Below are 115343 nucleotides of genomic sequence, written 5' to 3' on the forward strand. Positions count from 1 at the left end.
CAGCCCGCGGCCTCAGCCGCGGCCGCGCCCGACCGGGCCGCGGGGCGCAGGGGCGCCCGCAGGGCGGCGGGCGAGGGTGGCCTGCTGAGCGGCGGCCGGCCGGACTCCCGGCTCCTGCTGCTCGCCGGGGGCGGCGTACTGGCCGTCGTGGTCGCCGTACTGCTCGTCCTCCTGCTCGGCGGCGACTCGGACCCGGCGACCGGCCCGCGCAGTCCGAGGAGACCCGTGAGGTCCCGGACGGCTTCGTGCTGCGGACCTCGGACGGCCTCTCCGCCGCGGTGCCCGGCGACTGGACGGTGAAGCGGACCGGCAGGACGGGTGTGGTCTTCTCCGGGCCGAAGAACAGCGGGCAGAGGATCTCGGTGACCGAGGTCCCGGTCGCCGACCCGCTGGTCGGGCTCGGCAAGCTCAGCAGAGCGGGCCTGGACCAGTACTCCGAGGTCGAGGTGGCCACGGTGGACTACCGCGACTGGAAGGCCGCCGACTGGGAGTACACCTACGTCCAGGCCAACGGGGTTCCCATGCACGGGCTGACGCGCTACGTCGTCCTCAACGGCCAGACCGCGTACCTGATCGCTTTCCGGACCCCGGACCTGGAGTGGGAGAAGAGCGCGGAGATGCTGGAGATCTTCTTCTCCACTTTCGCCTCCACCCAGTGAGGTCGAGCGGTCATGGTCGAGCGGTCATGAGCGATGACAGACTTCACTCGTGACCGCAGAAGCCGCAAACCCCGGTGTATCTGCTGAGGATCCGGAGCGCGTGACCGTCGCGCAACGGCGGACGCTCGCCGTGCTGTCGTCCGCGCAGATCACCGGCGGAGTCGGGGTCGCCGTCGGGCTGTCCTTCAGCTCGCTGACCGTGGAGGCCCTGTCGGGCTCCACCGCGTTGAGCGGACTGGCCGGCACCGCGACCGTGCTGGGCGCCGCGGTGCTGGCGCTGCCCACCGCCCGGTCCTCCGGCCGGGGCGGCCGGCGGGCCGGACTCACCCTGGCCTACGGGTGCGCCCTGTTCGGCTGTCTGATCGCGGTGCTGGCCATCAGCGTGGGCTCGTGGCAGCTGCTGCTGGGCGGGCTGGTGCTGTTCGGCGGGGCCAGCGCGGGCAACCTGGCCGCCCGCTACTCCGCGACCGACCTGTCACCGCCCGGCCACGCGGCCCGGCACCTGTCGCTGGTGGTCTGGGCCTCCACGATCGGCGCAGTCGCCGGCCCGAACCTCGCGGGCCCCGCCGAGCGTCTCAGTGACGCGCTCGGCCTGGCCCGGAGCAACGGCCCCTTCCTCCTCGCCGCGGCGGCCTTCACGATCGTCCTGGCCGTCGTCGTGCTCGCGCTGCGCCCGGACCCGCTGCTGCTGGCCCGCTCGGTCGCCGGCACCGCCGGACCCCGGACCACCGGGCCCGGACCCACCGGACCCACCGGACCCACCGGACCCCGGACCGCCGGATCGGAAACCGCCGGGTCCGCGGCCGCGGGCAAGGCCGGAGGCACGCTGCGCACCGCGTGGCGGGTGCTGCGCGGGGCGCCCGCCGCCCGGCGGGCGCTGGCCGCGATAGCGGTTAGCCACACCGCCATGGTGTCGATCATGACCATGACACCGGTCCATCTCTCCCACGGCGGCGCGACCTACACGGTCATCGGCATCGTGATCAGCCTGCACATCGCCGGGATGTACGTGCTCTCCCCCGTGGTCGGCTGGCTGGCCGACCGGGCCGGACGGGTCCGGGTGCTGGTACTCGGCATGGGGCTGCTGCTGACCGCGGCGGTGCTGGCGGGCGGCGCGGGGGCGCACGGGGTCACGCAGGTGACGACCGGGCTGACGCTGCTCGGCCTCGGCTGGTCGTGCGGCCTGATCGCCGGGTCGGCGATGCTCACCGAGGCCGCTCCCCTGGAGCACCGCCCCGCCGTGCAGGGCCTGTCCGACATGCTGATGAACGCCTGCGGCGCGACCGGAACCGTGGTCGCCGGTGTGATCGCCGGCGGTCTGTCGTACGGCGTCCTCGGCGGGGCCGTGGCGGTCATGACGGGCGCCACCGGAGTCTGGCTGGCCCTGCGCGGCCGCTGACCCGCGCGGCTCACCACCCCGGCCCACCTCCACCACGGACCGGCTCACCACCCCGGCCCACCTCCACCACGGACCGGCTCACCCCGCGGGTGACGGCCGCGGGACCGCTCCCGGGAGGGCACCCCGTCCCGGCCCGCCGGACGGTCACTTGGCGTCGGCGTAACAACGCACCGGGACGGCCTGCATGGGGAAGCGCACCGGGGTCGGCCCGAACAGCAGCCGGGTCGCCTCCTCCGCCGCCCGGCCGACCGCGGCGACGACCTCACCGGCCAGCTCGGCCGGGCAGTGCACCATCACCTCGTCGTGCTGGAAGAACACCAGCCTGGCCGGGTCGGGGAGCAGCCGGCGCAGCACGGCCATCAGCGCGAGCGCCCACTCGGCGGCGGTGGCCTGGACCACGAAGTTCCGGGTGAACCGGCCGCGGTCGCGGGCCGCCCGGCCCCCGTCGGGGCCGGAGACCAGCTCACGCCAGCGGGCCGAGGGCGGCGGGCTGGTGCGCCCCAGCCAGGAGCGGACCACCCTGCCCTCCTCCCCCGCCCGCGCGGCGTCCTCGACGAACTGGTAGGCCGCGGGGAAGCGCTGGCGCATCACGGCCAGCAGCTTGGGGGCGTCTCCGCTGGTGCCGCCGTACATCGCGGAGAGCATGGCGATCTTGGCGTGGTCGCGCTCGCCCCCGAACGCCTGGGCCAGCGCCTGGTACAGGTCGATCTGCCCGGCGGCCGCGGCCAGGCCGGCGTCCTGGGCCATGGCGGCCAGCACCCGGGGTTCGAGCTGGGCGGCGTCGGCGACGACGAGCGTCCAGCCCTCGTCGGCCACCACGACCCTGCGCATCACCTTGGGGATCTGCAGAGCGCCGCCGCCGCTGGTGGCCCAGCGGCCCGACACGACGCCACCCACGACGTACTCGGGCCGGAAGCGGTGGCCGCGGACCCACTGGTCGGCCCAGGCCCAGCCGTGGAAGCTGTAGATCCTGGCGAGCTCCTTGTAGGCGAGCAGGGGGGCGACGCCCGGGTGGTCCACCCGCTTGATGTCGTGGGCCCGGGTGGAGGCGATCTGGACGCCGGCCGCCTTGAACGCCTTGATGATCTGCTGCGGAGAGTCGGGGTTGAACGTGGTGCCGAAGGCGGCGCAGACCTGGTCGGCCAGGGCCTGGAGCTTGGCCGGCCGCATGCCGTGCACCGGGCGCGGGCCGAGCAGCCCGGTCAGGAGCTCGTCGTGGACGTCTTCGCGCCAGGGCATGCCCTCGTGGGCCATCTCCGCGGCGATCAGGGCCCCGGCCGACTCGGCGGCGACCAGCAGCCGGAACCGCCGCGGGTCGGCGGTGGCCTCGATGCGGCGGAGCTGGTCGGCGTGGACCTCGGCGACCAGGCCGGCGTCGGGCGGGGGCGGCTCCTCCTCGAAGAGGGTGGCCTGCCGCGCCTGCGGCCCGTGCCGGTCTTCCGGCACGGGGAGGCCGTGCAGCCGGGCGTGGGCGGCCAGTGCCGACCGGGGCTCGTCGTGGCGGCCCTCGTAGCCGAGCAGCAGGCCCTCGGTCAGTGCGAGATCATGGCAGCGGCCCAGCCGGACACCGGCGCCGAGCAGGGCGGGGTAGACCTCCCGGGTGTCGGCCCAGACCCAGCGCGGGCACGCCGCCTCCAGCGCGCGCACGGCGGTGACCAGGTCGGCCACGGCCCTGGCCGGCTCGCCGTCCGCCCGCAGCGCGCCCCCGCCGCCCGGACCGGCCGCGACTGCCACGTTCATACGCCCAGCCTGCCACGGCGGACCGACATTTCCGATCAGACGAGCGGGATGACGACCTCGTCCTCGATCGGGGGTTCGATCTCCTGGGCCAGGCAGCCGGTGGCGGCGTGGCAGCGGATCCGCAGGGCCTCGGGGGTGACCGAGACGTGCAGGAAGCTCTTGAAGAACGGCGGGGTGTCCCAGTCGGACAGCTCCGACAGGGAACGGTGGAAGGTCCTGCCCACGGGGAGCCGGAACGGCATCGGCCAGCCGCCGAGGAACCGCGCCGCCCACCTCATCCGCCGGGTGATCGGCACGGGCGGGATGTCGCGGACCGGGGTGTTGCCGATCTGGCGGGACATCAGCGCCGCGCTCTCGGCGGGCGTGAGGTAGAGCCAGCGCATGCGCAGCCGCTCGCTGTAGAGCCTGCTGTAGAACGACAGCGAGTCGCCGCGCAGCGGGTAGCACCGGTAGTCGTCCTCGTGCACGCCGCCGACCGTGACCCTGGGGATGGTGTGGGTGGCGTGCATGAAGGCCCCGGAGCCGCCCGCGACGATGTACTGGATCGTCCGGTCGCCGACCCTGACCGGGAAACGCTGGTAGTTGTGCACGTCGCCGCCGATGGCCACGACGTAGTTGTGGGCGGGGTCGGTGACGATGTCGTCGACGGTGCCGCCCCCGGCCAGCTTCGACGGCTTGTACTCGTTCCGGGTGTAGATGGGCTTGCCGGTGATGAGCACCTTGGGCCGCGGGTCGCGGGAGACCTCACGAAGCCAGTCGGCCTGGTCGCGGTCCAGGTCGCCCCGGATGCCGGTGTCGATGCCGACGATGAGCAGCGCCGGGGTCTGGATCACCCAGTACGGGCCGGGCTGGACGGCCCGCTGCTCGGGCCGGGCCCGCCGCTCGCGCGCCCGCGCCAGGCGAGCCTCGTCGATCTTCTCCGGCCTGCGCCAGAGCAGCCCGCGCAGTCCGGAGGGCGAGAGCCGGAAACCCTCGTCCTCGGCCTGGAGCGCGGGGGCGTCGCAGAAGACCCGCATGAAGCCGCCCAACCCGTCGTACCAGTCATGGTTGCCGGGGATGGCGTAGATGGGGGCCGGGTAGTCCTGGTACGGGCGGAAGAACTTGTTCTCGTACTCGTTGCCGGAGCCGGTGGGGTAGATCACGTCGCTGGCCACGACGGCGAAGGCGGTGTCCCGGCCGACCCTGAGCATGCCCGGCACCACGGCGTACTGCGAGGCGTCGCCCTCGCCGGTGTCGCCGAGGACGAGGAAGGAGAACTCGGGGCCGGTCTCCACCGGGATCCGGAAGGACCCGTCGACGCCCCGGCTCCGCTGGGAGGCGATCCAGCGCGCCCGGACCTGCCCCGAGGGGTCGCCGAACAGGGCGGCGAGGACCTCGTTCCTGGAACGCCAGAGCGTGCGCGGGTTGAGCCAGGAGAAGGTGTCGCGGTCGGGCCTCAGGTCCTTGAAGGTGCCGACCTGCGAACAGGACCAGCCCGCGCCCTCCTCCGAGACCCTGGAGGAGACCCCATGCCCGCGTTCCGCGGCCCGCCCGACGTCGACCATGGTCGATATTCTGGCAACGATCTTCCAAAGGCGCAGCCGCCTCAGGAAAGCCGGCCGATCCGGAAGTCGTCGAAGTACACCCGGAGCTCCGGATCCTCCGTCGCCCTCTTCCGGGGGAGTTCCGCGTCGGCGGGGGCGACGCTCTCCCGGAGGTTCTCGCAGCAGGAGGGCGCCGCCCACCGCGCCGCCCACGACGTACGGCCGCCGCCCGCGGGACGGCCGCACCGGCCGGAGGCGGCGCGCGGCAGGCACTGGAATATAGTTCTGGCGTGTACGCCTACTGGGAGACCGTTCCGACGCGGTGGAAGGACAACGACGTCTACGGTCACGTCAACAACGCCGTCCACTACTCGCTGATGGACACTGTGATCAACAACTGGCTGATCAGGGCCGCGGGCCTGGACATCCACGGCGGAGACGCCATCGGGCTGTGCGTCGAGTCGCACTGCGTCTACAAAGCGTCGATCTCCTTCCCCGAGGCGATCAGGGTCGGGCTCCGGGTCGGCCGCCTCGGCCGCTCCAGCGTCCGCTACGAGCTGGGGCTGTTCCGCGAGGACGGTGAGACGGTCGTGGCCGAGGGCCACTTCGTCCACGTGTTCGTGGACCGCGACGGCAGGCGGCCCACCGACATCCCCGTCCCGCTCCGCGCCGCCATGGAGAAGCTGGTGGTCGCCTCCTAGGGCCTTCCGGGGCGCGGGACGGCCACCGGAACCGGGCTACGGCCCCGCGGCCCGGCCCGCGCCCGCCGAACCGCCCGGTCCGGCTGGAACGCGCCCGGCTCGGACGTGCCCGGCCCCGGACAGACCCGGCCTCGGACAGACCCGGCTCTAGACGGACCCGGCCGGTGGGGTGATCAGGACGCCCGGGTTGAGGATGCCGTCCGGGTCGAGGCGGTCCTTGACGCCGCGCAGGATCTCCATGCCCACCTCCCCGACCTCGGCGGCGTACGCCTCCCGGTGGTCGCGGCCGACGCCGTGGTGGTGCGAGATCGTGCCGCCGGCCAGGACGATCGCCTCGTTCGCCGACCGCTTGGCGGCCTCCCACTGGGCGACGGGGTCGGCGCTCTGCGCGGTGACGACCGTGAAGTAGAGCGAGGCGCCGGTCTCGTACACGTGGGAGATGTGGCACATCACCAGCGGCGAGCCGAGCGAGGCCTGCAGCGCGAGCCGTACGGCGTCGTAGAGCCGGGGCAGGGCGGACCAGAACCCGGCCGTCTCCAGCGTCTCCACGGTCGCGCCCGCGGCCAGGAGGGAGTCACGCAGGTAGGGCGCCGAGTAGCGGCCCCGCGCCCACGACTCGCCGGGCTCGGGGCCGAGGTAGACGCCGCCGAGCCCCGACAGCACGGCGGCGACCCGCTCCCGCAGGACCGGCACCTCCGCGGCGGCGCCCTCGTACCCGGCGACCGCCAGGCAGCCCGCGTCGGCGGCCAGGGCGCCGATCTCGCCCGGCCTGGCCAGGCCGATCATCGTCTCGGTCTCGTCGGACAGGCGCAGCACGGTGGGCAGGGCGCCCTCCTGGGCGAGCCGCCGCAGCGCCGCCGAGCCCGCCGCGAACGACTCGAACCGCCACCCCTCGTAGACCCGCTCGGCGGGGGCCCGCCGCACGCGCAGGCGCAGGGAGGTGATCACGCCGAAGGCCCCCTCGGAGCCGAGGATCACCTGGCGCAGGTCCGGTCCGGCGGCCGACCTGGGCGCCCGGCCGAGGTCGAGGGTGCCGCGCGGGGTCGCCACCGTCATGCCGACGACCATGTCGTCGAAGCGTCCGTATCCGGCCGAGGCCTGGCCGCTGGAACGGGCGGCGGCGAACCCGCCGAGGGTGGCGTACTCGAACGACTGGGGGAAGTGGCCGAGCGTGAGGCCGTACCCGGCCAGGAGCTGCTCGGCCTGCGGCGCGCGCAGCCCCGGCTCCATCTCCGCGACCATCGACTCGGCGTCGACCGAGATCAGGCGGTCGAGCCGGGCGAGGTCCAGCGCGACGACTCCGGCGAAGCCCCGCCGGGAGGCGACCAGGCCGCCGACCACCGAGGTGCCGCCGCCGAAGGGGACCACCGCGACCCGGTGACCGGCGCAGATCCGCAGCACGTCCAGGACTTCCCGGTGGGAGCCGGGCAGCACCACGGCGTCGGGCGCGTCGGAGCCGTCTCCGGCGCGCATGCGCATCAGGTCGGGCGTGGACTTGCCCCGGGTGTGGCGGATGCGGGCGTCGTCGTCGAAGCGTACGTGGTCGGCGCCGACGGCGCCGCGCAGTTCGGTGAGGACGAGCGGGGACAGCGCCGCGGCGGGCAGCCGCACCTCGCCGAAGCTCGCGGCCGGCGCCTGCGGCGGACGCACGCCCAGCATGTCGTGGAGCAGCCTGCGGACCGGCTCGGGAAGGTCGGCGGCCTTGGCGGGGTCGCCCCAGCCGGACCAGAGCATGGGTTCCGCGGCGCTCATCGGAGTTTCCACCTCTACACTGTGACATATGACGTCCATCCGTCACAATCTATCCGGTGCGGGCGGGGACCGGGTGCTCGACGCCGCCCGCGAGGTGATCCTCGCCGTCGGGGTCAGGCGCGCCACGCTCACCGACGTGGCCCGCCGGGCCGGGCTGTCCCGCATGACGATCTACCGCCGCTGGCCCGACGTGCGCAGCCTCGTCACCGACCTGATGACCCGCGAGTGGGTGCGCGTCGTGGGGCGCTTCGCCGGCGAGGACCCGGTCACCGCGGCGGTGTCGGTGGTGCGGGAGCTCCGCAACCACCCGCTCTGGCGCAAGATCGTCGAGGTGGACCCGGAGCTGCTCCTGCCGTACCTGCTCGACCGGCGCGGCTCCAGTCACGAGGCCATGCTCACGCTGGTGGAGTCGGCGATCGCGCGGGGCCAGGAGCGGGGGACCGTGCGCCCCGGCGCCCCGGCGACGCTGGCCAGGGCGGTGCTGCTGACCGCCCAGTCGTTCCTGCTGTCCGGGCGCACCATGCTCGGCCCCGTCACCCAGGACGACCTGGACGCCGAACTGGCCGCACTCCTGGAAAGGTACCTGCGCCCGTGAACTCCTCCCTCAACGCCGCCCGCCGCTCCCGCGAGCTGGCCGAGGTCCGCGACCTGGTGGTGGACGTGCTGGTGGTGGGGCTGGGTGCCACCGGCGCCGGGGCCGCGCTCGACGCCGCCTCCCGCGGCCTCTCGGTCGCCGCGATCGACGCCCACGACCTGGCGTTCGGCACCTCCCGGTGGAGCTCCAAGATGATCCACGGCGGGCTGCGCTACCTGGCCAGAGGGCAGGTGGGGGTGGCCTACGAGAGCGCGGTGGAGCGCGGCGTCCTGCTCGGGCGCACTGCGCCGCACCTGGTCGGGGCGGAGCCCTACCTGCTGCCGCTGGTCCCGGCGGTCTCCCGCCGCCAGGCGGCGCTGGCGATGACCGGCTACCGGCTCGGCGACGGGCTGCGGGCGGCGGCGCGCACGCCCCGGCGCCTGCTGCCCGGCCCCTCGCGGATCCCCGCCGACCGGGCGCTCGCCCTGGCCGCGCCACTGGACCGGCGCGGGCTGCGCGGCGCCCTGCTCTCGTGGGACGGGCGGCTGACCGACGACGCCCGCCTGGTGGTCGCGCTGGCCAGGACGGCCGCGGCGCTGGGGGCGCGGGTGCTGACCCGCTGCCGGGCCCTGGAGCTGACCGGCGGCGGGGCGTCGGTCCGCGACGAGCTCACCGGCGACTCCTTCGTGATCCGGGCCCGGACCGTGGTCAACGCCACCGGGGTCTGGGCGGCGGGGCTGCACCCGGACGTCCGGATCCGCCCCTCCCGCGGCACGCACCTGGTCCTGCGGGCGCGGACGCTGCCCGGCCTGACGGCCGGGCTGCACGTGCCGATCCCCGGCGAGAACAACCGGTTCGCCCTGGTGCTCCCCCAGCCCGACGGCCGGGTCTACGTGGGCCTCACCGACGAGCCGGTGGACGGCCCCGTCCCGGACGTGCCACAGGCCCCGGAGGAGGACGTCGCCTTCCTCCTCGGCGTCCTCAACTCGGTGCTGGAGGCGCCGCTCCGGCGCGAGGACGTCGCCGGCACGTACGCCGGACTGCGGCCGCTCCTGGCCGGCGAGGGGCGCACCGCGGACCTGTCGCGGAGACACGCCCTGCTCATCTCGCGGGACGGGGTGGTGACGGTCGTGGGCGGCAAACTGACCACCTACCGGCGGATGGCCGAGGACGCGGTGGACCGGGCGGTGTCGCTCGGCGGCCTGGACGCGGGGCCGAGCCGCACGGCCCGGCTCCCCCTGGTCGGGGCCACTCGCGCCGACCGCGGGGCCCGTGACCGGCTGACGGGCCGGTACGGGAGCGAGGCGGACGCCGTGCGGGCCCTGATGGCCCGGGAACCCTGGCTGGCCGAGCCCGGCCCCACCGGGGTGACGGGGGCCGAACTGGTCTGGGCGGTCAGGCACGAGGGCGCACTGGACGTGGAGGACCTGCTCGACCGGCGGACCCGCATCGGCCTGGTCCCTGAGGACCGCGAAGCCGCCCTGCCCGCCGCCCGGGCCGCCCTGGCCTACTGACGGGCTCCGGGGCTCGAAAGGGAACGGGAACGCCCGGACCGTTCCCGCCCGCCCCGGCCCAGGTCCTGTTCCCGGCCCCGCACGGCCTCCCGCCCCGGGGAAGCACCATCTCGCAGAGCGCGCCGCAAAATTGAGGTAAACCTTGCTTTCTACCCCGTACCGCGCATTTTGCCCCTCCAGACAGGATGGAATATCCGTTAGGTTAGACTTACCTAAGTCAGAATGGGGGGCGCGTGATCACGGGGAACGCATCGGCTGTGGCGGCGAGGGGCTGCACACACCCGCCGGGCTGCCATACCGGCGACCTGCCGATCCACGCCAGCGCCACCGTCGGGGCCCGCTTCTGGTTGCTCATCGAGCACTCCGGACCCTGGGCCTCACACCTGGAGGATTGCGACCTCCCCGAGGAGATTCACACTCTTATCAAACGGGCCACCACGCTCGGCATCCGGCCCCAGCTGATCCGCCGCCCGGGGCGCAGAAACCCCGCGGGCGCCGGGCTTCACGTCATGGTCGCCGACTCCACCGCCGCCGAGCCGTGGATCGCCGAGGGCGTCATCGCAGGTCCGGACGATCTTGACCTTGACAACGTGGTGGCCGGAGTGGTCCCGGAGTCCTGCATACTTGTGAAGGAGCCGGTTTTTCTGGTCTGCACGCATGCAAAGCGCAACGCGTGCTGCGCCCGCATTGGACTTCCCCTCGCTCGGTCGCTGGCGAAAATCCTGCCCGACAGAGTATGGGAAACATCACATGTTGGCGGCGATCGATACGCCGCCAACCTCGTGTGCTTGCCACACGGGCTTTACTACGGCAGCATGTCTCAGGCTGCTGCGGTCGCGGCAGCCGATGCGTACCGGTCCGGCGAGGTCATCCTCGACCGTTTCCGGGGACGCGCAGGCATCCCTGAGCCACTGCAGGCCGCCGAGCATTTCGTCCGCATCCATACGGGCGAACTCTCGGTCGGCGGAGTGGCCGTGGAATCCTCCAGGTTGGACGGCGCCGTTACCGAGGCATTTGTGCGCGGTAATGGCGCTCGTTTTCGGGTAGTGGTTGAACCCATGACGTTCACAACGCCATGTGGTATGGCTTGCGCCGAGACGATCACTACCTACCGGCTGGTCACGCTGGACAGGGTAACCCCTGTGCTGCACGCCACGTCCGCGCTGACCTGACCTGAGGGAACATCACGGCCAATCCAGGCGTTGGACCCAGGGACGTCACAAACGTCCAATGCGGCATCAACCCGAAATACCCTCTCACTATAAGGTGGTTTTCTCATGTCTCAGGTACGTCGGCAGACCGCCCGGCCTCGGCCCAGCTGGGGATGGCAGGATGACGCCGCGTGCCGGGGCGAGGACCTCGTGCTCTTCTTCGGTCCCGATGGCGAGCGTCAGCCCGAGCGTGACATCCGCGAGCGTAAGGCCAAGGCGATCTGCGCCCAGTGCCCCGTCCGCGCCGAGTGTCTTGACTACGCGCTCTCCCGTCCGGAGAAGTACGGCACCTGGGGCGGTCTGAACGAGGACGAGCGCGCCTCCGAGCGTCGCCGTCGCATGCGCCGCGCCGCGAGCGCCGGCATCAGCGCCGTCGCCTGAGCAAGTACCTCCACCCGGCTTTCCCCTCACGTGTGATCTCGCGACGTCCCCCTGCGAGATCACACGTTGTTCGTCGGGGCCCGCTCGTGCGGCGCCTTGTCGGAGGCGGCCGCACGGCGGGCACGTTTCACACGTCGGTGCCGGTCACGGCTTTCGCGGATCAGGGGCGGTTACGGCCCGTCTTCCGCATCTCCTTGTGGATGATCTTCCACTTGTTCTGCAGTTCCTTGCGGAGCCGCGCGTCGCTCCTCGACGCCATCCAGACGGCCTCCCGCTGGAGCTTGTTCCAGCTTTCCAGACGCCGCTCCGGAAGCGTGCCGTCCTCGATGGCGGCGAGCACGGCGCAGCCCGGCTCGCTGTCGTGACGGCAGTCGCCGAACCGGCACCTCGCGGCGATCTCCTCCAGGTCGGCGAAGACCATATCCACGCCCTCGTTCATGTCGTACAGGCCGATCCGGCGGATGCCCGGCGTGTCGATGACGAGGCCGCCGCCCGCGAGCACGATGAGCTCCCGGTGGACGGTGGTGTGGCGGCCCCGGCCGTCACCGGCCCTGACCTGCTGGGTCTCCATGACCTCCGTCCCGGCCAGGGCGTTGACGAGCGTCGACTTGCCCGCGCCCGAGGCGCCGAGCACCACCGCGGTGCGCGCGCCCTGCAGGTGGCCGCGGACGACGTCGACCCCCTCCCCGGTGATGGAGGAGATCGCGTACGCGTCGACCCCCGGCGCGACCGAGGCGACCTCGCGCATCAGGAACTCCAGGCTTTCCCGGACGAGATCGGCCTTGGTGAGTAGCACCACGGGCTGGGCGCCGCTCTCCCAGGCCAGCGCGAGCAACCGCTCGATACGGCCCAGGTCGGCGGTGTCGGTGGCGTGCAACGCGGGCTCGGCGACGAAGACGACGTCGACGTTGGCCGCGAGCACCTGGCCCTGGGAGTCGCCGGACAGGCCGCCCCGGGAGACCCGGGCGACGCCGCCGCGCACGAACGCGGTGCGCCGCGGCAGCAACGCCTCCAGCTCGAAGCGGCCCTCGGCCAGCCTGCGGAGCCCGACCCAGTCGCCCACGCAGGGCAGGGCCACGGGGTCCGCGGCGGCCTCACGCCGCACTCTGGCGCCGTAGTGGGCCCTGAGGGGACCTTCGGTCGAGAGCACCTCGGCGGCGCCGCGGTCGACGCGTGCCACCCTGGCGGGCAGCAGGCCGTCGGGGAGCTCTGCGGCGAAGGAGTCGTCCCAGCCGAGCGCGGCGAGAGAAGACGAAGAAGACGGAACGATTGACGAAGACAATTCGGGTACACCCTTTGGGAAGGCCGGGTGCCCTGTCGTGAATCGCTAGGCGGGCACCCGGAGGTTGATGGACGGCACGGTCAGGACAACAACCCGCATGCTCTCCACACCTCCTTCCGGCCCGGGGCCGCCCTTCCATCAGGCGGCGTCGTCTGCAGAACTTTAGCGCACCCTCTCCCGGTCGGCGCAAACTGTTTTCCGGCGCGTCGCGCCCCTCCCCGTCGCGCCTCTCTCCCTCCCCGGCGCGTCGCGCCCCTTCCGTCCCCGGGCCCGCAACCGTCCGGGCCGCGCGTCCCGGCCTCCGCCCCCGGTCCCCGCCCCGCAACCCGCGCGTCGCGGCTCTCGTATCGCGGCCCGCGCGGTCGCGCCGGCCGGCCACCCGGCCGGCTCACCCGGGCACGGCAGAGGCCCCGGGACACGAGGTCCCGGGGCCTCCAGACGGCCGATCACGGCCCCGACGGCTCACCGCCGGGCCCTGACGGCCTACAGGCCCGGGGCGGGGAAGTGCGAGGTGAGCTCCCTGACCTCGCCGTGCACGCGGGTGATGACGTGCTTGGCCTCGTCCTCGTCCTTGGCCAGGGCGGTGACCACCTGGTCGATCCAGGCGCCGATCTGCCGCATCTCGGTCACGCCCATACCGCGGCTGGTCACACCGGCGGTGCCGATGCGGATGCCGGACGGGTCGAACGGCTTGCGGGTGTCGAACGGCACGGTGTTGTAGTTGGTCTCCAGGCCGGCCTTGTCCAGGGCCTGCGCGGCGGGCTTGCCGCCGATGCCCTTGGGGGTCAGGTCGAGCAGGATGAGGTGGTTGTCGGTGCCGCCGGAGACGAGGTCGAAACCGCGGCCGATGAGCTCCTCGGCCAGCGCCTGGGCGTTGACGACGATCTGGCGGGCGTAGTCCTTGAAGTCGTCGGTGGACGCCTCCTTGAGCGCCACCGCGATGGCCGCGGTGGTGTGGTTGTGCGGGCCGCCCTGCAGGCCGGGGAAGACGGCCTTGTTGAGCGCGGCGGCGTGCTCGTCGGAGGTGGCCATGAGCATGGCTCCCCGGGGACCCCGCAGGGTCTTGTGGGTCGTGGTGGAGATGACGTCGGCGTGGCCGACCGGCGACGGGTGGGCGCCCCCGGCCACCAGGCCCGCGATGTGCGCGATGTCGGCGGCGAGCACCGCGCCGACCTCGCGGGCGATCTCGGCGAACGCCGGGAAGTCGATCGTGCGCGGGATCGCGGTGCCACCGCAGAAGATCAGCTTGGGCCGCTCGCGGAGGGCGATCTCGCGGACCTCGTCCATGTCGACGCGGCCGGTGTCCTTGCGCACGCCGTAGCGGACCGGGTTGAACCACTTGCCGGTGGCCGAGACCGACCAGCCGTGGGTCAGGTGGCCGCCGAACGGCAGGCCCATGCCCATGACGGTCTCGCCCGGCTGCAGGAAGGCCATGTAGATGGCCAGGTTGGCGGGCGAGCCCGAGTACGGCTGGACGTTGGCGTGGTTGACCCCGAACAGGGACTTGGCCCGCTCGATGGCCAGGGTCTCGATCTGGTCGATGACCTGCTGGCCCTCGTAGTAGCGCTTGCCCGGGTAACCCTCGGAGTACTTGTTGGTGAGAACCGTGCCCGTGGCCTCGAGGACCGCCCTGGAGACGTAGTTCTCCGAGGCGATGAGCTTGACGGTGTCGGTCTGACGACGTTCTTCGGCTTTGACGAGCTCTGCGATCTGTGGATCGACACTGGAAAGAGCACTCATGCGCCTTCACTCCCCTGCCATCGTTGACATCGCGCGAAGACCCAGGCGCTCGGCCTCCTCGCTCTTCAGCTCCCCGGTGGTCTCTCCCACCCTATGCGCCAGTCGCGTTTAGACGATAGCGGACTCATCCGGCCCGAGCGGCTCGACCTGCGCCGTCGGCGGGCCAGAGCCGGTCGACCTCGGCGTTGAGCGTGGCGCCGATGAGCACGGCCAGCGCGGTGATGTAGAGCCACAGCAGCACCGCGATCGGCGCGGCGAGCGAGCCGTAGATGGAGACCGGGGAGAACCAGGCGGCCAGCACCGCGCGCAGCACCGCGGCGCAGACGATCCAGATGACGAGCGCGAGCACCGCGCCGGGCAGTTCCCGCCACCAGCGCGTGCGGACCGGCACGCTCACGTGGTACAGCAACGTGAGGAAGAGCACCGAGCCGACGACGACCACCGGCCAGTAGAGGATGTCGACCAGCACGGCGTAGTCGGGCGGCAGCGTGCCCCGCAGCGCCGCCGGGCCGAGGACGAGCACGGGCATGACGAGCAGGCCGATCAGCAGGCCCGCCAGGTAGAGGCCGAAGGACATCAGGCGGGTGCGGATGATGCCGCGCTCCTCGCCGAGCCCGTACGCGACCGAGATGAGGTCGACGTAGACGAACAGCGCCCGCGAGCCCGACCAGAGCGCGAGGAGGAAACCCAGTGAGATCAGCGAGACCTGGTTCGCGGGGTTCAGCACGTCGTTGATGAGCGGGGTGACGACGGTGTCGACGGCGTTGTCGGTGAACAGCAGGTGGGCCTGCTCGTCGATCCAGGCGCTGATGTCCTGCACCGTCTCGGGGCCGAACACCCGGGTGAGCTGGCCGAGGACGCCGATCAGGCCGAGCATGAACGGCGGCAGCGACAGCAGCGCGAAGAAGGCGGCCTCGCCCGCCAGGCCGGTGACGCGGTAGGTGATGCCCGCGTTCGTGGTGGCCGAGACGAGCGCCCACACGTCCGTGCCACGGATCCAGGAGACCAGGGCGCGGCCGCGGGCCCAGACGTCCGTCTCGCGGATCCGCGAGAGCCTCGAGCGCAACCCGGCCCGGCGCCCGCGGGGCGGGCGCCTGCCTGGCCCTGGCCGCTGCGCCGGGGCGTCGGTGGACGTCATGTCACACAACGGTATTCCTCGCCGCGCTTGATCACGAGTCGGGCGGGCAACGATCAGATCTCGTCCATGACCCGGACTACCTGCGATAAAACGCCTCGGGGTCGTCCACGTCGACGATCCGCGCGCCCAGCGGCAGCAGGGAGACCGGGATCAGCTTGAGGTTGGCGACCCCCAGCGGGATGCCGATGATCGACACGAAGAGCGGGACGGCCGTCACCACGTGCCCGATGGCCAGCCAGAGCCCGGCCACCACGAACCAGATCACGTTGCCGACGACCGACGGCACGCCCGCGTCGGGGTCGCGGACCACGGTCCGGCCGAAGGGCCACAGCGCGTAGGCCGCGATCCGGAACGAGGCGACGCCGAACGGGATCGTGACGATGAGAACGCAGCAGACGATGCCGGCGAGGACGTACCCGAGCGCCAGCCAGGCCCCGGCGAAGACCAGCCAGATGACGTTGAGCAGAGTCCGCATGGACCGAGCATCTCAAGGCGGACGTGAGCCCCTCCATCAGGTTCTTCCCGGAGAAACCCCCGGGCTTCCACCGGGCGGCACCCCTCCCCCGGCGAGCAGGCCCCCTCCCCCGGCGAACGGGGGCCGGTCCTCGCCCCGCGGGGGCCGGCCTCTGCCGGGCGGGCCGGCGAAGGCCTGGGCGACCGCCGTCCAGGCCCGCGCGGTCTCGCCGCGCACCCGCAGGGCGGTGTCGGCGAGGTGGCGGCGCTGGACCACCAGCAGGCAGAAGTCGAGCATCGGACCGCTGACCAGGTCGTCCGCGTCCTCGGGCCCGGCCGCCCACGGCGACCCGTCGGGCATGGTCAGCTCCACCCGCACCGGGCGCGCCGGCACCGGCAGGCCGCGCACCGCGAAGCCGTACGGCATGGCCCGCACGCCGAGGGTCGCCACGTGCCGGAGCCTCGGGGTCGGCACGCGTACGACACCGAGCGCGTCGGCCACGTCCTGCCCGTGGGCCCAGGTCTCCATCAGCCGCGCGGTGACGAAGGAGGCGGCCGACATGTCAGGGCCGTACCAGGGCAGCCTGGCACCGGCGTCGAGCCGGGCGAAGGCCTCCAGGCTGCGGGTCCGGGCCGCGCGGAACCAGGCGTGGACCTGCGCGGCGGTCAGGGTGCGCGCGGCGGCGGCGAGCTCGTCGACCGCGGAGTCGCCGCGGGCGAGGACGGCGGGCAGGACGGCGCGGAAGCCCTCGGGGTCGGTGGCGGCGGCGGTGGCCGCGTCGTCGAACCAGGCCAGGTGGGCGATCTGGTCGCGTACCGCCCAGCCCTCCGCGGGGGTGGGCAGTTCCCAGGCGGCCGGGTCGAGTCCGCGGACCATGGCGTTCAGCTCGGCGGTCTCCGCGCGCAGATCGGTCAGCAGCTCGTCCATCAGGCCCACGGCAGCCTCCCTGTTCCCGCCCAGGCAAGGGTAACCGAGCGATGTTCTGGAAGGAACGGGCGCAGAATGGAAGCATGATTTGCGACCACTGCAAGCAGCGGCGGCACGAGAAGTGCCGGGGCGGGTCGTGGTGTGACTGCCAGCACCAGCCACCCGCGCCCAAGCCGCGCGAGTCCGCGCTGGGCTGGCGCCGCCAGGGCTGATCCGAGCCCGCTTCGGGCTCGCTTCCATGTCCAGATTGTGGACCCGACATTGGACATCTCGGGCCACCAAGGTATCGTCGTGGACATGCCAGCGGACCCTTTGCTCGTCGTGCGACGCCACGTCGACCTTCTTCGTGTCCGCAGTGCCATCTGTCGTGACGTCCGTTAACCGTCGCCCTCCGCTGATTTCACCCAGCTCGGGCGCGTGACAGGCGTCCTCATCTGAGTCATCCGCCCCCGCACTCGACGATGAGGCGGGAGGCTACCGTCTGCGCGCGCGTCCGGAAATCATCCCATCGAGCCACAATAAGGACGCGCCATGACGACCCCGGCCCGGCCGGCTAACCGCCACCACAAGCGCCCGCGCGGCGAAGGTCAGTGGGCTCTCGGTTACCGCGAACCGCTGAACAAGAACGAGGAGAACAAGAAGAACGACGACGGGCTCAACGTCCGTCAGCGGATCATCGACATCTACTCCAAGCGTGGTTTCGACTCGATCGACCCCGCCGACCTGCGTGGCCGCATGCGCTGGTACGGCCTGTACACCCAGCGCAAGCCCGGGATCGACGGCGGCAAGACCGCGATCCTGGAGCCCGAGGAGCTCGACGACCGTTACTTCATGCTCCGGGTCAGGATCGACGGCGGGCGGCTCACGGTGGAGCAGCTGCGCGTCATCGCCGAGATCTCCAACCTCTACGGCCGGGGCACCGCCGACGTCACCGACCGGCAGAACATCCAGCTCCACTGGATCGAGATCGAGGCCGTCCCCGACATCTGGGCGCGGCTGGAGGCGGTGGGCCTGTCCACCACCGAGGCCTGCGGCGACACCCCGCGCGTCATCCTGGGCTGTCCGCTCGCCGGGATCGACACCGACGAGGTGATCGACGGCACCGCGCAGATCCGCGAGATCCACGACACCTACATCGGCGACCCGGCCTACTCCAACCTGCCGCGCAAGTTCAAGACCGCGGTGAGCGGGTGCCCGGCGCACTGCACCGTGCACGAGATCAACGACGTGGCGTTCGTGGGCGTCGTCAACGACAAGGGCGAGCGGGGCTTCGACCTGTGGGTGGGCGGCGGCCTGTCCACCAACCCGATGCTCGCCAAGCGGCTGGGCGTCTTCGTCGCCCCCGAGCAGGTCTCCGCCGTCTACGGCGGCGTGATCGGCATCTTCCGCGACTACGGCTACCGCCGCCTGCGGCACCGGGCGCGCATCAAGTTCCTGGTCAACGACTGGGGCGTCGAGAAGTTCAGGGAGATCCTCGAGACCGAGTACCTGGGCCACGCCCTGCCCGACGGTCCGGCGCCCGAGCTGCCGCGCGGCGGCCGCCGCGACCACGTCGGAGTCTTCCCGCAGAAGGACGGCAACTTCTACGTCGGCTTCGCGCCGAAGGTCGGCCGCCTCGACGGCGACAAGCTGCACCTGATCGCCGACCTCGCCGAACGGCACGGCTCCGACCGGGTGCACACCACGGTCGAGCAGAAGATGGTCATCCTCGACGTGGCGCCCGACCGGGTCGACAGCCTCGTGGCCGAGCTGGAGGCCAACGACCTGCGGGTCACCCCCTCCACCTTCCGCCGCCAGACCATGGCGTGCACCGGGATCGAGTTCTGCAAGCTGGCCATCGTCGAGACCAAGGCCACCGCGTCCACCCTGATCGACGAGCTGGAGCAGCGCCTGCCCGATTTCAAGCACCCGCTGACCATCAACGTCAACGGCTGCCCCAACTCCTGCGCCCGCATCCAGGTCGCCGACATCGGCCTGAAGGGCCAGCTGGTCGTCAACGACGCGGGCGAGCAGGTCGAGGGCTTCCAGATCCACCTGGGCGGCTCGCTGGGCGTCGACGCGGGCTTCGGCCGCAAGGTCCGCGGCCTGAAGACCACCGCCGAGGAGCTCCCCGACTACGTGGAGCGCGTGCTGCGCAACTTCGACAAGCAGAAGGACGAGGACGAGACCTTCGCCCAGTGGGTCCAGCGCGCCGACGAGGCGGACCTGAAATGAGTGAGCGCGCGGTCCCCTTCCACTGCCCGTACTGCGGTGAGGAAGACCTCGAACCCTACGAGGGCGACGGCGGCTGGTACTGCCGGTCGTGCGTGCGCGCCTTCAAGCTGAAATTTCTCGGAATAGGGGTGCGTTCATGATCCCCGACGCATCCGACGTGGCGAATGTGAACGCGCCGGCCGGCGAGGCACCGGTGGCCCGTACGGCGAATGAGGAGTGGTGAGACCGTTGACGCTGGTGGACATCGAAGTCGGACTGAAGCAGCAGCGCGGCACGCTCGACCTGCAGGACATCGTGGAGTCGGCCGCGCAGTTCCTGGAGGGCGCGTCCGCCCGAGAGATCATCCGCTGGGCCGCGGCCACCTTCGGCGACCGTCTCTGTCTGACCTCCTCGATGAGCGACGCCCTGCTGATCGACCTGGTGAGCCGGGTCAAGCCGGGCGTCGACGTGCTGTTCATCGACACCGGTTACCACTTCCCCGAGACGATCGGCACCCGTGACGCCGTGCGGCAGGTCTACGACGTGAACGTCATCGACGTCACGCCGTCCCGGACCGTCGCCGAGCAGGAGCGCGACCTGGGCCCCCGCCTGTTCGGGCGCAACCCCGACCTGTGCTGCTACCTGCGCAAGGTCGAGCCGCTCAACCGCGCGCTGGAGCCGTACCTGGCCTGGATCTCCGGCATCCGCCGCGACGAGGCCGCCACCCGCGCGAACGTCAAGGTCGTCGAGTGGGACGCCAAGCGCCAGATGGTCAAGATCAACCCGATCGCCGCCTGGACGCAGGAGGACGTCGACAACTACATGGCCGACAACGGCGTGCTGATCAACCCGCTGCACTACGACAACTACCCCTCGATCGGCTGCGCTCCCTGCACCCGCCAGGTCGCCCCGGGAGAGGACCCGCGCAGCGGCCGCTGGGCGGGGATGGGCAAGACGGAATGCGGACTGCACCTGTGAGGAGGTGGCGTGCCCCCGGCACGCCCCCCGCGGTACCGCTGATCGCGGTGGCGCACGGGTCACGCGACCCCCGCGCCGCCGCGACGGTGGAGGACCTGCTCGACCGGGTGCGGCGAACGCGGCCGGAGGTCCCGGTGCGCACCGCCTACCTCGACCACGCTCCCCCGACCCTCGCCATGGCGCTGTCCGGGGTCGCCGAGGCCGCGGTGCTGCCGCTGCTGCTCACCGAGGCCTACCACAGCCGGGTCGACATCCCCGGCGCGCTGGCCGAGGCGACGGCCCGCCGCCCGCGCCTGCGCGTGCACCGGGGCGCCACCCTCGGCCCGCACCCGCTGCTGGTCACCGCGCTGGAGCGGCGCCTGGCCGAGGCGGGCGTGCCACCCGGCGACCCCGGGACCGCCGTGGTGCTGGTCTCGGCCGGCTCCAGCGACCCGCGCGCCAACGCGGCGGTCGCCGGGATCGCCGCCGACTGGGCCGGACGGCGCGGCTGGCGGTCGGTCACCGCAGCCTACGCCTCCGCCACCGGCCCCACCCCGCAGGAGGCGGTGCTGCGGCTGCGGCGCTCCGGGGCCACCCGGATCGCGGTCGCGCCCTACCTGCTGGCCCCCGGCCACTTCGCCGACAAGATCCGCCGCGAGACCCTGGCCGCGGGCGCCGACGCCGTCGCCGACGTCCTGGGCGCGGCCCCGGAGCTCGCGACGGTGCTCCTGGAACGCTACGAGCAGGCCGTCCACCCGGGCGCCCGGTCGGCCACCGCCTGAGGGTCCGGGGCGCGGGCCGCCGGGCACGCAGGAACCCGGTGCCCGGGAGCGTCTCAGGGAACCCGTGAAGGCGCGGCGCTCCTGCCCTCGCAACGCAGCCGCACGACCTCACCGGTGGCCGGGTCCACCTGACGCAGGTCATCCCGGCAGACCGGGTCGACCAGCTCATGCACCATGATCACCCAGTGGAGGGGGAAGCCGGCCGATCCGGCGAGCTGCTCCTCCCAGCCGTCGAAGAGGTCCTCCGTCCGGGTGAAGAGTCCGTCGACGTCCTCGCCCTCGACGTCGACCTCGCCGGGCAGCACGGCCGCCGACACGACCCTGTTCCCGGCGCTCAGGCCGGTCACCCGTTCCTCCCGGGCCGCCACCACGACGTCTCCGCCGGGAGCCGTGCCGCAGAACTGCTTCCACGGAGCGCCCCCGTCGACCCAGACGAGCACCCGCCGCAGCGGCCCGGAACAGTGGACGCGCACCGTGAACGAGCCGTTCGCGGGACCGATCCGGAGCTCTTCGCGCTTCCCCCCGATCCCGTACTCCCGGCTCGCGATCCGCAGGCCGGGAAACGGCCCTCCCAGCGGTTGCGACGTGGCCGGGAGGGTGGGAGACGGCTGGGCCATGACACCGGTCCAGACGTCGTGGGGGACGTCGGCGGCGTCGCCCGCGGGCACCTGGAGGGCCACCGCCGCGACGAGGCCGGCGGCGACCAGACCGCCCAGCGCGCGGCGGCGGCGTCTGATGGGGACGACGGGGTCACGCCCACAGCGGTGGACGGGACCGGGGCCCGCTCACGGGTCCGGAGCGTGCTCACGACCCCCGTCCGTCCCCGCCGTGCTTTCGCCCCGCGCGGCGCGGCACCCGGCGTCGGGAACGACCGCGCGCAGGGGTCCGCGGCCCCGTGGACGGCGTACCCGTCAGTGGCCGGGCGGAGGCGGCGGAGGCGGACCCGGGTGCGGAGGCGCCGCGGGGTACTGCGGGGCCTGCGGCGGCCGGTGGGGGTGCCACGCGTGCGGGTCCGGCGCCTGCTCCGCACCGTGCGCGTGGAACCCGTGGCCGGACGCGTGGAGCGAGTGCGGGGAGCCGGGCGGCAGCGGGGGGCGGGGCTCTCCGGTGAGCTCGCCGCGGAGCTCGCGCCACTGCTCCCGCCAGGCGGCCCAGGCCTTCTGGACGGGCTTGGCGCGCGAGTCGCCGATCACCTTGACGTCTCCCAGGACCGCGTAGGCCCGGACCCGGACGACCGGCGCGTTCGTCCCCGGGGGCGCCTCGGCGACCTGGACCTTCTTGTCGCCCAGCACGGCGACGCCCTCCAGCTCGACGTTCACGCCGTCCGGGACGATGATCTTCACGTCGCCCAGCACGGAGGTGGCCACGATGTCGACCACCTCGGTGCGGACCTCGGCCAGGCGCAGGTCCAGCGTGACGTCACCCAGCACGGCGACGGCGCCGAGCGGCTTGTCGATCCGCCACTGACCGCGCCGCTTGGAGTCGCCCAGCACGGCCACGAACCAGCGCCGCAGCCGGCCGCCCTCGGGAGCGGGGCCCTGCGCGTGGGCGGGGGCGGCGGCCTCGCCGGCGGCCGGCAGGTCCGAGGTGACCACGTCGAGCTCGGCCCGGGTCACGGCGCTGTAGGCCGCCTCGGTGCGCTCGGTCAGTTCGCCGAGGGTCAGCCGCCCCTCGACGGAGGCGACCCGCAACCGCTCGACAACGGCCTCCCGCTCGGCGTCGGAGGCCCGCATCGCACCGGGATCATTCATGACTCACAACATATCGCGAGTTACCCGGCCAAAGGATCCTTCGTAGGGAGGAGGTAAGGGTAACCAGACCGGATGACCCCCTCTGTCACGCTTCCCTGCCGTGTCAGTGGTGCGATCATCGGTTCTCCAGCGGCTGCCAGCCTCCGTCGTCGGCTCCGGACCACAGGTCGATCTCCCGGTCGGCCAGCGCCGCGCGCAGCTCGTCCGGCGTCAGCCAGGAGTCGAGCGGGACGATGCCCGGAGCCCGCAGCCGCCCGGAGAGCAGCCGCTCGACGGCGATGCCGGCCAGCAACGAGGGGATGCGGCCGCCGTCCCGAACAGCGGTCATCCCCAGCTTCCGGGTCACCGGCCGCCCGCCCCGCTCCCCGGTGAGGGTGACGGTGAAGCCCCCCGCCTCGTCACCGGCCCGGCCGACGAGCCAGGAAACCCCGCGCACCAGCGGTGTCCAGCGCTGCGGAGCGCGGGGGCGGCCGGTCCGCGCGCGCAACGCGGCGAAAAGCCCCAGCGCCCGGTTGACGACGGTGAATTCGGTTCCGGCCTTGAAGCTGATCGTGCCCGCACCGCAGAGCTCGTCGAGTACGTCCAGGTCGGCCATCTCGTACACCTGGTGGACCAGCCGCCGGCCGATGGGCGGCGGGAAGAGGGCCCATTCCGGCTCGGACCAGCCATGCACCACCGTGGGCACACCACCGCGAGGAGCGGTGAACCGGAGTCCCGCACCGTGCAGCAGCGCGCCGAACATCGCCGGACCCCGGTGCCGCCGGGTGTCGGGGGCCGCGCAGCAGGCGACGGTGTCGACACGGTCCAGGCCACGCGCGAGGTCGGCGACGACGAGGGCCTGGAGACCGGGTACGACCGACGCTCCGGTCAGGACGGGTGCCGTCGCCGATCGGGCCAGGGCCAGGGCGCCGCGCCGGAAGGCGCGGTCCTCCGAGATGTCCACGTACGGAACACCGGCCGCCACCGCCGCCCGTAACGGTTCCCACGGCCCGGTGCCCGGGCCGCCGAGGGCCTGGAAAGGGCCTGCGCAATGGACGACCGCCGCCGCGCCGTCGACGATCCCGCGCAGCCGGTCCGGCTCGGTGTGGTCGCCCCGGACCCAGCGGACCCGGGCGGAGCCGAACCCGGGGTCCGGAGGGCGCCGGGCGACCACCGTGACGCGCACGGCCGGCTGACGCAGGAGATCGGCGACGACGTACCGGCCGTAGAACCCGGTGCCGCCGATCACCACGATGTTCGGTTCGCCCATGTGACCGAAGGCTACTGCGGAGCAGAATGCGATCGTGCCCATACCCCGCCAGCGTCTGCACCGCCGCGTCTTCATGGCCGCCGGCCTCTACAACATCGCCTGGGGCTGCTACGCGGCCGTCGACCCGCAGTGGCTGTTCCGGGTCGCCGGCATGACGCCGCAGAACCATCCGCAGATCTTCATGACCCTCGGCATGGTGCTCGGCCTGTACGGCGTGCTCTATCTGGACGTCGCCCTGCGCCCCTCCGAGGGCTTCCTCATCGCGGCGGTCGGCCTGGCCGGCAAGCTCCTCGGACCGCTGGGGTGGCTGTGGCTGGCCCTCACCCGGGAGTGGCCCCTCGCCTCGGGCATCGTCCTCGTCACCAACGACCTGATCTGGTGGATCCCCTTCGCGCTCTACCTGCGCGACTGCCTGCCGCAGTGGCGCGCGCGGTATGCACCGCGCGGCCGGGCACCGGGCCTGTGACGCCGTACGGCCGACCGGGGGGCGCACGCCCTATGATCCGGAGACATGTACCGAGAACTCCTGGACGCGGTGGCGGGCGACGACGCCGAGCGGGTCGAGCGGCTGCTGCAGGGCGGGACGGGCGCCGATCCCGACGGCGCCGGCGAGTCCACGGCCCTGTACCTGGCGTCGACGCGCGGCCGCACGCCGATCGTGCGCGCCCTGCTGGCCCACGGCGCCGACCCGAACCGGATCAGCGGCGGCGAGGACGAGGGGCTGCCCCTGTGCGCGGCCGCGGCCTGGGACCGCACCGAGGTCGTCGAGGCGCTGCTGGCCGCCGGCGCCGACCCGTCCGGCCGGGCGTACGGGTGGACGCCCGTGCTGTGGGCCGCGGCCAACGGGCGGGCCGACGCGCTGCGCGCGCTGATCGCCGCCGGGGCGAGCCCGGAGGACGCCACGGACGGCGGCGACACCGCGCTCACCCTGGCGGCCCGGCGCGGCGCGCTGGGCGCCGTGACCGTGCTGCTGGAGCGCGGGGCCGACCCGCGGCGGACCGACGGCGACGGTGACACGCCGCTGGCCATCGCCTACGACTGGCTCGGCACGCAGCTGGAGAGCGCGCTGCTGGAGCAGGTGACCGAGCAGGCGCCCGAGGGCTCCCAGTTCGTCGTGGGGCGCAGCAGGGCCGCGGACGGCACGGACCTGGTGACCGTCGCGGCCGTGGGCCCGGACGGGGAGCGCGTGGCCGAGCTCCAGTGCCAGCGCGGTCACGCGGCCATCGCGACCCTGCTGGAGGACGCGACCGGCGAGCGGCTGCCCTTCGACGAGATGGTCGAGCGCGCGCTGCCGTACCGGGACGTCGACGAGGAGGCCGAGACCTGGTGGACCGTGGTGAGCTCGCTGAGCCGGCGCGGCGACGGGGCGACCTTCGACGCGGCGGCGCGGCTGTGCGTCAGCGAGGACCCGCGCAAGCGGGAGTTCGCCGTCGACGTGCTGGCCCGGTTCGGCTTCACCGACGAGGAGAAGCCCTACCTGGAGGAGACGCTGCCGATCCTGCGGCGGATGGCGGCCACCGAGGGCGACGAGCGGGTGCTGCGCTCGGTGCTGGGCGCGCTCGGCCACCACGGCGACTCGCGGGCGCTGCCCGAGGTCCTGGAGATCATCACCTCCGAGGGCTGGACCCGCACCCAGGCCGACCCGGCCGCACTGGCCGCCGTCCTGCCCCGGGGCCACGCCGAGGGGCTGGCGCTGCTCATCTCGATGACCGAGGATCCGGACGAGGAGGTCCGCGACTGGGCCACCATGGGCCTGGCGGGCCTCCCGGAGGACAGCGAGCAGATCCGCGACGCGCTGGCCGCGCGGCTCGACGACGAGGACCTGAACACGGTGGCCGAGGCCACGCACGGCCTGGCCGTCCGGGGCGACGCCCGCGCCCGCAGGGGCGCCGAGCGTGTGCTGGCCGAGAGCGACGAGGACGACGACTACATCCGCGACCTGGTCAAGGACGCGTGACCCGGCGGCCCGGAGCCGCGTTCCCCGGCGCGGGCCGCGGGGAGCGCGGACCCGGCCGTCGCCCTCGATGACCACCGCCGCGGCTCACCGCGGGCGGGGGGCGCGGCCCGTCGGCGGGGGGTACGGCGCCGGGCGGGCGGGCACTGCTCCGGGCAGGCGGCACGGCTCGGAGCAGGCGGCACGGCTCCGGACGGTGAACGCGGCGCGACAGATGGACAAAGGCCAATAAACCACCAGAAAACACCACGGTACATGTACGGAAAATCGGACATGCGGCTACGGATGGGTGTGTCAATCTTCGAGAAGCGTGCTGAGATGAGGGGCAGGACCCGCTGACGGGTCGGACGAGTCCATCGGAGGCCGCACGTGACCCACGACGTCTTCAACCAGGCCCACCCGCTCAGCGGCCACGACGTGTCCGCCGACGCCGCGCTCGTGGAGGGTGTCACCCGCGAAGGAGCCGGCTGGGCCACCGGGGAGCTGCACCGGCTCGGCGTGCTCGCCGGCTCGGAGCAGGCCCGGGAGTGGGGGCGGCTGGCGAACGAGCACCCTCCCGTGCTGCGCACCCACGACCGCTACGGGCGGCGGATCGACGAGGTGGAGTTCCACCCCGCCTGGCACGAACTGATGACCGTGGCGGTCGAGAACGGCATGCACGCCACTCCGTGGGCGAGCGCCCGGCCGGGCGCGCACGTGGCCCGCGCCGCCAAGTTCTACGTCTGGAGCCAGGTCGAGGCCGGGCACGGCTGCCCGATCTCGATGACCTACGCCTCGGTGGCCGCGCTGCGGCACAGCCCGGCGCTCGCCGCGGAGTGGGAGCCCCTGCTGAGCTCCCGGAGCTACGACTTCGGCCTGCGCCCGCCGCCGGGCAAGCGCGGGGCGCTCGCCGGGATGGCGATGACCGAGAAGCAGGGCGGTTCCGACGTGCGCGCCAACACCACGCGCGCCGAACCGGCGGGCGACGGCAGCTACGTCGTGACCGGGCACAAGTGGTTCAACTCCGCCCCGATGTGCGACGCCTTCCTGGTGCTCGCCCAGGCGCCCGGCGGGCTGTCGTGCTTCCTGCTCCCCCGGGTGCTGCCGGACGGCACCCGCAACGCCATGCACCTGATGCGGCTGAAGGACAAGCTGGGCAACCGGTCCAACGCCAGCGCCGAGGTGGAGTACCACGGTGCGACCGCCTGGCTGGTGGGCGAGGAGGGCCGGGGCGTGCGGACCATCCTGGAGATGGTCAACATGACGCGGCTGGACTGCGTGATCGGCTCCGCGGCCGGCATGCGGTACGGGGTGACGCATGCCGTCCACCACGCCATGAACCGCGGCGCGTTCGGCAGGAGGCTCGTCGACCAGCCGCTGATGCGCAACGTCCTGGCCGACCTGGCCCTGGAGTCGGAGGCCGCGACGGTGCTCATGACACGGCTGGCCGGGGCGACCGACCGGGCCATCGCCGGCGACCGGGCCGAGAGCGCGCTGCGCCGCGCCGCGCTGGCCGCCGCCAAGTACTGGGTCTGCAAACGCGCCCCGGTGCACGCGGCGGAGGCCCTGGAGTGCCTGGGCGGCAACGGCTACGTCGAGGAGTCGCAGATGCCGCGGCTGTTCCGCGAGTCACCGCTGAACGGTATCTGGGAGGGCTCGGGAAACATCGCGGCGCTGGACGTGCTGCGTGTCCTGGGGCGCGAGCCCGAGGCGCAGGAGGCGTTCTTCGCGGAGGTCTCACTCGCCGCGGGCGCCGACCGGCGCCTGGACGAGGCCGCCGACCGGCTGCGCAAGTCGCTGGGCGACACCGCCGACGCCGAGGCCCGCGCCCGGCGGATCGCCGAGGACATGGCGCTGGTCCTGCAGGGCTCCCTCCTGGTGCGACTGGCTCCCCCGGCCGTCGCCGACGCCTTCTGTGCCTCCCGCCTGTCCGGCGATTCGGGGGGCGCCCTCGGCACCCTGCCCTCGGGCCTGGACCTGGACGCCCTCATCGCGCGCGGCGCCCCCGCCTGAGCCCTTCCCGCGGCTCCCGGAGCCTTCCGTTCCAGGGTTCCGGAAAGGCCCGCCCCGGTTCCCGGAAAACCTCCGCGGTTCCTGCCGCCCGCCCTCGGCGGCGGTTCCCAGGCCGCACGGTGGGACGGGAGCCGTTCGGCGGCGGTCAGCCGGCGGACTACGGGACGGCCGGAACGATCAAGGGCGTCAACAGGTGCTCCAGGGGGCGACGGAGCGATCTCGGCGAGTATGGTCGTTCATGGCTGACCCTCAGTGATCGAAAGGAAAATCGCCATGGCGACGACACGTACCGCGACGACCCAGTGGAAGGGCGCGCTCCTCGACGGGTCGGGCACCGTCTCGCTCGACTCCTCCGGGGTGGGCACGTTCGACGTGTCCTGGCCCTCCCGGGCCGAGCAGGCCAACGGCAAGACCTCGCCCGAGGAGCTCATCGCGGCCGCGCACTCCTCGTGCTTCTCGATGGCCCTGTCCCACGGGCTGGCCCAGGCCGGCACCCCGCCGCAGTCCATCGAGACCAAGGCGGACGTGACCTTCCAGCCCGGCGAGGGCATCACCGGGATCGTCATCTCGGTCCGCGCGCAGGTCGACGGCCTGACCGCCGAGCAGTTCCAGGAGGCGGCCGAGAACGCCAAGGCCAACTGCCCGGTGAGCAAGGCTCTCGCCGGCACGACGATCAGCCTCAACGCCGAGCTGCTGAGCTGATCACGGCCTCCTGACGATCACGCGTGCCCGGCCGGGCACGCGTGATCGCATGCCTGGGCCGGGTCACGGGCCCGGCCCGCCGGCCGAGGACTTCCCGCGACCGGAAAGCGCGCGCCGGACGCCCGCTGTGACAGGGCTTGCACCGTGCGCCGTTATTCGATCTCCAATACCACACTAAGGTGACAACAACGAAACACCCTGCACAAGGGGGCCTGACTGGAGGAGAATAGGGTCACATGCGCGAAATCTGGCCGGGAGAGCCGTATCCACTCGGTGGCACCTGGGATGGCGTGGGCACCAACTTCTCGGTGTTCTCGGAGGTCGCCGAGCGAGTCGAGCTGTGCCTTTTCGGAGACGACGGCAGCGAGGAACGCCTCGACCTGGCCGAGGTCGACGGGTTCGTCTGGCACGGCTACGTCCCCGGCGTCATGCCCGGGCAGCGGTACGGCTACCGCGTGCACGGCCCCAACGACCCCTCCCGGGGGCAGCGGTGCAACCCCGCCAAGCTGCTCCTCGACCCCTACGCCAAGGCCGTCGAGGGCGAGCTCGCCTGGAACGAGGCCCTGTTCTCCTACAAGTTCACCGACCCGAGCATCCGCAACGACGAGGACAGCGCGCCGTTCATGCCGAAGAACGTGGTGGTCAACCCGTTCTTCGAGTGGGGTGACGACCGGCTGCCGCGCACCCCGTACCACCAGACCGTCATCTACGAGGCGCACGTGCGCGGGCTGACCATGCGCCACCCCGCGGTCCCCGAGGAGAAACGCGGCACGTACGCGGGGCTGAGCCACCCGGCGGTCATCGAGCACCTGCTGAGCCTGGGCGTCACCGCGGTCGAGCTGATGCCGGTGCACCAGTTCGTGCCCGAGCACGCGATGGTGGCCCGGGGGCTGACGAACTACTGGGGCTACAACACGATCGCCTACCTGGCCCCGCACGGCGCCTACTCCGGCTCGGGGCAGCGCGGCGGGCAGGTGCAGGAGTTCAAGGCGATGGTGCGGGCGCTGCACGAGGCCGGGATCGAGGTCATCCTCGACGTGGTCTACAACCACACCGCCGAGGGCGACCACATGGGGCCCACGCTGGGCTTCCGCGGCATCGACAACAACGCCTACTACCGGCTCCACGACGGCGACCGGCGCTACTACCTCGACTACACCGGCTGCGGCAACTCCCTCAACGTCCGCTCGCCGCACGCGCTCCAGCTCATCATGGACTCACTGCGCTACTGGGTCCTGGAGATGCACGTGGACGGCTTCCGGTTCGACCTGGCCGCCGCCCTGGCCCGCGAGCTGCACGACGTCGACCGGCTGAGCGCGTTCTTCGACCTGATCCAGCAGGACCCGGTGATCTCCCAGGTGAAGCTGATCGCCGAACCGTGGGACGTGGGGCCCGGCGGCTACCAGGTCGGCAACTTCCCCCCGCTGTGGACGGAGTGGAACGGCAAGTACCGCGACTGTGTCCGTGACTTCTGGCGCGGCAGCGGGTCCGCGTTGCCGGAGTTCGCCTCGCGGCTGACCGGCTCGGCCGACCTGTACGCCGTCTCCGGCCGCCGCCCGGTGGCCTCGATCAACTTCGTCACCTGCCATGACGGGTTCACGCTGACGGACCTGGTCTCCTACGACCGCAAGCACAACGAGGAGAACGGGGAGAACAACCGCGACGGCACCGACGACAACCGGTCGTGGAACTGCGGGGCCGAGGGCCCGGTGGAGGACCCGCAGATCATGCGCCTGCGCCGGCGTCAGCGCCGCAACTTCCTGACCACGCTGTTCATCTCGCAGGGTGTGCCGATGCTGCTGGCCGGCGACGAGTTCGGCCGGACCCAGGGCGGCAACAACAACGCCTATTGCCAGGACAACGAGATCTCCTGGATCGACTGGTCGCTGGCCAAGACCGAGGGCGACCTCCTCGACTTCGTCAGGGGCCTGTCGAAGCTGCGGCGCGAGCACCCGGTCTTCCAGCGGCGCCGCTTCTTCCACGGCCGCAGGGCCGACGACGGCACCCGCGACATCGTCTGGCTGACCCCGTCCGGCGAGGAGATGTCGGCGGCCGACTGGCACACCGGCTACGCCAAGTCGCTGACCGTCTTCCTGAACGGCGACGCCATCACCGAACCCGGCACGCGCGGCGAGCCGATCGTGGACGACTCGTTCCTGCTCCTGATCAACGCCCATCACGAGGACATGTCCTTCACCCTGCCCGAGCCGAAGTACGGCGAGCGCTGGCGGAGCGTGCTGAACACCGCCGACGAGGGGCCGCAGGAGGCGCCACGGGAGGAGTCGTGGCCGGCGGAGGCCGTGGTCTCGGTGGCCGACCGCTCGATGCGCATCCTGCGCTGCGTGAGGGCCTCCTAGGGCTCCTCCGTTCCCGGGCGTGTCGGGCCGGTGGCGCGGCCGCCGCCTCGATCGGCCTGGACCGCCCGAGAACGGCCGGAGCACCCGGGGACCGCCGGGCCCCGGCCCTGGGGGCCCGGGGACGGCTCTGAGGCCTTCTCCGGGGCTCCTCAGGCTCCGGACGCGATGGCCGCGGTGAGCAGCACCAGCACGAACGTCGTCACGCCCGCGATCCCGTGCAGCAGGACCGCCACCGTGGGAAAGCGCTGCTCGGCGCCGCGGGCGTGACGGCCGCCCCCGAGCCAGCGGGTGAACATCACGAAACCGAGCAGGGCGGAGGCCGCGAGCACGCCGAAGGAGAGCCAGGCGAAGGTCCGCTCCAGGGTGAGGACGTAGGCGATCCAGCAGGCCAGCGCGGAGACCGCGAGGGCCGGGTGGGTGAAGACCAGCAGGGCCGGAAAGCGAGTGATCTTGGTCGCCTGCTGGCGCAGCCCTCCGCCGGAGAGCCACAGATAGAGCAGGTAGATCCCCACCATCGCGGAGATCGACCATGTCACGATCGCGACCAACCCCACGCAGCCCTCCCGTGTCTCCCACCTCGAATCATGTAACGCGGGCCATCCGAAGTCACTACGGGCTGTCGAATCCGTTATCGGCGAGCTGGGAGAACACCCGGATCGCCGCGCCGCGGCGGTGCTGTGCCAAGGTGAAGGAATGCGCCTCATCCACCCCGAGCCGTCGGCCGAGGTCGACCTCGCCCGGGCCTACGCCTACCCGGACGGCCCCTGCCTCCGGCTCAACATGGTCACCAGCGCCGACGGCGGCACCTGGCTGGACGGGCTGTCCGGCGGGTTGTCCGGCAGGGGCGACCGGAAGGTCTTCGGCGTGCTGCGCGGGCTGGCCGACGTCGTGGTGGCCGGAGCGGCGACCGTACGGGCCGAGGGATACGGCCCGGCCCGGCCCCGGGAGTCGTGGCGGACGCTGCGTGAGGGCCGCCCGGCGGCGCCGCCGGTGGCCGTGATCACCCGGCGGCTCGAGCTGGACCTGACCCGCCCGCTGTTCACCGAGGCGGAGCCGGACGCGCGGACGATTCTCATCACCTGTGAGGCCGCGCCCCGGGAGCGGCGTGCGGAGGCGGCCCGGCACGCCGAGGTGATCGTGGCCGGGGGTGACCGGGTGGATCCGGCGCTCGCGATGAAGGAGCTCGCCGAGCGCGGCCTGACCCGGGTGCTGTGCGAGGGCGGCCCGAAGATCAACGCTCAGCTGGCCGCGGCGGGCCTGGTCGACGAGCTCTGCCTGACGATGAGCCCGCTGCTGATCGGCGGCGACGCCGCCCGCGCCCTCGACGGCCCGCCCTCCCACACCAGCCTGCGCCTGGCCCACGTGCTGGAGGACGAGGGGTTCCTGTTCATCCGCTACGTCCGCAGGAGCGGCCCCCTCCAGGAGGGCGGAGCGGTCTAGGGCGCCTCGGGGACGGGAAGGGACGGGAGGGGACGGGAGCCTACGCGCGGGCGGAGCCGTGCGCCCGGACGGGCGCGCGATCACCGCATGCGCGGACGGAGGCCGCACCGCATGCGCGGACGGGCGCGATCACCGCCGTTCGCAGGGGCGGCCGTGCGGACATCACCGTTCGCGTGGACAGACGGCCAATAAAGCGATATATCTCGACTATGGCACGATCATCCGCCTCCGGCGACGAACTGCGCGCCGCGATGGAGGCCCGCAAGGACCTCGGGCCCGAGTACGAGGACTCCCTCATCGCGAACTTCCTGGACAAGATGGACCAGGAGATCGACAAGCGGGTGGACGACCGGCTCGCCACCCGCGCCCGCGCGTCGAACCCCCCGGTCCGCCCGTCGGTGGACGCCGGGCAGCGGCTGGCACTGGCGATCATCTCCCTGTCACTCGGGGTGCCCGGATCGGTGGCGCTGTCCTTCTCCGAGATGGGCGACTCGGTCGGGTTCATATTCGTCCTGGTGCTCCTCTGGCTCGGGATCATCGGCGTGAACCTGTCGTTCACCCTCGGCAGGCGCCGGTCGGACTGAACGGCGCCATCCGCTTCCACTCCCGGGTCAAGCAAGCGTACGCTTGGTCAAGATTCCGGTACGGCCCGACGCGCGGGAGTGACGAGTGAACGAGTACCGCAACCTGATCGGCGGCCGGTTGGCGGCCGCGGCCGACGGCCGCACGCTGGACTCGGTCAACCCGGCCACCGGTGAGGTCTGGGCCCGGGTCCCGGCGAGCGGCAGGGCCGACGCGGAGGCGGCCGTGGCGGCGGCGCGCGAGGCTTTCCCCGCCTGGTCGGGCATGCCCGCGCTCGGCCGGGCGCGCTTCCTGCGCAAGGTCGCCGAGGTCTTCGCCGGGCACGCCGAGGAGCTGGCCAGGATCGAGACCCGCGACAACGGGCGCATCCTGCGGGACACCCTGCGGAAGGACCTGCCCGGGATGACCCACCTGTGGCAGATCGCCGCCGGTCAGGCGCTCGACGCGGTCAAGGGCGAGACCGTGATCCTCGGCCCGACGAGCCTGGGCCTGACCCGGCGAGAGCCGTACGGTGTCGCGCTGTGCGTCATCCCGTGGAACTCCCCCATCTCGACCTTCTCCGCCAAGGCCGCGTACGCGCTGGCGGCGGGCAACACCGTGATCGTCAAGCCCGCCGAGCAGGCCTGCGCCTCGGTGCTGCGGCTCGGCGAACTCCTGGCCGACGTGCTCCCGCCCGGCGTGCTCAACATCGTCAGCGGCCTCGGCGAGGACGTCGGCGATCCGCTGGTCCGGCACCGCGGGATCAACAAGATCAGCCTGACCGGTTCCACCCAGACCGGGCAGGCGATCACCCGCGCCTCGGCCGACCATCTCAAGCCGCTCACGTTCGAACTCGGCGGCAAGTCGCCGAACATCGTCTTCTCCGACGCCGACCTGGACGCCGCCGCCCGGGGGGTGACCGTCGACTCGGTCTACACCGGCAACGCCGGGCAGGTCTGCGTGGCGGGGTCGCGCATCCTCATCCACCGGCCGATCTGGGACGAGATGATCGAGCGGATCACCGCTCTCGCCGCGGAGGTGCGGCTGGGCGACCCGCTCGACCTGGACACCACGATGGGTCCGATCGTCTCCGCGGGACAGCACGAGCGGGTCGTCTCCTACCTGGAGATCGCCGAGAAGGAGGGCGCCGAACTGCTGTTCGGCGGCCAGGCGGGGGCCGACGTGGTGCCCTCCCTGCCCGGCGGCTACTGGGTGGCGCCCACGCTCTACACCACCTCGGACAACAGGTTGCGCGTCTGCCAGGAGGAGATCTTCGGCCCGGTCGCCGTGGCCATCCCCTTCGACACCGACGACGAGGCCCTGGCCGTCGCCAACGACTCCCCCTACGGGCTCGCCGCGGGCGTGTGGACCCGCGACCTCGCCCGTGCCCACCGGTTCGTCGGCGCCCTGCAGAGCGGCACCGTCTGGGTCAACACCTTCCGGCAGATGCCCCCCGGGCTCCCGTTCGGCGGCGTCAAGGACTCCGGCTACGGGCACGACGCGGTCCTGGAGTACACACGGGAGAAGGCCGCGATCATCCAGACCTGACGGCGCACCGGAGACACCGGACGCCGGGCGGTGGGGTGGGTCCGTCCCGGAGCCGCCGCGGCGGCGGGACCGGGCACTCGACGGGACGGACCTCGTGATCACCCGTCCCGCCCACCGGCTCCGGGCGCTGGCGCGCCACCCGGATGGCGGCGTCGAGGCCGGTCCGCGGCGCGCGGAGCGGCCGGACGGGTGACCTCACCCTGTAGTGGGAAGGCGAAACACCCCCACACTCTCAAAGACGCAAAAAACAGCATCCCCGGATGCTTCGCCCATCAAGATTTTCCCGGGGCGCGAGCGGCCTCCCGTCCCCGTCACCCACCCACGCGAGCACATAGGCTAATGGGATGGACAAGGTGGTAAAGAGCGACGCCGAATGGCGCGTCCAGCTCTCTCCCGAGGAGTTTCACGTGCTCCGGCAGGCCGGGACCGAGCGGCCCTTCACCGGGGAGTACGTCAACACCAAGACCGAGGGCGTCTACAACTGCCGCGCCTGCGGCGCGGAGCTGTTCCGGTCCGAGACCAAGTTCGACAGCCACTGCGGCTGGCCGAGCTTCTACGAGCCGTCGAAGTCGGAGGCGGTGACGCTGATCGAGGACCGCTCGCTGGGCATGGTCCGCACCGAAGTCCGCTGCGCGACCTGCGACTCGCACCTCGGCCATGTTTTCCACGGTGAGGGCTACGGCACGCCCACCGACGACCGCTACTGCATCAACTCCGTCTCGCTGAGGCTGGAGGCCGCGGAGTAGCCGCCGGCCCGCACGGCGAGGCCCCGCGGACCGGGTGCCGCGTCCGCGGGGCCTCGCCGCGCCCCGGCTCGCCCCGGCCGCCCGGGATCGCCTCCCGCCGCCCCGGGTCACCGGGGGCGGCGTCACGAGCGGCACCGCCGCCCGGCCGCCCCGACGGTTAAGGATCGGCCGGGAGGGGCAGAGCGTCATCACGCACTGTATGCGGATCCCTCCGCAGCGTATCCCCCAAGGAGCCCCCGTGCATCTCCGTCACAGGTGGGAGATCATCGAGGCCATCGGCCGAGTGATCACCCAACGCTGCGCGATCTGCGGCAAGACCAGGGTCCGGGTGACCTCGGCACCGCCCGAGGGGCGTCACCCGCCGGGTTCGGGGTATGTGATCCGGCAGTCGGAGTCGTCGGGGCCGAGGACGTTGGCCAGGACCGGGTTGCCGTTCTCACCGAACTCCGCCTGGACGAAGACCACCGGGCTGGGCGTGCCGAGCTCCCCGACGAGGTAGTCGAGGCCCGCCTCGCACAGCTTGATGGCCTGCTTGGAGTTGCCCGCCGACTCCGGCAGGTCCGTGTATATGCGGAGATAGCCGCCGACCATGCGGATGTCCTTGACCCGCTTCATCGCCTTCCGGCTCTCGAAGAAGGCGACCGCCTGCTCGTCGGTGTGCCGGGACGGCCCGGCCGCCTCGGCCTCCTTATCCTTCTCGCTCTTCTTTTTCTTCTTCTTCGTGCTCTTCGCGTTCTTCGCCTCGTCCTCGGCCCCGCCCTCGGACGGCGCGCCCGAACCGGCCTGACCGGATCCCGCGGCAGCCTTGGCCGTGTCGACGTCGGCGGCCACCACCGTCCCGTCACCGGCCGCCTGCTGCGGCGCCGCCGCGACCGCGGGGGCGTCGGGAGCCGCCGCCCGGGCCGCCCCGCCCGCGGACCGGTCGTCGCCCGGCAGCCACATGGCGCCCGCGAGCACCCCGACCGCCAGTGCGGCGGCGCCTATCGAGACGTCGAGAGCCCGTGGCCCGGACTTCTTCCTCCGGCGCCCCCGCGTCCGCCGCCTGGACCGTACCAGGCCTTCGCCCCTGTTCACCCTCGGCCTCACATAGACAGGTGATTTTTCCCGAGTATGGCAAAACCAAAGGAACGGTAAAGAGTCTTCGCCGGGATTGTTGCGGAGCCGACGCTCCCGGCCGTACCTGGCGTACCTCGCGGAACAGCGGCCCCACCGCCGCCGGGACGATCCGGCGCGGCGCCTCCGGCCCGCTCCGGCGACGCTTCCGGCGGCTACGGCGGCTACGGCAGTGCGGCGACGAGCTCGCTGACCGGCTTGCGGATGCCCGTGTAGAAGGGGATCTCCTCACGGGTGTGCCGCCGGGCCTCGGCCCCGCGCAGGGTCCGCATCAGGTCGACGATGCGGTGCAGCTCGTCGGCCTCGAACGCCAGCATCCACTCGTAGTCGTTCAGCGCGAAGCAGGCCACCGTGTTGGCCCGTACGTCGGGGTAGTCGCGGGCCATCCTGCCGTGCTCGGCGAGCATCCGGCGGCGGTCGGCGTCGTCCAGCAGGTACCACTCCAGGGAGCGCACGAACGGGTAGACGCTCACGTACCGGCGCGGCTCCTCCTCGGCCAGGAAGGCCGGGATGTGCGACTTGTTGAACTCCGCCGGGCGGTGCAGCGCCATCGCCGACCACACGGGCTCCGTCAGCCGGCCCAGGCCGGTGCGGCGGAACCGCGAGTAGGTCTCCTGCAGGTCCTCGGGCGTCGGCGCGTGCCACCAGAACATGAAGTCGGCGTCGCCCCGGAACCCGGCCACGTCGTACAGGCCGCGGGTGACCACGTCCTTCTGCGCCATCTGGGCCAGGAGGTCCTCGACCTCGTCGGCGATGCCCTCACGGTGTCCAGGGGAGCGCTCGCTCATCCTGAAGACCGACCACATCGTGTAGCGGATCACCTGGTTCAGGTCACGTGCCTTGGGCCGCGCCGTGCCGTCCGTCATGCTCACCCCTTTGTCAGCGAATCGGCTCTGTCCTGCCATTCTCCCTCGGGGTCCAGGTGGTCCAGGATCCGGGCCGCCGCGGTGCGGGCGGTGGAGATACAGGCGGGGATGCCGAGCCCGTCGTAGGCGGCCCCGCACAGCGCCAGGCCGGGCTGGGCGGCGACGGCCGCGCGGATGCGGGCGACCCGGTCGAGGTGGCCCACCTCGTACTGCGGCAGGGAGCCGCCCCAGCGGGTCACCCGGGAGTCGCGGGGCAGCCCGCGCACGCCCATGACCTCGACCATCTCGGCCATCGCCAGCGCGACCAGCTCGGCGTCCTCGCGCTGGAGCACGGCCTCCTCGCCGATCCGGCCGATCGAGCAGCGCAGCAGGACCAGGCCGGGATCGGCCCCGGTCAGGTGCGGCCACTTGACCGAGCTGAACGTGGCGGCCTTGATCGGGCGCCCGTCGACCGCGGGAACCAGGTATCCGCTGCCGGTGGGCGGCCGGGAGAACGCCTCGCGGGGGTAGGCGAGGGTGACGATGGCCATGCTGGCGTACTCGATCCTGGCCAGCTCGGCGGCGGCCTGGGGCACCTCGCCGGCGAGCAGGCGGCCGGCCGCGGGGGCGGGGACCGCGACGACGACCGCGTCGGCCTCGATGACCTCCGGCGCGGGCACCGGCCCGGCCACCAGCCGCCAGCCGCCCTCGGTCCGGTGCATCTCCCGGACCATGACCCCGGTCCTGATCTCCGCCCCGGAGGCGGCGGCCACGGCCTCGGGGAGGCTGCCCATGCCCCGGTGGAGCGTGGTGAAGACGGGCCCTGCGTCCTTGGGCGCCTCGGCGGTGATCTCCCGGGCCGCGCCCAGCAGCGACCGCTCGGACCTGGCCGCGATGGCGATCCTCGGCATGGTCGCGTCGAGCGACAGGCGCTCGGCCACGCCCGCGTAGACGCCGCCGAGCAGCGGCTCGACGAGGCGGTCGACCACCTCGCCGCCCATCCTCGCGCGGATGTACGCGGCCACCGAGACGTCACCCCTGATGCGGGTGGCCGGGAGGACCTGGTCGAGCGGGACCCGGGCCAGGCCGCCGGGGCTGAGGATGCCCGACCTGGCCAGCGCGGCGAGGTCGGACGGCACGCCCATGACGTGCCCCTTCGGCATGGGCCGCAGCGCGCCCCTGGTCAGGATGGCCGCCTGGACGGTGCCGGGGGTCCGCAGCTCGTCGCCGAGACCCACCATCCGGGCCAGTTCCCTGCCCTCGGGGCGCCGGGCGAGCATCGCCTCGGCCCCCGCGTCCACCGGGACGCCCGCCACCTCGGTGGCGTGGAGCTTGCCGCCGACCCGCGCGGCGCCGTCGAGGACGGTGACCCGGACGCGATCGCCGCCCTGCCGCAGGTACCACGCGGCGGCCAGCCCGGCGATGCCGCCCCCGACGACCACCACATGTGACCGCTTGCCTTCCATGACTCCTGACCGTACCGCCCCCCATGCCCGGTCGTGTGGCCCCCACCCCCGTGACCCGATGGCATGGAGAACGTGACGCCATCGTGACTGCCCGGACCAAACCGCACCGCCGCCGGTTCCGTCTTCACGTTCATGAACAGATTCCGGTACGGCCTGCGCCTGGCGGCTCCCCTGGTGGGCCTGGCGCTGACGGTGTGCGCGTGTGGCGGCGGGTCCAGCGGCGAGTCCGCCTCGTACTCGGGCGGGGCCCCGCCGCCCGCCGCCGACGCACAGGCGCCGCCGAAGGCGGTGCCCGCCGGGCCGGGAGCCGCGGAAAGCGGCGGGTCGGAGACCGACCAGGCCCGGACCGGGCAGGTGCAGGTGCAGGTGGTCCCGGAGAACCGCTCGATCATCTACACCGCGGAGATGACGGTCCGGGCCAAGGACGTCGACGCGGCCGCCGACCGGGCCCGGCAGATCGTCACCGCCGCGGGCGGCTACCTGGCCTCCGAGAGGTCGGACGCGTTCTCCGGCGGTGAGGGTTCCGCGACGCTGGTCTTCAAGATCCCGCCGGGCAACTACCCCGGCGCGGTGGAGCGCCTGGGCAAGGACCTCGGCACGCGCGAGTCGCTGCAGCAGAACACCGAGGACGTCACCGAGGAGGTGGCCGACGTCGAGAGCCGCCTGAAGTCCGCCAGGGCGGCGCTGGACTCGCTGCGGACGCTGCTGAAGAAGGCCAACACGATCGGCGAGGTGCTGGAGGTCGAGCGGGAGATCTCCAACCGCGAGAGCGAGCTGGAGTCGCTGCAGGCCAGGCAGAAGAGCCTCGCCTCGCGGACGAGCATGGCGACGCTGACGCTGAACCTGGTCGGCCCGGCGGCGGTGGTCCCCGAGGAGGACGACGGCCCCTCCGGCCTGCTCGGCGGCCTGCGCGCGGGCTGGGAGAGCCTCGTCACCTTCCTGGAGGCCGGCCTGGTCGTGCTGGGCGTGCTGCTGCCGTGGCTGATCGTGATCGTCCCGCTCTGGCTGCTGGTGACCGTCCTTCTCCGCCGCCGCAGGAGGAGGAACGCCCCGGGCTCCCGGATCCGGGCGGACCGGCTCTCCTCCGACCGGCTCCCCGAGGACGAGCCGTCCGAGGACGGGTCCCCCGCCTCCGAGCCCTCCGCGCCCGCCCCCTCGCAGGACTGATCGGGCGGGGGCCGGGCGCGGCGCGGGTCAGCGGGCGGAGGTCTCGTGCACGAAGTCGGTCAGGCGGGCGAGCTGGCCGGGGTCGGTGGCGGGCAGCACGCCGTGGCCGAGGTTGAACACGTGGCCGTCGGCTTTGGCGCCGCGGGCGAGGATGTCGGCCGCGCGGCGCTCGACGACCTCCCAGGGGGCGAGCAGGACGGCCGGATCGAGGTTGCCCTGCAACGCCCTGCCGGGGCCGACCCGGCGGGCGGCCTCGTCGAGCGGGACCCGCCAGTCGACGCCGACCACGTCGGCGCCCGCCTCCCCCAGCAGGCCGAGCAGCTCGCCGGTGCCGACGCCGAAGTGGATGCGCGGGGCGTCCAGGTCCGCCAGGCTGGCGAAGATCCGGCTGGTGTAGGGCAGGACGAACTCCCGGTAGTCGTCGGGCGAGACGGCGCCCACCCACGAGTCGAAGAGCTGCACGGCCGAGGCTCCGGCGGCGAGCTGGACCCGCAGGAAGCCCAGGGTGATCTCGGTGAGCCGGTCCATGAGGGCGTGCCACAACCGCGGCTCGCCGTACATCATGGCCTTGGTGTGGTCGTGGTTCTTGGAGGGGCCGCCCTCGATGAGGTACGACGCCAGCGTGAACGGCGCCCCCGCGAAGCCGATCAGGGGGGTCGCGCCCAGTTCCCCGGTCAGCGCCCGGACGGCCTCGGTGACGTAGGGGACGTCGTCCGGCTCCAGCGGGCGCAGCGCCTCGGCCCCGGCGGCGTCCCTGATCGGCGCGGCCACGACCGGGCCCACGCCGGGCTTGATGTCGAGGTCGACGCCGATCGCCTTGAGCGGGACCACGATGTCGCTGAAGAAGATGGCCGCGTCCACGCCGTAGCGGCGGACCGGCTGCATCGTGATCTCCACGATCAGGTCGGGGGTGGCGCACGCGGTGAGCATCGGCACCCCTCCGCGCACGGCGCGGTACTCGGGCAGCGACCGGCCGGCCTGGCGCATGAACCACACCGGCGTGTGCGGGACGGGCTGGCGTCGGCAGGCGCGCAGGAAAGGAGAGTCGGCAAGCTCGGGAGTCACCTCACCAGGGTGCCATGCCGTGGGGCCGGTCCGCTCACCAAGGCCGACGACCGGCACATTCGGTCCGAAATCACCGGTTATTACATGAGATAACACGTAACAACGCCCAGGCACTGTCAACTGACGATAATGATCGCGTGTCACCGGTTTTGAGTGCTTCGTCCGCTCAAATCCGATGTTGACACGTGCCGCGTAACGCCGTATGGCACGGACAGATCATGTTTGCGGGTACAGTTCCTCCCATCGGCGAATCCGGTCCGCCCCCCGGCTGGTCCAAATCTTCGCCAAGTCACCGCGCGGCATCGATTCCGGCACCACTTTGGGGACACGCCGAGCACGCTGCGCGTAAATGTCGGCGCGACGTGCCAACGTCGGACCACGACCCGACGAAAGGCCCGTGCGATGCCCGCCATGTGGAGTTCACCCGAACATCGCGGTGAGCACTGTGCTTCCCGCGCCGGCGATCGGGTCTCCGGGCAACCGGCCCGTCCCAACGGCCGCGCACCGGGCGAACGCCCCGGGATGACCCGCGTCCGGTACGGTCGCGTCCCGTTCCCGGGAACCCCCGGCCCCGCGACCGCACCCCTCCTCCACACCCCACCGGCACCGGCCTGATCCGCCCCGATGGCTCCCGTGATGGCCCTTACACCCACCCCAGTGGTCCCCATGCGCTCAGTTTCGACCTACGCTTCCGATATGACCCACGGTGACGTCCCGCCCGCTCCCGCGGCCTTCCGGCGCGCGGTGGCCAGCATGCGTCCCGCGGAGGTCAGGCCGGAGATCGAGCTGGAAGACATCCCGGCCCCCCAGCGCCTGGCCCCCTACTCGGCCGCCATCGGCGCCTCGGTCTACCGCGACGACGACGAACTCGCGGTCGGCCGCCTCATCGTGCTCTTCGACCCGGACGGGCAGCGCGGCTGGGAAGGCCAGTTCCGCCTCGTCGCCTACGTCCGGGCCGACATGGAGCCGGAGATCACCGAAGACCCGCTGCTCGGCCCCGTCGCCTGGAGCTGGCTCACCGAGTCGCTCGACACGCACGGCGCCGGCTACACCGCCGCCGGAGGCACCGTCACCAGGGCGGTCTCCGAGGGCTTCGGCAACAAGTCCGAAGACCCGGTGACCACCGAACTGGAACTGCGCGCCTCCTGGTCTCCGCTGCAGGAGGACCTCTCCGGCCACGTCGCCGCCTGGTGCGACCTGATGTGCCTTGCCGCGGGCATGCCACTTCTGCCACCCGACGTGGCGGTGCTGCCGCCGCGCCGTCGCGAGGATCCGGAGCCCTTCAGAACGTGACCGACGAGACGACCATAGTTCCGCTGCTGGAACCCCGCGAGGGGATCCCGCCCGTCATCGAGGACCAGCACGATCTCGCGCGCGTCGTGCGCGCCTTCGCCGAGGGCACCGGCCCCGTCGCCGTGGACGCCGAACGCGCCTCCGGCTACCGCTACAGCGGCCGCGCCTACCTGGTCCAGCTACGCCGCGCCGGCGCCGGCAGCGCCCTGATCGACCCGATCCGCTGCCCCGACCTGTCCGAGCTCGACGCGGCCCTGGCCGACGCCGAGATCGTGCTCCACGCGGCCTCCCAGGACCTGCCGTGCCTGGCGGAGCTGGACTTCCAGCCCCGCGAGCTGTTCGACACCGAGCTGGCCGGCCGGCTGCTCGGCTACGAACGGGTCGGCCTCGGCATGATGGTGGAGAACGTCCTCGGATTCAGGCTGGAGAAGGGCCACTCGGCCGCCGACTGGTCCACCCGCCCGCTGCCCGAAGACTGGCTCCGCTACGCCGCCCTGGACGTCGAGGTCCTGATCGAGCTGCGCGACGCCCTCCACGAGGAGCTGAAGGCCACGGGCAAGCTCGCCTGGGCGCAGGAGGAGTTCGCCGCGGTGCTGGCGTACAAGTCGCCGGGACCGCGCTCCGACCCGTGGCGGCGCACCTCCGGCATCCACAAGGTCCGCTCGCTGCGCGGGCTGGCGGTGGTCCGGGAGCTGTGGACCCTCCGCGACGAGCTCGCCCGCAACTCCGACGTCGCCCCCGGCCGGGTGCTGCCCGACTCGGCGATCGTCACCGCCGCCCTGGAACTGCCCCGCACCACCAAGGCGCTCACCGACATCGCCCCGTTCACCGGTCGCAGCGCCCGGCGGCACCTGCGCGACTGGCTGGCCGCGATCGGCACCGCGCGCTCGCTGCCCGACTCGGAGCTGCCGCAGCCCAGCACCCCCGGCGACGGCCCGCCACCGGCCAACCGGTGGATGGACCGCGACCCGGTGGCCGCCCGGCGGCTGGCCGCCGCCCGGGCCGTGGTGGCCGCGCTCGCCGACGAGCACCACATGCCGACGGAGAACCTGATCCAGCCCGACGCGGTGCGCCGCCTGACCTGGGAGCCCCCCGCGGTCATCGACGACGGCACCGTGGCCGCCCGGCTGCGCGAGCTGGGCGCCCGCGAGTGGCAGATCGGGCTGGTCGCCCACCCGATCGCCAAGGCCCTGATCCGCCTGGAGACCAAGGGCGAGATCTAGGCCGGGTGACTCCCGGAGGCTTTCGAGCCCGCCGGGCCACGCCCTTTACAAAGTAGATCATTGCATTGCCCCCGGCCGTACCCGCCCGGACCGGGGCCCGGCCACCCGCCGAGGCCGCCCGGCGGGTACGGCCGTGCTCTCCCCCGACACCCGCCACCGTCTTTTCGCGGCGGGAGTGAACCGATCCGGCGCCCGCCCGCAACTCACCGATCATGAGACCCTTCGACCTCTGGTCGCACGAGATACGAAGAGCCGGGCCCGGAGCCCTGGCGGCACCCCCGGTGCTGCTGCTGGCCATCACGCTGATGATCGTCTGCAACGGGTTCGGCGCCCACGAGGGCAGCGCCGCGTGGATGCTCCTGGTACTCATCGAGGCGGGCGCCCCGCTCGTCGTCGGCATCGCCGCGGCCTCGATGATCGGCAGTGACCGCATGCTGGAGCTCCAGCTCACCGCGCCGACCTCGTACCGCTCCACCCTGCTGCGCCGCCTGGCCGTGACGCTCGGCTGGACGGGCGTGTGCACCATGGCCGGCTCGGCGCTCGTCATCGCCACCGGCTGGTGGGACCGGCTGGGCGACGCGCCTCAGGGGCTGAGCGCCCAACTCACCTGGCTCTCCCCCGCCCTGTGGATGGCGGCGCTCGGACTGTTCGCCTCCGCCGCGCTGCGCAGCGGCGTGGCCGCCACCACGCTGCTGGCCTTCCTCTGGCTCGCCGAGCAGATGTTCGGGGCTGCCCTGCAGGAGAACCCGGTCACCCGGCTGATCTCCCTGTTCGCCACCACGCAGAAGATCACACCCGAGGACTGGCTGCCCAACCGGCTGACTCTGCTCGCGACCGCCCTGCTGCTCGCCGCGGCCGCCTGGTACCTGCTCGGCGACACCGAGCGCATCCTCGGAGGGGAGAAAGAATGATCGCGACCCTGCGCTACGAGTTCCTGATGCAGGTCCGCCGGCCCGTGATGTGGATCGTCTACGCGCTGACGGTCGCGGTACTCCTCGCGACTGGCCCGGGTTTCTCCACGCTGAGCCTCGGCGGAAGCGACGCGCGGGACGCGAAGACGGCCATGGTGTTGCTGGCCCCCATAATGATGACGCTGATGCCGATCGTCTACGGGTGCATGCTCGCCGACCGGCTCGTCCGCGACCGGCGGCTCGGCGTCGACGCGGTCCTCGACACCACCCCGGCCGACCGCACGGGCCGGCTGGTCGGCAAGTATCTGGGCGCCTGCGCCGCCACCGCGGTACCGTTCCTGGCCGCCTACTTCGCGCGGGCCCTGGTCTACGTGGTCGCCGAGGGGCGACCGTCGGCGCTGGGCTGGGCGGTGGCGGTCTTCGTGACGACCGTCGTTCCCGGCCTGCTGTTCACAGGGGCGCTCGCCCTGGCGGGCCCGCTGCTGATGCCGCCGATGCTGTTCCGGGTGCTGTTCGTCGTCTACTGGTTCTGCTTCGTCGTCATCCCTCCCAGCGTGCTACCGAGCCCGTCCTACTCGATCATCTCGCCGGAGGGCGACTACATGAGGTACGGGCTCTACCGGGAGGGCCTGGCCGAAGGCGAGGTCTACCGTCCGAGCACCGCCTACGCCGCTCTGGATGAAACCGGGTACTTCAACTTCCTGCGCCCCGACGCGACCCCCGCCACCGCCCTGCTGTGGGCCGCCCTGATGCTCGCCCTCGCCCTCGCCCTGCTCGCCCTGGTCCGCCTGCACGCCGCCCGTACGGAGTCCTGACGTGAACATCGACATCTCCCAGCTGACCAAGACCTACAAGGGCGGCGTCCACGCCCTCGACGGGCTGACCCTGCACATCCCCACCGGCATGTACGGGCTGCTCGGCTCCAACGGCGCCGGCAAGACCACCCTCATGCGCATCCTGACCGGGCTGCTCAAGCCCACCTCCGGCACGGTCCGCATCGGCGGCCACGACATCACCACCCCCGACGGGCGCCTGGCTGTGCAGCGCGCCCTCGGCTACCTGCCGCAGGACCTCGGCGTCTACCCCGAACTGACCGCCCGGCAGTTCCTGGACTACGTCGCCCTGCTCAAGGGGCTCGACTCCCGGCAGGAACGCCGCCGCCGGATCGCGGAACTGCTGGAGGTCGTCTCGCTCACCGACGCCGCCGACCGCAAGGTCAAGGGCTTCTCCGGCGGCATGCTGCGGCGGGTCGGCATCGCCCAGGCGCTGCTCGCCGACCCCCGTCTGCTCGTCGTGGACGAGCCCACCACCGGGCTGGACCCCGAGGAACGCATCCGCTTCCGCACCCTGCTCTCCCAGCTCGCCGGGGACCGCACCGTCCTGCTCAGCACCCACATCCTCGACGACGTGGCCCAGACCTGCCGCCGGCTGGCGGTGATGGCCAAGGGCCGCCTGGTCTTCCACGGCGACATCGGCCACCTGGTCTCCTACGCCGACCGCAGGGTGTGGACGGTCACCACCACCGGCCCGGCCCCCGCCGTCGGGAAAGTGGTCTCCGCCCTGCCCGAGGGTCCCGCGATGCGCTACCGCGTCGTCTCCGCCACGCCCCCGGCCGCCGGCGCGCAGCCCGTCGCGCCGACCCTGGAGGACGGCTACCTGGCGCTGATGGAGGCCGGCGCGTCCCGCCCCTGACCGGTGGACGGCCGGCTCCCCGCCCGGCGGGCACCGTTCCCGTGAGATGGGGTGAACCCCCGGCGGGGACGGGCGCTACACACCTGACGATGAACGGAAGAGTGGAGACCATGGCGTCGCGTCGCGACGGTGGCGGACGCCTGTGGCGGCTGGGTGTCCGCAAGCGGAAGAACGACGACGCGCGGGCCCGCTCCGGGGATGTCCCGGGGCGGGAACGGGCACGGGAGGGCCCGCGGGAGGAGCCGGAGACGGGAACGCGGGCGCGGGCGGACGACGCCCGCGTTCTCGCCCGGATCGCCCGGGGGGACACCCGGGCGCTGACCGAGCTGTACGAGCGCTACGCCGGGCCGCTGTTCGCGTTCCTGTACCGCCTCGCCGGGGACCGGGGCACGGCCGAGGAGATCCTGCAGGACACGCTGCTGGCCGTGTGGCGCTCCGCGGACACCTATCAGGGCCGCTCCGCCGTGAGCACCTGGCTGTTCGGGGTGGCGCGCAGGCAGGCGCACAACCGCCTGCGCGCCGTCCCGCCCCCGCTCACGGCCGAGCCCTCCGACCGGGCGGATCTCGCGCCCGGCCCCGAGGAGCTGGCCACGGGCGGCGACCGGGTGCAGAAGGCACTGGCGCGGCTGCCGCTGGCGCAGCGCGAGGTGGTCGTGCTCGCGTTCCTCGACGACCTGGACCACCGGCAGATCGCCGAGGTGCTCGGTGTCCCCGTCGGCACGGTGAAGAGCCGGCTTCATCACGCCCGCGCGACCCTGAGGGAGTGCATCGATGAACGAATGGCCTGAACTGCCGGGGATCCGGGACGGCATCCCGGAGCCGCCCGGACCGGAGATCGTGCGGAGCGTCCTGGCCAGGTCGGCGTTGGACGGCGCGCGGCCGCCGGCCGCGCCGAGGTGGTACCGGGCCTGGGCCCTGCTGGGGATGGAGGCGCGGCTGATGCACGCCGCGGTCTGGCTGGCCTCCGCCCTGATCATGGTGGCCAGCGTGGTCCTCGTCCTCTCCGGGACCCAGACCGCGGAGGTGGTGTTCGCCCTCGCCGCCCCCCTGATCGCCGCGGCCGGAGTCGCCGGGACCCACGGCCCCGAACGGGACGGCGCCTTCGAGATCGTGGCCACCACGCCGACGTCGCCGCGCGTCGTCCTGCTGGCCCGGATGGCGCTGGTGTTCGGTTACGACCTGGTCCTGGCCCTGCTCGCCTCGGCGGCGTCGGCCCTGCTGGGCCTGACCCCCACCGGGCTGACGTCCCTGATCGCGGCGTGGCTGGGGCCGATGGCGCTGCTCGCGACGCTGACCCTGCTGCTCTCGGTGTGCTGGGCGCCCGAGGGCGCAGCGGGTGTCGCCGCGGCGCTGTGGCTCTTCCACGCGCTGTCCGTCGTCCCGGGCGCCGTCTGGGACACGATCGACACGAGCGGCCTGTGGACGACCAGCCCGGCCACGCTCGCCCTCGCCGCCTGCCTGGCGCTCGCCGCCGTCGTCCTGACGGGCAGGGGCGAACCGGTCCGGCTCAGGCGGGCGGCTCACCGGCCATGAGGCGCGCGGACCCGGCCCCGCGGGATACGCGGGGCCGGGTCCGCCATCCCGGCGCGCACTCTCCGTCCGGCGTCGGGACCGCGCCGGAAGACGGCTACCTCACGCCGGTGGAGACCGGTGCGCCCGTTCCCCCGCCCACCGCCGCGCCCCGCCACAGGCGCCACGTCGCGAGCACCAGCAGGACGTTGACCACCGCGGTGAGCGCGCCCCCCTCGCCCATCAGCCAGGGCGACTTCCCGGAGGTCATGGGGTCGAACACGGCGTTGATCAACGTGTTGAGCATGGCGTGGAACACCAGCACCGGCCAGATGGAGCCGGTACGCAGTCGCAGCCAGACCAGCGGGAAGGCCTGCGCCACCGTCCCCACGGTGAAGCACACCATCGCGTACGGCGCGGGCACGCTCGCGTCCACCGCCCCGGGCACGAAGAGCATCAGCGGGTAGTGGAAGGCCGACCAGGCCAGGCCGACGATCACGGCCGTCACGTCGGGACCGCGGGTCGCCGCCAGCCGCACGGTCAGCAGGGAGCTCCAGCCCAGCTGCTCGCCCAGGGCCAGCACCAGGAAAAACAGGGCCAGAGGGAGACCTGTGGCGATCTCCTCGAACGGCGGAGGGGTGAACCGCGCGGCACCGGTCAGCCACCCGACGACGTACCCCGTCCCGACGTAGAGCACGGGCAGGAGCAGGGCCAGGCCCAGGGTCTGCCAGGGGACCCGCCGGAACCCCCAGTCGAGGCGGCGCGTGGCGATCAGGGCGGCGATCGCGGGAAGGAACGCCTGGCTGTACAGGGCGATCTGGGCGGCGATCGGCGCCTCGTCGAGATGGTTCACGTCCGCACCCTGCGAGACGGCGAGGGCGACGGTCGGAAGCACGAGCGCGGGCAGCGCGACGGCGAAGACGATGAGCTGACGGTCACTGGACATGGGGGCATCACACCCGCCCGGCGGTCCCGGCCGCACGAGGCGGCGGTCCCGGTCCCGGTGGGACCGGGACCGGGGTCCCATTGCCCGTACGTCCGATAAGTCACACTATGTTCGGGTGAAAACTCCGCGGTGGCCGTGGGCGATCCCGGCGCTGTCCTGCATGGCGGTCACGGCGGGCGTCGCCATGACCGTCCGGCAGCCCGTGAGAGACGTCGCCTACCTGACCCTGGACGCCGTGGTGGGCGTGACCTTCCCGCTGCTCGGCGCGCTCATCGCCACCCGCAGGCCCCGCAACCCGCTCGGCTGGCTGTTCTGCCTGGCCGGCGCCGGACTCGCCGCCCAGGCGCTGGCCGGCGGGTACGCGGTGTACGGCGAAACCCACGGCTGGGCCGCGACCGGCTGGGCCGCCTGGACCGCGAACTGGGTGTTCTTCCTCGGTTTCGGGCCCCTCTTCCTGGTGCCGGTCCTGCTGCCCGACGGCCGCCCGCCGTCCCCGCGATGGCGTCCCGCCCTGGTGACCCTGATCCTGGCGCTGGCCGTGCTCCAGGTCCTGCTGATGTTCCGCGACCGCACCTGGCTGTGGGGACACGAGGAGCCCAGCCGGTTCGGCTTCATCCCCACGCCGATCCTCACCGTCTTCACGGGGGTCGTGATCAGCGTGCTGGCCTTCGTGGGGGTGGGCGCGCTGGCCGTGCGGATCCGGCGGGCCGAGGATCGCCGCCAGCTCCTGCCCGTGCTGGCCGCGGCCGTCGTCATCGCGCTCTCCAGTGCCGCCACCTCGGTGTGGAACGACCCCGTCTGGGCGTGGCTGGACGTGCTGAGCCTGCCCCTGCTGCCGGCGGCCACCGCGGTCTCGATCTTCCGCTACCGGTTGTTCGACATCGAGCTGCTGTTCCGCCGCACCGTCGTCTACGCCCTGGTCACGACCCTGCTGCTGGGCGCGTACCTGGTCACGGTCGCCACGGTCCGCACGCTGCTCGGCTGGAACGGCGACCTGCTCGCCACCGCGGTGGTGGCGGTGGCCTTCACCCCGGCGCGCGCGGCGGTGCAGCGGGTGGTGGGCCGCGTGCTGTTCGGTGACCGCGGCGATCCCACCGCCGCGCTCTCCAGGCTCGGCCAGCGGCTGGAGGCGTCGGCCGAGCCGACCCGGCTGCTCGACGGCGCCGCCGAGACCGTGGCGCGCACGCTGCGGCTGCCCTCGGTCGCCGTACTCGCCGCGGACGGCACTCCGGTGTCGGTCTTCGGCGGCGTTCCCCGGCAGGGGGTACGGCTGGCGCTGCAGAGCGGCGGACGCGAGGAGGGCGAGCTGCGGGCCGCGCACCGGTCGCCGGACGAGGAGCTGTCCCGGGCCGACCTGGCCGTGCTCGGCGACCTCGTCCCCCACCTGGCCGTCGCCCTGGCGGCGGTGCGCCTGGCCGGGGAGGTCCAGGTCTCGCGCGAGAGGCTGGTCCTCGCCCGGGAGGAGGAGAGGCGACGGCTCCGCCGCGACCTGCACGACGGGCTCGGGCCCGGCCTGGCCGCCATCGGCGTGCGGCTCGACCTGATCGCGGCCGGGGCGCCCGCCCCGCTCCGGGAGCCGCTGGCGGAGGTCAGAGGGCTCACCCGGGAGCTCGTCGGCGACGTCCGCCGCGTGGTGCACGACCTGCGGCCCTCCGCCCTGGACGAGCTCGGCCTGGACGGCGCGCTGGAGGATCTCACGCTGGATCTCGACGGCGAGGTCTCGGTCTCCGTCGAGGTCGTCCGGCCGCTTCCGGACCTGCCCGCGGCGGTGGAGGTCGCGGCCTACCGGATCGCCCAGGAGGCCCTCACCAACGCCGTCAAGCACGCCGGGGCGTCCCGGATAGAGGTCACGGTGCGGGCCGGGGAGGCGAGCCTGCTCCTGCGGATCCGCGACGACGGCCGGGGGCTGCCCGCCGGCCTCGTCGAGGGCGTGGGATCATCCAGCATGCGCGAGCGCGCCGCGGAGCTCGGCGGCACCCTCACCAGGACGTCCGGCCCCGCCGGAGGCACGACCGTGGAGGCGGTGCTTCCGCTGTGGCGTCCCTTCCGCCTTCGACCGGCCCGCGGAGAGGAGCCGACGTGAGCATCCGGGTACTGCTGGTGGACGACCATCCGATCTTCCGGCACGGGCTGCGCGCGCTGCTGGAGCAGGTCGGCGGCACGGAGGTCGTCGGCGAGGCCGGGAACGGCGACGAGGCCGTCGCCCTGGCCCTCTCCCTCGACCCGGACGTGGTGCTCATGGACCTGGTGATGCCGGGCACCTCGGGAATCGAGGCGACCAGGCGGCTGATCGACCGGCGCCCCGAGCTGGGCGTGCTCGTGCTGACCATGAGCGAGGACGACGGCTCGGTCTTCGCCGCCCTGCGCGCGGGCGCCCGGGGCTACGTCCTCAAGGGATCCGACGGCGCCGACCTGATCGCCGCCCTCCAGGCGGTGGCCCGGGGTGAGGCGGTGTACGGCCCGGCCGTGGCCCGCCGCATCCGGCGTTTCCTCACCGGCGCCACGCAGGCGGTCCCCTTCCCCGAGCTGACGCAGCGCGAGCGCGAGGTCCTCGATCTGCTGGCCTCGGGCAGGTCCAACGCCGAGATCGCCAGGGCGCTCTTCATCAGCCACAAGACGGTGAAGAACCACCTGACCTCGATCTTCGCCAAACTTCAGGTGGCCGACCGGGCCCAGGCCATGCTCCAGGCCCGCCGCGCGGGCCTGGGTGACTGACATCCGGCAGCGCGGGCGACCGGCGGGCACAGGCAACCGGCAGGCGCAGGCGACCGGCTGGCACAGGCGACCGGCGCGGGTGAAGACACCGGCGCCGGGTGGAGACGCCGGTCCCGGCGGGCTCCCTCGGGCCCGTCCCCGCGGGGCCGCGTCACTGCGAGGTGACCGCACGCGGCAGGGGGTGGAGCGTCTCGTCCGCGGGTGACTCCCGTACGGCGCGGGGAACGGCGCACCAGACGGTCCGGCCCAGTCCGGGCCCGTGCTCCCGGGTGCCCCATCGGCCTTCGGAGAGCCGGTCGACGATGAGCAGGCCACGGCCGTCCTCGGCGCCGAGGGACCGGTCGCGCGGGATGTGCGGCGAGCTGGAGGCGGAGCCGGCGTCGGAGACCTCGACGAGGACGGAGTCGGCGGTGACGGTCACCGTCAGGCCTATCAGGTCGTTCACCAGGCCGTGGTCGGCGTGGTCGACGGCGTTGGCCACCAGTTCGGAGACCACCTGGAGGACGTCCTCGACGAGGGGGTGGTCCGGGCCGAGCCGGTCGCGCACCTCGCGACGCGCCTGCCCGACGGACCGATGGGCACTGTCCAGAAACATCTCTAGGAGCTTTTTCGGTTTCATGCCTGAAGCCCTCCACCGGGGTTTCATGAACCGCAGCCTTGGCGCCTGCCCTGTCGAGGATGACAGACGGCGGCTACCCTCGGTGGCCAACTCGACACACGCTTGATACACGGTTGTGTGTGCTTTCCGCACAGCCGCAGAAAGCGGTGGCACGGGCACCCTGGCGGCTTTTCCGGACGGCCGGAAAAGCCAGCGTGATCTCGGCCGAATTCCCGCGCACTCCCGCGGCGAGCTGCGCGGACCCGACGGGCCCCGGAGTCCGCGCGAAGGCGCGGCGGCGGACCCGCGGCCCATCCGCCCCGCCCGCCACCTTGGTAAACGCTTGCCGCCAGCGGGAAGACTGTCGTACGGTAGAGGGGAAAGCGCTTTCCATAGGAGGTCGGGAGAAAATGTCCCCGCAAAGCATCGGCGTTGTGATGAACGGAGTCACCGGCCGCATGGGCTACCGCCAGCACCTGGTCCGCTCGGTGCTGGCGATCAACGAGCAGGGCGGCGTGGCGCTGTCCGGCGGCGGCCGCGTGTTGCTCCGGCCGGTGCTGGTGGGCCGGAGCCCCGAGAAGCTCGCGAAGCTCTCCGCCGATCACGGGATCGCCGACTGGACCACCGATCTCGACGCCGCCCTCGCCGACGACGGCAACCTGATCTACTTCGACGCCCAGGTCACCCAGGCCCGGGTCAAGGCCGTGCTCACGGCGATCGAGGCGGGCAAGCACGTCTACGTGGAGAAGCCCACGGCCGAGACCTTCGAGGACGCCCGGGCGCTGGCCGAGGCGGCCGCCGCCCGGGGCGTGAAGAACGGCGTGGTGCAGGACAAGCTGTTCCTGCCGGGCCTGCTCAAGCTCAAGCGCCTGATCGACGGCGGCTTCTTCGGCCGGATCCTGTCGGTGCGCGGCGAGTTCGGCTACTGGGTCTTCGAGGGCGACTGGCAGGCGGCCCAGCGCCCGTCGTGGAACTACCGCGCCGAGGACGGCGGCGGCATCGTGCTCGACATGTTCCCGCACTGGGCGTACGTGCTGGAGAACCTGTTCGGCCGGGTCCGCTCGGTCTACGCGCAGGCCGTCACCCACATCCCGGAGCGGGTGGACGAGCAGGGCGAGACCTACCGGGCCACCGCCGACGACGCCGCCTACGGGGTGTTCGAGCTGGAGGGCGGGATCATCGCGCAGATCAACTCCTCCTGGAGCGTCCGGGTGAACCGGGACGAGCTGGTGGAGTTCCAGGTGGACGGCACGCACGGCAGCGCCGTCGCGGGCCTGCGCAACTGTCGCGTCCAGCACCGCGCCACCACGCCCAAGCCGGTCTGGAACCCCGACCTGCCCGTCACCGCGCGCTTCCGCGACGACTGGCAGGAGGTGCCCGACAACGAGGAGTTCGACAACGGGTTCAAGATCCAGTGGGAGAGGTTCGTCCGCCACGTGGTCGAGGACGCGCCCTTCCCGTACGACTTCTCCTCCGGCGCGCGCGGCGTCCGCCTGGCCGAGCTGGGCCTGCGCTCCTCCGCCGAGGGCCGCCGCCTGGTGGTGGAACCGTGACGAAGATCATGCTGCCCGGCGGGGAGCACACCCTGCGCGAGCCGGTGACCTGGGCCAGGCCCGCCGGCCCCGCGACGAGCCGGGTCGCCTACGCCGCCGCCCACGTGGTCGCCGACCCGCTCGGCGAGAACACCCCCGGCTCCCCCGCCGCCGTCGACTGGGACGCCACCCTGCGCTTCCGGCGCCACCTGTGGTCGTACGGGCTGCGGATCGCCGACGCCATGGACACCGCCCAGCGCAACATGGGCCTGGACTGGGCGGCCACCCGCGAGCTGATCCAGCGCAGCGCCACCGAGGCCAAGGCCTTCGGCGACGCGGCGGCGCTGGTGTCCTGCGGGGCGGGGACCGACCACGCGCCGCACGCCCGGACCCTCGACGAGATCGTGGCGGCCTACACCGAGCAGATCGAGACCGTCAGGAACGCCGGGGCGGGGGTCATCGTGATGGCCAGCCGCCAGCTCGCGGCGATCGCCCGGGGCCCGGAGAACTACCACCGGGTCTACGGCGAGCTGCTCGCGCAGACGGACCGCCCGGTGATCCTGCACTGGCTCGGTGAGATGTTCGACCCCAACCTGGCCGGCTACTGGGGTTCCCGGGACGTGGCGGAGGCGACCGCGTCGTTCCTGGCGCTGATCCGCGACCACGCGCCGAAGGTGGACGGGGTCAAGGTCTCGCTGCTGGACGCCGAGCACGAGATCGGGCTGCGCGCGGCGCTGCCCGAGGGCGTCAGGCTCTACACCGGCGACGACTTCAACTACCCCTCGCTGATCAAGTCGGGCAGCCACGCGCTGCTGGGCATCTTCGACGCGATCGCACCCGCCGCGGCGGCGGCCCTGGAGGCGCTCGACGCGGGCGACCTCGGCCGGTACGACGAGATCATGGAGCCGACGGTCCCGCTCTCACGGAAGATCTTCGAGTCCCCGACGTACCACTACAAGACCGGCATCGTCTTCCTGGCCTGGCTCAACGGCCACCAGGACGCCTTCGGCATGGTCAACGGCGCCCAGTCCGCCCGCTCGCTCCCCCACCTGGCCGAGGTCTTCCGGCTGGCCGACCGGGCCGGGCTGCTGTCCGACCCGGAGCTGGCGGTCTCCCGGATGCGCTCCCTGCTGGCGGTGAACGGGCTTTGAGCCGTTTCGCGCTGAACCAGTGGACCACCAGGCGGTGGTCGGTGGCCGAGGCGGTGGACGGGTGCGCACGGCACGGCGTCGAGGCCATCGGCCTGTGGCGGCAGGAGGTCGCCGCGCAGGGCCTCGCGGAGACCGTGAAGCTGGTCTCGGACGCGGGGCTGCGGGTCTCGTCGCTGTGCCGGGGCGGCTTCCTCACCTCCGGCGGCCCGCAGGCCCTGGACGACAACCGCAGGGCGATCGACGAGGCGGCGGAACTGGAGGCCGCCTGCCTGGTCATGGTGGTCGGCGGGCTGCCCGGTGTGGTCCCCGGCGAGCCGCTGGGCGAAATCTCCCGTGACCTGCCCGCCGCGCGGGAGCGGGTCGCCGAGGCGCTGGCCGTGCTGGCCCCGTACGCCGGCGAGCGCGGGGTGCGGCTCGCGCTCGAACCGCTCCACCCGATGTACTGCGCCGACCGGGCCGTGCTGTCCACTCTCGGCCAGGCGCTGGACCTCGCCGAACCGTATCCCCCCGAGCAGGTGGGCGTCGTCGTCGACACCTTCCACGTGTGGTGGGACCCGCAGGTCCTGGCGCAGATCGCCAGGGCCTCGGGCCGGATCGCGAGCTACCAGGTGTGCGACTTCCTGTCGCCCCTCCCGGCGGACGTGCTGCTCGGCCGGGGGGTGATGGGCGACGGCGTGATCGACTTCGCACCGCTGACCAGGGCGGTGGCCGAGGCCGGGTACACCGGGGACATCGAGGTGGAGATCTTCAACGCCGACGTGTGGGCGGCCGACCCCGACGAGGTCCTGACCCGGGTGAAGGCGAGGTTCGGCGAGCTCATCGGAGCCTGAGACCACGAACATCTTCGGCCGACGCCGGTCACGACGCCGTGACCGGCGTACCGCGTCGGCCGTACGGCCGACATCAGTCGGACGGCCGGTGCCGGTCGTACGGACGACACCGGCCGGTGCCGGTCGTACGGCCGCTGTCAGTCGAGGGCCCGGGTGCTCTCGCGCAGGACGACCTCGCCGGCCACGGACACGACCCTGGCCTCCTCGGCCACGTCGAGGGCCAGCTCCAGGGCGCGGGCACCCATGCGGGCGAGGGGGAGCCGCACGGTGGTCAGCGCGGGGACCAGGTCGCGCAGGGTGGGGATGTCGTCGAAGCCCGCCACCGAGACGTCCTCGGGCACGCGGATGCCGCGGTCCCTGAAGGCCGCGAGCGCGCCCACCGCCATCACGTCGTTGACGGCGAAGACGCACGTGACCCCGGAGACCCTGGTGGCGGCCTGGTAGCCGCCGTCGCGGTCGAAGGAGCCGTGCAGGACGAGCGGGGCGGGCAGGCCCAGCTCGTCGAGCGCCGCGGTGAACCCGGCCACCCGGTCGCGGGCCGTGAGCAGCCCCTCGGGACCGGCGAGGATCGCGAAGCCGCGGTGCCCCAGCCTGGCCAGGGCGCGGGCGAGCGCGGCGGCGCCCTCGCGGTTGGCCGGTGCCACGGTGTCGACGCCGAGCAGGTCCTGGCCGACGCACGCCACCCGGCCCCCGCTCTCGCGGTAGCGGTCGAGCTCCTCGCGGAGCCGCCGGGTCACCTCCTGGTCGGCGGTCCGGGACCCGGCGAGCAGCACGGCGCGGACCCGCTGCGCGTTCAGGGTCGAGACGTAGGCGATCTCCCGCTGGGGGTCGCGGTGCGTGGTGCCGACCATGACCATGAGCTCCTGGTTCTCGGCGACCCGCATGGCCCCGTCGGCGAGCGCGGCGAAGTAGGGGTCGGTGAGGTCGTGCACCACCAGGCCGACCACGTTGCTGGCCCCGCGGGCCAGGGTCTGGGCGGCCACGTTGGTGCGATAGCCCAGCTGCGCCGCCGCCAGCTCCACCTTCGCGCGCAGGGAGGCGCCCACCTGCCGCGTGCTCCCGTTCAGCACCCGCGACGCCGTGGCGAGCGAAACACCCGCGTGCCGGGCGACATCCTCAAGCGTGACCACCGACAACCTCCTGGAAAGCGTTTTCCAAGTCTGCCAGAGATGTCCCCTTCCCGCATCCCCGGCACACCCGGCGGGGCGGGGCCCCCAACTCCGCACATGCCTGCGAGAACAACCTACTCACCTGGCGGGACCTGAGCGCGCCAAGCGTTGTTACTGGCGAGTAGCATGTGGGGGAAGCCACCGAGCAACGAGGAGCGAACCCCGTGCCTTCGTCCCGTGACGTCGTATTCGTCGACGGTGTGCGCACACCCTTCGGCAGGTCGGGCCCCAAGGGTCTGTACGCCGAGACGCGCGCCGACGACCTGGTGATCCGCGTCATCCGCGAGCTGATGCGGCGCAATCCGAACCTGCCGCCGGAGCGCGTCGACGAGGTGGCCATCGCGGCCACCACGCAGATCGGCGACCAGGGCCTGACCATCGGCCGCTCCGCCGCGGTGCTGGCCGGACTGCCCAAGAGCGTGCCCGGCTACGCGATCGACCGCATGTGCGCCGGGGCCATGACCGCGGTGACCACGGTCGCCGGCGGCATCGCCTTCGGCGCCTACGACGTCGCCATCGCCGGCGGCGTGGAGCACATGGGCCGCCACCCGATGGGCGAGGGCGTCGACCCCAACCCCCGCTTCCTGGCCGAGCAGCTCGTCGACGGCTCCGCCCTCGTCATGGGGATGACCGCGGAGAACCTGCACGACCGCTACCCGGCCATCACCAAGGAGCGCGCGGACGCCTTCGCGGTGGCCTCCCAGGAGAAGGTCGCCAAGGCCTACGCCGACGGCAAGATCCAGCCCGACCTGGTCCCGATGGCCACCCGGTCGGCCGAGAAGGGCTGGGGCCTGGCCACCGTGGACGAGGCACCGCGCCCCGGCACCACGCTTTCGGCCCTGGCCACGCTGAAGACCCCGTTCCGTCCGCACGGCCGGGTCACCGCGGGCAACGCCTCCGGGATCAACGACGGCGCCACCGGCTGCATCGTGGCCGCCGCCGACGTCGCGGCGGAACTGGGCCTCACCCCCAGGATGCGCCTGGTCTCCTACGCGTTCGCGGGCGTGGACCCGGAGGTGATGGGCGTCGGGCCGATCCCGTCGACCGAGCGGGCGCTCCGGCTGGCCGGTCTCTCCGTCTCCGACATCGGGCTGTTCGAGATCAACGAGGCCTTCGCCGTGCAGGTGCTGGCGTTCCTGGAGCACTTCGGCATCGCCGACGACGACCCCCGGGTCAACCCGTACGGCGGGGCCATCGCCTTCGGCCACCCGCTGGCCTCCTCGGGCGTGCGCCTGATGACGCAGCTCGCCCGCGAGTTCGGCGAACGCCCGGACGTCCGCTACGGCATCACCACGATGTGCGTCGGCATGGGCATGGGCGGAACGGTCATCTGGGAGAACCTCGGCTGGGAAGGTGCGAAGTGACGGACATCAGGGAGATCTTCACCGACGAGGTCGTCACCCGGGCGATCGTCCACGACGTCGAACTGCCGTACGGCGCGGGCACCATGGCCCTGGTCACGCTGGACAACGGCTTCGACCACACCAAGCCCTCGACGTTCGGCCCCGCCGGCCTCACCTCGCTGAACGAGGCCCTCGACGCGATCGCGGGCCGCACGGACCTGGCGGCCGTGGGCGTCGTCGGCAAGCCGTTCATCTTCGCGGTCGGCGCCGACCTCAAGGGCGCCGCGCTGATCTCCGAGCGCGACCAGGCGCTGCGGATCGGCAGGCTCGGCCACGACGTGTTCCGCCGCCTCGGCGAGCTGGACGTGCCGTCGTTCGCGTTCGTGAACGGCGCGGCCATGGGCGGGGGCCTGGAGGTCGCGCTGCACTGCACCTACCGGACCATCTCCTCCGGTGTGCCCGCGGTGGCGCTGCCCGAGTGCTTCCTCGGGCTGGTCCCCGGCTGGGGCGGCACCCAGCTGCTGCCCCGCCTGATCGGCCCGGCCGCCGCGATCAAGCTGATCGTCGAGAACCCGCTCGCGCAGAACCGCACGATCAAGGGCCGGGACGCCTACGCGCTGGGCATCGCCGACGCGATGTTCGAGCCCGCCGACTTCCTGGAAGAGTCGCTGCGCTGGGCGGCCCGGGTGCTGCGCGGCGAGGTGACGGTCTCCCGCGCCGACCACACCGGGGACGACTGGTCCAAGGCCGTCGCCGACGCCCGCTTCCTGGTCGACATGAAGCTGCACGGCGCCTCGCCCGCCCCGTACCGGGCGCTGGACCTGATCGAGCTGGCCCGCACCGCCTCCCGCGACGAGGGCTTCGCCGCCGAGGACGAGGCGCTGGCCGACCTCCTCATGGGTGACGAGCTCCGCGCCGGCCTGTACTCCTTCGACCTGGTGCAGCGCCGGGCCAAGAAGCCCGCGGGCGCCCCGGACGCCGCCCTGGCCCGCAAGGTCACCAAAGTCGGCGTGGTGGGCGCGGGCCTGATGGCCTCGCAGATGGCGCTGCTGTTCGCCCGGCGTCTGGAGGTCCCGGTCGTGCTGACCGACCTGGACGCGGCCCGGCTGGACAAGGGCGTCGGGTACGTACACGCCGAGGTCGACAAGCTGCTCGGCAGGGGCCGGATCTCCGCCGACCAGGCCAACCGGCTCAAGGCCCTGGTCACCGGCTCGCTGACCAAGGACGCGTTCGCGGACGCCGACTTCGTCATCGAGGCCGTCTTCGAGGACATGAAGGTCAAGAAGAAGGTCTTCGCGGAGGTGGAGGAGGTCGTCTCCGCCGGGTGCGTGCTGGCCACCAACACCTCCTCGCTGTCGGTGACCGAGATGGCCGCGGGGCTCCGGCACCCCGAGCGCGTGGTCGGCTTCCACTTCTTCAACCCGGTCGCGGTGATGCCGCTGCTGGAGATCGTCCGGGGGGTGGAGACCGACAACGCGACGCTGGCCACGGCCTTCGCCGTCGGGCGGTCGCTGAAGAAGTCGTCCGTGCTGGTCAAGGACGCGCCCGCGTTCGTGGTCAACCGGCTCCTCACCCGGTTCATGGGCGAGGTGATCGGCGCCGTGGACGAGGGCACCCCGCTGGAGGTCGCCGACCACGCGCTGGACGGCCTGGGCCTGCCGATGACCCCGTTCGCGCTGCTGCAGCTCGTCGGCCCGGCCGTGGCGCTGCACGTGGCCGAGACGATGCACGGGGCGTTCCCGTCCCGCTACGGCGTCTCGGAGAACCTGGCCCGGCTGGTCGCGGCGGGCAAGCCCGGCGTCTACGCGCCCGACTTCTCGCTGGACCCCGAGGCGGTCGCCTTCTTCTCCGGGGGCACGTCCCCGTCGACGGCGGAGGAGGTGCGGCTGCGGGCGCTGCGGGCTCTCGCCGAGGAGATCCGCATCATGCTCGACGAGGGTGTGGTCTCCGCGCCCCAGGACATCGACCTGTGCATGATCCTGGGTGCGGGCTGGCCGTTCCACCTGGGCGGCGTCACCCCGTACCTGGACCGGACCGGCATCGCCGAGCCGCGCTTCCTGCCGGCGGGCGTGGCCTCGGTCCCCGCCTGACGCCGCGGGTGCCCCGGCCTTCCTCCGGGGCACCCGCGCGGCGCGCGGCTCCCCTGTCCCGCGACCGGTCGCGGGACAGGGGCCGTGACCGGGGGTGACCGGGCCCGTACCGGCCCGGGGACGCGAGAGTGGCGGCGCCCCGCCGCCGGGACCTGGGGTGACCGGACACGCCGCCCGATCCGTCCTAGTCTCTCCTGGGCGGCTACCACGGGAGGTTTCGGGTGCGGGAACTGCTGCTGGGACTCAGCCTCGGCGCGGGGGCGGGGCTCAGCCCCGGCCCCCTGCTCAGCCTGGTGATCACGGCCAGCCTGCGGGGCGGCTTCCCCGCCGGGCTGCGCATCGCGTGCGTACCGGTCCTGTCCGACCTGCCGCTCGTGGTGTTGTCGATCGTCGCGGTGGGCGCGCTGCCGGAGCTCCTGGTCACCGTCCTGTCGGTGGCGGGCGGCCTGTACGTGGTCCACCTCGGCGTCGCGACGGTCCGGGAGTCCCGCGCGGCCGAGCCGCCGGCGCCGGGTGAGAAGGCGCCGGGCAGTGCCCGCGAGGTCGCCCGGGCGATCGTGGTGAACATGCTCAACCCGCACCCCTGGATCTTCTGGATCACCGTGGGCGCCCCGATCTCGGTGGCCGCCTGGAACGCCGGCCCCGCGCACGCGCTGGCCTTCGTCGCCGGTTTCTACACGGTCATGATCGGCGCCAAGGCGGCGCTCGCCGCCGCGGTGGGCCTGGGCCGGCACCGCCTGGGCCGGCGGGGCTACCGCGCCCTGCTGGCCGGCAGCGGGCTGCTGCTGACGGGGGCCGGGGTCCTGCTAGTCCTTCAGGGCGTGTTCTGACAGTCTGCTGTGGCGGTAGCCGTACCCGGCGTAGATCACGACCCCGACGACCATCCACGCCGCGAACCGGAGCCAGGTCTCCACCGGCAGGTTGAGCATCAGGTAGAGGCAGGCGAGCACCGACAGGATCGGCACCAGCGGCACCAGTGGGGTGCGGAAGGCGCGCGGCAGGTCGGGGCGGGTGCGGCGCAGGATGATCACCGCCAGGGAGACGACCACGAACGCGAAGAGCGTACCGATGTTGACCAGTTCGGCGATCGTGCTCAGCGGCACCAGCCCGGCCAGGACCGCGACCACGACGCCCATGATGATCGTGATGATGTACGGGGTGCCGAACTGCGGGTGGACCCTGGCCAGCCGGCGCGGCAGGAGGTTGTCCCGGCACATGGCGAACATCACCCGCGACATGCCCAGCATCAGGATCATCACGACGGTCGTCAGCCCGGCCAGGGCGCCGACGCTGATCACCGCCGCGGCCCAGGTCTGGCCGACCGCCTTGAACGCGTCGGCCAGCGGCGCCGCCTCGCTCAGCTCCCGGTAGGGCTGCATGCCGACGACGACCAGCGAGACGGCCACGTAGAGCACGGTGCAGACGGCCAGCGACGCGAGGATGCCGATCGGCAGGTCCCGCTGCGGCCTGCGGGTCTCCTCCGCGGCGGTGGCGACCACGTCGAAGCCGATGTAGGCGAAGAACACGATCGCCGCGGCGCTGAAGATGCCCAGCACGCCGAACGCGACGGGGGTGATCCCGAACAGCACCTGGATCAGCGGGGCCGCCAGCCCCTCCACGGCGGGAGTCGGCCTGGCGGGCGGGATGAACGGGGAGTAGTTGCCGCCGTTGAGGAAGAACAGCCCCGCCACGATGACCAGGAGGACCACCGCGACCTTGATCGTGACGATGACCAGGTTGACGCGGGAGGACAGCTTGATCCCCAGGACCAGGACCGCGGTGAGGAGCAGCACGATCAGCGAGGCGGGCAGGTTGAACGTCGCCCCCTCCCCGGCGACCGCGGCGGGCAGGCCGATCCCGAGGGACGACAGCAGCGACGTCAGATAGCCGGACCAGCCGACCGCGACGACCGCGGCGCCGAGCATCATCTCCAGCGCCAGGTCCCAGCCGATGACCCAGGCGGGGAACTCGCCGAGGGTGGCGAAGGAGAAGGTGTAGGCCGACCCCGCCACCGGCACGGTGGAGGCGAACTCGGCGTAGCAGAGCGCGGCCAGCGCGCAGACGATCCCGGCCACCACGAACGACAGGGCGACCGCCGGTCCGGCGGTCTCCTTGGCGACCCGGCCGGTGAGGACGAAGATGCCGGTGCCCACGATCACGCCGATGCCGAAGACGGTCAGGTCGAGCGCGCTGAGGTCTTTGCGCAACCGGTGTTCGGGCGCCTCCGTGTCCAGGATCGACTGTTCCACGGACTTGACACGCAGAAAACCCATGGAATCCCCCTGACCATCGGATGTCTCCATTGCCGATGCATCAGGTCATGCCCATCGGATTACCCGGCGAACGGCGAATAAGGGTTCTTTCCGGGAAAGTCCGGATGCTCTCGTCGCCCGCTGCCGGAACCCTGGACGCATGCTCTTGGACATGCTGGGACAGTTGTCCCCACACCTGGTCAGCGCGCTGCTCCTCGCCGTCCTGGCCCTGGACGGCTCGCCGCTGATCGGAGCCGTACTCCCGGGGGACGCGGCGATCCTCGTGGCGGGAGCCGCGCTGACGGGACGCGGGGAGATCGCGCAGGCGGTGCTCGCCGGGGTCGCCGGGTGCGCGCTGGGCGCCACCGGCGGATGGCTCATCGGGCACCGGTACGGTTCGCGCGCACGCCACAGCAGGGCCGGCCGGTGGATCGGCGAGCACCGCTGGTCGCGCGCCGAGCAGCTGACCACGGGCGCGGGCAGCGGCCTCGCCCTGGCCGCCGCCTCCTTCCTGCCCGTGGTCAACGCGCTGACCCCGGTCCTCGCCGGGACGCTCGGGATGCCGTACACCCGCTTCATGCGCTGGGCGCTGGCCGGCAGCGCGGTCTGGGTGAGCACCTACCTGACGCTGGGCTCCCTGGTGGGCGAGGCCCTGCGGCAGAGCCGGCACCTGCTGGTGCCGGTCGCCGCGTGCGCCGTCATCGTGGCCGAGGGCCTGGCCGTGATCGCCCACCGCACCCGTGCGGCCGGGCGGGCCGCCCGGCCGGCCGGCCCCGCCGCGGGAACCTCCGCGGCCGGCCACCCGGACGGGGAACCGGGCCGCGACGGCACGGCGGCGAGGCCGGAGCCGGAGCTCAGCGGGTCGGGTGGTTCTCCAGCACCGGGGAGCGCTTCGCGACCGCCTCGGTGATCTCGCGGGCGATGTCCTGGGCGGTCAGGCCGATGTCGCTGAGGATCTTCGCCCGCTTGGCGTGGTCGAGGAAGCGCTGCGGGATGCCGTAGGTGCGGACCGGGACGTCGACATCGGCGTCGCGCAGCATCCGGGCGACCGCGTCGCCGACGCCGCCCACCCGGCCGCCGTCCTCGACCACCACGACCAGCTTGTGGGCGCGGGCGGCCAGCACCAGGGCCTCGTCCAGGGGCTTGACCCAGCGCGGGTCGACCACGGTGGCCGAGATCCCCTGGGCGTCGAGCAGGGCGGCGGCGTCCAGGCAGATCTCGGCCATCGGCCCGACGGCCACGAGCAGCACGTCCGGATCGCCCGCGCGCAGCACGTCCATCTCGCCGAGGCGGCCGACCGCCTCGATCTCCGGGCCCACCGGCCCCTTGGGGTAGCGGACGACGGTGGGGCCGTCGTCGACCCGCACGGCCTCGGCCAGCAGCTCGCGCAGGCGCGGCTCGTCGCGCGGGACCGCGATCGACAGGCCGGGGACGACCTGCAGGATCGACAGGTCCCACATGCCGTTGTGGCTGGCGCCGTCGTCACCGGTGACGCCGGCCCGGTCGAGCACGACCGTGACCGGGAGCCGGTGCAGGGCGACGTCCATGAGGAGCTGGTCGAAGGCCCGGTTGAGGAAGGTGGCGTAGACCGCCACCACCGGGTGCAGGCCGCCGAGGGCCAGGCCGGCCGCGCTGGTCAGGGCGTGCTGCTCGGCGATGCCGACGTCGTAGAGCCGGTCGGGGTAGGCCTCGGCGAACGGGATCAGGCCGGTCGGGCCGAGCATCGCGGCGGTGATCGCGACGATGTCCCGGCGCTCGGCGGCCAGCTTGACGATCTCCTGGCTGAACACGTTGGTCCAGCCGTGCGGCTTGGGCTTCTCCTCGCCGGTCAGCGGGTCGAAGACGCCCGGCGAGTGGAAGCAGTCTTCGTCGTGGTTCTCGGCGGGCGAGTAGCCGAAGCCCTTCTTCGTGAGCACGTGCACGATGACCGGGCGGCGGAAGGCCCTGGCCTTGCGCAGCGCGGCCTCCACGGCCTGCTCGTCGTGCCCGTCGACCAGCCCGATGTACTTCAGGCCGAGGTCCTCGAACATCACCTGCGGGGCCAGGACGTCCTTGAGGCCCTTCTTGACCCCGTGCAGGGCGTCGTAGACGGGAGGGCCGACGACCGGGACCTTGTTCAGGTTGTCCTTGACGAAGTCGAGCAGGTCCTCGTAGCCCTGGGTGGCGCGCAGCGAGGCGAGGTGGGAGGCGAGCCCGCCGATGGTCGGCGAGTAGGAGCGGCCGTTGTCGTTGACCACGATGATCAGCGGCAGGTCCTTGCGCGCCGCGATGTTGTTGAGCGCCTCCCAGGCCATGCCACCGGTGAGCGCCCCGTCACCGATCACCGCGACGACCGCGCGGTCGGTCTCGCCGCGCAGCCGGTACGCCTTGGCCAGGCCGTCGGCGTACGACAGCGCGGTGGAGGCGTGGGAGTTCTCGATGATGTCGTGCTCCGACTCGGCCTGGCTGGGGTAGCCCGACAGGCCCCCCTCCTGGCGGAGCGTGTCGAAGCGCCCGGCGCGGCCGGTGAGCATCTTGTGGACGTAGGCCTGGTGGCCGGTGTCCCACAGGATGCGGTCGTGCGGGGAGTCGAAGACCCGGTGGATCGCGATCGTCAGCTCGACGACGCCCAGGTTGGGGCCGAGGTGCCCGCCGGTGCGGGCGGTGGAGCTGATGAGCAGGTCCCTGATCTCGGCGGCGAGCCGGGGCAGCTTGTCCGCCCCCAGCAACTTGAGATCCCGTGGCCCCTTGACCGACTCCAGAAGGCTCCCAGGCTGCCCGGTCAGCTCGCTCACGGAATCATCCCCTCTGTCCAGTCACCGTCGCAACGAGTCTAGTTCCGTCGGACGGCGCTGCCTCCAAGGGAGGCGATACTGCACGGTTTATCCACACTTGCAATAATCTTTGGCGCACCATGAAAACTCTCCCCCTTAGGCAACTTGCGCCACTTGTAGTTGCTCCGCTGCTGTTTGCCCTGGTCACGGGACTGGACGTCGCCAACGCCGCCGCCCCATCGGCCATCGCAGCTCCGGTCGCACCAGGCGCCCCCGTTGCCAACGCGACATCCTTCGAGAACTCCGAGGCGGCCCGGGTCCAGGCGCCGCCCAGCGGCCGCGCCGCCGCCACGGCCAGTCCCCTCTACCGCACCGGCACCCTGCCCAGCGTCAACTGCCAGGCCGGACAGATCCGCGCGGGGAGCGCGGCCTCCTACCGGACCTTCATGACCCGGGTCACCCGCTGCCTGAACCTCTCGTGGAAGACCCAGTTCAGAAAGGCCAAGCTGGCCTTCTCCCAGCCGAGGCTGCGTTTCACCACCACCAGGGTGAACACGCCCTGCGGACGCTGGCCCAGCAGCGCGGGCGGCCTGTACTGCTCCGCCAACCGCACCATCTACATCGGCGTGACCCGGGAGACGCTCAAGAACCCCTACGCGCCCAACCACGCCCAGTTCATGGCGCACGAGTACGGTCACCACGTGCAGCACCTCGCGGGCATCATGAGGTACTACGCCAACAGCACCGCGCGCGCCGGCGCGGCGGGCAAGCTCGCCTTCTCGCGCCGCCTGGAGCTGCAGGCCGACTGCCTGGGCTCCGCCTTCCTGCGCCAGATCTCCAGCAGCCTGCCGGTCGAGCAGGAGCACTGGGACGGGATGGTCCGCTGGGTCTACGCCAACGGCCACAAGAACTGGCCGAAGAACGACCACGGCAAGGGCCGCAGCCAGGCGTACTGGATGGATCGCGGCTTCGACGCGGGCTCCCCCTCCGCCTGCAACACCTGGACCGCCCCCTCGGGCCGCGTCGCCTGACCCCGGCGCGACCGACAACCGACACAGCCTCGTGAATATGCGGTCGTGTCCTCAAGCACGACCGCATATCGGCTTTACCGGATCTTTAATCTTCAATAAGGTTAAGGATCATGCGTAAATCCCTCTTAGTACTGCTTTCCGGCATGCTGGCGGGTGTGGTCTTCGCCGGCACGGCGGGCCCGGCCACCGCCGAGCAACTGCAGCCGGTTCCCAAGGGCAAGGCCGCCCTGGTCGCCAATCCGCTCTACAAGACGGGCAAGCTGGAGCCCGACGCCTGCCCCGAGCAGCCCGTCCACAACGACGACGCGGAAACGGCCGAGATCTACCTGGACTTCTTCCTCGACTGCCTCAACGAGGCCTGGGGATACCAGTTCGCCAAGGCCAAGCTGCCCTTCTCCAAGCCGAGGTTCCAGGCCACCACCCGCTCCGGCGTGGAGACCGGCTGCGGCCGCTTCCCCAAGGACGCCCAGGCCGTCTACTGCCCGCGGAACAAGAAGATCACCTTCCACCTGAGCAAGGGGATCCTCTCCGAGGCGACCGAGTTGTTCCTGCTGGAGGTCATGGCCCACGAGTACGGCCACCACGTCCAGCAGCTCTCCGGGATCATGACGGCTTTCAACTCCCGGAAGTACCGCACCGACAAGGCGTACCTCACCGAGCTCCGCAAGATCGAGCTGCAGGCAGAGTGCCTGAGCGGCGCCTTCATCGGCAGCATCTGGCGATCCCTGAACCGCCGCCAGTCGGATTTCAGCTACGTCCTGCGCGCCGCCTACGACACCTCCAGCCACGGCAAGGCCAAGAACATCGCCTACTGGCTCACCCGCGGTTTCGACCAGGAGAGCCCCGGCGCCTGCAACACCTTCTCCGCCCCCGCGTCCAAGGTCTCCTGACTTTCTCGCCCCCTACGAGTGTCGTTCTGCATTCCTTTTCCGGTGAACCACCCGTCACCGCCCCACAGCCGGGCGACGGGTGGTTCTTTTCTTCCACCCGGTGGAACCATCGCCACCCCACTCCCCGGCGCGGGTGGCGGTCCCGCCGCGACCCTGCGTAATCTTCTCCTGCCGCCCGGGGCGCCCTCCCGCCGCGAACACCGGGCCGGTCCCCCATCGCACGAAGGCGAGGAGCAGGAACATTGGACAGGCAGGACATGCGGCTACACGCCCTGGAGACCCAGGTCGCGGTGCTCCGCGCGGACACCGACGAGAACAGGGCGCTCACCGCGGGCATGTTCGGGATCCTTCAGGATCTGCACACGGTGACGATGGAGCTCCGCGCGACCACCGTCGAACTCAGGAAGGAGATGACCGAGCTCCGGACTGATGTCACCGAGCTCCGCACCGACGTCACCGAGCTCCGGACTGATGTCACCGAACTCCGCAACGGCCAGAACGAGCTCCGGGCGGACGTCGGCAAGCTCCAACTCGGCCAGGACGAGCTCCGGCAGGAGCTCTCCACGGTCAAGCGCTCCACCGGCAACCTGGAGCGCTCCATGAAGCACGTCGAGGGCGACGTCGCCGAGCTCAAGGCCGGCCACATCGAGCTGCGGCACCTGGTCGCCGGGCTCGTCAGGTAGTACCCACACGACCGTCGGCATTCCCCCCTCGATGCCGGCGGTCCCCGGCGCCCCCGCGGCCGGGCGCGAGCCGCGCGCTCACCGTCCCGGACCGCGTGTCCGGCCGCAGGCGGGCGAGAGAGGTCAGGAGCCCGCGCGGGCGAGGACCTCCAGGGGATCGGCGAGGACCTGGGAGAAGGCCAGCTCGGCGGCGCCGACGAGGGTGGCGTCGTCGCCGAGGGCGGAGGTGCGCAGGCGCAGGTGCTCGCGGCAGGGAGGCAGGGCGTCGACGGCGAGGCGGCTGCGGACCTGGGCCGCGGAGCCGAGGTAGATCTCGCGGAGCATGCCCCCGAAGACGACCATCTCGGGGTTGAAGAGGTTGACGAGATTGGCGACGCCCAGGCCGAGCCAGTCGCCGACACGGTTGAGGGCGGCCTGGGCGACGATGTCGCCGCGGTCGGCGGCGTCGACCACGGCGCGCACGGCGTCCCTGCCGATCTGGGAGCCGAAGCGGCCCGCGGCCTCCAGCAGGGCCCGCTCCCCCACCTCCGCCTCCAGGCAGCCGGACGAGCCGCACCCGCAGGGGCGGCCCTTGTCGGGATTGACGATCATGTGCCCGACCTCACCGCCGAAGCCCAGGTGGCCGCCGAGCAACTGCCCGTTGACGATCACACCGCCGCCCACGCCGACGTCCCCGTGCAGGTAGACGAGATCACGGCAGCCGACGCCGACGCCGCGGGTCTGCTCGGCGAGGGCGGCGAGGTTGGCGTCGTTGCCGACCACCACCCGCAGGCCGAGCCCCAGCCGCCGGGTCATCTCCTCGGCGAACGGCACGTCCCCCGCCGTGCCCATGTTGGGCCCGAACCTGACGACGCCGCCGCTGCGGTCGACTCCCCCGGAGAAGGCCGCCGCCACCCCGACGCACACCGTGTCGGAGCGGGTCTTGCGGCGCATCTGCCGGGCGAAGGAGGCGAGCTGGCCGACCACCTCCTCCAGGGAGAAGGAGTCGCGCCGCCGTACCGTCTCGCGCCGGTCCAGGATCGTGCCGCCCAGGCCGACCCGGGCGGCGACCAGGCGGTCGACGCCCACGTCGAAGGCGAACACGTAGACCCGCGCGGACTCGGGCCGGACCACGAGGGACGGGCGTCCGGCCCGGCCGGTCTCCCTGGGGAGTTCCTCCCTGACCAGGCCGGCGGCGGTCAGGTCGGCGGTGAGGGCCATGATGGTGCTGCGGTTGAGCCCCATCCGGCTGGTGAGCTCCGCGCGTGAGATGGGCCCGCCGAGATGGACGTGGCGGAGCAGGGCGCCGAGGTTGTGGCGCCTGATCTCCTCTTGGGAGGGGCCTGCCCGCATCGCGTGAGTGTCCTTCGGTGGATCGGAGTCGCAGATCACCTTAGACCAGTGGCGGCCGCCCGCTTGCGCGACAGGGCGTCGACCATGGCGGCCAGCAGCAGAACCGATCCGGTGACCATGAACTTCACCCCGGAGCTGTATCCCATCAGGCCCATGCCGTTCTCGATGACCGCGACCACGGCGCCGCCCAGAATGGCGTCCAGCACCCGCCCCTTGCCGCCGAACAGGCTCGTGCCGCCGATGACGGCCGCGCCGACCGCGTAGAGCAGCACGTTGCTGCCGCCGGTGTTGGGGTCGACGGAGCTGGCCCGGGATGCGGCGATGATGCCACCGAGCGCGGCCATGGACGAGCAGATCACGAAAGCGCTGATCTTCATCAGGTCGACGTTGATGCCCGCCCGCCGCGCGGCCTCGGCGTTGCCGCCGACGGCGTAGAGGTGGCGGCCGAACGCCGTGCGGCGCAGGACGAACGTCAGGACCAGGAGGAGCACCACGATGATCGGGACCACGATCGGAACGCCCGCCAGCGAGACGACCGCCGCGTTGCGGCTGCGCTCCAGGTTGAGGAAGTAGACCGCGAGCCCGCTCAGCAGCGCGAGGGAGCCCACCCGGAGCGCGATCAGCGAGAGCGGGTCGGCGCTCAGGCCGCGGGCGGCGCGTTTGCGGGCGCGCAGCAGCTGGAGCGCGGCGTAGCCGGCGACCCCGGCGACCAGCAGGATCCAGCCCAGCACCGGCGGGAGGTTCTTGTTGGCGATCGCGAGGATCGTCTCGTCGCGGACGGCGATGATGGTGCCGCCCTTGACCAGCAGGAGGACCAGTCCCTGGAAGGCCAGGAAGGCGGCGAGCGTCACCACGAAGGACGGGACGCCGAGCTTGGCGACGATGGTGCCGATCACGGTGCCGATCACCACGCCGGTGAGGACGGCCGCGCCCACCGCCACGTACCAGGGCAGGCCCTCGCCGGTGAGCAGGATCGCGAGCACCGCGGCGCAGACGCCGCTGGCGAAGCCCGCCGACAGGTCGATCTCGCCGAGGAGGAGCACGAAGACGAGCCCCATGGCGATCACGGTGACCGCGGCGCCCTGGGTGAGGAGGTTGGCGAAGTTCCCCGCGGTCAGGAAGGGGGGCCGCAGGACGGCGAAGATCGTGCAGAGCACGACGAGGCCGAACACCGCGGGCAGCGCGCCCATGTCGCCGCCGCGGACCCGCTCGGCGTAGCCGCGGACGTTGCCCCTGATCGAGGGTGTCTCGTGCTTGATCTTCGGGGAAATCGTGACGGTCATGCCGTGGCTCCGTTGGTGAGGCCGAGGTCCCCGCTGCGGCCGGAGGTGATCAGTTCGACGACCTGTGCGTGGGTGACGTCCGCGGTCTTGACCTGGGCCGCCATCCGGCCGAGGTAGAGGGTGGCGATGCTGTCGGACACGGCGAACACGTCGTTCATGTTGTGCGAGATCAGCACGACCGCCAGTCCCTGGTCGGCGAGGCGGCGGACGAGCTCCAGCACCTGCGCGGTCTGGGCGACGCCGAGCGCCGCGGTCGGCTCGTCGAGGATGACGACCTTGCTGTTCCACAGCACGGCCTTGGCGATGGCCACGGTCTGCCGCTGGCCGCCGGAGAGGCTGGCGACGAGCTGGCGGATGGACTTGACGGTCCTGACCGACAGGCTCTCCAGGGTCTTGGCCGCCATCTCCTCCATGGTGTCCTCGTCGAGGACGATGCCGCGCCTGTGTTCACGGCCGAGGAACATGTTCTGGACGATGTCGAGGTTGTCGCAGAGCGCGAGGTCCTGGTAGACGATCTCGATGCCCAGCTCGGCCGCGTGGCGGGGGCTGCCGATGTGGACGGGCCTGCCCTCGAAGAAATAGGCGCCGGAGTCGATCGGGTGGATGCCGCCGACGCACTTGACGAGGGTGGACTTGCCCGCGCCGTTGTCGCCGACCAGCGCGGTCACCTCTCCGGCGTAGGCGAAGAAGTCGACGTCGTGCAGGACCTGTACGGGTCCGAAACTCTTGTCGATCCCGCGGAGTTCCAGTACGGGGGTCATGGGGTGTGCTCCCTGTGTTCGTGTCGCGCGGTGAGGGTCGCGCGGGTCGGGCGCCTGCAGGCGGTGCCCTGCCTCGTCACCGGGACGGCCGGGGGACGTCGGCCGGTTGTGCCGGTCCTGCGCCGCTCACCGGGGTTACGCCGGCCCTTCCGGGGGGCCGGGGCGGGGCGCCGCCGTGATCGGGCGGGAGGGCACGGCCGGCCCGGGGCGGGGCGGCCGTGCCCGCCGCGCGTCACTGGATGCCGGCCTCGGTGCACTTGGCGGCGAACTCACCGGTGCACAGCTCGTCCTTGGTCACGTAGCCGTCGGCGACGACGTCCTTGACGTTGTCGAAGAAGATGGCCTGCGGCTCCAGCAGGACCGCGGGCACGTCGGCGCCACTCTCGGAGTCCTTGACCGTCCCGGTCGCCGCGGGCTTCTCGCCCTTGGCCAGCCCGATGGCGAGCTTGGCCGCCGCGTCGGCCTCCTTCTTGATCGCCTTGTAGACCGTCATGCACTGGTCGCCGGCGAGGATGTTCTGCAGGCCCTGCACGGTGGCGTCCTGGCCGGTGACCGGGACCTTGCCGTTGAGGTTGTTCTTCTTCAGCACCGTGATGGCGGCGTTGCCCAGACCGTCGTTGGCGGCCAGCACACCCGCGATCTTCGGCTGCTCGGTGAGCATCTGCTCGAAGATCGTGCCCGCCTGGGCGTTGTCCCAGTCCGGCACCGACTGGTCCGGGCCCTTGACGTACTCGCCGGAGTCGTACTTGGGCTTGAGCACGCCGTCGTAGCCGTTCTTGAACAGCGTGGCGTTGTTGTCGGTCGGCGAGCCGTTGAGCTCGGCGACGATGGGCTTCTCGGCCTTCTTGTCGGTCAGGCACTTGACCAGGCCCTCACCCTGCAGGGTGCCGACCTTGGTGTTGTCGAAGCTGACGTAGTAGGAGGCGCCGCCGTTGAGGGTGAGGCGGTCGTAGTCGATGGTGGCCACGCCCTGGGCCTTGGCCTTGTCGAGCACGGCCTTGCCGGTGCCGCTGTCGAGGTTGACGATCATCAGGACCGTGGCGCCGCTGGTGATCATCTGGTCGGCGATGGTCTGGAACTGGGTCTTGTCACCCTGGGCGTTCTGGATGTCGTAGGCGATGCCCGCGGCCTTGAACGCCTCCTCCAGATACTTGCGGTCCGCGGTCTCCCAGCGGGCGGAGGACTTGCTGTCGGGGAGGATGACGCCGATCTTGCCGGCCGCCTTGTTCTCGGCGGGGGCCGCGCTGCTCTGAGCGGAGGAGTCGCCGCTCTCGCCCCCGCAGGCGGTGAGACCGAGGGTCATCGCCGCGGCGGCGGCGGTCAGGCTGAGGATCCCCTTGCGCATGTGCACGGGTCCTTTCTTCGAAAAGGTGGGGGGTCGGGATGTGCGGCATGCCGAACTCACCGTCACGGGTCTGCCGGATCTCGGCTCACCGCTTCGGTGAATGTTGTTTGCGGCAACGTATTCCGCCGCGGCCAGGAGCGCCAGCCCCTACAGAGGGAAAGTTTGTTGTGGCCGGTAACAATCCAGAAACGCGGCCTTAACTCCTGGTCCGCCGGGCGGTCACACGCGCGGCCGATCCCCGGCCGGCGCCGGGGGTCACGGCACCGGCACCGCCGGGCCTCCCGGCGCCTTCGCATACCCCGTACGGGCGCGGAAAACACGAAACCGCCCGGCGGGTCTGGTGGCCCGCCGGGCGGTCGCGTTCTGGGGTGTGTCCCCCGATGCGGGTGGGGCTTGCGTGCGGCCCCACCCCCCTGCTCAGCTCTTGGCGAGCAGGGAGCGCAGGACGTACTGCATGATGCCCCCGTGGCGGTAGTAGTCCGCCTCACCGGGGGTGTCGATGCGCACGACGGCCTGGAATTCCTTGTCGTCCGCCCTGACCGTCACGGTCTGCGGGATGCCGCCCTCGTTGAGGCCCTCGACGCCGACGATGTCGAAGGTCTCCTCACCCGTCAGGCCCAGCGAGCCGGCCGTCTCCCCCTCGGGGAACTGCAGCGGCAGCACGCCCATGCCGATCAGGTTGGAGCGGTGGATGCGCTCGTACGACTCGGCGATGACGGCGCGGACGCCGAGCAGCGCGGTGCCCTTGGCCGCCCAGTCGCGCGAGGAGCCGGAACCGTACTCCTTGCCCGCCAGGACGACGAGCGGGATGCCCGCGGCCTGGTAGTTGATGGAGGCGTCGTAGATGAAGCTCTGCGGGCCGCCGTCGAGGGTGAAGTCGCGGGTGTAGCCGCCCTCCACGCCGTCGAGCAGCAGGTTCTTCAGCCGGATGTTGGCGAAGGTCCCGCGGATCATCACCTCGTGGTTGCCGCGGCGCGAGCCGTAGGAGTTGAAGTCCTTGACCTCGACGCCGTTCTCCCGCAGGTACTCGGCGGCCGGGGTGCCGACCTTGATGGCACCCGCCGGGGAGATGTGGTCGGTGGTGACCGAGTCGCCCAGCTTGGCGAGCACGCGGGCTCCGGAGATGTCGGTGACCGGCTGCGGGTCGCGCGGCATGCCGTCGAAGTAGGGGGCCTTGCGCACGTAGGTCGAGGCCGGGTCCCACTCGAAGGTGTCGCCGGTCGGGATCGGCAGCGACTGCCAGGTCTCGTCGCCCTTGAAGACGTCGGCGTAGTCGCGCAGGAACATCTCCTGGTCGATGGAGGACGCGACCACCTCGGCGACGTCCTCCGGCGAGGGCCAGATGTCGGCGAGGAAGACCGGCTTGCCGTCCGCGCCGGTACCCAGCGGCTCGGTGCCCAGGTCGATGTCCATGGTGCCCGCGAGGGCGTAGGCGACGACCAGCGGCGGCGAGGCCAGGTAGTTCATCTTGACGTCGGGGTTGATCCGGCCCTCGAAGTTACGGTTGCCGGACAGCACCGCGGTCACGGCCAGGTCGTTCTCCTGGATGGCGGCGGAGATCTCCTCCGGCAGCGGGCCGGAGTTGCCGATGCAGGTGGTGCAGCCGTAGCCGACCAGGTTGAAGCCGATCTTGTCGAGGTACGGCTGCAGGCCGGAGCGCTCGAAGTACCCGGTGACGACCTGAGAGCCGGGGGCCAGGGAGGTCTTGACCCACGGCTTGCGGGTCAGGCCCTTCTCCACCGCGTTCTTGGCCAGCAGCGCCGCGCCCAGCATGACGTACGGGTTGGAGGTGTTGGTGCAGCTGGTGATCGCGGCGATGGTCACCACGCCGTGGTCGATCTCGAAGCTCGTCCCGTCGGTCAGGGTCACCTGGACCGGCTTGCGGGGACGCTCGCCGTCGAGGCCGGCCGGGTGCGGCTTGTCGCCGTTGCCGCCGTGGGAGATCGCCGGCGAGTCGGAGGCCGGGAACGACTCGTCGGACGCCTCGTCGGTCGGGCCCTGGATGCTCGGCGCGTAGTCCTTGACGGCCGCGCGCCAGGCCTGCTTGGCGTCGGACAGCGCGATGCGGTCCTGCGGGCGCTTGGGACCGGCGATGGACGGCACGACCGTGGCGAGGTCCAGCTCGATGTACTCGGAGAAGACCGGCTCCTCCGCCGACGGGTCCAGCCACAGGCCCTGGGCCTTGGCGTACGCCTCGACGAGCTCCACCTGCTCCGCGGAGCGGCCGGTCAGCCTCAGGTAGTCGATCGTCTGGCCGTCGATCGGGAAGATCGCACAGGTGGAACCGAACTCGGGGCTCATGTTGCCGATCGTGGCGCGGTTGGCCAGGGGCACGCTGGACACGCCCTCGCCGTAGAACTCCACGAACTTGCCGACGACGCCGTGCTTGCGCAGCATCTCGGTGATGGTGAGCACCAGGTCCGTGGCGGTGGCCCCCGCGGGGAGCTTGCCGGTCAGCTTGAAGCCCACCACGCGCGGGATCAGCATGGAGATCGGCTGGCCGAGCATCGCGGCCTCGGCCTCGATGCCGCCCACGCCCCAGCCGAGGACGCCGATGCCGTTCTCCATGGTGGTGTGGGAGTCGGTGCCGACGCAGGTGTCGGGGTACGCCTTCCCGTCGCGCGTCATCACGACCCGGGCCAGGTGCTCGATGTTGACCTGGTGCACGATGCCGGTGCCCGGCGGGACGACCTTGAACTCGTCGAAGGCGGTCTGGCCCCAGCGCAGGAACTGGTAACGCTCGCGGTTGCGCTCGTACTCGCGGTCGACGTTGCGCTGGAAGGAGTCGGGACCGCCGAAGAAGTCGACGATGACCGAGTGGTCGATGACCATCTCGGCCGGGGCCAGCGGGTTGATCCTGGCCGGGTCGCCGCCGAGGTCGCGGACGGCCTCGCGCATGGTGGCCAGGTCCACCACGCAGGGGACGCCGGTGAAGTCCTGCATGATCACGCGGGCCGGCGTGAACTGGATCTCCACGCTGGGCGCGGCGCTCGGGTCCCATTGACCGAGCGCGCGGATGTGGTCGGCGGTGATGTTCGCGCCGTCCTCCGTGCGGAGCAGGTTCTCCAGCAGGATTTTCAGGCTGTACGGGAGACGTCCCGACCCTTCGACGGCGTCCAGCCGGTAGATCTCGTATGCCGCGTCGCCGACGCGGAGCGTGTCACGGCTGCCGAAGCTGTTCGCGGACACGGTTCGCCTCCCTCATCACCCTGATGTCTGGCGCGCCGGTACAGAAGGCGCAACTGAATCCTGCCGCACCGCCGAAGTGCCCATGTCTGTTAGGTATGCCTAACTCGCCCGTCACCCACGGTTGCAGCGGATGTCTCGACATCAAGATATCGTTACGGATATCTCGACATCAAGTTACTCATCAGTATGACCCCAGTGGAGCGAGGCGGAAGTACAGCAGGCCGATGACGACGACCGAGAGCACCGGGGCGAGGAACTTCTGCTCGAAGGCGCGGCCCGTCTTGATCCCGATCTTCCAGGGCAGCAGCCATTTCTGCTTCATCGGCCACAGCACCGGGCAGCCCTTCTCCGTGCAGCAGTCGCCGACGACGTGGGTCAGGCAGCCGATCGCGACCGCCAGCCCCAACCAGGCGTAGCCCACGTGGTCGCTGCGGAAGACCGCGAACAACCCGACCGTCATCCCGATGTTGACCATCGCCGAGGCGAACTTCTTGCCCGGGATGCCGATCCCGATCGCCCGCAGGGCCAGGCCGATCAGCAGCACGACCAGGATGTCGCGGCCGATCGGGTAGGTGTTGGCCAGGTAGTGGGCGCCGAACCCCGCGGCCACGGCGAACAACAGCGAATGGGTGGCGTTGCGGTGGCCGCCGCTGAGCCAGGAGACGGCCTTGCTCAACGCCCACGTGACCGGCCCGAACGTCTGCGCGATCGTCGCGCTCGGATGGTCGAGGTCGGGCAGCATCGCGGCGCCGGCGCAGATGAGCGCCCCCGCGACGAACTCGGCGGGGCTGAGCGCGTTGATCATGACACCGGTCTCTACGAATCGGGACGACTCGGTGAGCAGCGGCAGCGCGGCCAGGGTCGGCGCCACCCCCAACCAGGCGATCGCGCCGGTCAGCGCGTGCGTGTGGCCCATCATCGCTCGAACACCACCATCAAGATCACACCGGGTGACTGTACGACAAAACACCCTCCAGGCGGAGGACCGTGCCATTTTGCGCCATCGGCGTGTCGTACGGGCCTGGCGGCCACGCCACATGGGCGTGGACCGCCTTTTCCCGATCTCGGGATCGCCGGAGAACGAGAGGTGTCCGCGTCGATCCCTCCACTCCCCGACCGATCGCTCCGTCCACGCGGGCGGCGCCGTTCACCGAGGAGAACGGACAGGGAACGCGATCAGTGCCGCGAGCCGGCCCTCACATGGAGGAGGCGGTCCCGGAAGGCGAGCCGGCCCTCACATGGAGGAGGCGGTCCCGGAAGGCGGGGCGGGCGTCGCGCGGGAACAGCGGGCCCGGAAGGCGGGGCGGGCGGGCTCCGGGGATGACAACCGGGCCCGGAAATGACAGACGGGACCGCTCCGCACCGAAAGCACCCCCCAGCCCTTCCGGCACGGAACGAATCCCGTCTATGTCCTTTGTAACGCCCAGGTCTCAGTCCTTGTTCCGAAATCCGCCAAGAATTAGGTGATCTGCCTCACTTCGGCGCTGTGCAGCGACAGTCTCACCATGGGTGACCATCTCCGGGAACGGGGCGAACGGCAGCGCGGCGGCCCCGGTGAAGCCGGGAAAACCCAGGTCAGACCGGTTGTCCCGGTCGGCGGCCCGGCGAGCCCGGTGTCGGGCGGGGGCATCCCGGCCCGGGATGCGGCTCGCGGCGCCGCCGGGCGAGCCGCACCCCGGTGAACCGGCCGGGCCGACCGTGAGGAGAAAGAAGGGGACCTTGATCGCGCCGCCGGCGCAGTCGCCCGTCGCCACGGAGACCACAAGCACGGCCCCATCCCACCATTTATCTACATTTGCCGGTTACATCACCTCATCCGGGGATCCACCCCACAAGCCCGGAGTGGGGGTTGCCGCGAGAATGTTCTCGATATATCTTTGAGACATCTAGAGCGGTCTAAGACCATCGAAAATGGGGGGAGACGACATGACATCGGCAGAGGCGATGTCCGGTCCCTGGGCGGGGTTTCTCCCGCACGCGGTCCGGCACGAGATGAAGCGCGCGGCGCGCGAGGCCTGGCGGCACATGGCCGCCACGTGGCACGAGGGCGGCCCGCACCCGGGGCCGCGGGGGCACCACGGGGGCGGCCCGCACGAGCACCGGCACCGCGGCCACCGCGGGCCCTTCCCCGGCGGCGCCTTCCCGTGGGACTTCGGCCGCCCCGGCCGCGGCCACCGGGGCCCGTTCGGCGGGGGACCGTTCGGCGGGCCCCCGTTCGGGCGGGGACGCAAGGCCAAGCGAGGTGACGTCCGCGCGGCGATCCTGGCGCTGCTCACCGAGGCCCCGCGCAACGGCTACCAGATCATCCAGGAGATCGAACGGCGCAGCGAGGGCGGGTGGAAGCCCAGCCCGGGAGCGGTCTACCCGGCGCTCCAGCAGCTCACCGACGAGGGCCTGGTCCTGTCGGAGGAGAACGAGGGACGCAAGACCTTCAGCCTCACCGAGGCGGGCCGGGCCTACGTGGCCGACCACCCCGACGAGGTGCGCACCCCGTGGGAGGAGATGACGCCCGACGTCGACGAGAGCACGTGGGAACTGGCGGACATCGCCCGCCAGGCGGCGTTCGCCATGGCCCAGATCCTGCAGACCGGCAGCGACGCGCAGATCCGGCAGGCCAGGAAGACCCTGGTCGAGACACGCCGCAAGCTCTACCAGATCCTGGCCGACGGCGAACCCGGCGAGGAGTGAGCCGGCCATGACGTCGAGAGACGATCTGCGCGTCGGAGACGCCGAGCGCGAGGTGGCGATGGCGGCCCTGCGCGAGCACTACGCACAGGGCCGCCTGACCCGCGAGGAGCTCGACGAGCGCCTCGGCCTGGCCCTGTCCGCGCGGACGGGCCGCGACCTGGCCAGGGTCGGCGCCGACCTGCCGGACCCGTACGACGACCGCGACGGCGATCCCGGGACCGGCTGGGAGCCCGGGGACCGCGGTCCCCGGGCTCCCGGCGGCGACCGACACGGCACGGGCGTGTGGGGCCCGGGCCGCGGGCGCCGCCCGCACCATCATCTCTGGGGCGAGCACGGCCACTTCTGGGGCGAGCACGGCCCCGGAGCCCGGCACCGGCACCACGCCGCCCGGCACCGCCACCACCTGGCGCGCCGCGGCGGGCCGCCCTTCGCGCCCGTGCTGGTCCTGCTGCTGGTGGCCGGGGTGGCGACCGCCGGGTTCGGGGTGCTGAAGTTCCTCCTGCTGGCCTGGCTGGCGGTGGCCGTGGCGGGCCTGTTCCACCACCGGCGGTGGCACGCCCGCGGTCACGGCCGGCGGATCAGCCCTCCCGGCGCTTTCTGAGCGCCCGCCCGCCGGCGGAGGGCCGCGCCCGGCTGTCCGGGCGGTGCCGGGTCACGACAGCGACTCTCTGAGCCGCCGCATCTCCGCCGCGATCCGGTCGAGCGTCCAGTGGGCGTTCAGGCCGCTGGGGTTGGGGAGCACCCACACGGCCGTCTCCCCCACCCGTGACTCCTGCGGCCCGATCACCGCCTTCGGCGCGCCGAACGCGTGCCGGTAGGCGGTCACCCCGGCCACCGCCAGCACCTGTGGGCGGATCTCGGCGACCAGCCTCACCAGCCGCTCCCCGCCCGCCCGCAGCTCCTCGGCGGACAGCTCGGCGGCCTGCGCGGTGGCCCGCGGCACCACGTTGGTGATGCCCAGCCCGTACGAGGGCAGCAGCCCCTGCTCGGCCGGGGTCAGCAGCCGGGGCGTGAAGCCGGAACGGTGCAGCGCGGGCCAGAAGCGGTTGCCCGGCCGGGCGAAGTGGTGACCGGTGGCCGCGGAGTACAGGCCCGGGTTGATACCGCAGAACAGCACCCGCAGCGACGGCCCGAGCACGTCGCCGACCACGCGGCTCCTGGCCGCCTCCAGTTCGGTCCTGCTCGGCGCCGCGGGCGTCCGGTCTCGCGATGGCACGGGGCGAACCTAACCCATCTCCTCAAGCTTGCGTCCCTTGGTCTCCGGCACCTTGGACACCACGAAGACGAAGGAGAGCGCCGCGAAGAAGGCGTAGCCGACGTAGGCGCCGGCCAGGCTCCACTCGGCCAGGGACGGGAACGAGACCGTGATCAGCCAGTTGGCCACCCACTGGGCGGCGGCGGCCACCGACAGGGCGGCGGCCCTGATCCGGTTGGGGAACATCTCACCCAGCAGCACCCAGACGACCACACCCCAGGACAGCGCGAAGAACAGCACGAAGACGTGGGCGGCGACCAGGGCGACCGTGGCCTGGGTCTCCGGCAGCCTGACGGTCTCCCCGCTCGGCACTCCCGCGCTGAACGCCCAGGCGGCCACGGCGAGCGCGACCGTCATGCCCGCCGAGCCGATCAGCAGCAGCGGCCTGCGGCCGATCCTGTCGACGAGCGCGATGGCGACGAACGTGCCGACGATGTTGATGATCGAGGTGGAGAAGCTGATCAGCAGCGAGTCGGACTGGTTGATGCCGACCGACTGCCACAGCGACGCCGAGTAGTAGAAGATGACGTTGATGCCGACGAACTGCTGGAAGACCGAGAGCAGGATGCCGACCCAGACGATCGGCAGCAGCCCGAGCCGGTGACCGCGCAGGTCGCGCAGGCGGGGGCGGCGCTCGCTGCGCAGTGAGTCCTCGATCTCCGCGATCCGCTCGTCCAGGCTCGCGTGCTCGCCCTCGACCTCGGCGAGCACCTTGCGCGCCGCGGCCGACTTCCCGACCGCCACGAGGAAGCGTGGCGACTCGGGGATGACGGTCGCGAACAGCAGGTAGAGCAGGGCGGGCACCAGGCAGGCGCCCAGCATCCACTGCCACGCCTCCAGACCGAGCAGTTCGTTGTTGACGTCGCCCCCGGCCGTCTGCGCGATCGCGTAGTTGACCAGCTGCGAGACCGCGATGCCCAGGACGATCGCGAGCTGCTGGAAGGAGCCCAGGCGTCCCCGGTAGGCGGGCGGCGCGACCTCCGCGATGTAGGCGGGACCGATCACCGAGGCCATGCCGATCCCCACGCCGGCGAGTACCCGCCAGAAGGCGAGGTCCCAGACCGCGAACGGCAGGGCCTGCCCGACGGAGCTGACCGCGAACAGGACCGCGGCCACCTGCATCGTCCTGGTACGCCCCCAGCGGTCGGCCAGCCCTCCGGCGATCCAGGCGCCGGCCGCCGAGCCCAGCAGCGCGATCGCCACCACGACGCCGATCTCCACCGGGCCGACGCCGAAGTGTTCCTGGATGCCGGTGACGGCCCCGTTGATGACCGCGCTGTCGTAGCCGAAGAGGAACCCGCCGATCGCCGCGGCGGCGGTGATGAAGACGACGTGCCCGATGTGCTCGCTGGTGGTCCCCGGAGGGGTGGTACTGGCCATGCCGGTCCTTTCCCGGGAAAACGCAGTTGAGACGTCGGCCCCGGAGAACCGTGCGGCGGGCCGGCCGCCCGGCGACCGCTTCACCTGCGCGGAAGCGCGGCGACCCCACCGAACCTTTTACCGGCCCCGCTCGACTCTTTACCGGCCCCGCCGAACTCCTCACCTGCGCGGAAGCGCGGCGACCCCGCCGAACTCCTCACCAACGCAGGAGCGCGGCGACCCCGCCGAACTCGGCCAGCCCCTCCGAGGCCCTGCCGTCCAGCACGGTGACCTCGGCGTCGATGTCCAGGGTCCGTTCGATCATCCGCTCCGCCATCGCCGGCTCCCGGACGAGTTCCTGCTCCGGGACGCCCGGCGGGACCTGGCCGTCGGCGTACAGCAGGCCGTCGGCGCCCCTGCGGCCGCTCCAGTCGCACGACTCGGCCAGCAGCAGGTTGGCCACCCGGCTCTCGTTGAGCGCGGCGAGCGTGTCGGCCAGGCCGAGCGCGCCGCGCCCGCCGGACAGGGCGAAGTCCCTGGCCCGGTTGGCCAGCTCGGTGCCGCGCCGGGTCCTGGCCGCCGTGAGCTGCGGCTCCACGTACTCGACGATCTTCGCCGGGATCTGCGAGTCGACCACCGCGTCGACCTGGATGACGTCGCCGCCCAGCTCCCCCGCCAGGATCTCCGTCAGCTGGACGTCCCCGGCGAGCACGAGCGCGGTCCAGCCGCGGCTCGTGGCGTGCTCGGCGACGCGCGGGGCCTCCGCGCGCACCAGGCGGGCGAGGTTGTCCTCGACCCGGTGGGCGAACCTGTCGCGGCGCGACGTGCCCTGCTGGGAGGAGTCGATGGGCGTGGGGCTGCGCGCCTGCCGCCAGTCGTCGGCGTCGACCTCGAAGCGCGTGCTGTCGACTTCCCTGGCCATGCCGTAGCGGTAGTCGACGACGCGCAGCCCGTCCCGGGAGACGGCCACGACCCCGGCGGGCGGGGCGGCCTCGACCGCGTTGACCAGCGGGCGCACGCAGGCCGCGCGGTCCAGTGTGACGTGGTCGGGGATCGGGAGCTGGAAGGCGAAGGTCCACACCTCGTCGCTGCCGACCGGCGCGAACATCACCCGTCCGGGGCCGGACTCCGAGGGGTTGAGCAGCTGCAGAAAGTACGGTTCGAGCGCTTCGAGCCGCTTGAGGACCGCCATCCGCCGCACCCGGTCGGGGTCGGCCACGACCCGGTCCCGCAGGGCGGTCACCTCGTTGCGGAAGCGGATCCGCCACGCGGGACGGGTCGAGGCGTCCTCACGCGGATTGGCCATCAGGTAGAACGACAGGACTCCCAGCTCGTCGCTGATGGAGACGACGTCACGCAGCGCAGCACGATCGAATTCCATCGTTCCTCCCCGGACCGTCAGGTCTTCAAAGCCTAAGGAAAACGACGGACGCGGCCATCGGCACAATCCGGAAAATGCCCTCCTTGTCACCTGCCTTTATCGAAAAATCACAAACGTGGATCGACCGGCTCGGACTCCAGCGCCAGGACGGCGAAGACCGCCTCGTGCACCCGCCACAGCGGCTCGCCCGCGGCCAGCCGGGACAGCGCCTCCAGACCGAGCGCGTGCTCGCGCAGCGCCAGCGAGCGCTTGCGGCCCAGGAACCTGACGCGCAGGACGTCCAGGCTCTCGGTGTAGTCGGGCCCGTAGATGATCCGCAGGTACTCGCGCCCGCGGACCTTGACCCCCGGCTGCACCCGGTTCGGCGCGGCCGGCCGGTCCAGCGGCTTGACCACCATGCCCTCCCCGCCCGCGGCGGTCAGGTCCGACCACCAGGCGGTCGCCGCGTCGGTGGACTCCTGCGAGGCCAGATCCACGAACACGTGCCGGGTGGACGCGATCAGCGGGTCGTCGAGACGGGCCAGCATGTCCAGGTGCCAGGAGTGCGGCTCGTCCACGGCGGTCGCCCGGCCCTCGCAGGCGAGGATCTGGAACGGCGCCACGCGCAGGCCGTCCAGCCCGGAGACCGGCCAGCAGTAGCGCGCATAGGCGTCCCGGAAACGGGCAGCGTTGTCCGAGCGGCGGCGGGTGCGATCCAGGAGGTTGCCCACATCCAGTCCGCGCCCGTCCGCCGCCTCCAGCACGGCGAGCGCCTCGGGCAGCGCCGCGCGGGCCGCGGCCCCCACCGAGGCGTACTGGCTGCGGATCAGCTGCTCCGCCTTGGCCGACCACGGCAGCAGCTCGCAGTCGAGGGCCAGCCAGTCGGAGCCCAGCTCGTCCATGAGCGGCGCGCACACCTGCCTGAGCCGGTCGACCAGTCCGGCGGTGTCGGGGAAGAACGATCTTCCGGTGCGGGTGTAGACGGCCCCGCTGCCGCCGTCCGTCACCCCGAACCGGGCGGCCGCCACCCCCGGGTCCCTGGCCAGGACGGCCACGGCCCGCGAGCCCATGTGTTTCTCCTCGCACACCACCCGGGTCACCCCGGCCGCCGCGAACTCGGCGAACGCCTCGGCCGGGTGCTCCAGGTAACCGTCGAGCCGGGAGGCCTCCGGCGGCGCCATCGTCGGCGGCAGGTACACCAGCCAGCGCGGGTCGACCGCGAACCGGCTCATGATCTCCAGTGCCGCCGCCGCGTTCTCCTCCCTGATCTTGACGTGGCCGCCGCCGTGGCGCGTCTCGACGTACCTGGTGTCCCGAACGTCGTCGATGGAGAGCACGCCGGGCTCGCGGTGGCCGGGCGCGGTCAGCGGCCGCGTCGGCTCGTACCAGACCTTCTCCGCCGGGACGGAGACGATCTCGCGCTCCGGGTAGCGCAGCGAGGTGAGCCGGCCGCCGAAGACCGCGCCGGTGTCCAGGCAGATCGTGTTGTTGATCCACTCCGGCTCGGGGACGGGGGTGTGGCCGTAGACGACCATGGCCCGTCCCCGGTACTCCCGCGCCCACGGGTAGCGCACCGGCAGGCCGTACTCGTCGATCTCCCCGGTGGTGTCGCCGTACAGCGCGAAGGAGCGCACCCGGCCCGAGGACCGGCCGTGGTACGCCTCCTTGAGTCCGGCGTGGGCGACGACGAGCCTGCCGCCGTCGAGCTGGTAGTGGCTGATCAGCCCGTCCATGAAGGCCAGGGCCGCGCGCCGGAACTCCTCTGGCTCGGCGGCGAGCTGGTCCAGCGACTCCTGCAGGCCGTGGGCGACCTTGACCTTGCGGCCGTTGAGCGCGCGGGCCAGCTTCTGCTCGTGGTTGCCCGACACGCACAGCGCGGTGCCGGCCTCGACCATGCCCATGACCAGGCGGAGCACGCCCGGCGAGTCGGGGCCCCGGTCGACCAGGTCGCCGACGAACACCGCCGTCCTGCCCTCGGGGTGCACGGCCCCGGCGCCGCCGGGGTCGATCCGCCAGCCCAGGACGCGCAGCAGCGCCTCCAGCTCGGCACGGCAGCCGTGCACGTCGCCGATGATGTCGAAGGGCCCGGTCAGCTCGCGCCGGTCGGTCCACGCCTTCTCGGTGACGACGGTGGCGGCCTCGATCTCCTCCACCCCGCGCAGCACGTGGACCCGGCGGAAACCGTCGCGGGAAATCTTCGCCATCGACCGGCGCAGGTCCTTGCACTGCCGGGTGACGACGTGCGCCCCGAAGTCGCGGTCGGGCCGGGTCGCGTTGCGCGCGACCGCCACCTCCTCGGGCACGTCCAGGACGATCGCGTCGACCAGCACGTCGTGCGACTTCGCGAGGTCGATCAGCTTCCTGCGCGCCTCCCACTGCACGTTGGTGGCGTCCACGACGGTCAGCAGCCCGCGCCGCAGCCGGGTGCCGGCGATGTAGTGGAGCACGTCGAAGGCGTCGGGCGTGGCGCTCTGGTCGTTCTCGTCGTCGGCGACCAGCCCGCGGCAGAAGTCGGAGGAGATCACCTGCGTGGGCGCGAAGTGCCGGCGGGCGAAGGTCGACTTGCCGCTCCCGGAGACCCCCACGAGCACGACGAGCGACATCTCCGGCACGGCGATCTCAGTCATCTCCGCCTCCCTCGGGCACAAGGCTGAACAGGGCCATCTGGGTGGGCGGGCCCACCTCGGGGTCGTCGTCGCCGACGGGCCGGAAGGCGGCGCGGTAGCCGTACTCGCCGCAGACCTTCGCCGCCCACGCCCGGAACTCGGCACGGGTCCACTCGAAGCGGTGGTCGGGGTGACGCATGCCCGTCAGGAACTCGTAGCGCACGTTGTACTCGGAGTTGGGGGTGGTGACGATCACGTGACCCGGCCGGGCGGTGCCGAAGACCACCCGCTCCAGCGCGCCCAGCCGCGGCGGGTCGACGTGCTCGACGACCTCCATCAGCACCGCGGCGTCGTACCCGGCGAACCGGTCGTCGGTGTACGTCAGCGCGCCCTGGAACAGCTCCAGCCGCTCCCTCCGCCGCTCCGGCATCCGGTCGAGCTTCAGCCGCCGGGCCGCGATCGTCAGCGCCCGGGCCGACACGTCCGCCCCGGCCACCTTGGTGAAGCGGGGCCGCTCCAGCAGCGCCCCCACCAGCTCACCCGAGCCGCAGCCCAGGTCGATGACGCGCTGTGCGCCCAGCTCCTCCAACGCGTCCAGCACGGCCTGGCGGCGCAGCACGTTGAGCGGCCGCCGCCTCACGGCATCACCGGTCTCCCCGGCCTGCCCGGTCTCACCTGCCTCCCCCGCGGGCGGCGTCCCGCCGGGGCGGGGCGGCTCGGCGGACCCGGCGGGCTCCGCAGCGGACCCGGCCGCACGGTCCGCGAGGTCCGCCTCCCCGGCGGGCTCGGCGGCGGATGTGAGCTCGGCAGGCTCCATGAGCCCGGCGGCGGCGAGCTCGGCGGACTCCGCAACGGCGGGATCCACAGGCTCGGCGGCGGGATCCTCCCCGATCGGGGGATCGAGCTCCTCCTCCACGTCGTCGCCGATCTCGGCGAGGCGGGCGAAGGCCGTGCGGGTCAGGGTCAGGCGGCGGCCCAGGTAGCGACGGGTGATCAGGTTACGCTCCGGGTGGCCGGCCAGCCAGGACTCGCCCGCCCTGATCAGCTTGTCCACCTCGTCGGAGGCGACCCAGTAGTGCTTGGCGTCGTCGAGCACCGGGAGCAGCACGTAGAGCTGGTTGAGCGCGTCGGCCAGGCGCGTCTCGCCGCGCAGCGCCAGCCGCACGTAGCGGGAGTCGCCCCACTCGGGGAACCCCTCGTCCAGCGGGATCGCCCCCGCCTCGACCGCCCAGCCCAGCGGCTCGAACAGCCGGTGCGCCAGCTCGGGGCCGCCCCTGCAGGGCAGCGCGGGAAGGGTGATCTCCAGCGGGATCGGGGCGGCGGCCAGCTCGGGACGGGCGGCGCAGCGGCCGGCGCGCGCCGTGCGGAAGACCTCGCCCAGCGCCACGGCCAGCAGCGACGACGCGGCGTAGGGCCGGTCGTTGACGTACTGGCCGAGCGCGTAGTCGGGCGTGGACCGGCCGCGGGAGCGCACCAGCCGGACCGGGTCGACGTCGAGCAGCAGCGCCGCCGTGCAGCGCTCCCGGCTCACCTCCGGGTACAGGACACGGGCCACGCCGTACGACTGGGCGAACTCCTGGACCCGGTCGGGGTGCTTGTGCAACAGGAACCCGAGATCGGTCGCGGGCCGCACGGTCGTGGAGATCGTCAGCAACACCCGGTTCAGTGTGCCGGAGACACTGCCGGCGCGGCCATCCATTAACCGGTCGCCGCCGGACCGGCCGCCCGCGCCGGGACACGGACCGCACGCCGGGGTCCGGCCGGTGCGCGTCACCGGCGTCCTCGCCGCCCGGCGGCGAGGACGACCGTCTCCGCGGAACCGGGGAGCGCGTCACACGTGGGGCAGGACCTCGGCGGCGATCAGCTCCAGGTGGTCGAGGTCCGACAGATCCATCACCTGCAGGTAGACCCGGTCGGCGCCCAGCTCGGCGAACCGGCCGATCTTCTCCACCACCTCGGCCGGGGTGCCGGCCAGGCCGACGGCGCGCAGCACGGCCAGGTCCTGGCCGATGGCCTCGGCCCGCCGGGCGAGCTCGGTGTCGTCGGCGCCGACGCAGACGGTCTGCGCGGCCGAGTACAGGATCGGCGAGCGGCCCTCGGCCTCGCACGCCTCGCGCACGCGGCCGAAGGCCGCCGCGGTGTCGTCCGGGGTGTGGAACGGCACGTTGTACTCGTCGGCGAACCGGGCGGCCAGGCGCGGGGTGCGCCTGGCGCCGAACCCGCCGATGATGATCGGCGGCCTGGGGCTCTGCGCGGGCTTCGGCAGCGCCGGGGAGTCGGCCAGCCGGTAGTGGGCGCCCTCGAAGGAGAACGTCTTGCCCATGGGAGTGGTCCAGAGCCCGGTCAGGATCTCCAGCTGCTCCTCGAACCGGCCGAACCGCTCGCCGATCGGCGGGAACGGGATCCCGTACGCGACGTGCTCGGCGTCGAACCAGCCGGTGCCGAGGCCGAGCTCGACCCGGCCGCCGCTCATCTGGTCGACCTGGGCCACGCTGATCGCCAGCGGGCCGGGCAACCGGAAGGTCGCGGGGGTGACGAGCGTGCCGAGCCGGATCGTGGAGGTCTCCCTGGCCAGGCCCGCCAGGGTCGTCCAGGCGTCGGTGGAACCGGGGCCGGGGTCGCCCGGCCCGATCCGCATGTAGTGGTCGGAACGGAAGAAGGCGTCGAAACCCAGCCGCTCCGCGGTCCGCGCGACCGACAGCAACTCATCGTACGTGGCGCCCTGCTGCGGTTCCGTGAAGATCCTCAACTTCATGGGGACCATTATCCGGGCACTCCGGACGGCATCCGCAGAAAGTCCGCGCGGTGGCGTGGGCACTTGCTACCGTTCAGGCCTCCACAGCTCGGAGTAGCGGATCGAGCACCGAGCGCGATCGATCGTGTCGCCGGAAAGGGAATCGCATGGCCGCGACGACAGACCACTCCGCCGACGATCAGGCCACGCGCCGCGCCCGCGAGCCGGGCGTCCCGCCCCGCCCGCTCGTCGCACTCGCCTCGGTCCTGCTCGCCGCCGGCACCGGTGTCGCGATCTGGCTGCTCCCCGGCAGGACCGACGGCGACTGGGCCGGGAGGCCCGGCACCGGGGCGGCTCCCGCGCCGGCCACGGGAGCGACCGCCGGGCGCACGGCCGAGCAGGGTGCCGCCCCCGCGGTCGCCCGCCCGTCGGGCTTCGTGACGTTCGTCGACGCGGTCCGCGACCCGCTGTTCGACCTGCCCAAGGTGGCCCGGAAGAGCCGCGTGCACTGGTTCACAGTGGGCCACCTGACCGCCGGGCACCACGGCTGCGTCCCCCGCTGGGGCGGCACGCGGGAACAGGACGGCGCTCCCGTCGCCGACCGGCTCGGCCGCCTGCGGGCCGCCGGCGGCGACGCGGGCCTCGCCTTCGGCGGCCCGGCCGGGCGCGAACTGGCCGCCGCCTGCGCCGACCAGGCCCGGCTGACCGCCGCCTACCGGCAGGCGATCCGCGCCTTCGACGCGTCCTACATCGACTTCGAGCTCCACGACAGGGCCGACGCCGCCACGGTGTTCCGGCGTGCCAGGGCGATAGCGACCCTGCAGCGCGAGGCCGCCCGCGCGGGTCGTCCTCTCACGGTGAGCTTCACCCTGCCGGTCACCGCGGCGGGACTGTCCAGGAGCGATCAGGAGATGCTCCGGGCCACCAGGGCGGCCGGCGCCGAGATCGCGGCCGTCAACCTGCTCACCCCGGTCGACCACGGCGCGGGCGGGCAGCGCCGCCTGCTCCCCGTCGCCTCGGCCGTCCGCAGCGCCCAGCCACAGATCGCCCGGTCACTGGGCGAGAGCGCGGCCTGGCACCGGATCGCGCTGACACCCGTCCTGACCGGTTCCGGTGATCTCACCGAGGGCGACGCCCGCAAGCTCCTCGCCTTCACCAACCGGAACAACCTGGCCTGGCTCTCCGCCCGGGGCGCCGCCCTCACCCCGGACGTCACCCGGTTCCTCGCCGCCCAGTAGGGCAGACATCACACCCCATCCCCCAGATCACCGCGTTCACCATTTCTCCCGGTTCTCCGGCGATTGCCATGCTCCATAGTGATCTCGCGCAGTCTCGGCTTCGGGTACGCGGCAGTTCGCCGGCCGGGCTCCGGGCCGACGGCATACGGCTGCGGGGAGACCGGAACCCGACCTGCTGGAACGCTCCCACCAGCGGGTGGACAGATGTCGAGGCAGGCTCATGACCGTCTAGGATCAAGCCTCATGATCGTGAACCTTGCGCTCAGCGCCGCGCTCGCCCTGACCGGAGTCTCCACGGGGACCGCCACCAAGACGGTGTCGTTCCGGGGCTTCAGTATCCAGGTCCCGGCCACCTGGAAGGTCGAGAAGGACCCGGTCGGCAACCTGTACGTCAGCACCGGCTCCTGCCCCAAGAACGCCCTCCAGTGCGCCGGCTTCTCCATCGGCGGGCCCGGGGACATCAAGACCGCCTACGAGGGCGGCCCGTACCGGCCGAACGAGCCCTACCACCCCGGCAGCGACATCGGCTACTGCCCGCCCGACAAGCGGTACGCCATCGACCAGCCGCCCGCCAGGCCGGCCAAGGCGGGCGGCGCCCCGTTCGGCACCGGTCACAAGGCGCGCTTCGCCGAGTGGCGGCTGCGCTGTATGACCGTGACCGGCAAGGCGACCTCGATCACCTACACGCAGCGCATCTGGTACCTGGCCGCGGAGAAGGTGATCGTCGTGGACGAGTGGAAGACGCCCGGCCTGGCGAAGATCCTCGGCAAGGCCGTGTGGAGGTGACCGGAGCCGTCAGGGCTTGCGGCCGACCGCTCCGTACCGGGGGATCTCTCGGCCGGTGAACCGGGTGTCCGGGTCGGGCCGCAGGCGACGGCAGCGACACGAGCCCCGGCTCCAGGGGTTCCGGGCCGTCGAAGAACTGCAGGATCTCCGGGGAGCGAGCGTGATCGGGTGCCTCCGCCGGCGCTCCAGGCGGCGGCCGCGGCGTTCACGGCCTCGCTGCGCACCCCCGGGAAACCGTATACCCGCAGGCCGCGGACCGGACGGTCTCGACCGCCTTGACCGTCTGGGAATCGAGGCACCCGGCTGTGGGCAGCTCACCGCGTCCGGCCGGCTTCACACAGAGTGCGGTTGCGAGGGTGTTCAGGTCTGTCGTCACAAACGGATCATGAACGCCCTCGCTCCGTTTCCGCAGGTGATCCCTTGGGCTCAATCATCCAGGGCGAGCGCGGAACCGGATCTCCGGAACGCGCGCCCGGCCGCCTCCGTCCTCGTAGACATAGGCCCCTACAGGGGGTATGAATGGGTTATAACCCTTCTGTAACCCCACAGGGAGGCGTGGTGCCGAAGATCAATGTCTACCTGCCCGACGAACTGGCCGAGGCGGTGAAGAAGGCGGGGGTGCCCGTCTCGGCCGTCTGCCAGCGCGCCCTGGAACAGGCCGTGCAGCGGGTGACCGCCATCCGTGAGACGGCACTGGCCGCCCCTGACGTCGACCGGCTGACGGCCCGCTTCACGCATTTCACCCCGCGAGCCCGGGAAGTGATCAAGCTCTCGGTCGAGCAGGCGCGGGCCTCGGGCGCGGCCGAGGTCGGCACCGAGCACCTGCTGGGTGGCATGCTGGCCGAGGGCGGCAACCTGGCCCTGCAGGTCCTGGGCGCCCTGGAGATCGAGCCCGCGGAAGTACGGCGCCGGTTGGACCACCTGGGCGCCCAGTCCCCCACCCCGCCCGAGGACGGTGACGCCGAGCTGACCTTCGGGGCGTCGGCGGCGGCGGCCCTGGAGCTGACCGTCACCGAGGCGACCGCCCTGGGCCACAACTACGTCGGCTGCGAGCACCTGCTGCTCGGGCTGATCACCGAGCCCGACGGGGCCGCCGGGCAGATCCTGCGCGGCCTGGGCGCCGAGCAGCGGCTGACCCGCCGCGCGGTCTCCGCCGCCCTCGCCGGGTACGTCCACCTGCGGGCCCAGACCCAGGCGGCGGCCCCGCCCCCGGCCCTGCCCGCCGGCGCGGCGGAGGCCCTGTCCGCCGCCGTCCGCGAGGAGCTCCGCCCGATCCTGCGCAGACTCGAACGGCTGGAGGAACACCTGGGCCCGGCGGACGGGGCGTAACCGTGTACGTGATCCTGTCCGTGGTCGTCCGCGCGGTCGTGGGCACGGCCGTCGGCCTGATCGTGGGCGCGGGCGCGGGGGCGGTCGTGGGCGTAGTCGTGGGCATGACGGCCGGCGTCGGCACGGGCGTGGTCGTGCGCGGCGCTCCGGACGCGCCGGCGGGAAGCCGGGACGCGGCAGGACGCCGGGGCACGGCGAGATGACGCCGCCGCGCCCCCGCCGGTCACTCCCGGACCTGCTCGCTGACCAGCAGGGCCAGGCACTCCACGTGGTGGGTCATCGGGAAGGCGTCGAAGGCCCGCAGGTCGGCGAGGGGGTAACCCCGCTCGGCGAAGCGGGCGAGGTCGCGGGCGAGGGTGGCCGGGTCGCAGGAGACGTAGACGATCCGGGTGGCCTCAAGGGTGGTGAGACGGTCGACGACGTCGCGGCCGAGGCCGGCCCGGGGCGGGTCGACGACGACCAGGTCGGCGCGCTCGATGTCGAAGCGGTCGAGGGCGTCCTCCACGCGGCCCCGGGCGAAGCGGGCCCAGGGCAGGTCGCGGAGGTTGCGCTCGGCGTCGCGGACGGCGGTGGGCTCGGATTCGACGCCGAACACGGCGCCCTCGGGGCCGACCGCCTCGGCCAGCCCGGCGGCGAACAGGCCGACGCCGCAGTAGAGGTCGAGGGCCCACTCGCCCGGCCGGGGGGCGGCGAACTCCAGGACCGCGTCGAGCAGGGTGGCGGCGGCGCCGGGATGGACCTGCCAGAAGCCGCTGCCGGTGACCTGGAAGTCGCGCTCGCCGACGCGCTCGACCAGGTGCCTGCGGCCGTGGACGACCCGGGTGCGACCCCTGCCCTCGTCGACGAAGACGGCCACGCTCGTGTCGAGGTCGGGCACGGCCACCGTGCGGCGGGGTTTGGGGGCGATCACCACGGCCTGGTCTCCGGTGCCGGAGGCGATGACCTCGACGGAGGAGGCGTTGCGCCAGTTCATGACCTCGACGCCGACGTTCTCCACGTCGGGGTGGGCGATCAGGCAGGCGTCGATCGGCTCGATGTCGTGGGAGCGGTGGCGGCGCAGCCCGGCGGTCCCGTCGCGGTCGACGGCGAACTGGACGCGGGTGCGCCAGCCGAGGCCGTCGGGGGCGCCGGGGACCTCCTCGACGACGCCCTTCCAGTCGACACCGGCCAGGCGCCTGAGCTGCTCGGCGACCACGTCGGCCTTCAGCCGGCGCTGGGCGTCGAGGGAGGCATGCTGCCAGTCGCAGCCGCCGCAGCGGCCGGGACCGGCGAACGGGCACGGCGGGACCACCCGGTCGGCGGAGGCCTCCAGGATCTCCACCGCGTCGGCCCGCAGGAACCGGGAGGTCTCCTCGGTGATCTCGGCCATGACGCGCTCGCCGGGGAGCGCGTGCCGGACGAAGACCACCCGGCCGTCATGGCGGGCGACGCACCAGCCGCCGTGCGCCACCGGCCCCACCGTCAGTTCGATCGCCATGGCCGTGCTCCCCCAGAGTTCGTCGTCGGTCAAGCCTCCCCGCGGTCAGGAACGCATACGAAAGGTTAAGCCTTGGCGCCCCGGTCCCGGACCACCTCGTCCCGCGGCCGCTCCTGACCGGCCACCTCGTGCCAGGGGCGGCGGACCGAGCCGGGGGCGAAGGGCTCGGGACGGCCCTTGAGCCGGTCGGAGGAGCGCAGCTGCCAGGGCACGCTGATGACCATCACACCGGGCTGGAAGAGCAGGCGGCCCTTCAGACGCAGCGCGCTCTGGTTGTGCAGGAAGTGCTCCCACCAGTGGCCGACGACGTACTCGGGGATGTAGACGCTCACCACGTCGCGGGGCGAGCGGCGGCGCAGCGACTTGACGTACTCCAGGATCGGCCGGGTGATCTCGCGGTAGGGCGAGTCGAGCATCTTCAGCGGCACCGGGATGCCGCGCCGCTCCCACTCGGCCTCCAGGGCCTTGGCCTCGTCGCCCTCCACGCCCACCGTGATGGCCTCCAGCTTGGAGGGGCGGGTGGCGCGGGCGTAGGCGAGGGCCCGCAGGGTCGGTTTGTGGATCTTGGAGACCAGGACGATGGCGTGGTTGCGCGCGGGCAGCATCGACTCGTCCAGCTGGCCGTCCTCGGCGACGGCGAGCTCGCGGGCGACGTTCTCGTAGTGCCGGTGGATGCCCTTCATCGTCAGGAACAGCACCGGCATGGCCACGCAGACGATCCACGCCCCGTGGGTGAACTTGGTGACCAGCACGACCACCAGCACCACGCCGGTCATCACGGCGCCGAAGAAGTTGATGGTCCGGGAGCGGTGCATCCGGTGCCGGACCTTGGCGTCGGTCTCGGTCTTCAGGTGCCGCGTCCAGTGCAGGACCATGCCGGTCTGGCTCAGCGTGAACGAGACGAAGACGCCCACGATGTAGAGGTTGAGCAGGCGGCTGACGTCGGCGTCGAAGCCCCACAGCAGCAGGCAGGCCCCGGCGGCGAGGATGACGATGCCGTTGGAGAAGGCGAGCCGGTCACCCCGGGTGTGCAGCTGGCGGGGCAGGTAGCGGTCCTGGGCCAGGATCGAGCCGAGCACCGGGAAGCCGTTGAAGGCGGTGTTGGCCGCGAGGAACAGGATCAGCGCGGTGACGGCGGCGATGGCGAAGAAGAGGACGGAACCGTTGCCGAAGACCGCGTCGGCGACCTGGGCGATGATCGGCTGCTGGTAGTAGTCGGGTCCGGCCGGCCGGCCGTCGATCAGCACGTCGCGGGCGGCGACGGAGGGCTCGGCGACCTTGACCCCGGAGGCCAGGCCGAGCGTGATGATGCCGACGAACATCGTCACCGCGATGAGGCCCATCATCAGCAGCGTGGTCGCGGCGTTCTTGCTCTTGGGCTTGCGGAAGGCGGGCACCCCGTTGCTGATCGCCTCCACACCGGTGAGCGCGGCGCAGCCGGAGGAGAAGGCGCGCAGGATGAGGAAGGCCGCCGCGAAGGAGGTCAGGTTGGTCTGCTCGGCGACGATCTCGTAGTCGGCGGTGGGCGCGCGCAGCTCGTCGCCGAGGACGAGCAGCCGGAAGGCCCCCCAGGCGATCAGGCCGATGACCGAGATCATGAAGGCGTAGGTGGGGATCGCGAAGGCCGCGCCGGACTCCCGGATGCCGCGCAGGTTGACCAGGGTCAGCAGCACGACGATGGCGATCGCGACCAGCGGCTTGTGCTCGGCGACGTAGGGGATGGTGGCGCCCACGTAGTCGACGCCGTTGGCGACCGAGACCGCGACGGTGAGCACGTAGTCGACCATGAGCGCGCTGGCGACGGTCAGCCCGGCGTTATGGCCGAGGTTGACGGTGGCGACCTCGTAGTCGCCGCCCCCGCTGGGGTAGGCGTGCACGTTCTGCCGGTACGACGCCACGACGGTGAGCATCACGACGACGACGGCGAGCGCGACCCAGGGGCTGAAGTGGTAGAAGGAGACTCCGGCGAGGGAGAGGATGACAAGGATCTCCTGGGGGGCGTAGGCCACCGAGGAGAGCGCGTCGCTCGCGAACACGGGCAGCGCGATACGTTTGGGGAGCAGTTGCTCGTGGAGCTGTGTGCTCCGCAGTGCACGCCCGATGAACAGGCGTTTGACAAGGTCTGTCGCCTTCGACACGTCTGCCGATGCTAGCCGTTGTTTCCCCGCCCCACTGACGCGGCACTCCCAGAGCGGGCCATACTGGCTGAATACATCGACAACAAGATCCGCCTCACAGCCATCGGCGGGGGAGCATGCATATCGTGATCATGGGGTGCGGCCGGGTGGGTTCGACCCTGGCGCACATCCTGGAGGACAGCGGCCACTCGGTCGCGATCATCGACCGCGATCCGCAGGCGTTCCGCCGCCTGCGGGCGGGGTTCAGAGGGCGCCGGGTCACCGGCATCGGCTTCGACCGGGACGTCCTGGAGGAGGCCGGCATCGAGGCCGCCGGCGCCTACGTGGCGGTCAGCAGCGGGGACAACTCCAACATCATCTCCGCCCGGGTCGCCCGCGAGACGTTCGGCGTGGACAACGTCGTGGCCAGGATCTACGACTCCCGCCGCGCCGAGGTCTACCAGCGGCTGGGCATCCCCACGGTGGCCACGGTCCGGTGGACCGCCGACCAGATCCTCCGCCGTGTGCTGCCCGAGGGCGCCGAGCCGCTCTGGCGCGACCCCACCGGGTCCGTGGTGCTGGCCGAGGTGGCCTACCATCCCGGCTGGGTCGGCATCACGACCAGGGAGCTGGAGGAGGCCGCGGGCACCCGCCTGGCGTTCGTCAACCGGATGGGCGAGGCCCTGCTGCCCCGCGCCGACTCGGTGGTTCAGGAGGGTGACATCCTGCACGTGATGGCGGCCGAGAGCGACATGGACCGGATCAACAAGGTGCTGTCCGGAGCGCCGGAGGAGGGGCACTGATGCGCGTCACCATCGCCGGCGCCGGGGCGGTCGGCCGCTCGATCGCCGCCGAGCTCCTGGAGAACGGCCACGAGGTCCTCCTCATCGACGTCGACCCCAAGGCCATCAAGATCGACAGCGTGCCGCGGGCGGAGTGGCTGCTCGCCGACGCCTGCGAGATCTCCTCGCTGGACGAGGCGGGTCTGGCCGACTGCCACGTGGTCGTCGCCGCCAGCGGCGACGACAAGGTCAACCTGGTGGTCTCGCTGCTCGCCAAGACGGAGTACGGCGTGCCGCGCGTGGTCGCCCGGATCAACCACCCCAAGAACGAGTGGCTGTTCAACGAGTCATGGGGCGTCGACGTGGCCGTCTCGACCCCGCGCCTGCTGAGCGCGCTGGTCGAGGAGGCGGTGAGCGTCGGCGACCTGGTCCGCCTGATGACGTTCCGCCAGGGCCAGGCCAACCTGGTCGAGCTCACCCTCCCCGAGGACGCCCCGGTCGTCGGGCAGCGGGCCGGCTCGGTGCCGTGGCCCACCGACACCGCCCTGGTCGCGATCCTGCGCGAGGGCCAGGTGCTGGTGCCCACCGCCGACGACCCGCTGGAGGCCGGGGACGAGCTGATGTTCGTGGCCACCCAGGAGGTCGAGGGAGAGCTGGCCCGGCTCCTGTCGCCGCACCACCGCACGCCGAGCTGAGGGTGAAAGGCGCGGGGCCCGGTACGGCGTGCCGTACCGGGCCCCACGCCTTTCCCTCGCCATCGGCCCGTACGCCGTCTTCCACGGCCCCTCGGCCCGTACGCCGCCTTCCGCGTGCCCTCGGCCCGTGCGGCCCGGAACCGGCCCGCACGGTCGAAAGGACGGTCCCGCGGTCAGGAGACCGCGGTGCGCACCGGGGTGCGGCCCCTGGTCAGGAGCCAGACCATGCCCGCGAGCGCCGCGATCTGGAGCGGCCAGCCCATCGCGATCTTGAGGATCCCCAGCTCGGCGACCGCGTCGTTGCCGCCGATCGCGTAGACGGGCAGTTGCACGGCCACCCGGACCACGCAGGGGATCATCAGCAGCCAGGTGAGCTTGGTGCAGAGCCTGACCACCGCCGGATCGGCGCGCCACCCCGTCGGGTCTCCGGTGACGGACCCGATCAGGAAGCCCACCACCGGCCAGCGGGTGACGATCGACAGGAGCATCGCCGCCGCGTACCCGGCGTTGTAGAGAATGCCCGGCAGGAAGACGTCCTTCGCCTCACCGGTGCGGGAGGCGAAGAACGCGCCGATGCCGATGCCGATCAGACTGTTGATCACGAACTGCGGCGTCGAGCGCTGCACCAGCCGCACCAGGAGCAGCAGCACCGCCGCGGAGACACTGACGATGAGGGAGAGCCTGAGATCGGAGGTGCCGATCCACATGCCCGTGAAGGCGATCGTGGGCACGGCCGCCTCGACGGTTCCGCGCACGCCGCCGAACGCCTTGGCCAGCTGGCCGCGGATCGCGGCCTCCACCGTGTCATGGGCGGCGGTCTCGTCGGTGGTGGTCATCTTCTCGCTCACCGTCTTGTGATCACCAATCGCTCACGCACCGCCCGCAGGGCGCAGCTCGTACTTCGGGTTGAACATGACTTTGCGCCCATCCTGCATGCTGACGAGCCCTTCGGCCAGCACCATCCGGCCCGGTTCGATCCCGGCGATCTTCCTGCGGCCCAGCCAGATCAGATCGATCACGTCCGATCCGTCGTAGAGCTCGGCCTCCAGCGCCGGGGCGCCCCCGCGGGGACGCAGGGTCACCGTCCGCAACGTGCCCGTGACGCAGAAGCGCCGACGCCCGCCGCAGGAGGCGATGGGCGTGGCACCGTGGCGGTCGAGGTCCTGCCGGAGCTCATCCGCTTCCAGCTCGGCCTGGCCGGCTGTCAGGCGGCGGAAGAAGCCTCGAAATCCGCCCTGTTTATGCGGCTCCTGAGAACCCACGGTTCTCTCCTTCACATACGGGTTGAATCAGCGTACGCGATCCCCCGCGTCAGCGAATCTCCGCGATCTCCGGCCCTCGCTTGAAGGGGTTGAGGCTCTGCGCCCCCGGGCCGGCGGCCTGCCGCTCCGCGGCCTGTCTGGCCTCGGGCGGGAGCCGCAGCTCGATCGGCTCCTTGGGCGGCATCGGTTCGTCCCCGCGGACCACGACGATGTCGCGGATGACGCCCTCCAGTGTCGCGGCGGCCTCGGCGTCCGCGGCGGCGCGCCCGCTGATCACACCGCGGAGGAACCAGCGCGGGCCGTCCACGCCGATGTAACGGACCGGCTGCTCGACCCCGTCGGCCGGGATCCTCGCGGCCAGCTCGACGCCGAACGGGCCGTCCTTCTCCTCGGAGGTGCCCCCGGCGCCCTTCACCCCCTCGGCGAGCTCGGCCCGGACCTCGTCCCAGATCCCGCTGCGCTTGGGCGCCGCGAAGGCGTGCACCTGCAGGGCGCTCTCCTGGAACAGGATCACCGCGCCGACGATCTGGTCGCCGGCCACGTTCAGCTGGATCTCGAAACCGGAGTCGACCGGCAGGCGCATACCGCCCAGGTCGACCCGCTCCCGCTCGGGATGGGGCTCGTCGGCGTCCCATGGGCCGGACTCACGCGCCGGGACCTGCTCGGCCGCTTCGACGGCCTTGGTCTCCGGGGACTCCTCACGACGGCGACGTCGGAACACTTTCCTCACGCTCCTTGAAGATTCACTGGTCACCCGTCCGTCGCCGCACGTGGCGGCGGACGGCCTGGCGGGTGCGCTCCGGCCCCGGGTCACCGTCTGCCACGTCACTCACCTCTTCGGGTCCGTGTCCGGTCAGCGGCCGGTGGACCCGAATCCGCCGGCGCCGCGCGCCGATCCGGGCAACCGGTCGACCTCGTAGAACGCCGCCCGCTCCACCCGCTGGATCACCAGCTGTGCGATCCGGTCCCCCCTGCGCAGGCGGGCGGCCTCCTTGGTGTCGGTGTTGATCAGCGTCACCCTGATCTCGCCCCGGTATCCCGCGTCGACGGTGCCGGGGGCGTTGACGAGCGTCACACCGTGCTTGGCGGCCAGGCCGGAGCGCGGATGGACGAACGCCGCGTACCCGTCGGGCAGTGCGATCGCCACCCCGGTGCCGACCACGGCCCGCTCGCCGGGGAGCAGTTCGACGTCCTCGGCGGCGTAGAGATCCGCGCCGGCGTCGCCCGCGTGGGCGTACGACGGCAGCGGCAGCCCGGCGTCGAGCCGGTGGATCAGCACCTCGACGGTGTTGGTCACGGGTTCACCTCGTACTCGTGGTGCTCGTCGATGATGGCCTTCACGTCACCGTGCCGGGCGAAGTGCTCCATGCCGACCTCGATGAAGAGCGCGGCGGCCCGCACGGCGACCGGGCCGTCCGGGGAGCCGATGCGGCCCTCAGCCTCAAGGTACGCCTTCCGGCCGGACACGCCGGTGCACCAGGCACGCAGATGCAGGGTCGTCCCGACCGGGACGGGGGCCAGGTAGTCGGTCTCCAGCCGCCCGGTGACGTAGGGGCGCTGGAACAGCCAGACGGACATGCCGATGACCTCGTCCATCGCCGTGGCGAGGATGCCGCCATGCGCCAGGCCCGGCGCGCCCTGGTGCGCCTCCCCCACGGTGAACTCGGCGACCACCGTGACCCCGTCGGGGGTGCGGGCGGTCAGGTGCAGGCCGGTGGGGTGCCGGTCTCCGCAGCCGAAGCACTTGCCGTAGTGCGGGCCGAGCGGGGTGCCGGGGGCGGGTCCGCCGGGAGCCGCCTGCGGGCGGGTCGCCCCCGGCGGGGGGGTGGTCACGGTGGAACGGGTCACGGAGGAGAACGTTACCCCTTGGGCTGCGGAGATTCCTCATTCACCGGCGCATCGCCCTCGCCGGGCGCCGATCGCGCCGCCTCACCGGCCTCGGGCGCGGGCCCCGCACCGTCCGTCCCGTGCGCCGGCCGCGCCGCTCCGCGGCCCTCCGGCACGGTCTCCACCGCCCCTCCGGTCTCGGGCACCACCGCTCCGCGGCCCTCCGGGGCCGGTCCGGCGGATCGGGCGGCCGCGGGCGCCGGCCGGCCGGTCCCCGGCTCGGGTTCGGGGTGTTCCGGTGCCGGGGGCAGCGCGGGGCGGTCGCTGCTCAGTTCGGGCAGCGCCCGGTAGAGCACGGCGGCGACCGGGACCGCCACCGCGGCCCCGGCGATGCCCGCCAGGATGCCGCCCACGGCCAGCACCAGGATGATCGCCAGTGGGTGGAAGTTGAGCACCCTGCCGACGATCAACGGCTGGAGCACGTGGTTCTCCAGCTGCTGCTCCACCACCAGGATGCCGAGGAAGATCAGGGCGTAGATCGGGCCCTTGGCGCCGAGGGTGACCAGGGTGGCCACGCCCCCGGCGAAGAAGATGCCGACGATGGGGATGAAGCTGGCCAGGAAGATCAGCACGGCCAGCGGAGCCCAGAGCGGCACGCCCATCCCGGCGAGCACGATGCCCATGATCACGCCGTGCACCCCGGCGACCGCCACGGTGCCCTGCACATAGTGCGAGAGCGTCACCCAGGCCGCCCGGCCGGCCCGGTCGACGCGGGGGGCGACCGAGCCGAAGGCGCCCAGGAACCACGACCAGATCCGGTCGCCGTCCTTGAGCAGGAAGAACGTCACGAACAGCAGCAGCACGATGGAGGCCAGCACCTCCAGCGCCACCGTGGCGCCGGTGAGCACCGTCTGGGTGATCTCGTTGCGCTGGGCGGTGATCTGGTCGGTGATCTCGTCGACCCAGCTGGTGAGCTGGGTCGGCTGCAGGTGCAGCGGCCCGGTGTAGAGCCAGTTCTCCACCGTCTTGGACGTCGCCCTGACCTGGTCGACCAGGCCGGGGAACTCCTCGTTGGCGCGCAGCCCGATGATCCAGCCGATACCGCCCAGCACCGCGAGCGCGACGAGCATGGTGGCCCACGTGGCGTAGATGGGCCGCAGGCCCATCGCGCGCAGCCGCCGGGTGACCGGGAAGAGCAGCGCGGTCAGCAGCAGCGCCACGGCCACCGGTAGCACCACGATGCGCAGGGTCGCGATGAACTGGGCGAAGTAGAACACCGCCCAGCCGATGATGATCAGGCACAGGCTCCACACGGCCAGGCGGAGCAGCGGGCGTGGCACCAGGTTCGTCAGGCGTTCCCGATCGGAGATCACACGTTCCAGACTGTCACGCCGGGGCCGGGAATGCGCGTGGGTTATCGATCGGACACGAAAAGGAGCGGCCCGGACCCTGGTCCGGGCCGCCCGGCGTACGGTCGGGGGTCAGCGTTCCTGCGGCGGCCGGGAGATCACCCTGTCGTCGAGGTAGCAGCTGCAGTTGCCACAGCCTGGCGTCATGCCCTGTCCTCCCCTCACCTGTCGTGTCTCGACCGTACGGCAGGATCCCCCGACGGGGAGGACAGATTCGCGTTCGGGCGCGGCCGGGGTCAGGCCAGCTCGACCTCCACCACCGGCTCGCCGTCGCCCGCCCGGAGCACGAACTCCTCGATGACGCCCGCGCCGCACAGGTCGTCCTGCGCCTGCCGGATGAGGTCGGCGTGCGCGCCGGCGACGGTCAGCCGGGAGACCTCGGCCCGCATGGACAGCCGGGCGTCCGACTTGGCCTTGCGGACCCGGCCGAGGACCGCGGCCACCGCCGGGAGCATCTCCGGGTCACCGGGGTGCCCGTCGCGTCCGGCCGTCTCGGGCCAGGCGGCCCGGTGCACCGAGCCCTCCCGCCACCAGGACCAGACCTCCTCGGTGACGAACGGCAGGAACGGGGCGAACAGCCGCAGCATGACGTCCAGGGCCTCACGCAGCGCCGCGTGCGCCGAGCGCGCGGCGGGTCCGTCCTCGTACGCCCTGGCCTTGACCAGCTCCAGGTAGTCGTCGCAGAACTCCCAGAAGAACCGCTCGGTCCGCTCCAGCGCCCGGGTGTAGTCGTAGGCCTCGAACGCCTCGGTGGCCTCGCGGACCACCTCCGCCAGCCTGGCCAGCATCGACAGGTCGAGTGGCTCGGTGACCTGCCCGCCCTCGCCGCCCAGGCCCAGCACGAACCGGGAGGCGTTGAGGATCTTGATGGCCAGCCTGCGGCCGATCTTGATCTGGCCGGTGTCGAACGCGGTGTCGGTGCCGGGACGGCCGCTGGCCGCCCAGTAGCGGACCGCGTCGGAGCCGTACTGCTCCAGCAGGCCGAGCGGGGTGACCACGTTCCCCATGGATTTGGACATCTTCTTACGGTCGGGATCGAGGATCCACCCGGAGATGGCGACGTTGCGCCAGGGCAGGGTGTCCTGCTCCAGGTGGGCCCGGACCACGGTGGAGAACAGCCAGGTGCGGATGATCTCGTGGGCCTGCGGGCGCAGGTCCATCGGGAAGACCCGCCCGTACAGGTCGGGGTCGCGCTCCCAGCCGCCCGCGATCTGCGGCGTCAGCGAGGAGGTGGCCCAGGTGTCCATGACGTCCGGGTCGCCGATGAAGCCGCCCGCCTTGCCGCGCTGGTCCTCGGTGTAGCCGGGCGGGACGTCGGTGGACGGGTCCATCGGCAGCATGGAGTCGGGCGGCAGGATCGGCGTGGAGCGGTCGGGCTCCCCGGCGGCGTCCAGCGGGTACCACACCGGGATGGGCACGCCGAAGAACCGCTGGCGGGAGATGAGCCAGTCGCCCGCCAGGCCCTGCACCCAGCTGTCGTAGCGGACCTTCATGTGCGGCGGGTGCCAGGCCAGCTCCCCGCCGCGCGCCAGGAGCGCGTCGCGCAGGCCGGGTTCGCGCCCGCCGTTGCGGATGTACCACTGCCGGGTGGTGACGATCTCCAGGGGCCGGTCGCCCTTCTCGTAGAACTTCACCGCGCGCTTCACCGGCCGCGGCTCGCCCTCCAGATCGCCCGAGGCGCGCAGCATCTCCACGATCCGCTCCCGAGCCCCGTGGACGGTCCTGCCCGCCAGCTCGGCGTACGGCTCCGCCGGGACGCCCGGGGGCGGCTCGGGCAGCAGCCTGCCGTCCCAGCCGATGACGGCGCGGGTGGGCAGGTCGAGCTCGCGCCACCAGGTGACGTCGGTGACGTCACCGAAGGTGCAGATCATCGCGATGCCCGACCCCTTGTCGGGCTCGGCCAGGTGGTGGGCGAGCACCGGCACCTCGACGCCGAACAGCGGGGTCGTGACCGTGGTGCCGAACAGCGGCCGGTAGCGCTCGTCGTCCGGGTGGGCGACGAGCGCGACGCAGGCGGGCAGCAGCTCGGGCCGGGTCGTCTCGATCCAGACCCGGTCGCCGGGCCCCCGCCCGCCCGCGGACGTGAAGCCCACCCGGTGGAAGGCGCCCGGCCACTCACGGTCTTCGAGCTCGGCCTGGGCGACGGCGGTGCGGAAGGTGACGTCCCACAGCGTGGGCGCCTCCGCCTGGTACGCCTCGCCACGGGCCAGGTTGCGCAGGAAGGCCCGCTGCGACGCGGCCCGGGCGTCGTCGCCGATCGTGGCGTACGTCAGCGACCAGTCGACCGAGAGGCCCAGGCGACGCCAGAGCTCCTCGAACGCCTTCTCGTCCTCGGCCGTGAGCCGCTCGCACAGCTCGATGAAGTTCCCGCGCGAGATGGGGATCTGACGCTTGGGATCGGGCTTGGCGGGCGGCACGAAGCCCGGGTCGTACGGGACGGAGGGGTCGCAGCGCACGCCGAAGTGGTTCTGCACCCGGCGCTCGGTGGGCAGGCCGTTGTCGTCCCAGCCCATGGGGTAGAAGACCTCGCGGCCGCGCATCCGCCGGAAGCGCGCGATCGTGTCGGTGTGGGTGTAGGAGAAGACATGGCCGACGTGGAGGGAACCGGAGACCGTCGGCGGCGGGGTGTCGATCGAGTAGATCTCCTCGCGCGTGCGCGACCGGTCGAACCGGTAGGTGCCCTCGTTCTCCCAGCGGCCTACCCATACGGCTTCCAGGCCGTCGAGAGTCGGTTTCTCGGGCATGGGCGCATGGCGCGGTCGCTGTTGTGTCATGCCTCCGTATGGTATGGCTTCACACGGTGCCAGGCTGGTTGCGACTAGTGTTCTGATCCTGAACTGATACGGGAGGAACCACATGGCCGACAAGACCGAGAAGCAGGACCTCGCGTGGAAGGCCATCGGCGGCCTGCTGGGCCTGGCGACGGCCTGGGCCGCCAAGAAGGTCATCGGCTTCGCCTGGGAGAAGGCCACCGGCAGGAAGCCGCCGGCCGACAGCGAGTCGCTGGAGATCAGCCTGGGTGAGGCGATCGGTTACGCCGTGGTGATGGGGGTCGGCATGCAGGTGACGCAGATCGTGGTCGCCCGCACCGCCAAGAAGCGCTACAACGCCTGGAAGGCCGTCAAGGACGCGGCCAGGGAGGCCGCCGGCGAGATCACCTCCTGACGGCGCCGCCGCCCGCGGCCCCACCGCGGGCGGCGCGGGCCGCGGGCCGCGGGGAGGCGACGGGATCAGGGCGCTTCCAGCGCGGTGAGGAACTCCCGGGCCCAGCGGTCCACGTCGTAGGTCGACACCCGCCGCCGCAGCGAGCGCATCCGGCGTGACAGGTCGTGCGGGGTGGCGCGCATGGCGGCCACCATGGCCCGCTTGAGACCGTCGACGTCGTAGGGGTTGACCATGAACGCCTGCCGCAGCTCGTCGGCGGCTCCGGCGAACTCGCTCAGCACGAGCGCGCCGCGCAGGTCGTGGCGGCAGGAGATGTACTCCTTGGCGACGAGGTTCATCCCGTCGCGCAGCGGCGTCACCACCATCACGTCGGCGGCGAGGTAGAGCGCGGCGAGCTCGTCGCGGCCGTACGACTGGTGCAGGTACTGCACGGGCTGGTGCCCGATCTCGCCCTGCTCGCCGTTGATCCGGCCGACCTGCAGCTCGATCGAGTCGCGCAGGCGCATGTACTCCTCGACGCGTTCCCGGCTCGGCGTGGCGATCTGCACGAACGTCGCCTCGCCCGCCTTGACCGTCCCCTCCCGGAGCAGCTCGCCGAACGCCTTCAGCCGCTGGCCGATGCCCTTGGTGTAGTCGAGCCTGTCGACGCCGAGCAGCATGCACTCGGGGTCGCCCAGCTCCGTGCGGATCTGCTTGGCCCGCGCGATGATGTGCGGCTCGCGGACCAGCGAGTCGAGCTCGCCGAAGTCGACCGAGATCGGGAACGCCCCGGCCCGGACGACCCGGTCGCCCACGTAGATCTCGTGCTTGTGGTGCTGCAGGCCGAGCAGGCGGCGGCAGAGCCGGATGAAGTTGGACGCGCCGCCGGGGCGCTGGAACCCGACCAGGTCCGCGCCGAGCAGGCCTTCGACGATCTCCCGCCGCCACGGGAGCTGGGAGAACAGCTCGACCGGCGGGAAGGGGATGTGCAGGAAGAAGCCGATGCGCAGGTCGGGGCGGAGCTCGCGCAGCATGGCGGGGACCAGCTGGAGCTGGTAGTCCTGGATCCACACCACGGCGTTCTCCGCCGCCTCCTCGGCGGCGGCCCGGGCGAAACGCTCGTTGACGGAGCGGTATGCGTCCCACGCCGAGCGCGAGTACACGGGGGTGGCGACCACGTCGTGGTAGAGAGGCCAGAGCGTGGCGTTGGAGAAGCCCTCGTAGTAGAGCTCCACCTCCGCCTCCGACAGGGGCACCGGGATCAGGTGCATGCCGTCGTGCTCGAAGGGGCCGAGCCGTTCCCCGGGGGCTCCGTGCCAGCCGATCCAAGCCCCCTCCCTGCGCTGGAGGACGGGGGCGATCGCGGTGACGAGGCCGCCGGGGCTGCGCCGCCACATGTTCTCCCCCACCCGGTCGACCGGAAGGCGATTTGCGACGATCACGAACGCGCTGCGGCCCAGCACTGATTCCTCCAGGGAGTCGAGTATTTGCTGAGCTAACTACCCAATTCCGACGTTTTTATGACTTTCCCGGGGGAAGGGCGGTATGAATTCTCAGATCACCGCGAACAAGTTCAGCCAGCTTCCTGGTGGCGGCGCGGTTGAGGGCGCCGCCGGCCACGGCCCCGGTGAGGAAGGGGCCGAGCGTCGTGAGATGGCGCCCGAGAGTGCGCATCAGGCGGTTGCGCAGCGCGGTCTTGGCCGCGCCGCCGAAGGCGATGGTGAAGGACGCGGGGGACAGCGGGTCGATGCCCCGCTGCCTGGACCAGGCCGTCACGAAGGCGAGGGCGCGCTGGGAACCGTTGCCGGGGACCTGGACGCCGTAGACCTCGTGCAGCTCGGCGATGAGTTTGACCTCGATGGCGGCGACCACGAGGGTCTCGGCCACGAGCTGGGCGGGGGCGGAGAGCAGGAGCGGGGGGGCGGCGAACTCGGCTGCGGCCAGCGCGCCGCCGATGGCCCCGACCGTCATGGTGGCCTTGGCCGCGGTGCGCACGAGGTCGTCGGCCAGGGCCTCGGAGGTGAGGCCGTTGTGGTGCTCGGAGAGGGTGTGCAGGTCGCGGATGGGGATGCGGGGCGCGACGCTCATGAACACGTCCGCCAGCCAGCGGCCCCGGCCCGTCCCGGACGCCTTGGCCTTCTTCGCCCCGGCGGCCAGGGTTCGTGAGAGGCGGCCGAGCAGCTTCCGCCGCTCGGCCGCGTCCATGTCGCCCGGCTCCACGAGCCGGCCGACGATCTCCGCCGTTTCCCGGTCCGGCGCGCCGGTCGACTCCTCGGCCGGGGAGTCGTCCGGCGCGGCACCGGTCTTGCTGTTCTCTGACGCCATGTCTCGGAACCTCCTCAAGGCTGTCCTGCGGCCCTACCCATGATGAGCGGGACACACCTCGGACAAACCGTCGGAATCGTCAGGCCGCGCACTCCCGGCAGATCTGCTGGCCGTTCTTCTCCACGGCGAGCTGGCTGCGGTGGTGTACGAGGAAGCATCGCGCACAGGTGAACTCGTCGGCCTGACGAGGAATCACCCGGAGCGAGAGCTCCTCGTTCGACAGGTCGGCACCGGGCAGTTCGAGCGACTCGGCGAGGTCGGTCTCGTCGATGTCGATGCTGCCCGAGGACTTGTCGGTACGGCGCGCCTGCAGTTCCTGAAGACTGTCCTCGCCGAGGTCGTCGTCAGTCTTGCGTGGGCTGTCGTAGTCGGTAGCCATCGGTCTGCTCCATCCCCCTCATCTATCTGTCTGCGCTCGGTCGCGCGTGTGTAACGTCCGAGAGGCACGACTTGTGCCCGGTCCGCCAGAGAGATTCCTGCATCGGTACCCCGCCGGAATGGTCACCGAACCTCCCTACACGTGAGGGACGTACTGCCAATGGGCAGGGTTAGCCAAATATGGCGTAAACCACAGCATTGGCGGCATGCACCACCGTGTTCGACGGCACATCCAACCACATGTACGGCGTGAACGAGACGCCCCCCGCCGCATCAGCGCGACTGGAGTCGCACCGTGACCACCAGGCCTCCGCCGTCACGAGGCACGGCGGTCACGTTGCCCCCGTGGGCGCGCACGACCGCGCGGACGATGGACAGCCCGAGACCCGCCCCCTTGGAGGAGTCGACCCGGTCGGCATTCAGCCTCCGGAACGGCTCGAACAGGCTGTTCACCTCGTACGCGGGCACGTGCGGCCCCGTGTTGGCCACCTGAACAATCAGGGCACCCTCCACCATTCCCGTCCGGACCCACAAACGTCCAGATTCGGGAAGGTTGTGCTTGATGGCGTTCTCCACGAGGTTGGACACGCAGCGCTCCAGGAGCACCGGATCCCCGATCGTCTCGGCGCCGCGGAGCTCGGCGGTGACCGTGACGCCGGCCTCCTCCGCGCGCGAGGCGAGCTGCTCGACGGCGGTCTCGGCCACCTCCTTCATGTCCACGGGCTTGCGCACGCTCAGCTCGCGCTCACTGCGGGCCAGCAGCAACAGGCCCTCGATCAGGCGCTCGTTGCGGGCGTTGACCTCCAGGAGCGTGCGGCCCAGCGCCTTGAGGTCGCTGGACGCCTCGGGGTCGGACAGGGCGATCTCCAGGACCGTCCGGTTGATCGTCAACGGGGTGCGGAGCTCGTGGGAGGCGTTCCCCACGAACCTGCGCTGCATGTCGAACGCCACGTTCAACCTGGTCAGCATGGCGTCGAAGGTGTCGGCCAGCTCCTTGAGCTCGTCGTCGGGGCCCTGGAGGTCGATCCGCTCGTGGGCGAGCGTGGAGCCGGACAGCCGCCGGGCGGTGGCGGTCATCTTCTGGATCGGCTTCAGCGCCCGGTCGGCGACGACGTAGCCGATGATGACGGCCAGGATGCCGACCCCCGCCAGGGCCATCAGCGAGCGGAAGAGCAGTTCCTTGCGCGCCTGCGCCACGGCGGCGTGCTGGGCCCAGTACCACTCCCGCTCGATCTGGGCGGCGAGACCGGCGGGCACATTGCTCAGATCGAGCGGGAGCTGCGGCCAGGCCGCGTCGAGCGCCCAGCCCACCATCAGGTAGATGACGAGCATGAGCAGGGCACCCGCCGCGAAGAACAGCAGGGCATAGGTGATGGTGAGCCGCCAGCGGATGCTGACCCGGTCGAAGACCGCCCGCGCCCGCTCCAGCGGGGTGCGGTGGACCGGGGCGGCGCCCGCCGGAGGCGGGCCGTCCCACGTGGGCGGGCCCTCCGGCGGCGAGGACTGGGCCGCGCCTGCCTTCCCCGTGCCTTCCGCGGGACCGGAGGAGAGCTGCTCACCCCTCCAGGCGCCCCGCTCGGAGTGCGGGCTGATCATCGGATGGGTCGGCACGGACTGCCGCGCCTCGTCCACCGGGACGAACGTGGGGCGTTCCTCTCCCCCGCCTGCCGGTGCGCTCACAGCTTGTATCCGACCCCGGGCACGGTCTCGATCACCTGAGGCTCGCCCAGCTTCTTCCTCAGGGTCATCATGGTGACGCGCACCACGTTGGTGAACGGGTCGATGTTCTCGTCCCACGCCTTGTCGAGCAGATCCTCCTGGCTGACGACCGCGCCCTCGGCGCGCAGCAACTCCTCGAGGACCGCGAACTCCTTCTTGGTGAGCGAGACCTCCTCGCCGTCCCTGGTCACCAGCCGCTTGCCCGGATCCAGGCGGATGCCGTTGCGTTCCAGCACCGGCGGGAGCGCCGGGGCGGAGCGGCGGCCGAGCGCCCGCACCCGCGCCACGAGCTCGATGAACACGAACGGCTTGGCCAGGTAGTCGTCGGCGCCCAGCCCCAGGCCCTCCACCTTGTCGTCGACGTCGCCGGACGCGGTCAGCATGAGGATCCGCGAGGCGGTCCGGTCGGCCACCAGGCGGCGGCAGACCTCGTCGCCGTGGACCTTGGGCAGGTCCCTGTCCAAGACGATGACGTCGTAGTCGATGTAGCTCGTGCGCTCCAGCGCGCCCGCGCCGTCGTAGGCGACGTCCACGGCCATGGCCTCACGGCGCAGCCCGGTCGCGATCGCGTCGGCGAGCACCCGCTCGTCCTCAACCACAAGCACTCGCACGGCCTCCGGCACCTCCTGTTGCATCCCTGACAAGCCGCCGCGGGCGGCTTCTCATTCTCGCCCCAACCCCTGTAAGCACACGGTAAGCCTCCGGCGGAGGGGGGCAGGCACCGTGCGTGATGTCGGAAACACGTAGGTTTAGCACTTGGTTGGGCATGGGTAAGGCCGCTTCCAGTCCCTGAAGCCGCACTTTCCGTCCCCCGTGTCCCCTGAGAGAGAAGGTGAAATGGGCGAGTTCACCACCACGATCGAACACCGCCTCGACCAGGCCTACAGGAATCTGCAGGAGGCCCGGTCCACCGGCGACGACTACCTCGCCGACACCTTCACCGCCGAGATAGAGGACCTCCGCCGTCTGGCCTCAGACAACGGCGTTCCCATCCAGCGCTGATGACGGAGGCCCCCGGCCGGCCGGTCCTGACGGATCCCGAACACCGCGACCCCTGAACGGGTCAGGTGCTGCGACGATCTCCAGGACCGGGGCGGCCGGGGGCTCTTTCGTTCTCCGCGGCGCCCCGTGGACGAAAAGGCCGCCCTACGGGGCCTTCCGCCCGCGGCGCCCCGCCGGCGCGGGGCCCGTGGCGCCCGCGCGTCAGGCGTCGCGTTCCGGGTCGAGCGGGAGCAGCAGGTCGTGCAGCTCCTCGAACAGGCCGGAGGCCGCGCACAGCGTGAACCCGGGGCTGTTCGGCCTGCCCGAGAGCCCGCCGACCCTGGCCCCGGCCTCGGCGGCGATCAGGCCACCGGCCGCGTAGTCCCAGGGGTTCAGGCCGCGCTCGTAGTAGCCGTCCACCCGGCCGGCGGCCACCGAGCACAGGTCCGAGGAGGCCGCGCCACCACGGCGGATGTCACGCACGCGCGGCAGCACGTGGCCGAGGATCTCCGCCTGTACCCGCCGCCGCCCGCTCTCGTACCCGAAGCCGGTGGCGACCAGTGCCCGCTCCAGCGGGACGCCGGTGTTGCAGCGCAGCCGCTCCCCCGCCAGCCAGGCGCCCCCGCCCTTGACCGCGGTGAAGACCTCGCCGCGGGGCACGACGTTGACCGCGCCCGCGACAACCTCGCCGTCGACCTCGACCGCGATGCTGACCGCCCACTCGGGCAGCCCGTACAGGAAGTTGACCGTGCCGTCGATCGGGTCGACGATCCAGCGGACCCGGCCCTCGCCGGCCTCGCCGCCCTCCTCGCCGAGGATCGCGTCATCGGGCCTGACCGCCTTGATCCTGGACCTGATCAGTTCCTCGCAGGCCCGGTCGAGCGCGGTCACCACGTCGGTGGGGCTGGACTTGGTGGCCAGCACCTCGGGCCGGGCCGGCCGCTTGGCCAGGAGCATCTCCCCGGCCTCCCGAGCGATCTCCTCGACCAGGTGGCCGAAGATCACACGAGTCTCCACTGTCCTTCTCCACTCTTCGTTCGCGGTGCTGCATCTGGAAAGCCGGAAAAGGCCGGGAAGTTCACGAGAGCGACTCCGGCCGCTTCCACTCCCGCCCGAGAACATGCTGGGCCAGGAAGGCGAGCACGGTCTCGTACCAGACGACCGCGTTGCCGGGCTTGAGCACCCAGTGGTTCTCGTCGGGGAAGTAGAGGAACTTCGACTCCACGCCCGAGCGCTGTAGGTCCCACCAGAGCCGCAGGCCTTCGCCGATGGGCACCCGGTAGTCCTTGTCACCGTGGATGACCAGCATCGGGGTGGTGATGCGCTCCAGCGACCTGTGCGGGGAGAGCCTGTCGTACAGCTCGCCGCCCGGGGCGCCGAACTCGCGCTGCCAGTACATGGACGCGTCGGTGGTGCCGGCGAACTGGTCGAGGTGCCAGAGCGAGGCGTGCGTGACGATCGCCCTGAACCGGTCGGTGTGCCCGGCGACCCAGTTGGCCATGTAGCCGCCGAACGAGCCGCCCATCGCGGCGGTCCGCGACGCGTCGACCCCGGGCAGCTCCAGCGCGGCGTCGGTGATCGCCATCAGGTCGGCGTGCGTGCGGGGCCCCCAGCCGGCCCAGCCGCGCCGGATCATCTCGGGGCCGTAACCGGTGGACAGGCACGGGTCGGGCAGCAGCACCGCGTAGCCGTGCTGGGCCATGATCCACGGGTTCCACCGCCAGGACCAGTCGTTCCAGCTCGCCAGCGGGCCGCCGTGGATCCACAGCAGGAACGGGGCCGGGCTCTCCGCCGAGGCGCCCTCGGGCAGCACCAGCCAGGCCCTGACCGTCGCGCCGTCGTCGGCGGTCGCGGTGACCTCGGTGAGCGTGCCGGGCAGCTCCGGCGCGGGGGCCGGGGAGGCCAGCGGCTCGACCGCGCCGTCCGCGGTGACCCGGACCGGCGCCGGAGCGGCGTCGACCGCGCTGCGCAGCGCGTAGACGGCCCCGTCGGAGGCGGCGTTGAGTGAGAGGTACGCGGCGTCGTCGGGGGTGAGCCGCACCGGGGCGGAGCCGTCGGCGGGGACCCGGAAGATCGGGCGCCTGCCCCGGTGGTCGGCGGCCACGAACAGCGACCGGGAGTCAGCCGCCCAGGCCACGTCGGCGGGCCAGAGCCCGCCGCCCGCGGGACGGCCCTTGCCGGTGGCCAGGTCGACGATCCACAGGGTGCTCTCGGGGATGCGCCGGGTGTCGGCGTGGTTGCTGCGCACGCACGCCACCAGCCGCCCGTCGGGCGAGACCTTCACCGGGCCCTCGAAGTCGTGCCCGTCCTCGGCGGCCAGGACGCGCCGGGCGCCGCCGTCGGTCGTGTCGATCGCGACCAGTTCGGAGCGGAGCTCGCCGTGCGGAAGCGGGACGGCCCAGGTGGTGACGACCGTGGCACCGTCGGGGGTCACGTCGTAGGAGGCGTGGCTCGTCAGCGCCTTGCCGGGCTGCGGGGTGAGGTCCCTGACCTGTGACAGCCGCTCGTCGTCGCCGAGACTGCCGGCGAACAGCCGGGGCTCGCCGGGACCGAGGTCGTGGTCCCAGTAGCGGACCGGGTAGTCCTCGTGCAGGATCGCGCTGATCCCGGCGTCCTTGCGGCTCTTGCGCCGCTCGGCCTCGGTCGCCTCGTCGCCGGGGAGCACGTCGGAGGTGAAGACGACGGTCCGCCCGCCGGTCGCGAACCCGGTGACGCCGCCGGGCCGGGAGGCGACCTGCCGGGCCTCGCCCGCCGTGGCGGGCAGCAGCCAGAGCGCGGAGACCTCCTCGTCGGCGTCCTTGACCGTCGGGTCGGGACGGCGGGAGCCGAACAGCACGTCACCGGCCGCGGTGAACTCCGCCCCGGCCTCGCCCTTGACGGACCTGGTCAGCCGGTACGGCCTGCGGCCGTCGAGGGGAATCTCCCACAGGGACGTCCCGTAGGACTTCCCGTCGGGGTTGAGAGCCTGGACCACGCCTACCAGGCGGGTTCCATCGGGGGAAAGCCGCAGGGATGTCACCCGGGGCACGCCGACATAGTCACGGATGTCGTTGAATGGCGTCACGGCTCCGAACCTACCCCGGCGGCCGTCCCGGAACATGCATCCGCGGGCGCGGGGATCTCCGGACGACTCCGGGTGACCATGCGAGAGGACACCCCGGCATGCGGTTTGATGAATGTCATGGGGACTTACGACGCACTGCTCGTCGTCTCGTTCGGGGGGCCGGAGAAGCCCGACGACGTGATGCCGTTTCTGGAGAACGTGGTGCGGGGCCGCGGCATCCCGCGCGAGCGACTGCTGGAGGTCGAGGCGCACTACCAGCGCTTCGGCGGGGCCAGCCCGATCAACCAGCAGTGCCGCGACCTGATCGCGGCCGTGCAGCCGACCGTCGACCTGCCGGTCTACTGGGGCAACCGCAACTGGCACCCCTACCTGGAGGACACCCTGCGGCAGATGGCGGCCGACGGGGTGCGCAAGGCCGCGGCCTTCGTCACGGCCGCCTACAGCTCCTACTCCTCCTGCCGCCAGTATCTCGACGACATCGCCCTGGCCAGGGCGGCGGTCGAGGGGGCACCGGAGGTCGTCAAGCTCCGGCACTACTACGACCACCCGGGCTTCATCGCGGCGATGGCCGACCACACCCGTGAGGCCCTCGGCCGGCTCCCCGACGAGCACCGTGACGCGGCGCGGCTGGTCTTCACCGCCCACAGCATCCCGGTCTCGATGGCCGCCACCGCCGGGCCGGGCGGCGGGGCGTACGAGGCGCAGCTGCGCCGGGCCGCCTCGCTGGTCGTCGCGGAGCTGGGCGGCGACCGGGAGTGGGACCTGGTCTGGCAGAGCCGCAGCGGCGCCCCGCACATCCCGTGGCTGGAGCCGGACGTCTGCGACCACCTGCTGCAGGTCGACGCCCCCGCGGTGGTGCTGGTGCCGATCGGCTTCGTCTCCGACCACATGGAGGTCGTCTACGACCTCGACGTGGAGGCCACGGAGACGGCCAGGAAGATCGGCCTCCCGCTGACCAGGGCGGCCACGGCGGGCACCCACCCGCGGTTCGTGGCGATGGTCGGCGAGCTGCTCGCCGAGCCGGAGCCGGCGGCGTGCGGGGCCGAGTGCTGCCCGGCGCCGCCCCGCCGCCCCGGCCCGCCCCGCTGACGTTCCGGGAGCGCGCCCCGGCGGAGACGCGGCCGCCCCGCCGGGGTCTCAGGGGTACGCCGCCGCGTAGCCTCGCGAGATGGCCATGACCTTGGCGACGTACGACCAGGAGTGGTTGTAGAACCAGATGGCCTTCTCCAGCTTCTTGCCGCCCTGCCCGGCGCCGTTGGCGCACAGGTAGTTGGCGGCCGAGGGGACGGCGTCGTACGGGCTCCAGATGTCCGCGACGCCGTCGCCGTCGCCGTCCACGCCGTAGGCCTTCCAGGTGGCGGGCATGAACTGCATGGGTCCCTGCGCGCCGGCGGACGACGGGCCGTTGTTGCGCCCGTGCGAGCTCTCCACCTGGCCGATCGCGGCCAGGACCGTCCAGGAGAGGCCCGGGCAGACCTCGGCCGACTTGCGGTAGAGCTCCAGGTAGCTGCCGGGCCTGCCGACCGTGACCCGCCGGGCCGCCGCCGGCCGGTCGGCCGTGCCGCCCGTGTCCGCCGTGCCGGCCTTGGCGGCGGAGCCACCGGATCCGCTACCCGTCGCGACCGCCCCGCCGGAGGCGCCGCCTACCGCGACCACCTGGGCGCCCGGGCTCAGCAGCCTGCCCACCCCCGCCTTCAGGGCGGCGGCGGCCTTCTCCGGCCCGTGCACCAGCAGCGCCACGCCCGGCAGCAGTCCGAGGCGCCGCCCGGTCTCCTCGCTCACGACGCCGTCCACGCCGGGCAGGCCGAACGGCGCCGAGGCGGCGGCGCGCAGCCGGGGCCCGCCGTCGACCTGGTACTCCGCGCCGAGCACCAGCCCGAGGCGGCGCGCGGCCGAGCTGTCGGCGACGAACTCGCCCCTGGCCAGGGCGTGCCACACCCTCGGCTGCTCGGCGACGACCTTCGGCGCCCACGCCCGGAACCTGGCCGGGTCGGCCGCGATGAGGTTGAGCGCGACCCCGGACACCTTGACCGCCCCGCCGTCGAAGGAGTCGATCTTCTGCACGTGCTTGAGCCGGGAGATGTCGGCCTTCGTCTGCTCGGTCAGCGTCGAGGAGGAGATCACGAGCAGCCGGGGCGGGGTCGGGGTTATCCCGGGTCCGCCGGCGGCGGCGACCTCCGGCCCCGCCGAGGACTCCGGGGTCGCGGCGGGCGGGTGGGTGGCCACCGGCGCGATCGCCGTCAGGTCGCGGACACCGGACTCCGCCGCGGCGCTCCCGCCGGACTCGGCCGGGCGGCCGACGCCGATCACCATGATCACCACGCCGCAGGCGGCAAGGAGAACGGTTATGACGGCCACTACTGGGACGAATGCCCCCAACCCAGGAAGACGTGACACCGCGCTCACGTTAGCCCCTACTGGCCACGAGGTGGGCCGTTGCCGGGAAAATCACTTGCCGGTCAGTGGATTTGTGCGACATCGTCGGCATGTTCTGCGCGAACGAGAAGGGGACTATCAGTGGTCGGGCCGTACCGGGGGCTGTTCAGCATGCCCGGCGTCAAGGGTTTCGTCATCGCCGGGTTCGTCGGGCGGATGCCGATGTCGATGCTGGGCATCGGCATCGTGCTGCTCATCGAGGAGCTCACCGGCTCGTACGCCACCGCGGGCGCGGTCGCGGCGACCGTCAGCGTCTCCTTCGCCGTCGCGGCCCCGCTGTCGGGACGCCTGGTGGACAGGTTCGGCCAGGCCAGGGTAGTCGTCCCGCTCACGCTGGCGCACGGCGCCACGCTGACCGGCCTGATGCTCTGCGCCGAGTTCGGCGCCCCCCGCTGGACGCTCTTCGCCACCGGCGTCGCCGTCGGCGCGACCGCGCTCTCCCTCGGCTCGCTGGTGCGCGCCCGCTGGTCCCACCTGCTGGCCGGGTCGTCCCGGCTGCACACCGCGTTCTCCTTCGAGTCGGTCGCCGATGAGATGATCTTCGTGGCCGGCCCCGCGCTGGTCACGGCCCTGGCCACCATGATCAATCCGTACGCCGGGCTGGTCGTGGCACTGGTCAGCACGATCGTGGGCACCCTCGCCTTCGCTCTCCAGCGCCGCACCGAGCCGCCGATCCGGCCCCGGGAACGCCGCTCCGGCACCCCCATCACCATTCCGGGCGTCGCCCTGATGTCGGCCGTCTTCCTGGCGATGGGCGCGGTCTTCGGCTCGGTCGACCTGGTCACGGTGGCGTTCGCCGAGGAGCACGGCGCCAAGCCGGCCGCCGGGCTGCTGCTCGCCGCGTTCGCCGGCGGGAGCCTGGTCTCCGGGCTCTGGTACGGCGCCCGGAGCTGGAAGATCTCGCTGCGCGCCAGGTTCGTCCGGGCGCTGGGGACCTTCGCGGTCGGGATCATCCCGATCATGCTCGT

The 115343-nt window shown here is 72.2% G+C and carries 102 protein-coding genes, 1 pseudogene and 1 riboswitch (1 of these 104 running past the window's edge); of the genes and pseudogenes, 53 read left to right on the forward strand and 50 right to left on the reverse strand.

Features of this window, described 5'->3' with window-relative positions; translation table 11 throughout:
- The 3 genes and pseudogenes from ABD841_RS15395 to ABD841_RS15405 form a co-directional block, all read left to right on the forward strand.
- A pseudogene (locus ABD841_RS15395) lies at positions 1 to 300 on the forward strand (hypothetical protein); the annotation flags it as partial.
- Positions 246 to 659 (forward strand): hypothetical protein, encoded by a 414-nt coding sequence (locus ABD841_RS15400; protein WP_344971902.1) that lies wholly within the window; start codon positions 246 to 248, stop codon positions 657 to 659. The pseudogene ABD841_RS15395 and the gene ABD841_RS15400, both read left to right, overlap by 55 nt.
- A 100-nt stretch (positions 660 to 759) precedes the next feature.
- On the forward strand, positions 760 to 2058 hold the full coding sequence (locus ABD841_RS15405; RefSeq protein WP_344971904.1) for an MFS transporter: 1299 nt from the start codon (positions 760 to 762) through the stop codon (positions 2056 to 2058).
- 144 nt (positions 2059 to 2202) lie between these two features.
- On the opposite strand, the gene ABD841_RS15410 is transcribed toward ABD841_RS15405, so the two are convergent.
- Both ABD841_RS15410 and ABD841_RS15415 read right to left on the reverse strand, forming a co-directional pair.
- Positions 2203 to 3798 carry a bifunctional 3'-5' exonuclease/DNA polymerase gene (locus ABD841_RS15410; RefSeq protein ID WP_344971906.1) on the reverse strand — a complete coding sequence of 532 codons (1596 nt, stop codon included), beginning with the start codon at positions 3796 to 3798 and terminating at the stop codon, positions 2203 to 2205.
- A 35-nt stretch (positions 3799 to 3833) separates the two neighbouring features.
- Positions 3834 to 5342, reverse strand: a complete 1509-nt coding sequence (locus ABD841_RS15415; protein ID WP_344971908.1) for a metallophosphoesterase family protein — start codon at positions 5340 to 5342, stop codon at positions 3834 to 3836.
- A 269-nt stretch (positions 5343 to 5611) separates the two neighbouring features.
- Between ABD841_RS15415 and ABD841_RS15420 the strand changes: the two genes are divergently transcribed.
- A complete protein-coding gene (locus tag ABD841_RS15420; RefSeq protein ID WP_344971910.1) occupies positions 5612 to 6022 on the forward strand; it encodes an acyl-CoA thioesterase in 411 nt (136 codons plus the stop codon).
- A 147-nt stretch (positions 6023 to 6169) separates the two neighbouring features.
- On the opposite strand, the gene ABD841_RS15425 is transcribed toward ABD841_RS15420, so the two are convergent.
- Positions 6170 to 7756, reverse strand: coding sequence for an FAD-binding oxidoreductase (locus ABD841_RS15425; protein ID WP_425581989.1), 1587 nt, complete (start codon positions 7754 to 7756; stop codon positions 6170 to 6172).
- 46 nt (positions 7757 to 7802) lie between these two features.
- On the opposite strand from ABD841_RS15425, the gene ABD841_RS15430 reads away from it, so the two are divergent.
- The 4 genes from ABD841_RS15430 to ABD841_RS15445 all read left to right on the forward strand — a co-directional run bounded on the left by ABD841_RS15430 (position 7803) and on the right by ABD841_RS15445 (position 11454).
- A complete protein-coding gene (locus ABD841_RS15430; RefSeq protein ID WP_344971914.1) occupies positions 7803 to 8369 on the forward strand; it encodes a TetR/AcrR family transcriptional regulator in 567 nt (188 codons plus the stop codon).
- Positions 8366 to 9862, forward strand: a complete 1497-nt coding sequence (locus ABD841_RS15435; RefSeq protein WP_344971916.1) for a glycerol-3-phosphate dehydrogenase/oxidase — start codon at positions 8366 to 8368, stop codon at positions 9860 to 9862. The genes ABD841_RS15430 and ABD841_RS15435 overlap by 4 nt, the downstream gene beginning before the upstream one ends.
- Before the next feature lie 233 nt (positions 9863 to 10095).
- Positions 10096 to 11034: a ferredoxin family protein gene (locus ABD841_RS15440; RefSeq protein WP_344971918.1), complete on the forward strand. Its 939-nt coding sequence runs from the start codon at positions 10096 to 10098 to the stop codon at positions 11032 to 11034.
- Between the two features lie 105 nt (positions 11035 to 11139).
- Entirely contained in the window at positions 11140 to 11454 is a 315-nt protein-coding gene (locus tag ABD841_RS15445; protein ID WP_012893126.1) for a WhiB family transcriptional regulator, read from the forward strand.
- A 160-nt stretch (positions 11455 to 11614) separates the two neighbouring features.
- Here ABD841_RS15445 and rsgA read toward each other — a convergent pair whose 3' ends face one another.
- The 5 genes from rsgA to ABD841_RS15470 form a co-directional block, all read right to left on the reverse strand.
- A complete protein-coding gene (gene rsgA / locus ABD841_RS15450) occupies positions 11615 to 12736 on the reverse strand; it encodes a ribosome small subunit-dependent GTPase A (RefSeq protein WP_344971920.1) in 1122 nt (373 codons plus the stop codon).
- 483 nt (positions 12737 to 13219) lie between these two features.
- Entirely contained in the window at positions 13220 to 14476 is a 1257-nt protein-coding gene (gene glyA, locus ABD841_RS15455) for a serine hydroxymethyltransferase (protein ID WP_344971922.1), read from the reverse strand.
- Between the two features lie 32 nt (positions 14477 to 14508).
- A riboswitch (ZMP/ZTP riboswitch) is annotated at positions 14509 to 14592 on the reverse strand.
- A gap of 8 nt (positions 14593 to 14600) precedes the next feature.
- Entirely contained in the window at positions 14601 to 15614 is a 1014-nt protein-coding gene (locus ABD841_RS15460; RefSeq protein WP_344971924.1) for a YihY/virulence factor BrkB family protein, read from the reverse strand.
- Positions 15615 to 15690: 76 nt separating this feature from the next.
- Positions 15691 to 16089 (reverse strand): YccF domain-containing protein, encoded by a 399-nt coding sequence (locus ABD841_RS15465; protein WP_344971926.1) that lies wholly within the window; start codon positions 16087 to 16089, stop codon positions 15691 to 15693.
- Positions 16090 to 16125: 36 nt separating this feature from the next.
- Positions 16126 to 16995, reverse strand: coding sequence for a TIGR03084 family metal-binding protein (locus ABD841_RS15470; RefSeq protein WP_344972111.1), 870 nt, complete (start codon positions 16993 to 16995; stop codon positions 16126 to 16128).
- Positions 16996 to 17078: 83 nt separating this feature from the next.
- Here ABD841_RS15470 and ABD841_RS15475 point away from each other — a divergent pair, with 83 nt between their 5' ends.
- The 4 genes from ABD841_RS15475 (at position 17079) to ABD841_RS15495 (ending at position 20927) form a co-directional block, all read left to right on the forward strand.
- Positions 17079 to 17207 (forward strand): hypothetical protein, encoded by a 129-nt coding sequence (locus ABD841_RS15475; RefSeq protein WP_344971928.1) that lies wholly within the window; start codon positions 17079 to 17081, stop codon positions 17205 to 17207.
- 319 nt (positions 17208 to 17526) lie between these two features.
- Positions 17527 to 19209 carry a nitrite/sulfite reductase gene (locus tag ABD841_RS15480; RefSeq protein WP_344971930.1) on the forward strand — a complete coding sequence of 561 codons (1683 nt, stop codon included), beginning with the start codon at positions 17527 to 17529 and terminating at the stop codon, positions 19207 to 19209.
- Between the two features lie 228 nt (positions 19210 to 19437).
- Entirely contained in the window at positions 19438 to 20166 is a 729-nt protein-coding gene (locus ABD841_RS15490; protein WP_344972113.1) for a phosphoadenylyl-sulfate reductase, read from the forward strand.
- Entirely contained in the window at positions 20148 to 20927 is a 780-nt protein-coding gene (locus ABD841_RS15495; protein ID WP_344971932.1) for a sirohydrochlorin chelatase, read from the forward strand. The genes ABD841_RS15490 and ABD841_RS15495 overlap by 19 nt, the downstream gene beginning before the upstream one ends.
- A 53-nt stretch (positions 20928 to 20980) precedes the next feature.
- Here ABD841_RS15495 and ABD841_RS15500 read toward each other — a convergent pair whose 3' ends face one another.
- The 3 genes from ABD841_RS15500 to ABD841_RS15510 all read right to left on the reverse strand — a co-directional run bounded on the left by ABD841_RS15500 (position 20981) and on the right by ABD841_RS15510 (position 23927).
- Positions 20981 to 21607 (reverse strand): hypothetical protein, encoded by a 627-nt coding sequence (locus ABD841_RS15500; protein WP_344971934.1) that lies wholly within the window; start codon positions 21605 to 21607, stop codon positions 20981 to 20983.
- 231 nt (positions 21608 to 21838) lie between these two features.
- Positions 21839 to 22678 carry a DUF1707 SHOCT-like domain-containing protein gene (locus tag ABD841_RS15505; protein ID WP_344971935.1) on the reverse strand — a complete coding sequence of 280 codons (840 nt, stop codon included), beginning with the start codon at positions 22676 to 22678 and terminating at the stop codon, positions 21839 to 21841.
- A 115-nt stretch (positions 22679 to 22793) separates the two neighbouring features.
- Positions 22794 to 23927, reverse strand: coding sequence for a saccharopine dehydrogenase family protein (locus ABD841_RS15510; protein ID WP_344971937.1), 1134 nt, complete (start codon positions 23925 to 23927; stop codon positions 22794 to 22796).
- Between the two features lie 34 nt (positions 23928 to 23961).
- Here ABD841_RS15510 and ABD841_RS15515 point away from each other — a divergent pair, with 34 nt between their 5' ends.
- The 5 genes from ABD841_RS15515 (at position 23962) to glgX (ending at position 30932) form a co-directional block, all read left to right on the forward strand.
- Entirely contained in the window at positions 23962 to 24393 is a 432-nt protein-coding gene (locus ABD841_RS15515; protein ID WP_344971939.1) for a hypothetical protein, read from the forward strand.
- A gap of 45 nt (positions 24394 to 24438) precedes the next feature.
- A complete protein-coding gene (locus ABD841_RS15520) occupies positions 24439 to 25884 on the forward strand; it encodes an ankyrin repeat domain-containing protein (RefSeq protein ID WP_344971941.1) in 1446 nt (481 codons plus the stop codon).
- 366 nt (positions 25885 to 26250) lie between these two features.
- Positions 26251 to 27873 carry an isovaleryl-CoA dehydrogenase gene (locus ABD841_RS15525; RefSeq protein WP_344971943.1) on the forward strand — a complete coding sequence of 541 codons (1623 nt, stop codon included), beginning with the start codon at positions 26251 to 26253 and terminating at the stop codon, positions 27871 to 27873.
- A gap of 273 nt (positions 27874 to 28146) precedes the next feature.
- Positions 28147 to 28575 carry an OsmC family protein gene (locus tag ABD841_RS15530; protein ID WP_344971945.1) on the forward strand — a complete coding sequence of 143 codons (429 nt, stop codon included), beginning with the start codon at positions 28147 to 28149 and terminating at the stop codon, positions 28573 to 28575.
- Positions 28576 to 28811: 236 nt separating this feature from the next.
- A complete protein-coding gene (gene glgX / locus ABD841_RS15535; RefSeq protein ID WP_344971947.1) occupies positions 28812 to 30932 on the forward strand; it encodes a glycogen debranching protein GlgX in 2121 nt (706 codons plus the stop codon).
- 149 nt (positions 30933 to 31081) lie between these two features.
- Here glgX and ABD841_RS15540 read toward each other — a convergent pair whose 3' ends face one another.
- A complete protein-coding gene (locus ABD841_RS15540; RefSeq protein ID WP_344971948.1) occupies positions 31082 to 31486 on the reverse strand; it encodes a hypothetical protein in 405 nt (134 codons plus the stop codon).
- 139 nt (positions 31487 to 31625) lie between these two features.
- Between ABD841_RS15540 and ABD841_RS15545 the strand changes: the two genes are divergently transcribed.
- From ABD841_RS15545 to msrB, 4 genes are all read left to right on the forward strand, one after another.
- Complete coding sequence (locus ABD841_RS15545) at positions 31626 to 32372, forward strand: pyrimidine reductase family protein (RefSeq protein WP_344971949.1); 747 nt, start codon at positions 31626 to 31628, stop codon at positions 32370 to 32372.
- A gap of 209 nt (positions 32373 to 32581) precedes the next feature.
- Positions 32582 to 32956: a hypothetical protein gene (locus ABD841_RS15550; RefSeq protein WP_344971951.1), complete on the forward strand. Its 375-nt coding sequence runs from the start codon at positions 32582 to 32584 to the stop codon at positions 32954 to 32956.
- An 85-nt stretch (positions 32957 to 33041) separates the two neighbouring features.
- Positions 33042 to 34481 carry an aldehyde dehydrogenase family protein gene (locus ABD841_RS15555; RefSeq protein ID WP_344971953.1) on the forward strand — a complete coding sequence of 480 codons (1440 nt, stop codon included), beginning with the start codon at positions 33042 to 33044 and terminating at the stop codon, positions 34479 to 34481.
- Between the two features lie 344 nt (positions 34482 to 34825).
- Positions 34826 to 35227: a peptide-methionine (R)-S-oxide reductase MsrB gene (gene msrB, locus ABD841_RS15560; RefSeq protein WP_344971955.1), complete on the forward strand. Its 402-nt coding sequence runs from the start codon at positions 34826 to 34828 to the stop codon at positions 35225 to 35227.
- Positions 35228 to 35581: 354 nt separating this feature from the next.
- Here msrB and ABD841_RS15565 read toward each other — a convergent pair whose 3' ends face one another.
- The 3 genes from ABD841_RS15565 to hemG all read right to left on the reverse strand — a co-directional run bounded on the left by ABD841_RS15565 (position 35582) and on the right by hemG (position 38651).
- A complete protein-coding gene (locus tag ABD841_RS15565; RefSeq protein WP_344971957.1) occupies positions 35582 to 36301 on the reverse strand; it encodes a hypothetical protein in 720 nt (239 codons plus the stop codon).
- A 203-nt stretch (positions 36302 to 36504) separates the two neighbouring features.
- On the reverse strand, positions 36505 to 37206 hold the full coding sequence (gene hemQ / locus ABD841_RS15570) for a hydrogen peroxide-dependent heme synthase (RefSeq protein WP_344971959.1): 702 nt from the start codon (positions 37204 to 37206) through the stop codon (positions 36505 to 36507).
- A gap of 2 nt (positions 37207 to 37208) precedes the next feature.
- The gene (gene hemG, locus ABD841_RS15575) at positions 37209 to 38651 is read right to left on the reverse strand and encodes a protoporphyrinogen oxidase (RefSeq protein ID WP_344971961.1); all 1443 of its coding nucleotides are present in this window, start codon (positions 38649 to 38651) and stop codon (positions 37209 to 37211) included.
- Positions 38652 to 38783: 132 nt separating this feature from the next.
- On the opposite strand from hemG, the gene ABD841_RS15580 reads away from it, so the two are divergent.
- Positions 38784 to 39818 (forward strand): DUF4349 domain-containing protein, encoded by a 1035-nt coding sequence (locus ABD841_RS15580; RefSeq protein WP_344971963.1) that lies wholly within the window; start codon positions 38784 to 38786, stop codon positions 39816 to 39818.
- Between the two features lie 27 nt (positions 39819 to 39845).
- Here the strand turns inward: ABD841_RS15580 and hemE are convergent, their stop codons facing one another.
- Positions 39846 to 40883, reverse strand: a complete 1038-nt coding sequence (hemE, locus tag ABD841_RS15585; protein WP_344971965.1) for a uroporphyrinogen decarboxylase — start codon at positions 40881 to 40883, stop codon at positions 39846 to 39848.
- 696 nt (positions 40884 to 41579) lie between these two features.
- Here hemE and ABD841_RS15590 point away from each other — a divergent pair.
- The 7 genes from ABD841_RS15590 (at position 41580) to ABD841_RS15620 (ending at position 47535) form a co-directional block, all read left to right on the forward strand.
- Entirely contained in the window at positions 41580 to 42176 is a 597-nt protein-coding gene (locus ABD841_RS15590; protein WP_344971967.1) for a DUF3000 domain-containing protein, read from the forward strand.
- Positions 42173 to 43399, forward strand: a complete 1227-nt coding sequence (locus ABD841_RS15595; RefSeq protein WP_344971969.1) for an HRDC domain-containing protein — start codon at positions 42173 to 42175, stop codon at positions 43397 to 43399. The genes ABD841_RS15590 and ABD841_RS15595 overlap by 4 nt, the downstream gene beginning before the upstream one ends.
- 212 nt (positions 43400 to 43611) lie before the next feature.
- Complete coding sequence (locus ABD841_RS15600) at positions 43612 to 44310, forward strand: hypothetical protein (RefSeq protein WP_344971971.1); 699 nt, start codon at positions 43612 to 43614, stop codon at positions 44308 to 44310.
- The gene (locus tag ABD841_RS15605) at positions 44307 to 45125 is read left to right on the forward strand and encodes an ABC transporter permease (protein ID WP_344971973.1); all 819 of its coding nucleotides are present in this window, start codon (positions 44307 to 44309) and stop codon (positions 45123 to 45125) included. The genes ABD841_RS15600 and ABD841_RS15605 overlap by 4 nt, the downstream gene beginning before the upstream one ends.
- Before the next feature lies 1 nt (position 45126).
- Positions 45127 to 46002, forward strand: a complete 876-nt coding sequence (locus tag ABD841_RS15610) for an ABC transporter ATP-binding protein (RefSeq protein WP_344971975.1) — start codon at positions 45127 to 45129, stop codon at positions 46000 to 46002.
- Between the two features lie 89 nt (positions 46003 to 46091).
- Complete coding sequence (locus ABD841_RS15615; RefSeq protein ID WP_344971976.1) at positions 46092 to 46790, forward strand: RNA polymerase sigma factor; 699 nt, start codon at positions 46092 to 46094, stop codon at positions 46788 to 46790.
- Entirely contained in the window at positions 46774 to 47535 is a 762-nt protein-coding gene (locus ABD841_RS15620) for a hypothetical protein (protein ID WP_344971977.1), read from the forward strand. Before ABD841_RS15615 ends, ABD841_RS15620 begins: the two co-directional genes overlap by 17 nt.
- Positions 47536 to 47629: 94 nt before the next feature.
- On the opposite strand, the gene ABD841_RS15625 is transcribed toward ABD841_RS15620, so the two are convergent.
- Positions 47630 to 48457 carry a CPBP family intramembrane glutamic endopeptidase gene (locus ABD841_RS15625; RefSeq protein ID WP_344971979.1) on the reverse strand — a complete coding sequence of 276 codons (828 nt, stop codon included), beginning with the start codon at positions 48455 to 48457 and terminating at the stop codon, positions 47630 to 47632.
- A gap of 115 nt (positions 48458 to 48572) precedes the next feature.
- Between ABD841_RS15625 and ABD841_RS15630 the strand changes: the two genes are divergently transcribed.
- Complete coding sequence (locus ABD841_RS15630; protein ID WP_344971980.1) at positions 48573 to 50540, forward strand: sensor histidine kinase; 1968 nt, start codon at positions 48573 to 48575, stop codon at positions 50538 to 50540.
- Positions 50537 to 51172, forward strand: coding sequence for a response regulator (locus ABD841_RS15635; RefSeq protein ID WP_344971982.1), 636 nt, complete (start codon positions 50537 to 50539; stop codon positions 51170 to 51172). The genes ABD841_RS15630 and ABD841_RS15635 overlap by 4 nt, the downstream gene beginning before the upstream one ends.
- 151 nt (positions 51173 to 51323) lie before the next feature.
- Here the strand turns inward: ABD841_RS15635 and ABD841_RS15640 are convergent, their stop codons facing one another.
- Entirely contained in the window at positions 51324 to 51767 is a 444-nt protein-coding gene (locus tag ABD841_RS15640; protein WP_344971984.1) for an ATP-binding protein, read from the reverse strand.
- Positions 51768 to 52180: 413 nt separating this feature from the next.
- Here ABD841_RS15640 and ABD841_RS15645 point away from each other — a divergent pair, with 413 nt between their 5' ends.
- Genes ABD841_RS15645 through ABD841_RS15655 form a run of 3 tightly spaced genes read left to right on the forward strand, consistent with a single transcriptional unit; the run spans position 52181 to position 55283 of the window.
- Complete coding sequence (locus tag ABD841_RS15645; RefSeq protein WP_344971986.1) at positions 52181 to 53323, forward strand: Gfo/Idh/MocA family protein; 1143 nt, start codon at positions 52181 to 52183, stop codon at positions 53321 to 53323.
- 8 nt (positions 53324 to 53331) lie between these two features.
- Complete coding sequence (locus ABD841_RS15650; protein ID WP_344972115.1) at positions 53332 to 54453, forward strand: dihydrodipicolinate synthase family protein; 1122 nt, start codon at positions 53332 to 53334, stop codon at positions 54451 to 54453.
- Positions 54450 to 55283 (forward strand): sugar phosphate isomerase/epimerase family protein, encoded by an 834-nt coding sequence (locus ABD841_RS15655; protein WP_344971988.1) that lies wholly within the window; start codon positions 54450 to 54452, stop codon positions 55281 to 55283. Before ABD841_RS15650 ends, ABD841_RS15655 begins: the two co-directional genes overlap by 4 nt.
- 137 nt (positions 55284 to 55420) lie before the next feature.
- Here the strand turns inward: ABD841_RS15655 and ABD841_RS15660 are convergent, their stop codons facing one another.
- Positions 55421 to 56413, reverse strand: a complete 993-nt coding sequence (locus ABD841_RS15660; RefSeq protein WP_344971990.1) for a LacI family DNA-binding transcriptional regulator — start codon at positions 56411 to 56413, stop codon at positions 55421 to 55423.
- 203 nt (positions 56414 to 56616) lie between these two features.
- Here ABD841_RS15660 and ABD841_RS15665 point away from each other — a divergent pair, with 203 nt between their 5' ends.
- From ABD841_RS15665 to ABD841_RS15675, 3 genes are all read left to right on the forward strand, one after another.
- Positions 56617 to 57816 (forward strand): thiolase family protein, encoded by a 1200-nt coding sequence (locus ABD841_RS15665; protein WP_344971992.1) that lies wholly within the window; start codon positions 56617 to 56619, stop codon positions 57814 to 57816.
- Complete coding sequence (locus tag ABD841_RS15670; RefSeq protein WP_344971994.1) at positions 57813 to 59885, forward strand: 3-hydroxyacyl-CoA dehydrogenase NAD-binding domain-containing protein; 2073 nt, start codon at positions 57813 to 57815, stop codon at positions 59883 to 59885. The genes ABD841_RS15665 and ABD841_RS15670 overlap by 4 nt, the downstream gene beginning before the upstream one ends.
- Before the next feature lie 221 nt (positions 59886 to 60106).
- Positions 60107 to 60715: a LysE family transporter gene (locus ABD841_RS15675; RefSeq protein ID WP_344971996.1), complete on the forward strand. Its 609-nt coding sequence runs from the start codon at positions 60107 to 60109 to the stop codon at positions 60713 to 60715.
- Here the strand turns inward: ABD841_RS15675 and ABD841_RS15680 are convergent.
- Complete coding sequence (locus ABD841_RS15680) at positions 60692 to 62158, reverse strand: amino acid permease (RefSeq protein ID WP_344971998.1); 1467 nt, start codon at positions 62156 to 62158, stop codon at positions 60692 to 60694. The two genes, ABD841_RS15675 and ABD841_RS15680, sit on opposite strands and share 24 nt — an antisense overlap.
- 151 nt (positions 62159 to 62309) lie before the next feature.
- On the opposite strand from ABD841_RS15680, the gene ABD841_RS15685 reads away from it, so the two are divergent.
- Complete coding sequence (locus tag ABD841_RS15685) at positions 62310 to 63047, forward strand: DedA family protein (RefSeq protein WP_344971999.1); 738 nt, start codon at positions 62310 to 62312, stop codon at positions 63045 to 63047.
- Here ABD841_RS15685 and dxs read toward each other — a convergent pair.
- Positions 62992 to 64911, reverse strand: a complete 1920-nt coding sequence (gene dxs, locus ABD841_RS15690) for a 1-deoxy-D-xylulose-5-phosphate synthase (protein WP_344972001.1) — start codon at positions 64909 to 64911, stop codon at positions 62992 to 62994. The genes ABD841_RS15685 and dxs overlap by 56 nt on opposite strands.
- A gap of 119 nt (positions 64912 to 65030) precedes the next feature.
- On the opposite strand from dxs, the gene ABD841_RS15695 reads away from it, so the two are divergent.
- From ABD841_RS15695 to ABD841_RS15705, 3 genes are all read left to right on the forward strand, one after another.
- The gene (locus tag ABD841_RS15695) at positions 65031 to 65921 is read left to right on the forward strand and encodes a neutral zinc metallopeptidase (protein WP_344972003.1); all 891 of its coding nucleotides are present in this window, start codon (positions 65031 to 65033) and stop codon (positions 65919 to 65921) included.
- Positions 65922 to 66031: 110 nt separating this feature from the next.
- Positions 66032 to 66811, forward strand: coding sequence for a neutral zinc metallopeptidase (locus ABD841_RS15700; RefSeq protein ID WP_344972005.1), 780 nt, complete (start codon positions 66032 to 66034; stop codon positions 66809 to 66811).
- A 242-nt stretch (positions 66812 to 67053) separates the two neighbouring features.
- Positions 67054 to 67494 carry a hypothetical protein gene (locus tag ABD841_RS15705; RefSeq protein WP_344972007.1) on the forward strand — a complete coding sequence of 147 codons (441 nt, stop codon included), beginning with the start codon at positions 67054 to 67056 and terminating at the stop codon, positions 67492 to 67494.
- A gap of 123 nt (positions 67495 to 67617) precedes the next feature.
- Here ABD841_RS15705 and ABD841_RS15710 read toward each other — a convergent pair whose 3' ends face one another.
- The 6 genes from ABD841_RS15710 to ABD841_RS15735 form a co-directional block, all read right to left on the reverse strand.
- Complete coding sequence (locus ABD841_RS15710; protein WP_344972009.1) at positions 67618 to 68826, reverse strand: ROK family transcriptional regulator; 1209 nt, start codon at positions 68824 to 68826, stop codon at positions 67618 to 67620.
- A gap of 35 nt (positions 68827 to 68861) precedes the next feature.
- Positions 68862 to 70109 (reverse strand): sugar ABC transporter permease, encoded by a 1248-nt coding sequence (locus tag ABD841_RS15715; RefSeq protein ID WP_344972011.1) that lies wholly within the window; start codon positions 70107 to 70109, stop codon positions 68862 to 68864.
- On the reverse strand, positions 70106 to 70870 hold the full coding sequence (locus ABD841_RS15720) for an ATP-binding cassette domain-containing protein (RefSeq protein ID WP_344972013.1): 765 nt from the start codon (positions 70868 to 70870) through the stop codon (positions 70106 to 70108). Before ABD841_RS15720 ends, ABD841_RS15715 begins: the two co-directional genes overlap by 4 nt.
- Before the next feature lie 232 nt (positions 70871 to 71102).
- Positions 71103 to 72215 (reverse strand): sugar ABC transporter substrate-binding protein, encoded by a 1113-nt coding sequence (locus ABD841_RS15725; protein WP_344972015.1) that lies wholly within the window; start codon positions 72213 to 72215, stop codon positions 71103 to 71105.
- A 417-nt stretch (positions 72216 to 72632) separates the two neighbouring features.
- Positions 72633 to 75404, reverse strand: a complete 2772-nt coding sequence (acnA, locus tag ABD841_RS15730) for an aconitate hydratase AcnA (RefSeq protein WP_344972017.1) — start codon at positions 75402 to 75404, stop codon at positions 72633 to 72635.
- A 181-nt stretch (positions 75405 to 75585) separates the two neighbouring features.
- The gene (locus tag ABD841_RS15735) at positions 75586 to 76323 is read right to left on the reverse strand and encodes a metal-dependent hydrolase (protein ID WP_344972019.1); all 738 of its coding nucleotides are present in this window, start codon (positions 76321 to 76323) and stop codon (positions 75586 to 75588) included.
- A 1007-nt stretch (positions 76324 to 77330) separates the two neighbouring features.
- On the opposite strand from ABD841_RS15735, the gene ABD841_RS15740 reads away from it, so the two are divergent.
- Both ABD841_RS15740 and ABD841_RS15745 read left to right on the forward strand, forming a co-directional pair.
- A complete protein-coding gene (locus ABD841_RS15740; RefSeq protein ID WP_344972021.1) occupies positions 77331 to 78092 on the forward strand; it encodes a PadR family transcriptional regulator in 762 nt (253 codons plus the stop codon).
- Between the two features lie 7 nt (positions 78093 to 78099).
- Complete coding sequence (locus ABD841_RS15745) at positions 78100 to 78693, forward strand: DUF1707 SHOCT-like domain-containing protein (RefSeq protein WP_344972023.1); 594 nt, start codon at positions 78100 to 78102, stop codon at positions 78691 to 78693.
- 51 nt (positions 78694 to 78744) lie between these two features.
- Here ABD841_RS15745 and mug read toward each other — a convergent pair whose 3' ends face one another.
- The 6 genes from mug to ABD841_RS15775 all read right to left on the reverse strand — a co-directional run bounded on the left by mug (position 78745) and on the right by ABD841_RS15775 (position 87427).
- Complete coding sequence (gene mug, locus ABD841_RS15750; RefSeq protein WP_344972025.1) at positions 78745 to 79308, reverse strand: G/U mismatch-specific DNA glycosylase; 564 nt, start codon at positions 79306 to 79308, stop codon at positions 78745 to 78747.
- Between the two features lie 9 nt (positions 79309 to 79317).
- Positions 79318 to 80727: a sugar porter family MFS transporter gene (locus ABD841_RS15755; protein ID WP_344972027.1), complete on the reverse strand. Its 1410-nt coding sequence runs from the start codon at positions 80725 to 80727 to the stop codon at positions 79318 to 79320.
- 196 nt (positions 80728 to 80923) lie between these two features.
- The gene (locus ABD841_RS15760; protein ID WP_344972029.1) at positions 80924 to 82087 is read right to left on the reverse strand and encodes a VLRF1 family aeRF1-type release factor; all 1164 of its coding nucleotides are present in this window, start codon (positions 82085 to 82087) and stop codon (positions 80924 to 80926) included.
- A 107-nt stretch (positions 82088 to 82194) separates the two neighbouring features.
- On the reverse strand, positions 82195 to 84693 hold the full coding sequence (locus ABD841_RS15765; protein WP_344972031.1) for a polynucleotide kinase-phosphatase: 2499 nt from the start codon (positions 84691 to 84693) through the stop codon (positions 82195 to 82197).
- Positions 84686 to 86329, reverse strand: a complete 1644-nt coding sequence (locus ABD841_RS15770) for a 3' terminal RNA ribose 2'-O-methyltransferase Hen1 (RefSeq protein ID WP_344972034.1) — start codon at positions 86327 to 86329, stop codon at positions 84686 to 84688. The genes ABD841_RS15765 and ABD841_RS15770 overlap by 8 nt, the downstream gene beginning before the upstream one ends.
- Positions 86330 to 86503: 174 nt before the next feature.
- The gene (locus tag ABD841_RS15775; protein ID WP_344972036.1) at positions 86504 to 87427 is read right to left on the reverse strand and encodes an LLM class F420-dependent oxidoreductase; all 924 of its coding nucleotides are present in this window, start codon (positions 87425 to 87427) and stop codon (positions 86504 to 86506) included.
- A gap of 146 nt (positions 87428 to 87573) precedes the next feature.
- Here ABD841_RS15775 and ABD841_RS15780 point away from each other — a divergent pair, with 146 nt between their 5' ends.
- From ABD841_RS15780 to ABD841_RS15795, 4 genes are all read left to right on the forward strand, one after another.
- On the forward strand, positions 87574 to 88644 hold the full coding sequence (locus ABD841_RS15780; protein ID WP_344972038.1) for a glycoside hydrolase family 18 protein: 1071 nt from the start codon (positions 87574 to 87576) through the stop codon (positions 88642 to 88644).
- 243 nt (positions 88645 to 88887) lie between these two features.
- Positions 88888 to 89430, forward strand: coding sequence for a hypothetical protein (locus ABD841_RS15785; protein ID WP_344972040.1), 543 nt, complete (start codon positions 88888 to 88890; stop codon positions 89428 to 89430).
- Positions 89431 to 89988: 558 nt separating this feature from the next.
- Positions 89989 to 90759, forward strand: coding sequence for a Clp protease N-terminal domain-containing protein (locus ABD841_RS15790; protein WP_344972042.1), 771 nt, complete (start codon positions 89989 to 89991; stop codon positions 90757 to 90759).
- Between the two features lie 2 nt (positions 90760 to 90761).
- A complete protein-coding gene (locus tag ABD841_RS15795) occupies positions 90762 to 90962 on the forward strand; it encodes a hypothetical protein (protein ID WP_344972044.1) in 201 nt (66 codons plus the stop codon).
- A gap of 20 nt (positions 90963 to 90982) precedes the next feature.
- On the opposite strand, the gene ABD841_RS15800 is transcribed toward ABD841_RS15795, so the two are convergent.
- Both ABD841_RS15800 and ABD841_RS15805 read right to left on the reverse strand, forming a co-directional pair.
- On the reverse strand, positions 90983 to 92236 hold the full coding sequence (locus ABD841_RS15800; RefSeq protein ID WP_344972046.1) for a class I SAM-dependent RNA methyltransferase: 1254 nt from the start codon (positions 92234 to 92236) through the stop codon (positions 90983 to 90985).
- 65 nt (positions 92237 to 92301) lie between these two features.
- Positions 92302 to 94374 (reverse strand): APC family permease, encoded by a 2073-nt coding sequence (locus ABD841_RS15805; protein ID WP_344972048.1) that lies wholly within the window; start codon positions 94372 to 94374, stop codon positions 92302 to 92304.
- Positions 94375 to 94490: 116 nt separating this feature from the next.
- Between ABD841_RS15805 and ABD841_RS15810 the strand changes: the two genes are divergently transcribed.
- Together ABD841_RS15810 and ABD841_RS15815 are read left to right on the forward strand one after the other, a co-directional pair.
- On the forward strand, positions 94491 to 95156 hold the full coding sequence (locus tag ABD841_RS15810; protein WP_344972050.1) for a potassium channel family protein: 666 nt from the start codon (positions 94491 to 94493) through the stop codon (positions 95154 to 95156).
- The gene (locus tag ABD841_RS15815; RefSeq protein WP_344972052.1) at positions 95156 to 95830 is read left to right on the forward strand and encodes a potassium channel family protein; all 675 of its coding nucleotides are present in this window, start codon (positions 95156 to 95158) and stop codon (positions 95828 to 95830) included. Before ABD841_RS15810 ends, ABD841_RS15815 begins: the two co-directional genes overlap by 1 nt.
- Positions 95831 to 96003: 173 nt before the next feature.
- Here ABD841_RS15815 and ABD841_RS15820 read toward each other — a convergent pair whose 3' ends face one another.
- The 7 genes from ABD841_RS15820 to valS all read right to left on the reverse strand — a co-directional run bounded on the left by ABD841_RS15820 (position 96004) and on the right by valS (position 103072).
- A complete protein-coding gene (locus tag ABD841_RS15820) occupies positions 96004 to 96666 on the reverse strand; it encodes a DUF3159 domain-containing protein (RefSeq protein WP_344972117.1) in 663 nt (220 codons plus the stop codon).
- Between the two features lie 33 nt (positions 96667 to 96699).
- A complete protein-coding gene (locus ABD841_RS15825; protein ID WP_344972054.1) occupies positions 96700 to 97092 on the reverse strand; it encodes an OB-fold nucleic acid binding domain-containing protein in 393 nt (130 codons plus the stop codon).
- A gap of 49 nt (positions 97093 to 97141) precedes the next feature.
- Entirely contained in the window at positions 97142 to 97813 is a 672-nt protein-coding gene (locus ABD841_RS15830) for a DUF3710 domain-containing protein (protein WP_344972056.1), read from the reverse strand.
- 132 nt (positions 97814 to 97945) lie between these two features.
- Positions 97946 to 98389, reverse strand: coding sequence for a dUTP diphosphatase (gene dut, locus ABD841_RS15835; protein WP_344972058.1), 444 nt, complete (start codon positions 98387 to 98389; stop codon positions 97946 to 97948).
- Positions 98386 to 98940, reverse strand: coding sequence for a PaaI family thioesterase (locus ABD841_RS15840; protein ID WP_344972060.1), 555 nt, complete (start codon positions 98938 to 98940; stop codon positions 98386 to 98388). The genes dut and ABD841_RS15840 overlap by 4 nt, the downstream gene beginning before the upstream one ends.
- An 11-nt stretch (positions 98941 to 98951) precedes the next feature.
- Entirely contained in the window at positions 98952 to 100292 is a 1341-nt protein-coding gene (locus ABD841_RS15845; protein WP_344972062.1) for an AI-2E family transporter, read from the reverse strand.
- Positions 100293 to 100564: 272 nt separating this feature from the next.
- Positions 100565 to 103072 carry a valine--tRNA ligase gene (gene valS, locus ABD841_RS15850; protein WP_344972064.1) on the reverse strand — a complete coding sequence of 836 codons (2508 nt, stop codon included), beginning with the start codon at positions 103070 to 103072 and terminating at the stop codon, positions 100565 to 100567.
- 112 nt (positions 103073 to 103184) lie between these two features.
- On the opposite strand from valS, the gene ABD841_RS15855 reads away from it, so the two are divergent.
- Entirely contained in the window at positions 103185 to 103493 is a 309-nt protein-coding gene (locus ABD841_RS15855; RefSeq protein ID WP_344972066.1) for a DUF4235 domain-containing protein, read from the forward strand.
- A gap of 65 nt (positions 103494 to 103558) precedes the next feature.
- On the opposite strand, the gene ABD841_RS15860 is transcribed toward ABD841_RS15855, so the two are convergent.
- From ABD841_RS15860 to ABD841_RS15880, 5 genes are all read right to left on the reverse strand, one after another.
- Positions 103559 to 104935: an alpha,alpha-trehalose-phosphate synthase (UDP-forming) gene (locus ABD841_RS15860; RefSeq protein WP_344972068.1), complete on the reverse strand. Its 1377-nt coding sequence runs from the start codon at positions 104933 to 104935 to the stop codon at positions 103559 to 103561.
- Between the two features lie 55 nt (positions 104936 to 104990).
- Complete coding sequence (locus ABD841_RS15865; protein WP_344972070.1) at positions 104991 to 105797, reverse strand: hypothetical protein; 807 nt, start codon at positions 105795 to 105797, stop codon at positions 104991 to 104993.
- A 79-nt stretch (positions 105798 to 105876) separates the two neighbouring features.
- On the reverse strand, positions 105877 to 106176 hold the full coding sequence (locus ABD841_RS15870; protein ID WP_344972072.1) for a DUF4193 domain-containing protein: 300 nt from the start codon (positions 106174 to 106176) through the stop codon (positions 105877 to 105879).
- Between the two features lie 272 nt (positions 106177 to 106448).
- Positions 106449 to 107855 carry a sensor histidine kinase gene (locus tag ABD841_RS15875; RefSeq protein WP_344972074.1) on the reverse strand — a complete coding sequence of 469 codons (1407 nt, stop codon included), beginning with the start codon at positions 107853 to 107855 and terminating at the stop codon, positions 106449 to 106451.
- Positions 107852 to 108505 (reverse strand): response regulator transcription factor, encoded by a 654-nt coding sequence (locus ABD841_RS15880; protein ID WP_344972076.1) that lies wholly within the window; start codon positions 108503 to 108505, stop codon positions 107852 to 107854. Before ABD841_RS15880 ends, ABD841_RS15875 begins: the two co-directional genes overlap by 4 nt.
- Before the next feature lie 226 nt (positions 108506 to 108731).
- Here ABD841_RS15880 and ABD841_RS15885 point away from each other — a divergent pair, with 226 nt between their 5' ends.
- Positions 108732 to 108896, forward strand: a complete 165-nt coding sequence (locus ABD841_RS15885; protein WP_344972079.1) for a hypothetical protein — start codon at positions 108732 to 108734, stop codon at positions 108894 to 108896.
- A 201-nt stretch (positions 108897 to 109097) separates the two neighbouring features.
- On the opposite strand, the gene ABD841_RS15890 is transcribed toward ABD841_RS15885, so the two are convergent.
- On the reverse strand, positions 109098 to 109892 hold the full coding sequence (locus ABD841_RS15890) for an inositol monophosphatase family protein (RefSeq protein ID WP_344972081.1): 795 nt from the start codon (positions 109890 to 109892) through the stop codon (positions 109098 to 109100).
- Between the two features lie 61 nt (positions 109893 to 109953).
- Positions 109954 to 111975 (reverse strand): S9 family peptidase, encoded by a 2022-nt coding sequence (locus ABD841_RS15895; RefSeq protein WP_425581988.1) that lies wholly within the window; start codon positions 111973 to 111975, stop codon positions 109954 to 109956.
- 81 nt (positions 111976 to 112056) lie between these two features.
- Here ABD841_RS15895 and ABD841_RS15900 point away from each other — a divergent pair, with 81 nt between their 5' ends.
- Positions 112057 to 113028 (forward strand): ferrochelatase, encoded by a 972-nt coding sequence (locus tag ABD841_RS15900; RefSeq protein WP_344972087.1) that lies wholly within the window; start codon positions 112057 to 112059, stop codon positions 113026 to 113028.
- Between the two features lie 48 nt (positions 113029 to 113076).
- Here the strand turns inward: ABD841_RS15900 and ABD841_RS15905 are convergent, their stop codons facing one another.
- Positions 113077 to 114297, reverse strand: coding sequence for a lytic transglycosylase domain-containing protein (locus ABD841_RS15905; protein WP_344972089.1), 1221 nt, complete (start codon positions 114295 to 114297; stop codon positions 113077 to 113079).
- A gap of 159 nt (positions 114298 to 114456) precedes the next feature.
- On the opposite strand from ABD841_RS15905, the gene ABD841_RS15910 reads away from it, so the two are divergent.
- Positions 114457 to 115343: the 5' portion of an MFS transporter gene (locus tag ABD841_RS15910; protein ID WP_344972090.1), read on the forward strand. It continues 310 nt past the right edge of the window; only the first 887 of its 1197 coding nucleotides appear in the window; it begins with the start codon at positions 114457 to 114459; the stop codon falls past the right edge of the window.

Source organism: Streptosporangium fragile (assembly GCF_039534445.1).
Lineage (GTDB): Bacteria > Actinomycetota > Actinomycetes > Streptosporangiales > Streptosporangiaceae > Streptosporangium > Streptosporangium fragile.

Coding starts and splice junctions, on each gene's coding strand:
- ABD841_RS15410 (WP_344971906.1), bottom strand. CDS start 3,798: ATGAACGTGGCAGTCGCGGCCGGTCCGGGCGGCGGGGGCGCGCTGCGG.
- ABD841_RS15415 (WP_344971908.1), bottom strand. CDS start 5,342: ATGGTCGACGTCGGGCGGGCCGCGGAACGCGGGCATGGGGTCTCCTCC.
- ABD841_RS15425 (WP_425581989.1), bottom strand. CDS start 7,756: ATGCTCTGGTCCGGCTGGGGCGACCCCGCCAAGGCCGCCGACCTTCCC.
- ABD841_RS15430 (WP_344971914.1), top strand. CDS start 7,803: ATGACGTCCATCCGTCACAATCTATCCGGTGCGGGCGGGGACCGGGTG.
- ABD841_RS15445 (WP_012893126.1), top strand. CDS start 11,140: ATGTCTCAGGTACGTCGGCAGACCGCCCGGCCTCGGCCCAGCTGGGGA.
- glyA (WP_344971922.1), bottom strand. CDS start 14,476: ATGAGTGCTCTTTCCAGTGTCGATCCACAGATCGCAGAGCTCGTCAAA.
- ABD841_RS15460 (WP_344971924.1), bottom strand. CDS start 15,614: ATGACGTCCACCGACGCCCCGGCGCAGCGGCCAGGGCCAGGCAGGCGC.
- ABD841_RS15465 (WP_344971926.1), bottom strand. CDS start 16,089: ATGCGGACTCTGCTCAACGTCATCTGGCTGGTCTTCGCCGGGGCCTGG.
- ABD841_RS15470 (WP_344972111.1), bottom strand. CDS start 16,995: ATGGACGAGCTGCTGACCGATCTGCGCGCGGAGACCGCCGAGCTGAAC.
- ABD841_RS15475 (WP_344971928.1), top strand. CDS start 17,079: ATGATTTGCGACCACTGCAAGCAGCGGCGGCACGAGAAGTGCCGGGGC.
- ABD841_RS15480 (WP_344971930.1), top strand. CDS start 17,527: ATGACGACCCCGGCCCGGCCGGCTAACCGCCACCACAAGCGCCCGCGC.
- ABD841_RS15495 (WP_344971932.1), top strand. CDS start 20,148: ATGCGGACTGCACCTGTGAGGAGGTGGCGTGCCCCCGGCACGCCCCCC.
- ABD841_RS15505 (WP_344971935.1), bottom strand. CDS start 22,678: ATGAATGATCCCGGTGCGATGCGGGCCTCCGACGCCGAGCGGGAGGCC.
- ABD841_RS15510 (WP_344971937.1), bottom strand. CDS start 23,927: ATGGGCGAACCGAACATCGTGGTGATCGGCGGCACCGGGTTCTACGGC.
- ABD841_RS15520 (WP_344971941.1), top strand. CDS start 24,439: ATGTACCGAGAACTCCTGGACGCGGTGGCGGGCGACGACGCCGAGCGG.
- ABD841_RS15530 (WP_344971945.1), top strand. CDS start 28,147: ATGGCGACGACACGTACCGCGACGACCCAGTGGAAGGGCGCGCTCCTC.
- glgX (WP_344971947.1), top strand. CDS start 28,812: ATGCGCGAAATCTGGCCGGGAGAGCCGTATCCACTCGGTGGCACCTGG.
- ABD841_RS15545 (WP_344971949.1), top strand. CDS start 31,626: ATGCGCCTCATCCACCCCGAGCCGTCGGCCGAGGTCGACCTCGCCCGG.
- ABD841_RS15550 (WP_344971951.1), top strand. CDS start 32,582: ATGGCACGATCATCCGCCTCCGGCGACGAACTGCGCGCCGCGATGGAG.
- msrB (WP_344971955.1), top strand. CDS start 34,826: ATGGACAAGGTGGTAAAGAGCGACGCCGAATGGCGCGTCCAGCTCTCT.
- hemQ (WP_344971959.1), bottom strand. CDS start 37,206: ATGACGGACGGCACGGCGCGGCCCAAGGCACGTGACCTGAACCAGGTG.
- hemG (WP_344971961.1), bottom strand. CDS start 38,651: ATGGAAGGCAAGCGGTCACATGTGGTGGTCGTCGGGGGCGGCATCGCC.
- ABD841_RS15580 (WP_344971963.1), top strand. CDS start 38,784: ATGAACAGATTCCGGTACGGCCTGCGCCTGGCGGCTCCCCTGGTGGGC.
- ABD841_RS15590 (WP_344971967.1), top strand. CDS start 41,580: ATGACCCACGGTGACGTCCCGCCCGCTCCCGCGGCCTTCCGGCGCGCG.
- ABD841_RS15600 (WP_344971971.1), top strand. CDS start 43,612: ATGAGACCCTTCGACCTCTGGTCGCACGAGATACGAAGAGCCGGGCCC.
- ABD841_RS15605 (WP_344971973.1), top strand. CDS start 44,307: ATGATCGCGACCCTGCGCTACGAGTTCCTGATGCAGGTCCGCCGGCCC.
- ABD841_RS15615 (WP_344971976.1), top strand. CDS start 46,092: ATGAACGGAAGAGTGGAGACCATGGCGTCGCGTCGCGACGGTGGCGGA.
- ABD841_RS15620 (WP_344971977.1), top strand. CDS start 46,774: ATGAACGAATGGCCTGAACTGCCGGGGATCCGGGACGGCATCCCGGAG.
- ABD841_RS15625 (WP_344971979.1), bottom strand. CDS start 48,457: ATGTCCAGTGACCGTCAGCTCATCGTCTTCGCCGTCGCGCTGCCCGCG.
- ABD841_RS15640 (WP_344971984.1), bottom strand. CDS start 51,767: ATGTTTCTGGACAGTGCCCATCGGTCCGTCGGGCAGGCGCGTCGCGAG.
- ABD841_RS15645 (WP_344971986.1), top strand. CDS start 52,181: ATGTCCCCGCAAAGCATCGGCGTTGTGATGAACGGAGTCACCGGCCGC.
- ABD841_RS15650 (WP_344972115.1), top strand. CDS start 53,332: ATGCTGCCCGGCGGGGAGCACACCCTGCGCGAGCCGGTGACCTGGGCC.
- ABD841_RS15680 (WP_344971998.1), bottom strand. CDS start 62,158: ATGGGTTTTCTGCGTGTCAAGTCCGTGGAACAGTCGATCCTGGACACG.
- ABD841_RS15685 (WP_344971999.1), top strand. CDS start 62,310: ATGCTGGGACAGTTGTCCCCACACCTGGTCAGCGCGCTGCTCCTCGCC.
- ABD841_RS15695 (WP_344972003.1), top strand. CDS start 65,031: ATGAAAACTCTCCCCCTTAGGCAACTTGCGCCACTTGTAGTTGCTCCG.
- ABD841_RS15700 (WP_344972005.1), top strand. CDS start 66,032: ATGCGTAAATCCCTCTTAGTACTGCTTTCCGGCATGCTGGCGGGTGTG.
- ABD841_RS15710 (WP_344972009.1), bottom strand. CDS start 68,826: ATGCGGGCAGGCCCCTCCCAAGAGGAGATCAGGCGCCACAACCTCGGC.
- ABD841_RS15715 (WP_344972011.1), bottom strand. CDS start 70,109: ATGACCGTCACGATTTCCCCGAAGATCAAGCACGAGACACCCTCGATC.
- ABD841_RS15720 (WP_344972013.1), bottom strand. CDS start 70,870: ATGACCCCCGTACTGGAACTCCGCGGGATCGACAAGAGTTTCGGACCC.
- ABD841_RS15725 (WP_344972015.1), bottom strand. CDS start 72,215: ATGCGCAAGGGGATCCTCAGCCTGACCGCCGCCGCCGCGGCGATGACC.
- ABD841_RS15735 (WP_344972019.1), bottom strand. CDS start 76,323: ATGATGGGCCACACGCACGCGCTGACCGGCGCGATCGCCTGGTTGGGG.
- ABD841_RS15740 (WP_344972021.1), top strand. CDS start 77,331: ATGACATCGGCAGAGGCGATGTCCGGTCCCTGGGCGGGGTTTCTCCCG.
- ABD841_RS15745 (WP_344972023.1), top strand. CDS start 78,100: ATGACGTCGAGAGACGATCTGCGCGTCGGAGACGCCGAGCGCGAGGTG.
- ABD841_RS15755 (WP_344972027.1), bottom strand. CDS start 80,727: ATGGCCAGTACCACCCCTCCGGGGACCACCAGCGAGCACATCGGGCAC.
- ABD841_RS15760 (WP_344972029.1), bottom strand. CDS start 82,087: ATGGAATTCGATCGTGCTGCGCTGCGTGACGTCGTCTCCATCAGCGAC.
- ABD841_RS15765 (WP_344972031.1), bottom strand. CDS start 84,693: ATGACTGAGATCGCCGTGCCGGAGATGTCGCTCGTCGTGCTCGTGGGG.
- ABD841_RS15775 (WP_344972036.1), bottom strand. CDS start 87,427: ATGAAGTTGAGGATCTTCACGGAACCGCAGCAGGGCGCCACGTACGAT.
- ABD841_RS15780 (WP_344972038.1), top strand. CDS start 87,574: ATGGCCGCGACGACAGACCACTCCGCCGACGATCAGGCCACGCGCCGC.
- ABD841_RS15785 (WP_344972040.1), top strand. CDS start 88,888: ATGATCGTGAACCTTGCGCTCAGCGCCGCGCTCGCCCTGACCGGAGTC.
- ABD841_RS15800 (WP_344972046.1), bottom strand. CDS start 92,236: ATGGCGATCGAACTGACGGTGGGGCCGGTGGCGCACGGCGGCTGGTGC.
- ABD841_RS15810 (WP_344972050.1), top strand. CDS start 94,491: ATGCATATCGTGATCATGGGGTGCGGCCGGGTGGGTTCGACCCTGGCG.
- ABD841_RS15815 (WP_344972052.1), top strand. CDS start 95,156: ATGCGCGTCACCATCGCCGGCGCCGGGGCGGTCGGCCGCTCGATCGCC.
- ABD841_RS15820 (WP_344972117.1), bottom strand. CDS start 96,666: ATGACCACCACCGACGAGACCGCCGCCCATGACACGGTGGAGGCCGCG.
- valS (WP_344972064.1), bottom strand. CDS start 103,072: ATGCCCGAGAAACCGACTCTCGACGGCCTGGAAGCCGTATGGGTAGGC.
- ABD841_RS15855 (WP_344972066.1), top strand. CDS start 103,185: ATGGCCGACAAGACCGAGAAGCAGGACCTCGCGTGGAAGGCCATCGGC.
- ABD841_RS15865 (WP_344972070.1), bottom strand. CDS start 105,797: ATGGCGTCAGAGAACAGCAAGACCGGTGCCGCGCCGGACGACTCCCCG.
- ABD841_RS15870 (WP_344972072.1), bottom strand. CDS start 106,176: ATGGCTACCGACTACGACAGCCCACGCAAGACTGACGACGACCTCGGC.
- ABD841_RS15885 (WP_344972079.1), top strand. CDS start 108,732: ATGGGCGAGTTCACCACCACGATCGAACACCGCCTCGACCAGGCCTAC.
- ABD841_RS15895 (WP_425581988.1), bottom strand. CDS start 111,975: ATGTTCCGGGACGGCCGCCGGGGTAGGTTCGGAGCCGTGACGCCATTC.
- ABD841_RS15900 (WP_344972087.1), top strand. CDS start 112,057: ATGGGGACTTACGACGCACTGCTCGTCGTCTCGTTCGGGGGGCCGGAG.